Origin of the sequence: Idiomarina zobellii, from assembly GCF_900100855.1 — a bacterium.
Classification (GTDB): Bacteria; Pseudomonadota; Gammaproteobacteria; order Enterobacterales; family Alteromonadaceae; genus Idiomarina; species Idiomarina zobellii.
Window position 1 is genome coordinate 56645 of sequence record NZ_FNCB01000005.1, and the last position, 112605, is coordinate 169249.

General features: G+C 46.8%; 117 protein-coding genes, 3 pseudogenes and 1 riboswitch (1 of these 121 running past the window's edge). Of the genes and pseudogenes, 76 read left to right on the forward strand and 44 right to left on the reverse strand.

What is annotated here, in order from left to right; genetic code table 11:
* The 5 genes from glnL to BLT32_RS06510 form a co-directional block, all read left to right on the forward strand.
* Positions 1 to 603: the 3' portion of a nitrogen regulation protein NR(II) gene (gene glnL / locus BLT32_RS06490; RefSeq protein WP_053953367.1), read on the forward strand. 456 nt of this gene lie to the left of the window's left edge; 603 of the gene's 1059 nt are visible here — the last part of the coding sequence; its start codon lies off the left edge, out of view; its stop codon occupies positions 601 to 603.
* A complete protein-coding gene (ntrC, locus tag BLT32_RS06495) occupies positions 596 to 2014 on the forward strand; it encodes a nitrogen regulation protein NR(I) (protein WP_053953366.1) in 1419 nt (472 codons plus the stop codon). The genes glnL and ntrC overlap by 8 nt, the downstream gene beginning before the upstream one ends.
* A gap of 75 nt (positions 2015 to 2089) precedes the next feature.
* Positions 2090 to 2770, forward strand: coding sequence for a response regulator transcription factor (locus BLT32_RS06500; protein WP_053953365.1), 681 nt, complete (start codon positions 2090 to 2092; stop codon positions 2768 to 2770).
* Positions 2767 to 4116 (forward strand): sensor histidine kinase, encoded by a 1350-nt coding sequence (locus BLT32_RS06505; RefSeq protein ID WP_053953364.1) that lies wholly within the window; start codon positions 2767 to 2769, stop codon positions 4114 to 4116. The genes BLT32_RS06500 and BLT32_RS06505 overlap by 4 nt, the downstream gene beginning before the upstream one ends.
* 14 nt (positions 4117 to 4130) lie before the next feature.
* Positions 4131 to 5156 (forward strand): alpha/beta hydrolase, encoded by a 1026-nt coding sequence (locus BLT32_RS06510; protein WP_053953363.1) that lies wholly within the window; start codon positions 4131 to 4133, stop codon positions 5154 to 5156.
* Here BLT32_RS06510 and fieF read toward each other — a convergent pair.
* Positions 5098 to 6012, reverse strand: coding sequence for a cation efflux pump FieF (fieF, locus tag BLT32_RS06515; RefSeq protein WP_053953362.1), 915 nt, complete (start codon positions 6010 to 6012; stop codon positions 5098 to 5100). The genes BLT32_RS06510 and fieF overlap by 59 nt on opposite strands.
* Positions 6013 to 6082: 70 nt before the next feature.
* Between fieF and trmL the strand changes: the two genes are divergently transcribed.
* Entirely contained in the window at positions 6083 to 6547 is a 465-nt protein-coding gene (gene trmL, locus BLT32_RS06520; protein WP_053953361.1) for a tRNA (uridine(34)/cytosine(34)/5-carboxymethylaminomethyluridine(34)-2'-O)-methyltransferase TrmL, read from the forward strand.
* On the opposite strand, the gene BLT32_RS06525 is transcribed toward trmL, so the two are convergent.
* On the reverse strand, positions 6525 to 7838 hold the full coding sequence (locus tag BLT32_RS06525; protein WP_053953360.1) for a hypothetical protein: 1314 nt from the start codon (positions 7836 to 7838) through the stop codon (positions 6525 to 6527). The two genes, trmL and BLT32_RS06525, sit on opposite strands and share 23 nt — an antisense overlap.
* Positions 7839 to 7986: 148 nt before the next feature.
* Between BLT32_RS06525 and BLT32_RS06530 the strand changes: the two genes are divergently transcribed.
* Positions 7987 to 9648: a cyanophycinase gene (locus BLT32_RS06530; RefSeq protein ID WP_053953359.1), complete on the forward strand. Its 1662-nt coding sequence runs from the start codon at positions 7987 to 7989 to the stop codon at positions 9646 to 9648.
* On the opposite strand, the gene pyrE is transcribed toward BLT32_RS06530, so the two are convergent.
* Together pyrE and rph are read right to left on the reverse strand one after the other, a co-directional pair.
* The gene (gene pyrE / locus BLT32_RS06535) at positions 9645 to 10289 is read right to left on the reverse strand and encodes an orotate phosphoribosyltransferase (protein ID WP_053953358.1); all 645 of its coding nucleotides are present in this window, start codon (positions 10287 to 10289) and stop codon (positions 9645 to 9647) included. The two genes, BLT32_RS06530 and pyrE, sit on opposite strands and share 4 nt — an antisense overlap.
* 28 nt (positions 10290 to 10317) lie before the next feature.
* The gene (gene rph, locus BLT32_RS06540) at positions 10318 to 11031 is read right to left on the reverse strand and encodes a ribonuclease PH (protein WP_053953357.1); all 714 of its coding nucleotides are present in this window, start codon (positions 11029 to 11031) and stop codon (positions 10318 to 10320) included.
* Between the two features lie 136 nt (positions 11032 to 11167).
* Here rph and smrA point away from each other — a divergent pair, with 136 nt between their 5' ends.
* The 3 genes from smrA (at position 11168) to BLT32_RS06555 (ending at position 14071) form a co-directional block, all read left to right on the forward strand.
* Complete coding sequence (smrA, locus tag BLT32_RS06545) at positions 11168 to 11755, forward strand: DNA endonuclease SmrA (protein WP_053953356.1); 588 nt, start codon at positions 11168 to 11170, stop codon at positions 11753 to 11755.
* 9 nt (positions 11756 to 11764) lie between these two features.
* Positions 11765 to 12628 carry a YicC/YloC family endoribonuclease gene (locus BLT32_RS06550; RefSeq protein WP_053953355.1) on the forward strand — a complete coding sequence of 288 codons (864 nt, stop codon included), beginning with the start codon at positions 11765 to 11767 and terminating at the stop codon, positions 12626 to 12628.
* Between the two features lie 189 nt (positions 12629 to 12817).
* Positions 12818 to 14071: a tyrosine-type recombinase/integrase gene (locus BLT32_RS06555; protein WP_053953354.1), complete on the forward strand. Its 1254-nt coding sequence runs from the start codon at positions 12818 to 12820 to the stop codon at positions 14069 to 14071.
* Positions 14072 to 14121: 50 nt separating this feature from the next.
* Here BLT32_RS06555 and BLT32_RS06560 read toward each other — a convergent pair whose 3' ends face one another.
* Both BLT32_RS06560 and BLT32_RS06565 read right to left on the reverse strand, forming a co-directional pair.
* Entirely contained in the window at positions 14122 to 15237 is a 1116-nt protein-coding gene (locus BLT32_RS06560; RefSeq protein WP_053953353.1) for a CfrBI family restriction endonuclease, read from the reverse strand.
* Between the two features lie 56 nt (positions 15238 to 15293).
* Positions 15294 to 16487 carry a DNA-methyltransferase gene (locus tag BLT32_RS06565; RefSeq protein ID WP_053953352.1) on the reverse strand — a complete coding sequence of 398 codons (1194 nt, stop codon included), beginning with the start codon at positions 16485 to 16487 and terminating at the stop codon, positions 15294 to 15296.
* Between the two features lie 323 nt (positions 16488 to 16810).
* On the opposite strand from BLT32_RS06565, the gene BLT32_RS06570 reads away from it, so the two are divergent.
* From BLT32_RS06570 to BLT32_RS06580, 3 genes are all read left to right on the forward strand, one after another.
* Positions 16811 to 17371, forward strand: coding sequence for a tyrosine-type recombinase/integrase (locus BLT32_RS06570; RefSeq protein WP_053953351.1), 561 nt, complete (start codon positions 16811 to 16813; stop codon positions 17369 to 17371).
* A gap of 201 nt (positions 17372 to 17572) precedes the next feature.
* Entirely contained in the window at positions 17573 to 17950 is a 378-nt protein-coding gene (locus BLT32_RS06575; protein ID WP_053953350.1) for a hypothetical protein, read from the forward strand.
* Between the two features lie 2 nt (positions 17951 to 17952).
* Entirely contained in the window at positions 17953 to 18294 is a 342-nt protein-coding gene (locus tag BLT32_RS06580; protein ID WP_074668921.1) for a LytR/AlgR family response regulator transcription factor, read from the forward strand.
* Between the two features lie 9 nt (positions 18295 to 18303).
* On the opposite strand, the gene BLT32_RS06585 is transcribed toward BLT32_RS06580, so the two are convergent.
* Positions 18304 to 18495, reverse strand: a complete 192-nt coding sequence (locus BLT32_RS06585) for a carbon storage regulator (RefSeq protein ID WP_053953349.1) — start codon at positions 18493 to 18495, stop codon at positions 18304 to 18306.
* 492 nt (positions 18496 to 18987) lie between these two features.
* On the opposite strand from BLT32_RS06585, the gene BLT32_RS06590 reads away from it, so the two are divergent.
* Together BLT32_RS06590 and BLT32_RS06595 are read left to right on the forward strand one after the other, a co-directional pair.
* Complete coding sequence (locus BLT32_RS06590) at positions 18988 to 19830, forward strand: hypothetical protein (protein WP_053953348.1); 843 nt, start codon at positions 18988 to 18990, stop codon at positions 19828 to 19830.
* Positions 19831 to 19935: 105 nt separating this feature from the next.
* A complete protein-coding gene (locus BLT32_RS06595) occupies positions 19936 to 20247 on the forward strand; it encodes a DUF1889 family protein (RefSeq protein ID WP_053953347.1) in 312 nt (103 codons plus the stop codon).
* A gap of 150 nt (positions 20248 to 20397) precedes the next feature.
* On the opposite strand, the gene BLT32_RS06600 is transcribed toward BLT32_RS06595, so the two are convergent.
* Both BLT32_RS06600 and BLT32_RS12915 read right to left on the reverse strand, forming a co-directional pair.
* The gene (locus BLT32_RS06600; protein WP_053953346.1) at positions 20398 to 20625 is read right to left on the reverse strand and encodes a hypothetical protein; all 228 of its coding nucleotides are present in this window, start codon (positions 20623 to 20625) and stop codon (positions 20398 to 20400) included.
* Positions 20626 to 20689: 64 nt separating this feature from the next.
* Positions 20690 to 20854, reverse strand: coding sequence for a hypothetical protein (locus BLT32_RS12915; protein WP_161802657.1), 165 nt, complete (start codon positions 20852 to 20854; stop codon positions 20690 to 20692).
* Positions 20855 to 20993: 139 nt separating this feature from the next.
* Between BLT32_RS12915 and BLT32_RS06605 the strand changes: the two genes are divergently transcribed.
* Positions 20994 to 21221, forward strand: coding sequence for a helix-turn-helix domain-containing protein (locus BLT32_RS06605; protein WP_053953345.1), 228 nt, complete (start codon positions 20994 to 20996; stop codon positions 21219 to 21221).
* Here the strand turns inward: BLT32_RS06605 and BLT32_RS06610 are convergent.
* The 4 genes from BLT32_RS06610 to BLT32_RS06625 all read right to left on the reverse strand — a co-directional run bounded on the left by BLT32_RS06610 (position 21206) and on the right by BLT32_RS06625 (position 23568).
* Positions 21206 to 21835 (reverse strand): hypothetical protein, encoded by a 630-nt coding sequence (locus BLT32_RS06610; protein WP_053953344.1) that lies wholly within the window; start codon positions 21833 to 21835, stop codon positions 21206 to 21208. The genes BLT32_RS06605 and BLT32_RS06610 overlap by 16 nt on opposite strands.
* 101 nt (positions 21836 to 21936) lie before the next feature.
* Positions 21937 to 22584, reverse strand: coding sequence for a hypothetical protein (locus tag BLT32_RS06615; protein ID WP_143020944.1), 648 nt, complete (start codon positions 22582 to 22584; stop codon positions 21937 to 21939).
* Between the two features lie 168 nt (positions 22585 to 22752).
* Complete coding sequence (locus tag BLT32_RS06620; protein WP_053953342.1) at positions 22753 to 23307, reverse strand: hypothetical protein; 555 nt, start codon at positions 23305 to 23307, stop codon at positions 22753 to 22755.
* A 54-nt stretch (positions 23308 to 23361) separates the two neighbouring features.
* Positions 23362 to 23568, reverse strand: coding sequence for a helix-turn-helix transcriptional regulator (locus BLT32_RS06625; RefSeq protein WP_053953341.1), 207 nt, complete (start codon positions 23566 to 23568; stop codon positions 23362 to 23364).
* A gap of 134 nt (positions 23569 to 23702) precedes the next feature.
* Here BLT32_RS06625 and radC point away from each other — a divergent pair, with 134 nt between their 5' ends.
* The gene (radC, locus tag BLT32_RS06630) at positions 23703 to 24176 is read left to right on the forward strand and encodes a RadC family protein (RefSeq protein ID WP_053953340.1); all 474 of its coding nucleotides are present in this window, start codon (positions 23703 to 23705) and stop codon (positions 24174 to 24176) included.
* Between the two features lie 183 nt (positions 24177 to 24359).
* Positions 24360 to 24803 carry a hypothetical protein gene (locus tag BLT32_RS06635; RefSeq protein WP_053953339.1) on the forward strand — a complete coding sequence of 148 codons (444 nt, stop codon included), beginning with the start codon at positions 24360 to 24362 and terminating at the stop codon, positions 24801 to 24803.
* Between the two features lie 72 nt (positions 24804 to 24875).
* Here BLT32_RS06635 and BLT32_RS06640 read toward each other — a convergent pair whose 3' ends face one another.
* Positions 24876 to 25559 carry a YagK/YfjJ domain-containing protein gene (locus BLT32_RS06640; protein WP_053953338.1) on the reverse strand — a complete coding sequence of 228 codons (684 nt, stop codon included), beginning with the start codon at positions 25557 to 25559 and terminating at the stop codon, positions 24876 to 24878.
* A gap of 495 nt (positions 25560 to 26054) precedes the next feature.
* Here BLT32_RS06640 and BLT32_RS06645 point away from each other — a divergent pair, with 495 nt between their 5' ends.
* The 4 genes from BLT32_RS06645 (at position 26055) to BLT32_RS06660 (ending at position 30881) form a co-directional block, all read left to right on the forward strand.
* On the forward strand, positions 26055 to 27077 hold the full coding sequence (locus tag BLT32_RS06645; protein WP_143020945.1) for a hypothetical protein: 1023 nt from the start codon (positions 26055 to 26057) through the stop codon (positions 27075 to 27077).
* Positions 27078 to 27556: 479 nt separating this feature from the next.
* Entirely contained in the window at positions 27557 to 28786 is a 1230-nt protein-coding gene (locus BLT32_RS06650; protein WP_053953336.1) for a tyrosine-type recombinase/integrase, read from the forward strand.
* Positions 28787 to 28993: 207 nt separating this feature from the next.
* On the forward strand, positions 28994 to 30550 hold the full coding sequence (locus tag BLT32_RS06655; protein WP_053953335.1) for a Fic family protein: 1557 nt from the start codon (positions 28994 to 28996) through the stop codon (positions 30548 to 30550).
* Between the two features lie 22 nt (positions 30551 to 30572).
* Positions 30573 to 30881 carry a hypothetical protein gene (locus BLT32_RS06660; RefSeq protein WP_053953334.1) on the forward strand — a complete coding sequence of 103 codons (309 nt, stop codon included), beginning with the start codon at positions 30573 to 30575 and terminating at the stop codon, positions 30879 to 30881.
* 77 nt (positions 30882 to 30958) lie between these two features.
* Here the strand turns inward: BLT32_RS06660 and BLT32_RS06665 are convergent, their stop codons facing one another.
* Complete coding sequence (locus BLT32_RS06665; RefSeq protein WP_053953333.1) at positions 30959 to 31234, reverse strand: toll/interleukin-1 receptor domain-containing protein; 276 nt, start codon at positions 31232 to 31234, stop codon at positions 30959 to 30961.
* A gap of 54 nt (positions 31235 to 31288) precedes the next feature.
* Positions 31289 to 31804 (reverse strand): annotated as a pseudogene (locus BLT32_RS06670) (IS256 family transposase); the annotation flags it as partial.
* Between the two features lie 64 nt (positions 31805 to 31868).
* On the opposite strand from BLT32_RS06670, the gene BLT32_RS12965 reads away from it, so the two are divergent.
* From BLT32_RS12965 to BLT32_RS06705, 7 genes and pseudogenes are all read left to right on the forward strand, one after another.
* A complete protein-coding gene (locus BLT32_RS12965; RefSeq protein ID WP_034821006.1) occupies positions 31869 to 32147 on the forward strand; it encodes a transposase in 279 nt (92 codons plus the stop codon).
* A gap of 11 nt (positions 32148 to 32158) precedes the next feature.
* Positions 32159 to 32779: an IS3 family transposase gene (locus tag BLT32_RS12775; RefSeq protein WP_074668923.1), complete on the forward strand. Its 621-nt coding sequence runs from the start codon at positions 32159 to 32161 to the stop codon at positions 32777 to 32779.
* Positions 32780 to 32998: 219 nt separating this feature from the next.
* Positions 32999 to 34081, forward strand: a complete 1083-nt coding sequence (locus tag BLT32_RS06685; protein ID WP_053953331.1) for an IS110 family RNA-guided transposase — start codon at positions 32999 to 33001, stop codon at positions 34079 to 34081.
* 16 nt (positions 34082 to 34097) lie between these two features.
* Positions 34098 to 34394 (forward strand): annotated as a pseudogene (locus BLT32_RS06690) (integrase core domain-containing protein); the annotation flags it as partial.
* A 144-nt stretch (positions 34395 to 34538) separates the two neighbouring features.
* Positions 34539 to 34835 (forward strand): hypothetical protein, encoded by a 297-nt coding sequence (locus BLT32_RS06695; protein WP_053953329.1) that lies wholly within the window; start codon positions 34539 to 34541, stop codon positions 34833 to 34835.
* A 111-nt stretch (positions 34836 to 34946) separates the two neighbouring features.
* A complete protein-coding gene (locus tag BLT32_RS06700; RefSeq protein ID WP_053953328.1) occupies positions 34947 to 36815 on the forward strand; it encodes a DUF885 domain-containing protein in 1869 nt (622 codons plus the stop codon).
* Between the two features lie 82 nt (positions 36816 to 36897).
* A complete protein-coding gene (locus BLT32_RS06705) occupies positions 36898 to 37341 on the forward strand; it encodes a YaiI/YqxD family protein (protein WP_053953485.1) in 444 nt (147 codons plus the stop codon).
* Here the strand turns inward: BLT32_RS06705 and BLT32_RS06710 are convergent.
* Entirely contained in the window at positions 37338 to 37616 is a 279-nt protein-coding gene (locus tag BLT32_RS06710; RefSeq protein ID WP_053953327.1) for a peptidylprolyl isomerase, read from the reverse strand. The two genes, BLT32_RS06705 and BLT32_RS06710, sit on opposite strands and share 4 nt — an antisense overlap.
* Before the next feature lie 113 nt (positions 37617 to 37729).
* Between BLT32_RS06710 and BLT32_RS06715 the strand changes: the two genes are divergently transcribed.
* Positions 37730 to 38407: a DNA-3-methyladenine glycosylase I gene (locus BLT32_RS06715; RefSeq protein WP_082343192.1), complete on the forward strand. Its 678-nt coding sequence runs from the start codon at positions 37730 to 37732 to the stop codon at positions 38405 to 38407.
* On the opposite strand, the gene upp is transcribed toward BLT32_RS06715, so the two are convergent.
* Both upp and BLT32_RS06725 read right to left on the reverse strand, forming a co-directional pair.
* A complete protein-coding gene (gene upp / locus BLT32_RS06720; protein ID WP_053953326.1) occupies positions 38404 to 39033 on the reverse strand; it encodes a uracil phosphoribosyltransferase in 630 nt (209 codons plus the stop codon). The genes BLT32_RS06715 and upp overlap by 4 nt on opposite strands.
* An 18-nt stretch (positions 39034 to 39051) precedes the next feature.
* Positions 39052 to 40236 (reverse strand): MFS transporter, encoded by a 1185-nt coding sequence (locus BLT32_RS06725; RefSeq protein WP_053953325.1) that lies wholly within the window; start codon positions 40234 to 40236, stop codon positions 39052 to 39054.
* 72 nt (positions 40237 to 40308) lie between these two features.
* Between BLT32_RS06725 and BLT32_RS06730 the strand changes: the two genes are divergently transcribed.
* Positions 40309 to 40563 carry a YkoF family thiamine/hydroxymethylpyrimidine-binding protein gene (locus BLT32_RS06730; protein WP_053953324.1) on the forward strand — a complete coding sequence of 85 codons (255 nt, stop codon included), beginning with the start codon at positions 40309 to 40311 and terminating at the stop codon, positions 40561 to 40563.
* Here BLT32_RS06730 and BLT32_RS06735 read toward each other — a convergent pair.
* A complete protein-coding gene (locus BLT32_RS06735; RefSeq protein ID WP_176764948.1) occupies positions 40560 to 41168 on the reverse strand; it encodes a methyltransferase family protein in 609 nt (202 codons plus the stop codon). The genes BLT32_RS06730 and BLT32_RS06735 overlap by 4 nt on opposite strands.
* 128 nt (positions 41169 to 41296) lie before the next feature.
* Here BLT32_RS06735 and BLT32_RS06740 point away from each other — a divergent pair, with 128 nt between their 5' ends.
* On the forward strand, positions 41297 to 41791 hold the full coding sequence (locus tag BLT32_RS06740; RefSeq protein ID WP_053953482.1) for a hypothetical protein: 495 nt from the start codon (positions 41297 to 41299) through the stop codon (positions 41789 to 41791).
* On the opposite strand, the gene BLT32_RS06745 is transcribed toward BLT32_RS06740, so the two are convergent.
* Positions 41778 to 42209, reverse strand: a complete 432-nt coding sequence (locus BLT32_RS06745; RefSeq protein WP_053953323.1) for a nuclear transport factor 2 family protein — start codon at positions 42207 to 42209, stop codon at positions 41778 to 41780. The genes BLT32_RS06740 and BLT32_RS06745 overlap by 14 nt on opposite strands.
* Before the next feature lie 86 nt (positions 42210 to 42295).
* Here BLT32_RS06745 and BLT32_RS06750 point away from each other — a divergent pair, with 86 nt between their 5' ends.
* The 3 genes from BLT32_RS06750 (at position 42296) to BLT32_RS06760 (ending at position 44133) form a co-directional block, all read left to right on the forward strand.
* The gene (locus BLT32_RS06750) at positions 42296 to 42718 is read left to right on the forward strand and encodes a secondary thiamine-phosphate synthase enzyme YjbQ (RefSeq protein WP_053953481.1); all 423 of its coding nucleotides are present in this window, start codon (positions 42296 to 42298) and stop codon (positions 42716 to 42718) included.
* Positions 42719 to 42720: 2 nt separating this feature from the next.
* Positions 42721 to 43167 (forward strand): GNAT family N-acetyltransferase, encoded by a 447-nt coding sequence (locus tag BLT32_RS06755; protein ID WP_053953322.1) that lies wholly within the window; start codon positions 42721 to 42723, stop codon positions 43165 to 43167.
* 69 nt (positions 43168 to 43236) lie between these two features.
* On the forward strand, positions 43237 to 44133 hold the full coding sequence (locus BLT32_RS06760) for an LOG family protein (RefSeq protein WP_053953321.1): 897 nt from the start codon (positions 43237 to 43239) through the stop codon (positions 44131 to 44133).
* Positions 44134 to 44171: 38 nt separating this feature from the next.
* Here the strand turns inward: BLT32_RS06760 and pgsW are convergent, their stop codons facing one another.
* The 5 genes from pgsW to BLT32_RS06785 form a co-directional block, all read right to left on the reverse strand.
* Positions 44172 to 45323 (reverse strand): poly-gamma-glutamate system protein, encoded by a 1152-nt coding sequence (pgsW, locus tag BLT32_RS06765; RefSeq protein ID WP_053953320.1) that lies wholly within the window; start codon positions 45321 to 45323, stop codon positions 44172 to 44174.
* A gap of 15 nt (positions 45324 to 45338) precedes the next feature.
* Entirely contained in the window at positions 45339 to 45914 is a 576-nt protein-coding gene (pgsC, locus tag BLT32_RS06770) for a poly-gamma-glutamate biosynthesis protein PgsC (RefSeq protein WP_053953319.1), read from the reverse strand.
* Entirely contained in the window at positions 45911 to 47116 is a 1206-nt protein-coding gene (gene pgsB / locus BLT32_RS06775) for a poly-gamma-glutamate synthase PgsB (protein WP_053953318.1), read from the reverse strand. The genes pgsC and pgsB overlap by 4 nt, the downstream gene beginning before the upstream one ends.
* A 131-nt stretch (positions 47117 to 47247) precedes the next feature.
* Entirely contained in the window at positions 47248 to 47586 is a 339-nt protein-coding gene (locus BLT32_RS06780) for a zinc ribbon domain-containing protein YjdM (protein WP_053953317.1), read from the reverse strand.
* 59 nt (positions 47587 to 47645) lie between these two features.
* The gene (locus tag BLT32_RS06785) at positions 47646 to 49010 is read right to left on the reverse strand and encodes an SLC13 family permease (protein WP_053953316.1); all 1365 of its coding nucleotides are present in this window, start codon (positions 49008 to 49010) and stop codon (positions 47646 to 47648) included.
* Positions 49011 to 49071: 61 nt separating this feature from the next.
* Here BLT32_RS06785 and BLT32_RS06790 point away from each other — a divergent pair, with 61 nt between their 5' ends.
* Entirely contained in the window at positions 49072 to 50013 is a 942-nt protein-coding gene (locus BLT32_RS06790; protein ID WP_053953315.1) for an ATP-grasp domain-containing protein, read from the forward strand.
* Positions 50014 to 50082: 69 nt separating this feature from the next.
* Here BLT32_RS06790 and BLT32_RS06795 read toward each other — a convergent pair whose 3' ends face one another.
* Positions 50083 to 52221 carry a TonB-dependent receptor family protein gene (locus BLT32_RS06795; RefSeq protein ID WP_053953314.1) on the reverse strand — a complete coding sequence of 713 codons (2139 nt, stop codon included), beginning with the start codon at positions 52219 to 52221 and terminating at the stop codon, positions 50083 to 50085.
* A gap of 227 nt (positions 52222 to 52448) precedes the next feature.
* Between BLT32_RS06795 and BLT32_RS06800 the strand changes: the two genes are divergently transcribed.
* From BLT32_RS06800 to BLT32_RS06810, 3 genes are read left to right on the forward strand one after another with little or no spacing between them, the layout of a single operon-like run.
* On the forward strand, positions 52449 to 53384 hold the full coding sequence (locus BLT32_RS06800; RefSeq protein WP_235443966.1) for an META domain-containing protein: 936 nt from the start codon (positions 52449 to 52451) through the stop codon (positions 53382 to 53384).
* 25 nt (positions 53385 to 53409) lie between these two features.
* Complete coding sequence (locus tag BLT32_RS06805; protein ID WP_053953313.1) at positions 53410 to 53856, forward strand: RrF2 family transcriptional regulator; 447 nt, start codon at positions 53410 to 53412, stop codon at positions 53854 to 53856.
* 16 nt (positions 53857 to 53872) lie between these two features.
* Positions 53873 to 55144 (forward strand): metal-dependent hydrolase family protein, encoded by a 1272-nt coding sequence (locus BLT32_RS06810; RefSeq protein ID WP_053953312.1) that lies wholly within the window; start codon positions 53873 to 53875, stop codon positions 55142 to 55144.
* A 15-nt stretch (positions 55145 to 55159) separates the two neighbouring features.
* Here the strand turns inward: BLT32_RS06810 and BLT32_RS06815 are convergent, their stop codons facing one another.
* Positions 55160 to 56047, reverse strand: a complete 888-nt coding sequence (locus tag BLT32_RS06815) for a MaoC family dehydratase (RefSeq protein ID WP_053953311.1) — start codon at positions 56045 to 56047, stop codon at positions 55160 to 55162.
* 115 nt (positions 56048 to 56162) lie between these two features.
* Positions 56163 to 58202, reverse strand: a complete 2040-nt coding sequence (locus BLT32_RS06820) for a BCCT family transporter (RefSeq protein WP_053953310.1) — start codon at positions 58200 to 58202, stop codon at positions 56163 to 56165.
* A gap of 146 nt (positions 58203 to 58348) precedes the next feature.
* Here BLT32_RS06820 and BLT32_RS06825 point away from each other — a divergent pair, with 146 nt between their 5' ends.
* Positions 58349 to 59518: a PAS domain-containing protein gene (locus BLT32_RS06825; RefSeq protein WP_053953309.1), complete on the forward strand. Its 1170-nt coding sequence runs from the start codon at positions 58349 to 58351 to the stop codon at positions 59516 to 59518.
* A gap of 12 nt (positions 59519 to 59530) precedes the next feature.
* On the opposite strand, the pseudogene BLT32_RS06830 reads toward BLT32_RS06825, so the two are convergent.
* Positions 59531 to 59734 (reverse strand): annotated as a pseudogene (locus BLT32_RS06830) (AMP-binding enzyme); the annotation flags it as partial.
* Positions 59735 to 59878: 144 nt separating this feature from the next.
* Between BLT32_RS06830 and BLT32_RS06835 the strand changes: the two are divergent.
* A complete protein-coding gene (locus tag BLT32_RS06835; protein ID WP_053953308.1) occupies positions 59879 to 60469 on the forward strand; it encodes a TetR/AcrR family transcriptional regulator in 591 nt (196 codons plus the stop codon).
* On the opposite strand, the gene BLT32_RS06840 is transcribed toward BLT32_RS06835, so the two are convergent.
* The gene (locus BLT32_RS06840; RefSeq protein ID WP_074668925.1) at positions 60453 to 61667 is read right to left on the reverse strand and encodes a cyanate transporter; all 1215 of its coding nucleotides are present in this window, start codon (positions 61665 to 61667) and stop codon (positions 60453 to 60455) included. The two genes, BLT32_RS06835 and BLT32_RS06840, sit on opposite strands and share 17 nt — an antisense overlap.
* A gap of 109 nt (positions 61668 to 61776) precedes the next feature.
* Between BLT32_RS06840 and gmk the strand changes: the two genes are divergently transcribed.
* The 4 genes from gmk (at position 61777) to BLT32_RS06860 (ending at position 65353) form a co-directional block, all read left to right on the forward strand.
* Entirely contained in the window at positions 61777 to 62418 is a 642-nt protein-coding gene (gmk, locus tag BLT32_RS06845; RefSeq protein ID WP_053953307.1) for a guanylate kinase, read from the forward strand.
* Positions 62419 to 62481: 63 nt separating this feature from the next.
* The gene (rpoZ, locus tag BLT32_RS06850; protein WP_053953306.1) at positions 62482 to 62751 is read left to right on the forward strand and encodes a DNA-directed RNA polymerase subunit omega; all 270 of its coding nucleotides are present in this window, start codon (positions 62482 to 62484) and stop codon (positions 62749 to 62751) included.
* A 102-nt stretch (positions 62752 to 62853) separates the two neighbouring features.
* Positions 62854 to 64959, forward strand: coding sequence for a bifunctional GTP diphosphokinase/guanosine-3',5'-bis pyrophosphate 3'-pyrophosphohydrolase (gene spoT / locus BLT32_RS06855; RefSeq protein WP_053953305.1), 2106 nt, complete (start codon positions 62854 to 62856; stop codon positions 64957 to 64959).
* A 1-nt stretch (position 64960) separates the two neighbouring features.
* A complete protein-coding gene (locus tag BLT32_RS06860; RefSeq protein ID WP_053953304.1) occupies positions 64961 to 65353 on the forward strand; it encodes a RidA family protein in 393 nt (130 codons plus the stop codon).
* Positions 65354 to 65360: 7 nt separating this feature from the next.
* Here BLT32_RS06860 and BLT32_RS06865 read toward each other — a convergent pair whose 3' ends face one another.
* Complete coding sequence (locus BLT32_RS06865) at positions 65361 to 66701, reverse strand: Na+/H+ antiporter NhaC family protein (RefSeq protein ID WP_053953303.1); 1341 nt, start codon at positions 66699 to 66701, stop codon at positions 65361 to 65363.
* A 135-nt stretch (positions 66702 to 66836) separates the two neighbouring features.
* On the opposite strand from BLT32_RS06865, the gene BLT32_RS06870 reads away from it, so the two are divergent.
* From BLT32_RS06870 to BLT32_RS06880, 3 genes are all read left to right on the forward strand, one after another.
* Positions 66837 to 68063: a hypothetical protein gene (locus BLT32_RS06870; RefSeq protein ID WP_053953302.1), complete on the forward strand. Its 1227-nt coding sequence runs from the start codon at positions 66837 to 66839 to the stop codon at positions 68061 to 68063.
* A 206-nt stretch (positions 68064 to 68269) separates the two neighbouring features.
* Positions 68270 to 68629 carry a hypothetical protein gene (locus BLT32_RS12830; protein WP_143020946.1) on the forward strand — a complete coding sequence of 120 codons (360 nt, stop codon included), beginning with the start codon at positions 68270 to 68272 and terminating at the stop codon, positions 68627 to 68629.
* On the forward strand, positions 68629 to 69552 hold the full coding sequence (locus tag BLT32_RS06880) for a cation diffusion facilitator family transporter (protein WP_053953300.1): 924 nt from the start codon (positions 68629 to 68631) through the stop codon (positions 69550 to 69552). The genes BLT32_RS12830 and BLT32_RS06880 overlap by 1 nt, the downstream gene beginning before the upstream one ends.
* Here the strand turns inward: BLT32_RS06880 and BLT32_RS06885 are convergent.
* On the reverse strand, positions 69549 to 70757 hold the full coding sequence (locus BLT32_RS06885) for an EAL and HDOD domain-containing protein (protein ID WP_053953299.1): 1209 nt from the start codon (positions 70755 to 70757) through the stop codon (positions 69549 to 69551). The two genes, BLT32_RS06880 and BLT32_RS06885, sit on opposite strands and share 4 nt — an antisense overlap.
* Before the next feature lie 94 nt (positions 70758 to 70851).
* Between BLT32_RS06885 and trmH the strand changes: the two genes are divergently transcribed.
* From trmH to hemB, 11 genes are read left to right on the forward strand one after another with little or no spacing between them, the layout of a single operon-like run.
* Positions 70852 to 71535: a tRNA (guanosine(18)-2'-O)-methyltransferase TrmH gene (trmH, locus tag BLT32_RS06890; protein ID WP_053953298.1), complete on the forward strand. Its 684-nt coding sequence runs from the start codon at positions 70852 to 70854 to the stop codon at positions 71533 to 71535.
* 10 nt (positions 71536 to 71545) lie between these two features.
* Positions 71546 to 73627 carry an ATP-dependent DNA helicase RecG gene (gene recG, locus BLT32_RS06895; protein ID WP_053953297.1) on the forward strand — a complete coding sequence of 694 codons (2082 nt, stop codon included), beginning with the start codon at positions 71546 to 71548 and terminating at the stop codon, positions 73625 to 73627.
* Positions 73628 to 73669: 42 nt separating this feature from the next.
* The gene (gene ubiE, locus BLT32_RS06900; RefSeq protein ID WP_053953296.1) at positions 73670 to 74425 is read left to right on the forward strand and encodes a bifunctional demethylmenaquinone methyltransferase/2-methoxy-6-polyprenyl-1,4-benzoquinol methylase UbiE; all 756 of its coding nucleotides are present in this window, start codon (positions 73670 to 73672) and stop codon (positions 74423 to 74425) included.
* Positions 74425 to 75030 carry a ubiquinone biosynthesis accessory factor UbiJ gene (locus BLT32_RS06905; RefSeq protein WP_053953295.1) on the forward strand — a complete coding sequence of 202 codons (606 nt, stop codon included), beginning with the start codon at positions 74425 to 74427 and terminating at the stop codon, positions 75028 to 75030. The genes ubiE and BLT32_RS06905 overlap by 1 nt, the downstream gene beginning before the upstream one ends.
* The gene (gene ubiB, locus BLT32_RS06910) at positions 75030 to 76688 is read left to right on the forward strand and encodes a ubiquinone biosynthesis regulatory protein kinase UbiB (protein WP_053953294.1); all 1659 of its coding nucleotides are present in this window, start codon (positions 75030 to 75032) and stop codon (positions 76686 to 76688) included. Before BLT32_RS06905 ends, ubiB begins: the two co-directional genes overlap by 1 nt.
* 20 nt (positions 76689 to 76708) lie before the next feature.
* A complete protein-coding gene (tatA, locus tag BLT32_RS06915; protein WP_053953293.1) occupies positions 76709 to 76933 on the forward strand; it encodes a Sec-independent protein translocase subunit TatA in 225 nt (74 codons plus the stop codon).
* The gene (gene tatB / locus BLT32_RS06920) at positions 76934 to 77284 is read left to right on the forward strand and encodes a Sec-independent protein translocase protein TatB (protein WP_053953292.1); all 351 of its coding nucleotides are present in this window, start codon (positions 76934 to 76936) and stop codon (positions 77282 to 77284) included.
* On the forward strand, positions 77281 to 78024 hold the full coding sequence (gene tatC / locus BLT32_RS06925; RefSeq protein WP_053953291.1) for a twin-arginine translocase subunit TatC: 744 nt from the start codon (positions 77281 to 77283) through the stop codon (positions 78022 to 78024). The genes tatB and tatC overlap by 4 nt, the downstream gene beginning before the upstream one ends.
* 2 nt (positions 78025 to 78026) lie before the next feature.
* Positions 78027 to 78806 carry a TatD family hydrolase gene (locus BLT32_RS06930; protein WP_053953290.1) on the forward strand — a complete coding sequence of 260 codons (780 nt, stop codon included), beginning with the start codon at positions 78027 to 78029 and terminating at the stop codon, positions 78804 to 78806.
* Positions 78807 to 78812: 6 nt separating this feature from the next.
* Complete coding sequence (locus BLT32_RS06935; protein ID WP_235443965.1) at positions 78813 to 80588, forward strand: sensor domain-containing diguanylate cyclase; 1776 nt, start codon at positions 78813 to 78815, stop codon at positions 80586 to 80588.
* A 17-nt stretch (positions 80589 to 80605) separates the two neighbouring features.
* Complete coding sequence (hemB, locus tag BLT32_RS06940; RefSeq protein ID WP_053953288.1) at positions 80606 to 81610, forward strand: porphobilinogen synthase; 1005 nt, start codon at positions 80606 to 80608, stop codon at positions 81608 to 81610.
* A gap of 3 nt (positions 81611 to 81613) precedes the next feature.
* Here the strand turns inward: hemB and BLT32_RS06945 are convergent, their stop codons facing one another.
* Both BLT32_RS06945 and rhlB read right to left on the reverse strand, forming a co-directional pair.
* The gene (locus tag BLT32_RS06945; protein ID WP_053953287.1) at positions 81614 to 82540 is read right to left on the reverse strand and encodes a Ppx/GppA family phosphatase; all 927 of its coding nucleotides are present in this window, start codon (positions 82538 to 82540) and stop codon (positions 81614 to 81616) included.
* A gap of 6 nt (positions 82541 to 82546) precedes the next feature.
* A complete protein-coding gene (gene rhlB, locus BLT32_RS06950; RefSeq protein ID WP_053953286.1) occupies positions 82547 to 83818 on the reverse strand; it encodes an ATP-dependent RNA helicase RhlB in 1272 nt (423 codons plus the stop codon).
* Positions 83819 to 83909: 91 nt separating this feature from the next.
* Between rhlB and trxA the strand changes: the two genes are divergently transcribed.
* The 8 genes from trxA to BLT32_RS06990 all read left to right on the forward strand — a co-directional run bounded on the left by trxA (position 83910) and on the right by BLT32_RS06990 (position 92954).
* A complete protein-coding gene (gene trxA / locus BLT32_RS06955) occupies positions 83910 to 84236 on the forward strand; it encodes a thioredoxin TrxA (RefSeq protein ID WP_053953285.1) in 327 nt (108 codons plus the stop codon).
* Between the two features lie 250 nt (positions 84237 to 84486).
* On the forward strand, positions 84487 to 85755 hold the full coding sequence (gene rho / locus BLT32_RS06960) for a transcription termination factor Rho (RefSeq protein ID WP_053953284.1): 1269 nt from the start codon (positions 84487 to 84489) through the stop codon (positions 85753 to 85755).
* Positions 85756 to 85762: 7 nt separating this feature from the next.
* A complete protein-coding gene (gene ubiD / locus BLT32_RS06965) occupies positions 85763 to 87235 on the forward strand; it encodes a 4-hydroxy-3-polyprenylbenzoate decarboxylase (protein WP_053953283.1) in 1473 nt (490 codons plus the stop codon).
* A complete protein-coding gene (fre, locus tag BLT32_RS06970) occupies positions 87236 to 87937 on the forward strand; it encodes an NAD(P)H-flavin reductase (protein WP_053953282.1) in 702 nt (233 codons plus the stop codon). It abuts the gene before it with no gap.
* 40 nt (positions 87938 to 87977) lie between these two features.
* Positions 87978 to 88076, forward strand: a riboswitch (TPP riboswitch).
* 49 nt (positions 88077 to 88125) lie between these two features.
* Positions 88126 to 90249: a TonB-dependent receptor gene (locus BLT32_RS06975; RefSeq protein WP_053953281.1), complete on the forward strand. Its 2124-nt coding sequence runs from the start codon at positions 88126 to 88128 to the stop codon at positions 90247 to 90249.
* 9 nt (positions 90250 to 90258) lie between these two features.
* On the forward strand, positions 90259 to 90876 hold the full coding sequence (pnuC, locus tag BLT32_RS06980) for a nicotinamide riboside transporter PnuC (protein ID WP_235443964.1): 618 nt from the start codon (positions 90259 to 90261) through the stop codon (positions 90874 to 90876).
* On the forward strand, positions 90873 to 91616 hold the full coding sequence (locus BLT32_RS06985) for a phosphotransferase (protein ID WP_053953280.1): 744 nt from the start codon (positions 90873 to 90875) through the stop codon (positions 91614 to 91616). The genes pnuC and BLT32_RS06985 overlap by 4 nt, the downstream gene beginning before the upstream one ends.
* Before the next feature lie 12 nt (positions 91617 to 91628).
* Entirely contained in the window at positions 91629 to 92954 is a 1326-nt protein-coding gene (locus tag BLT32_RS06990; RefSeq protein ID WP_053953279.1) for an MFS transporter, read from the forward strand.
* A 22-nt stretch (positions 92955 to 92976) separates the two neighbouring features.
* Here BLT32_RS06990 and BLT32_RS06995 read toward each other — a convergent pair whose 3' ends face one another.
* A complete protein-coding gene (locus BLT32_RS06995; RefSeq protein WP_053953278.1) occupies positions 92977 to 93174 on the reverse strand; it encodes a DUF3185 family protein in 198 nt (65 codons plus the stop codon).
* A gap of 179 nt (positions 93175 to 93353) precedes the next feature.
* Between BLT32_RS06995 and BLT32_RS07000 the strand changes: the two genes are divergently transcribed.
* On the forward strand, positions 93354 to 95825 hold the full coding sequence (locus BLT32_RS07000; protein WP_053953277.1) for a TonB-dependent receptor plug domain-containing protein: 2472 nt from the start codon (positions 93354 to 93356) through the stop codon (positions 95823 to 95825).
* 95 nt (positions 95826 to 95920) lie between these two features.
* Here the strand turns inward: BLT32_RS07000 and BLT32_RS07005 are convergent, their stop codons facing one another.
* Together BLT32_RS07005 and trhO are read right to left on the reverse strand one after the other, a co-directional pair.
* Positions 95921 to 96397: a Dps family protein gene (locus tag BLT32_RS07005; protein ID WP_053953276.1), complete on the reverse strand. Its 477-nt coding sequence runs from the start codon at positions 96395 to 96397 to the stop codon at positions 95921 to 95923.
* A gap of 147 nt (positions 96398 to 96544) precedes the next feature.
* The gene (gene trhO / locus BLT32_RS07010) at positions 96545 to 97468 is read right to left on the reverse strand and encodes an oxygen-dependent tRNA uridine(34) hydroxylase TrhO (RefSeq protein WP_053953275.1); all 924 of its coding nucleotides are present in this window, start codon (positions 97466 to 97468) and stop codon (positions 96545 to 96547) included.
* 48 nt (positions 97469 to 97516) lie between these two features.
* Between trhO and BLT32_RS07015 the strand changes: the two genes are divergently transcribed.
* Positions 97517 to 98353, forward strand: a complete 837-nt coding sequence (locus BLT32_RS07015) for a sulfite exporter TauE/SafE family protein (RefSeq protein ID WP_235443963.1) — start codon at positions 97517 to 97519, stop codon at positions 98351 to 98353.
* Here the strand turns inward: BLT32_RS07015 and BLT32_RS07020 are convergent.
* Together BLT32_RS07020 and BLT32_RS07025 are read right to left on the reverse strand one after the other, a co-directional pair.
* Positions 98261 to 99316 carry a CNNM domain-containing protein gene (locus BLT32_RS07020; protein WP_053953274.1) on the reverse strand — a complete coding sequence of 352 codons (1056 nt, stop codon included), beginning with the start codon at positions 99314 to 99316 and terminating at the stop codon, positions 98261 to 98263. The genes BLT32_RS07015 and BLT32_RS07020 overlap by 93 nt on opposite strands.
* Before the next feature lie 25 nt (positions 99317 to 99341).
* A complete protein-coding gene (locus tag BLT32_RS07025) occupies positions 99342 to 99926 on the reverse strand; it encodes a YqaA family protein (protein WP_053953273.1) in 585 nt (194 codons plus the stop codon).
* A 141-nt stretch (positions 99927 to 100067) separates the two neighbouring features.
* Here BLT32_RS07025 and hemH point away from each other — a divergent pair, with 141 nt between their 5' ends.
* Genes hemH through BLT32_RS07040 form a run of 3 tightly spaced genes read left to right on the forward strand, consistent with a single transcriptional unit; the run spans position 100068 to position 102220 of the window.
* Positions 100068 to 101171: a ferrochelatase gene (gene hemH, locus BLT32_RS07030; protein WP_053953272.1), complete on the forward strand. Its 1104-nt coding sequence runs from the start codon at positions 100068 to 100070 to the stop codon at positions 101169 to 101171.
* Between the two features lie 35 nt (positions 101172 to 101206).
* The gene (locus BLT32_RS07035) at positions 101207 to 101677 is read left to right on the forward strand and encodes a retropepsin-like aspartic protease family protein (protein WP_235443962.1); all 471 of its coding nucleotides are present in this window, start codon (positions 101207 to 101209) and stop codon (positions 101675 to 101677) included.
* Between the two features lie 30 nt (positions 101678 to 101707).
* Positions 101708 to 102220 (forward strand): type VI secretion system-associated protein TagO, encoded by a 513-nt coding sequence (locus BLT32_RS07040; protein ID WP_053953270.1) that lies wholly within the window; start codon positions 101708 to 101710, stop codon positions 102218 to 102220.
* Between the two features lie 101 nt (positions 102221 to 102321).
* Here BLT32_RS07040 and BLT32_RS07045 read toward each other — a convergent pair whose 3' ends face one another.
* Both BLT32_RS07045 and BLT32_RS07050 read right to left on the reverse strand, forming a co-directional pair.
* The gene (locus BLT32_RS07045) at positions 102322 to 103962 is read right to left on the reverse strand and encodes a methyl-accepting chemotaxis protein (RefSeq protein WP_053953269.1); all 1641 of its coding nucleotides are present in this window, start codon (positions 103960 to 103962) and stop codon (positions 102322 to 102324) included.
* Positions 103963 to 104085: 123 nt separating this feature from the next.
* Positions 104086 to 104715 (reverse strand): peroxiredoxin, encoded by a 630-nt coding sequence (locus tag BLT32_RS07050; RefSeq protein WP_053953268.1) that lies wholly within the window; start codon positions 104713 to 104715, stop codon positions 104086 to 104088.
* 137 nt (positions 104716 to 104852) lie between these two features.
* On the opposite strand from BLT32_RS07050, the gene BLT32_RS07055 reads away from it, so the two are divergent.
* Both BLT32_RS07055 and gdhA read left to right on the forward strand, forming a co-directional pair.
* Complete coding sequence (locus tag BLT32_RS07055) at positions 104853 to 106043, forward strand: GGDEF domain-containing protein (protein WP_053953267.1); 1191 nt, start codon at positions 104853 to 104855, stop codon at positions 106041 to 106043.
* Positions 106044 to 106111: 68 nt separating this feature from the next.
* Entirely contained in the window at positions 106112 to 107464 is a 1353-nt protein-coding gene (gene gdhA / locus BLT32_RS07060; RefSeq protein WP_053953266.1) for an NADP-specific glutamate dehydrogenase, read from the forward strand.
* 50 nt (positions 107465 to 107514) lie between these two features.
* On the opposite strand, the gene BLT32_RS07065 is transcribed toward gdhA, so the two are convergent.
* Together BLT32_RS07065 and BLT32_RS07070 are read right to left on the reverse strand one after the other, a co-directional pair.
* The gene (locus BLT32_RS07065) at positions 107515 to 110388 is read right to left on the reverse strand and encodes an insulinase family protein (RefSeq protein ID WP_053953265.1); all 2874 of its coding nucleotides are present in this window, start codon (positions 110386 to 110388) and stop codon (positions 107515 to 107517) included.
* 93 nt (positions 110389 to 110481) lie between these two features.
* The gene (locus BLT32_RS07070) at positions 110482 to 111354 is read right to left on the reverse strand and encodes a LysR family transcriptional regulator (protein WP_053953264.1); all 873 of its coding nucleotides are present in this window, start codon (positions 111352 to 111354) and stop codon (positions 110482 to 110484) included.
* Positions 111355 to 111520: 166 nt separating this feature from the next.
* Here BLT32_RS07070 and BLT32_RS07075 point away from each other — a divergent pair, with 166 nt between their 5' ends.
* Positions 111521 to 112078 carry a hypothetical protein gene (locus BLT32_RS07075; protein WP_053953263.1) on the forward strand — a complete coding sequence of 186 codons (558 nt, stop codon included), beginning with the start codon at positions 111521 to 111523 and terminating at the stop codon, positions 112076 to 112078.
* A gap of 39 nt (positions 112079 to 112117) precedes the next feature.
* On the forward strand, positions 112118 to 112605 hold a 488-nt coding region (locus BLT32_RS07080), incomplete at its 3' end, for a hypothetical protein (RefSeq protein ID WP_074668927.1).

Sequence of the window (112605 nt, forward strand, 5' to 3'; positions counted from 1 at the left end):
TTGGCGCGTGAGCTGAACGACGATTATTTAAAAGAATACACGGACTTAATTATCAGTCAGTCTGACCGTTTGCGTTTTTTGGTCGATCGCCTGTTAGGCCCTATGAAGCCCGGCAAGCGAGAACGGGTCAATGTGCATGAAATAACGGAGCGCGTGGCGAAGACGTTGTCTTATGAATACGGCGATGCACTGAACATTGTTCGCGACTACGACCCGTCATTGCCGGATATTATGATTGTCGAAGAAAGCTGTGAGCAGGTGTTTTTAAACATTGCAAAAAATGCAGCACAAGCGATGAACGGCAAAGGGAAGCTCATTGTAAGAACTCGGGTTGAGCATCAGTTAACGCTTTTCGGAGAGCGTTACCGGCAATGCGCTGTGGTTCACTTTATCGATAATGGTCCTGGCATTTCTGACGAGCTTCGTAACACCCTGTTTTATCCGTTAGTTAGCGGCAGAGCAGAGGGTACGGGGCTGGGACTGTCTCTGGCGCAAACCATTGTGCACCAGCATAAAGGCAAAATTGAGGTCAGCTCTGAACCGGGGCGCACTCAATTTTCTGTCTATTTACCTTATGTGAGTGAGGGCTCGGGAAATGACTGACGCAAGTTTATGGATAATTGACGACGATGAGTCTATTCGCTGGGTATTGGAAAAGGCCTTCGCAAACAGTCGTTATCGCGTACGCACTTTTTCTGACAGCGCTACATTTTTCAGCGAACTTGAACAGAGTCAGCCGAGTGTGGTGATGACGGACATCCGCATGCCCGGTGACGATGGACTGGCGGTGTTAAAAAGGCTGCAAGAAAACTACCCGGGTATGCCGGTAGTCGTTATGACCGCTCATTCTGACTTAGATACGACAGTTAAAGCCTTTCAGGGCGGCGCATTTGAGTATTTGCCAAAGCCGTTTGATATTGATGAAGCGCTGACTACGGTGGACCGTGCACTCCGACACCTGATTGAGAATAAACAAGGTTCACAGCCCGCTAAAGCAGCAAAAGTTCCTGAAATTATCGGCGAAGCGCCTGCTATGCAGGATGTGTTCCGTGCTATTGGGCGACTGTCGTCATCCAGCGTGAGTGTACTGCTGACGGGAGAAACGGGAACGGGTAAAGAGCTGATCGCGCGAGCATTGCATAAGCACAGCCCTCGAACTGAGAGACCTTTCATTGCGTTAAATATGGCTGCTATTCCAGGGGAGCTCATCGAATCGGAGCTGTTTGGGCATGAGCGTGGGGCCTTTACCGGCGCTGATAAAAAGCGCATGGGTCGTTTTGAACAAGCCAATGGAGGCACGCTGTTTCTGGATGAAATAGGCGATATGCCGTTGTCGGTGCAGACCCGGTTACTGAGGGTGCTAGCTGAAGGACAGTTTTACCCGGTGGGGGCGCATCAACCCATAGAGGTCGATGTTAGGGTTATTGCAGCAACGCATCGTTCTTTGGAAGCATTGGTTGCTAAAGGTCAGTTTCGAGATGACTTGTATCACCGACTCAATGTTATTCGGCTTAAGTTACCACCACTGCGTGAACGAAAAAATGACATCCCTATGCTGGTTGAGCATTTCTTAGAAAGTGCCGCGAACGAACTTCATGTGACGGCGAAGAAGTTGTCTAAAGAAGCAATGGCAGCACTAAAGAATTACGGCTGGCCGGGCAACGTGCGTCAACTGGAAAATACCTGTCGTTGGTTAACCGTCATGGCGCCCGGTCAACGTGTGGGCGTCGATGACCTGCCCGAAGATATTGTGGCTAAAGACGACACTCGGACTGAGTCAGTAGCAGCGATAAATCGTGAAACTTTAGACAGTTGGTTGGGTCTATTAAGCGATGAGCTGGCTGCAATCCCCGATGATAATACTGACGTACTGACTCAGTACCAGCGCCGACTCGAACAAATTGCTTTAGAACATGCGTTAGCCCGTTTTGACGGGCATAAACAAAAAGCCGCGCTATGGTTGGGTTGGGGGCGTAATACACTCACCCGAAAACGGAAAAACCTGCTAAAGTAAAAGTTCTGTAAATTGGGTCGTATATTGAGCGGTCATTTTGGACCATGGATTTATTTCTGGAGAGAACAACAAGTTATGAGACATTCAGTACTACTCATTGATGATGATAGCGAAATGTCCGTCATGCTGACGGAGTTGTTTAAGCGAGAATCTGTTGATCTAACAACGGCGGAAGACGGCGTGACCGGTCTCGATGAAGCTCTCAACGGCGACTACGAGCTTATATTGCTGGACGTTATGTTGCCGGGTATCGATGGTATGCAGCTGTTGCAACGGCTGCGTCAGCAACACCGAGATACTGCAGTGTTAATGCTGACCGCTCGCGGCGACGACGAAGATCGTGTTATGGGTCTTGAGCTGGGTGCCGATGACTACTTGCCTAAACCTTTTAATCCACGGGAACTGGTTGCGCGGGTTAAAGCATTGCTACGTCGCACGCCAAACACCACGATGCAGAGTGAGCGTTTGTCGGTGTGTGGCATTAATTTAGATCCTGCAACAACCGAAGTGCATTGTGATGGCTCTGAGCTTATATTAACGCCGACTGAATTCGATATTTTACGTTGTTTAATGCAGCAAGCTGGGCACATGGTCAGTAAAGATCAGCTGTCGGTAGCGGCGCTAGGCCGAAAAATGGAGCCTTTTGATCGCAGTTTAGATGTCCACATCAGTAATATTCGTAAAAAATTACCGACTAAACCTGATCGTATTCAAACCATTCGTGGTCGTGGGTATCGCTTACTTGCGAGTCTATGAAAACACAACGCACGCGGTGGTATCGGTCATTAACCTTAAGGTTGCTGCTGGTTTTCTGGGCGCTGCTATCAGTGACTGCCGCCAGCGGTTACCTGCTTGCGATATGGAACAAACCTAAGGCGGAGCTTTCTCCGCTTAAACCTGAAATATACCAAACCCTGCAACCGCTTTTGAGCGACGCGCTAACCTTTCACTCCCTGCAGCCCGGACGCCTCATTGCCGGTGATTACCGAGTCGCTGCGCAATTGTCGAATACCGGTAGCGAAAAACTCCTGATGGATGAACTGCTGCGCATTAAACACGGTTCAACGTTATTGCGAATGTTAGGTCAGGAACAACCGCAGCAAATTCCCCTCGACGAACGATTGTTGATGGGTCCCTTCGAGCTTAATGGCAATAAAATACTGGTGACACGACCATTAGGTCCTGAGGAATACGTCGATAAAGAGCAACTTGAACAAGAGTCGATGGAGGCGCGTGCACTGACCGTTATTATCGGCAGTGGCATGTTGGCTATTTTGTTAGGTATTTGGCTTATTCGCCCTATTCGCCGAATGATATTAGGTATGCGCGAAGTGGCAAAAGGCAGTGCGAAGCCTGATTTAAAGCGACTACCAAAGCGGGGTGATGAAGTGGGCGAGCTGGCGCGAGCTTTGTCGCAAACGGCACTGGATTTAGCGAAATCGAGAGACGCCCAACGCCGGCTTTTAAGCGACGTGTCACACGAACTGCGTTCGCCAATGGCGCGTATGCAGGTTGCTCTGGACTTAACCGAAACCGACGTAAGTCAGGATGATCCCAACTGGCAGCAGCTGCGCAGAGACACGGAGCGGCTGAGCGTCATTATAGAGCGTATTTTGTCGCTATCTCGTTTGGAAAACGGCTTAATAGAACTGAACAAAGAGGCTCTGGACAGTGGCGAACTGGTACAGCAGTTAATAAACGATATGTGCTATCAGAAGCCTGAGGTTGAGAAGCGTTTAGTGAAACTCGGTGATGCCTGGCCAGAAGTGGACACCGATGCGGAGCTATTCCGTTTGGTACTCGAGAATATTGTACGTAATGCGCTGCACTACACGGAGAATAACGTTGAGCTCGCTTGTGAAGTGGGTCGTGACAATATTTGTGTGATAATTCGAGACCACGGTCCGGGGGTGGAAGAGTCAACGTTGGAGAAATTGTTTGAACCCTTCTACCGGGGCGATCCGGCTCGCCATCATAAAGCAGGAGTCGGACTTGGTCTTGCTCTCAGTCAGAGAGCAGCGGTTGTACTTGGTGGGAGCTTGACCGCCAGAAACCACCCTGAAGGCGGACTGGAAGTCGTGCTAGAATTGCCAAAACGGTAATTTGAGCAGCACGCATGTCGCTAAACGACCCACTTAAACAAAAGCCATCCGATGACTCGCCGACTTGGCGGACCTTTTTTGATGACACTATTGTGCCTTTTTGGGACGCAAAGGTTGAGTCGAGGTACTTTAAAGCTGACGATGGCTTAACGTTGCACTACGCTTTTTATAAACACAATACCGAAGCACCGCTGGTTGTTATTAGCCCGGGACGCATTGAGTCTGCACTAAAGTATCAGGAATTATTCTGGGAGCTGGCGCAGTACGGGTTTTCTGTCACTGCTATCGACCACCGAGGACAGGGTTTGTCGGACCGTTTGACAGACAACCCACATCAGGGGCACGTTGACAGTTTTGATGATTTTGTCCGTGATTTTGCACGGTTTAACGATGAAATTGAGAAAGAGTTTGGCAATGTGCCGAAAACCCTGTTCTCTCACTCGATGGGGGGCACCATAGCTACGCTTTATTGCGCTAACTATAAGCATAGTTATCGGTCGCTCATTTTATCAGCTCCTATGTTCTCTATTGATACAGGCGGTGTCCCGTACAGCTTAGCGAAGTTTGTCGTGAGTGTTGGAGCGCGTCTGAACCGCTGGTTTGCGAGACCCTGGTATTTTCTGGGCATGAAGAATTATCAGCGTATTGCGTTTGAGGATAACGTTTTGACGCAAAGCTCGGTACGATACGATGCTTTTCGTGATGGATATGAGGCTCAGCCTAGTGTGCAGCTTGGAGGTCCAACATTTAATTGGTTGTATGAGGCGATAAAAGCTTCGGAAGCTGCGCAAGATGTCGTCAATAAAATAAACATACCGGTGACGCTATTTCGAGCCGGTGCTGACAAAGTTGTCTCGAAAACAGGGCAATTAGCGGTGGCATCAAAAGCGACAGCAGGTCACTTCACTTTCAGGACGATAGAAGGGGCGTATCACGAATTGATGATGGAAAAAGACTGTTACCGAACGCCCGTCTTGAACGCTATCGTTGAGCAGACCCTTCCACTATTGCAACAATCTCAGGGTCCATGTGCACAATAATATCGGCTCCGGGGAAGGCTTTCATCAGTTCAGCTTCAACGTCATCCGCAATGGCGTGGGCACGCAGTAGCGATAAACTGTTATCGAGCTCAATGTGAAGCTGAATAAAGCGAACCGGACCCGCCTCACGAGTCCTTAAGCCGTGGAAACCCTTAACCCCGTCAACCGACATGGTTGCTTCAGCAATTTGTTTTTGGTGTTCCTCAGACAGCTCTCTGTCCATTAATGACTGGAACGCGTCCCAGCCAATCTTTATAGCACCAATTATAAGGTATACCGCAATGCCAATGGCGAAGACGCTGTCTGCCCAAAACCATCCCATACTGGTTAGCATAAGAGCGACAATGACGGCCAAATTCAGCAGAATATCAGACTGGTAGTGCAAGTTGTCCGCTTGAATTGCCTGTGACTGCGTTTGTCGTATAGCAATGCGTTGAATAGTGATAAGAACCGCTGTAATAAGTATGGCGATAATAGAAACAATGATGCCGTAACCAGCTTTCGGAACGTTGCCGCCCTGAATGAGCTGCTGCACACTGTGAAAAACTAGCAACATGCTGGAACCGGCAATAAAGGCACTTTGTGCGAGAGCCGCTAATGACTCGGCTTTACCGTGACCAAAGCGATGCTCTTCGTCAGCCGGCTGGAGCGCATAGCGAATGGCAAAAAAACTGAAAATAGAAGCGCCGCTGTCGAGAATGGAGTCTGTTAACGAGGCCAGCATACTGGCAGACTCAGTTTGCAACCAGGCAAACAGTTTTATAGCAATAAGGGTAGCCGCCACAACAACCGATGAAGCACTGGCTAAACGAACCCAAAAAGAGTAATTTTGCTGATAATTTTTCTGCTTTGGCACGGCTTAGGCACACATTAAAAAGAAATATTCTGCTATTCTACCGTTTTTCTAAAAGCGATGAAAATGAGCGATGCTGCATTTAGTTTTATTTGAGCCTGAAATTCCGCCTAATACCGGCAACGTCATACGCTTAGCGGCTAACACCGGTATGCAACTTCACTTAATTAAGCCGCTGGGTTTTGAACTCGATGAGAAAAAAGTCCGTCGTGCCGGTTTGGACTACCATGACCTTGCTAAAGTTAACATTCATGACAACTGGCAGGCTTTTTTGTCTAACGTTGAGTATAACCGTATTTTTGCCTGTACGACGAAAGGACAAACTCGCTATACCGATGTGCAGTATCAAAAGAACGATGTGTTGTTATTTGGCCCGGAAACTCGCGGTCTGCCAATGTCCGTTCTGGAGACGTTTCCGTCTGAAAATTGGTTGAGATTGCCGATGGCTGACACCAGCCGAAGCTTAAACCTGTCAAATTCGGTAGCTATTTTCGCCTATGAAGCTTGGCGTCAGCTTAATTTTGCGGGGGCTCGTTAACGTTACTAAACAGGTAATTGTCGAACGCCTGCTTTAACGAACGACCCCGTTGTGTGTCAGGAAAGGCGACAAATAACGGGCTCGGCTCAGCGATTAATTGTTGTTTGTAGGGTTTTTCCGTCCAGTCTGGCAGGTTATCCCGGTAGTCAACAACGCCGTTTACCCGTTCCATATCCAGCAACGCAAAGCAATCGAGAGAGCTGTCCGCGCGGTAGAACGGGCGTTGTGTATCGACGAGATCTTCAATGAATCGTGGGCCTGATACACAAATAGGTCCTTCGTTTTCTTCTTCTAACATGAACAAATACAGGCTGTCGTCATAACCGATGTGGTATTTCGACAGCGTTATGTTTTCAATGTTTTGATTGGCGCGCACCCCTAAAAGTGCATCAGCACGGGCCTCTTGAATCATCTGCTTAGCACGTTGCCAACTGGTTACAACCGGGTGTAGTTGAGTTGCCATTTGCGGAAAAACCTGTTTTGCAAATGCCCAAAGTACACCTGTGCCGTCTGCGTTAGTCAGCCCTTTTTGGACAGGGCCCAAAACAACAATTGGCTTAGATGCATCAAGTGGCTGGGCTGGTTTTTCTGCATACACCCCATAGGCCTTTTGCAGCTCTTCGATACGACCACTTTCTTTTAGCTTTTGTAACTGGTAAGTCAGCTGCGGAATAAGCCGGGCATGCTCTTCGTTAAGGTAATGAAAACCTTGTTCGATAGAAAGCCGGTGAGTAATAAAGTTTGGGTTGCTGCTCAGTGAAGACCCCTGGTATTGAAAGTCTGCCATAAAGGCTGCATCTACCCGGCCTGCTTCAACCAGTTTAACCACTTGCTCTAGGTCTGTCGGGGTTACCACCGATGGAGTCGTTGCGAGCTCACTGACAACTTCAGTAATTGCGTCCATACCGTTGACGTACGCCAGGCTTTCATAGTTGCCGGGGCGACAGAAGCCACAACGACGGCGGTCAGTCACTGCAATTACGTCGAAAGTAAATAACGGGAAAGGCACGCGACGTAATTCACGGCGTTTGTCTTCCAGTGCTGGTGTTCGGCCCAACTCTCCGGCAATAGTACCTTCAGCCGCCAGTTGCTCGCCACGGACACGAGGCAGCTCAACGTACTCAAGTTGAATACCGAGTTCACGGTAAGCTTCTTCGAGCACTGCCGTGACATAATTGGTAAAGGCACTCTCGTCCGGCGCACGAAAGGTGAGCTTTTCCTGGGCCATTAAGACCCCTGAAAATAATGCAGTGAGTAGCGTTAACAACGCTGCCCGGACGATGAGTTTCATAAGTTAAAAATAACCTGAACGCGAACAACAGCGACCTAGTATAACAGCGAATACTAACTATAATAAATGGAGTATTTACGAACGTTTGTTGACACACACAGTCAGAATCTCTAGCGTTCCAGACGTTGTTATCCTATCGGAGTTTTTTATGGTCAAATCGTTGTTGTTTTTAGGTACTGTGTTTTCGTTAGCTTTTAGTACCGCACATGCTAACGAAGATAGCTACCGTCATGTAATGCTGGCGGGCGGTGGTATGTCTGTGTGTTCGAGTATGGCATCGGATAAATGCGATGACGCCGACTGGATAGACAGAGACACCATGCGCACAGACCGTTACCTGAATATTTCTAAGAAATTTCGTTCGAAAGCAACGGCAGAGTCGGTTTGGCCAACTTACCGCGAAGAAACCCGAAAAGAAGTTATTGATGCATTAGCACTGATTCATGATCGTATTAAGGAAGATATTGTCCCGGAGCGTGTGTTCTTAAGAGAGTTTACGCGTCGCGCCACCCAGCAGCTGTATAACAGTTTGTCGGATGCTGAGTGGAATCGCATTATTGACTTACTTGAAATGCCGGTGCCGGACAATATGGCCGAGATGGTGAATTTAGAGGATAACTTGTCTGGCGAATCGCGTGCTATTTACCGTCAGTTTGTGGGTATGGCTGAAACTGTTTCAGATGATGAGCAGCCCACTATTTACTTTTTAACGTCGTCGTCGCGTGACCCTTATGCAGAAATTGACTTTTACACCAGCGTATTCGAGCAACTCGGCGCCACAGCGAAATGGCTGCCGCTTGACTCTGCGGTTATAAAAGCACGCCGTGAAGGCCGCTGTGAAGAATTAGCAGAGATACAAAAAGAGAGTCAGGGCGCTTACGAGCGCGATCGCATTTACCGCGAGGACTACGAAAAACAAGTCGAGTTTTGTAAAAATCCAGCAGCAACTAAGGACATGTTGGCAGAAGCGGATGCGGTATTTATTAACGATGGCAACGCCAATTATACGCGTTCGACATTTGTAAAAAGCAACAACCAAATATCGGATGAACTGAAGCAAATTGTCACTTTAGTTCAGCAAAAAGAGCTGGTCATTGGTGGTGTCGGCGCTGGTGCAGCAGTAATGACGTCCAAGCCTATGGTATCTAACGGAACAACTGCTGAAGCTATTAAGTCAGGTGCCCTTGCCTCTGATCCGCCACTGCATGGTTGTGACTTAGACACGACCTGCCCACCTAATACCGGGCCGGATACACTGACGTATCATCCATTAGGTGGTATGAGCCTGTTCCATTTTGCGACCGTTGACTGGGCAATGTCGGGTAACGGTCGTCACGGTCGTTTGCTAAGGCTGGCCGCTGAAACATCAACGCCACTGTCATTAGGCGTTGATGAAGAAACCTCAATGACCGTGAATTTAGAATCAGGTGCGTTTGAGATTCATGGTGAGCGCGGTGTGTTCTTTGTTGAAAATGCTCAGTCAACCGACAGCGCAGTGGCAGGAACCTTTCATTACCTAGTGGCTGGCGCTTCGGGTGTGATTTCACCCTTTGGTCTGCAAACGGCTGAATTTGCAGAAAGTGACGACGTTGTGCAAACCGCTCCAACGACAAACTTTCTGACAGATCGGGGCTTAATCGATTCTATGCGTATTCTGTGTGGAGAGCGCAACCAAGTCAGCTTATTAAATAAGAGTTACCGACTGGTTGCGCAAAAAAGTGAGTCGAGCCGTGTTCAGGCTGCAGGCGGAGAATGCCAGATAGTGAACGGTAGCATCGGCATCGCCTACCAGCCTGAAGAGAAGCTCTAAGCGACGCCGAACTCGGCGCGATAAGCTTCAACTTTGGGAAGATATTCTTTAAAGGTGTCGTCATCTTTCAAAAAGGTGATGACATCGTTCAGGCTGACAATGCTAACCACTTTTGCACCAAAGTCGCGTTCAACTTCCTGAATAGCCGAAAGCTCGCCTTTGCCTTTTTCCTGACGGTCCAACGCAATCAATACACCCGATAGCTCAGCGCCATTGGCTTGAACAATGTCCATTGCCTCGCGAATAGCTGTGCCAGCGGTAATAACGTCGTCAACCAGCATTACTTTGCCTTCCAGTGCAGAGCCCACCAAGTTACCGCCTTCACCGTGATCTTTCTTTTCCTTACGGTTAAAGCAGTAAGGTGTGTCTTGGTTGTGTTGATCGTAAAGCGCAACAGCAGTTGCCGTGGCAATAGGAATGCCCTTATAAGCTGGGCCAAATAAAACGTCAAAGTCGATACCTGAGTCGACCAGAGCCTCTGCGTAAAAGCGACCTAAGCGAGCCAAGTCGGAACCTTTATTAAAAAGCCCGGCGTTAAAAAAGTAAGGGCTGGTGCGACCCGACTTTAATGTAAATTCGCCAAACTTAAGAACACCACGCTCAATCGCAAATTCAATAAACTCTTTTTGATACGCTTTCATTCGTTAACTTCCTGAACTATTACTGACACTAGGCTAAAGCTTTTTTCTGAATATCGATAAGCTCGCGGATGCTATGGCGCGCCATATCGACCAGACTGTTCATTTCGTCGAAACTGAAGGCTTCGCCTTCTGCAGTGCCCTGAATTTCGATGAATTTGCCGGCTTCAGTCATAACAATATTCATGTCGGTGTCGGCTTTTGAGTCTTCAACGTATTCTAAGTCGCTGACCGGGTCGCCATCTAAAATGCCCACCGAAATAGCCGCAACCATTTCTTTGAGTGGGTTCACCTTAACCATGCCTTGCGCACGCATCCAGTTCAGAGCGTCAACTAAGGCAACACAAGCGCCGGTGATAGAGGCCGTGCGTGTACCACCGTCAGCCTGAATAACGTCACAGTCGACCGTAATCGTATTCTCGCCCAGCGCCGCTAAGTCGACGCAAGTTCGCAATGAGCGGCCAATAAGACGTTGGATTTCCAAAGTGCGTCCACCTTGCTTACCACGCGATGCTTCACGCTGAGAGCGGGTATGTGTGGCACGCGGTAACATGCTGTACTCGGCTGTGACCCAACCCTGACCTTTGCCTTTTAAAAAGCGGGGAACGCCTTTCTCAACAGAGGCGTTGCAAAGAACTTTGGTTTCACCAAACTCAATTAATACTGAGCCTTCAGCGTGTTTAGTGAAGTTGCGGGTAATGGTTACCGGTCGAATTTGTTGTGCCGTACGGCCACTTGGACGCATGTCATCTCCTTTTTGAGTGAATGTCGCTGTGTAAGAAATTGAACGCAATTGTAGCAGAATTGCACGATTAATGGATCGCGATTCCGTCGACAACGTATTACACTAGACGTAGCAAAATAAATGGACGGGAGGCGGTATGTCGCGTTCAGGTGATGAAGAATTTGAGCTGTTTCGTCAGGAAATGACGGACGTAACGCCGTTAGCCGGTGAGGAAGTCGCTGACATTAAGCAGGCTTTTGAGCCAACATTGGCGCAAAAAGAGCGGCGTCGGGCAGCAGAAGCTGAAGAAGAGGAAAATGCTAACTTTCTGTCGACCGAGTATGTCGATTTAGTGGAGCCGGATGAAGCTATCGAGTTTCACCGCGACGGGGTGCAAGCCGGTGTGTTTAAGCGCTTGAAGCAAGGCCGCTACACTATGGAAGCGAGCCTGAACTTGCATCATCACTCGTTAGTGGAGGCGCGCACTGCATTGTTTAATTTTGTGCAGGACTGTCATGCTGCTGGTGTACGAACGGCTTTGGTGATTCACGGCATGGGTAAGCATTCGAAACCACACCCGGCGCTGATAAAAAGCTATGTGAATAAATGGCTGCGAGAATTGCCGCCGGTACTGGCGTTTCATAGCGCGCAACGGGCACACGGCGGCCGTGGGGCCGTGTATATTATGATGAAGAAAAACGCCGAACAGAAACAGAAAAACCGCGAAAAGCATGCGAAAAAATAAGGAAATATAATGATTCAAAGTATGACGGGCTACGCTCGCCACGAACAAAAAGCCGACTGGGGCACCGCAACATGGGAAGTCCGCTCGGTAAACCAGCGGTATTTAGAAACCTTCTTTCGTTTGCCGGAAAACTTTCGTTCGCTGGAAAACGCACTGCGCGATAAATTTCGGAAAAATTTGCAGCGCGGCAAGGTTGAATGCAAGTTATATGTGCATATGGATGAAACGCGTCAAAGCGAGTTGTCTATCAATGAAGAGCTTGCGAAAAGCGTTATTGCCAGCGCTAAGTGGGTCAGTCAGCACTCAGCAGCAGGCCAGTTAAACCCAATTGATGTATTGAAATGGCCGGGTGTGGTGAACGCGGACGAGCAAGACACCGACGCTTTGCAAAAAGAAGTGTTAAAAGCCCTTGATGCGACTATTGCAGAGTTCATAGAAAATCGTAAAAGCGAAGGCTCGGCTATTGATAAAATGCTGCAAGAGCGTCTGGATGGTGTTAGCAAACAAGTCGCCTTTGTTCGCGAACGTATGCCAGAAGTGCTCCAGTGGCAACGTGAGCGCTTACTAACCCGCTTCGAAGAAGCTAAAATTGAACTTGACCCGCAACGCGTTGAGCAGGAAATGATTATGCTGGCGCAAAAAGTCGACGTTGCCGAAGAGCTAGACCGACTGGATGCCCACGTAGAAGAAGCCCGAAAAATACTGAAAAAAGGTGGCCCTTGCGGACGGCGTCTGGACTTTATGATGCAAGAGTTCAACCGCGAAGCAAACACCCTGGCCTCTAAGTCTATTAACGCCGATATCACCGCCGCCGCAGTGGAGCTAAAGGTCTTGATAGAGCAGATGAGGGAGCAGATCCAGAATATCGAATGATATTCGCCTTATTTCATTTTCATTCATAAAGCCTTTATATGTAAGGGTTTTGGCTGAGTGGTTTTTCGTTATAGTTCGTTATTTTTCGTCCTGAATCAGTTTTAATTGGTGGGTAATGTGGTGGGTGTGCTAGTATCCTAATAACTTTAAGTGGTGGGTAACTAAAAATTTCCTTGAGGAATTAGCACAATGGGTAATTTCAAAGATACGCAGCTAAAGGCGCTAGCTAAGAAGAAGATTGGGCGTCACCACGATGGTGATGGCTTATATTTTGTTGTTCCGAAGTCGGTGAGAAAGAATGAAGATGGAAGTGGCAAAGTAGAGGCGCCAGGAAAGCCATACTGGATGCTTCGGTTCACTTACAATAAAAAGCGTCATGAGATGACGCTTGGTCGTTACCCTGACTTATCGGCTGCTGAGGCCAGACTGGAAGCTGCTCTTAAGAAGCGGCAGGTTAGAGAGGGTCAAAATCCGATCGCTCTAAAGAAACGTGCTGAAGAAGAGGAAATTAAAACGGTTAATGACCTGTTCAAGGATTGGCACGAAGAAAATAAAAGCCGCTTGAAGCATTGGAAAATTCCCGAGAGGGTCTATAAAAAGGATATCTCACCTCATATTGGAGCACTAAACGTTGACCAAGTTACTGCCCGTGATATCCGCCGAGTAATTAAGACAATCAATGACTCTGGGCGTCCGACTATCTCAAACGATGCACTCTTGTACTGTAAGCAACTATTCAACCACGGCATCAAGATCGATGTGTTAGGAGCTAATCCAGCGAGTGCATTCCAAGTGACAGACGCCGGAGGAATCGAGAAGAGCCGAGATAGAGCATTGACGCTAGAGGAAGTTAGGTTAGCTTTTAAGACCTTCCGCGAGAATCAGCACATCTTTACCCGCGACAATTACTTGGCGTGTGCTTTGTTGGTCTTGTTGGGAGTTCGTAAGTCCGAGTTATGTGAAGCTAGGTGGAATGAATTTGATCTGGATAAGGCGGTCTGGGAGCTACCTAAAGAGAGAAGTAAGTCGGGGGTAGGTCTAACCATTCCCTTACCAGATCTGGCCTTAGAAATGTTTACAGAGCTTAAGACGCGCTCGGCAGGCTCTGAATACGTTTTGCCAAGCAGAAGACAGGCTAAACGGCCACATATGGGGCCTGACACTCTTAATCGTGCGATTGGAAAGATGTTTGGTTATGAGCCAGGCAAAAATACCAATCCTCCTAATCTGATGGGCGATATGGAGTACTTCAGAGTGCATGATTTACGCAGGACATGCCGAACACTCTTGGCTAGTATTGGAGTGCCTGGGCACGTTGCTGAACGGTGCCTCAACCATAAACTCAAAGGAGTTGAAGGCATCTATGATAGACATGACTATTTTGGTGAGCGGAAGCAAGCACTATCGGACTTGTCGAAACATTTAGAATCGATACTAATTTAGAGTATAGCTAGGCATATTTTTGCCTAGCTAGAGACTTTAGATCTTTTCGATTATTTTAACAGCCGTTCCAAATCGATCTTTTCTAAGCTCTTGTGAATATGAGCTTTTGACTCATCTTGATTCATTCCCTCTGGAAAAGTGATTGTATCTTCTCCAAATATGGCGCGCAGCATGTTGGCAACTTCGGTTACCCATGTGGGTGATGACATTTTAAAGATTTTACCGTCGATAGCCTCAGCTTTTTGCTCAATGTTACTTCGCTCACCGATTCTGTCGACAATTATAAATGTGCTCATATCAACGGTCCCGCCATCAATTTCCATTTTGCGGCTATAGCGCGAGACCTTATCCAGTGAAATTTCAGTATTCCCCCTGCCGATAAATCCTATATCAACCCTGACGCCTTTATCTTTGTATACTAACGTTGCGTCGGATTCTCGTTCTCCCTCATCTTGAGAGGATAGCCAGAATGAAGGGGAGTCTTTGATATCAGAATCAGAGCTAGTTAATTCAAATCCCATTATTTGGAATAAGCTGCCAAGTATCAACTTTTCAAAAGCCTTACCATTAACTGACTTTTCAGAGCCTCGAATAGTTAAAGTTGCTGCGCCAATGGTGTTCATTAACGCTAAAAAGTGCTCCGTGCTAAAGTCGACTTGGTATTTAGCTTTATCTTCACCAACGTATGTGATGGTCGTATTAATGTCTCCTAATTCCTTCGAAAGGTCCTCATTTATTCTTTTGTACTCTTCGAGATATGAACTGGTGGCGTTGCCAACATCGTCTCTTAAAGCATTCTGGGAGAGCTTGCCATTCATTCCGTATAGCCAACGCAATACTACGGTTTGCTTATCTGTAAACGTCTTCGGTTTGACCTCAAATTGTTTTTTCGCTGCTTCTGCTGCTGCAGTGATTATTTCATCTGCGGATAACCCTTTTGCAGCAAGTTCGATATAGAGCTTGATGGTTTGAACATATGCTTTGTTGAGGCGAGTCCTCGTTCGTCCTTCAGTGAAGTCACGGATATTCTCACCAAGTAAAACTGCTCTAATGGCCTCTTTAAACGGCTCCTGGCCTATTACCCCTATAATTTGCTGTTTAGTGATTGTTGACAAGTCAGCCAGTGTGCTGGGAATGTCGTGCGGCTCTAAAGTTCCTTTTGTCAAAGCAATACTCCAAGTAATGTTCTTTTATGATAACTGGAGTATTGCAAGGGGAGCTATTAAATGTCAAAGGCTTGATTCATACTAGTTGTTTCTTCAGTATTCACCAACTCAATTCTACTGGCCTCCGGCAACTTCAAAGAGGCAAAATACTCTTTCATATGTTCCACGTATTTATCACTAATTTCGCACATAACAAATCGCCGTCTCAAATTGAGAGCGGCGCGAGCTGTTGTACCAATTCCTCCGAAGGGATCTAATACTACATCGCCCTGAAATGAATAGTATTTTATAACTTTCTCTGCTAGCTCGAGAGGAAAAGTTGCAGGGTGTACTTTTGAGCGAGACGGGTTAATCCTCCAAATGTTTGTTTTCTCGTAGTCGTCATCCACTTTAGACTCAAGAACAGCGGCTTGGTCGGGGTGTTTTCTAATATTCCAGTCAATTAAATTTTTTGTCTTTTTTCGATAAACCAAAATGTACTCAGTAATTGGTACTGGTTTATATTGAAGAGGGTTCCTATCTGCGGCAAAACGGCGCCCTCTTCCAAATGACCAGCCAGCTCCCTCTGGTTTTACCCAATGGATGTCATCTACAAACTCAAAACCCTCCTCAATAAATAACCTATGCATATCGAAGGGAACGGCGATACGTTTACTCGACTCACTCCGAGAGGCGCGTCGGAGCAAAACCGGAGAAACGTTCATTACAAAGAAGCGGCCTTCCGAGAGACATCGAGCGGACTCGCGAATCACCTGCCTCATTAGCTCTAAATATTCTTCATATGTTGAGTACTCTGAGTACTCCGGCTTGGCATTGTAGTATGGTGGAGAGGTAAAGACCAAATTTACCGATTGTTCAGGCAAGTTCTTTAGTTGCTCCCGTGCGTCTCCTTTTATGATTGAGTTCTGTAAAGGCGATAATACGGGGTCTGGTGTTTTACTCCTGGTTTTCTTCGGTTTGTTTTTAGCATTCTTTTGCCGAGTCAATAGCAGCTTTGGCTTTGTTGTTCTTTCCTCATCAATTGTTGCCACTTTTGCATTAATCACAACCTCACCAATGCGCTCCCCTAAAGTTTTGACTGGTACGCGCCAAATATGAAATCTGTCATCGATTTCAGGAAGACCGAACTCAACATCCTCTGAGCTCAACTCATCGATATTTGATAAATAATTTTCAGCTATGAGTTTTGCGTCGGATACTTTGCTAACTTTATAACCTCGAGTTTCAGAGACTAGCATCTTAGTTTTCATCGTGTTTTTCCTAAATTAAGCTCATACTTCCATTGTAACAATAGAAGCTCGGCCTTGGAAGCTTAAAATGTATGAAATTCGTATGGGTCATTTACGACTGTTGCTTTAAAACCGACTGACGAAGGCAAGCCAGGTGCGGTTTACCGTTATATCCCATTGAATTTTAAGTCTACATAATGAAACAGCATCTGAGGGCAAGAATAGTTGAAGTTCCCAAAATACAATAACGGGAACAAGCAAACCCACTAAAAACGGGCTATTTCCCCCTTTATACCCTCTTAAGTACTCAAAATCACGTTTTACAGCAAAAAAGGAACTCGATCATGGCCGAAGTACAAGCGGTTAAAGATCTGGACACCGTTAAGCTGATTAGCTACCTCCTTAAACGAACCTATGGTCAGCAGATTGCTGATGTTTGGGATGTAGGCCTTAATCTTGCTTTGCGGATATCAGACCTACTATCTATTAAGTTTGAAAACATTAACGATGAGCGTCTCGCCCTAGTTGAAGGCAAAACGTCAAAGCAAGCGACTATAAAACTCAACGACAAGGCACGGTCAATCATCACACGAATAAAAGATGAGCACCCAGAGCACGTTTATCTTTTTCAGTCTTACCGAAATCAATGGTCCAAAACTGTGTCGGCTAAACCATTGAGTCGTCGATATGTGTCGAGGGCTTTTGCGGCTATTGGTGAAGAAGTGGGTGTTGACTTAGGTACACACTCAATGCGAAAGACCCGAGGTTATCACCTTTATAAAAACACGAAAGATATCGCTAGAGTAATGAAGATGCTGCGTCATAGCTCTGAGGCTGTGACATTGAGATACATCGGCATTACCCAAGAAGATGTGGATCGCGACTTTGCTGAACTAGAGCTTTAAGGACCTTCGGGTCCTTTCTGCTAAATTTTTTGTCTAGCCTTGTGATAAAGGCCCTTATAAAGCCTTCGCCTTTGGAGCCCCCTGGGTTGAGTGCTCGTAGGCGTTCGCCTACGTTCAGGTGCAAAGAAAAATTAATCAAACCTATATCACCTAATGGCAGTTACGGCTGCAGTTAATTAACTGTCAATTAGGAGAATATTTATGTCGAACGTAACGGTGGTACACACCAAATCAGAATTAGAGCGAGCAATCGAAAGGCAAGATAAAACTATTGCCGTAAAAAGCGCATCGTTGGCTGATGACGTGAGAACGGTCAAGGCAGCATCATCGGGTGCCTTTGCTTTAGCCGTCGGCTCAGCAGGTGTCTTTGCTACTAACTTTTGGAATCCGTTAGGGTGGGGCTCTGGCATTATCGGAACGCTATCTACAGGCTCACTGATCACAGCAATTATAGCGATCGGTCTCAGCACTACATTGCTATTCGCTATTTACAACGACTACTCGATAAAGGGCCGAACATCGATACGAATGGCTGGTGGTAACAGCATCGACGCAGATCTGGTTATGGAGAGGGAGTAGATATGGGTAGCATGAGACGAAACATTATCGCTGTTAAAACGCGCCCGGGTGAGGTTCGCTTTATTTCTGTTGCATCAATCGAACGTGTAGAGGCGTTCGGTAATTACGTGAAGATCTACTTTGGCAACGAGCGTGTGCTGCATCGAGCAACGCTTTCGGATATGGAAGACATACTGGATGATAGGTTCATTCGCATTCATCGAAGCCACATCGTAAAGCGTGACCATCTGCGAAAGCTTTTATCAGAGCTCGGTCGATACCAGGAAGTCGAGTTGGCTGACGAAACAGTACTGCCGCTAGGTGGTAACTATAAGCGCCAGCTAATGCTCGAACTTGGCTTGTAAGGGATAGGCTCAGGGTGAAATAACCTTGGGCTTATTTTTTGTCTTAGGTGCCTGCGTGACAGCGTCGTCACGCATAACAACGACGTCTGCTGGCGCATCAATACCAAGTTTTACCTCGCCATCTTTTACCTTACAAACGGTAACGGTTACGTCGTTGCCTATAGTTAGCTTTTCGGATGCCCTGCGGCTTAGAATTAGCATGTTGAAGTCCTTTTCCAATATGAATAAATGCCCTTCCGTGCAAAATATAATATCACCATTAGAAAAACTTCATAGCTTGGACCCTAGTCCGCTTGTCGCTGCTAAACAGCCAGTCTGTTATGAGTGGACAGCGGATCTTCTGACTTTCGGCCTATTTCAGCGAGTGACTACACGTCCCGTTGCTCTTATGTGTGGATGTCGCTAGCGATGCACGTCACACTCACTTCGGCAATATTGCGCGTTTTGTTGTTGTGTTGTGTATTTAAGTCGTTTACTGTCAATGACATAACAAAAAATAAAGGTTCGATATTGTGTGCTCGGTAGAGTGTAACTGCGCCTGCTCAAATTGCCTTTGCTAGATAGAGACCTTTCAAATCGGGAAGGCATTCTCAATCAGTAAGTTAAGAACAGAAAACTATCAATTAGGCGAGTTTCTGAGTGCACATGCACAATATACAAATGTTACGACAATCAAGAATTCGAGAAGGAAGAATGGATTTGAACCCTTGGGATATACCTGAATGGCATTCACTTGGTCGTGAGGCAGCATTAGTAAGGCATCTCGTTGGCTCAGGGGCCACAGCTTTAGGGAGAGCAAATTATGCTGATCAAAGGGGTGAATATTACACAGCATTCTTTGGTCTATCTGTTGGCTTAGAAAGGCTTGCAAAGCTTGTCTTGGTTGCTGACTTCGCAATAGCAAATAATGGAAAAATGCCTGAAGAAAAAGAAGTGCGCAAATTCGGTCACAAACTTATCGATCTTGCAGCTGCCGTCGACAGAATTGCTAGCAATAGAAATCTTGGCCTCCGATATGCACGCCCCAATTCGCTCATCAGCAACAGAATTCTAGAATGCCTTGATGCATTTGCCGATGCCCGTAGAGGTCGTTATGCCAATTTTGCATCTTTAGATAACCCGAATCTATCTAGTGAGGAACCCATTAGAAAGTGGTGGGAAGAAGTAGCGGAAACCATCTTGCAACAACACTATTACGGAAAGTCTGCACAAAGACGGATAGAAATTAATGCGGGGATAATTGATTCGATGATGTCTCACATCACAATGGTTCGGCACACCGATGAAAGTGATAGATCAATGCATGATGTTAAGAGCGCATCTATTCGAACTGGGCAGACTGAAATCGTGCAGAAATTCGGAAGATACCATGCACTTACAATCGTTAGGTGGTTATCTAGCGTAATGGGAGAAATAGGTCGCTTAGCATGCTATCAACACAATATTGGAGGGTTCTTTGGGATCGATGAATATTTCTATTCATACACTGTGGATGATAGCTTTCTAAAAACGAGAAAAATATGGCCGTTGAAATAAAAGGCCTAACAAAAAGTTCAACAACGCTCGTGCCTCGCTCGGACAGCCTATGCTGCCGGTTAACTTGGCGTTAGCTTTTATCACAAAACAAAGTACGAGGAACATATGACCCCAGTCGTAGAAGAAGCACTTAAATCTCTTACCACAAGAGTGAATTTATCAACTGGACTCGCTCATCCGCTCGACTCAGATTCCGCGAAGGAAATGTTCAAAATTTTGAGTGAGCATGGCGAGAGCTTGAATGGAAATGAAATAACCACGTGGGCTGCTCAGAATGGATGGTCTAATAGACATGCATCAGAACTTGGTGATCTTGGTGAAAAAATTGGAAGCGGTGGCCGAGTTCAAATTAAAAACAAAGGGCGCTGGAGAGAGGATATTTATGAACAATGGCAATCTCCCCAAGCAAAAAGCTAACAATCGGCAGCAGCATCGCCCCTTCGGGGCTGGACTCGCTTACGCTTGCCACTGTGCCGGGCGTTAATGTCCTCTCCTGACACTGAGCGGACCTATTTCCGCTCGTATGACAGCAGTAGCAAACAGCGATAGCAGAAACTACTATTCCTGTTATCGTTTGATTTGAGTGTCAGTATACCCGCGTTTGCGTAACATACTTCTTGCCACCATCTGGTCTTTACCCTCGTGCTTCCAGGCTGATTTATTAGCGATATCGAGTAGCTCTTTATCGCTTTTACCTTTCAGTCGCTTATGAGCCTGTGTGACCTCTGACGTTTGATCTACCGCCTCGGAAAGGATTTTTTTCCCTGTGGTATATATCGTATCCCAAATACTCATTACTAATTCCTTTGAAGAGTAGGCGGGAATCAGTGCCCGCCTATAATCAACCAGAGCAGACTAATCAGTCCTCAACCTTGCCGTCACCATCACAGTAAGGGCATTCAATACGTACACGAGAATCGCCACCACAAGTAGGGCAACTATCGGGATGAGGGCCGCCACCGTAATCCAGCGGACAAGGAATCTCACCGCGACCTCGACATTCGGGACAGTTAACTTGTGACACTTTATTTCTCCTTTTTAGATTAGTGAGCCTAAAAAGCATCTCAATGTTTACTATATGAGTCAATAGGTAGTTTATAGAGCGTTATTAGTTCTTCGTCTTGGTGTCAAGATTAACCAAATCCCAAACGGTGTGAACGTCAATGGACATCAAGGCTGCATTTGGAAAAGCGGTGAAGTTGAGAAGAGTAGAGATAGATCTGTCACAGGAAGATATGGCAAATAGCGCTGGGATGGCGCGCTCGTTTATCTCTAAAGTCGAGCGAGGCGATGCAAATCCCTCTGTGACTTCAGTAAAGAAAATTGCTGATACCTTGGGGGGGTTGCCTTCAGATCTGTGGCTAAAAGCTGAGGGCTACCTATCAAAATAATGTATCGGATTTAACGCAACTAGTTTTTGATAATCAAGTTCACGCTGCTTTTGCAGTTCATGCTCATAGTCATCCCAAACGTAGCCAGGGGCAGTAAGGCAACAGCGCTCGTAGCTCTCGTCAACAGCGCCCCTTAATATTGCCATCCATCGGTGATTGTCTAACCCTAGCTCCGTTCTCGGTAGCCTCTCGTGAACAGAGCGCTTACAAGAAAATGCGTTCAAAAGGATTTTTTGCCGAGTGAAGGCTAGAAAAAACACGTACTCAAGCCTCTCGTTATTATAGGTATCTTTAAAGTGGCTCCATAGTGCTGGGTCATCCGAGTCAATGGGATACTTGCTTAAACGAAGGTAAGTCAATGCCGTTACGAAAGCGGTATCGACTAACTGTTCGTAGTTCTCTACCCAGCGACATTTTCGTAGGGTGATGGCATAATCGACCGCCACCTGAATGGCGTCGGCTTCGAATAGTCCGTGGCTAATGCATCGACTTCTTTGGTTTACCTCTTCGCATACTGCTGAAAGCTTATCCATGTCTACCGGCAATGCTTGGTGTCTGTGCAGCCGGTGGTGAATTTCCTGCAATTGGGCAGGGGTGAATGTATGGATCCACATAACTGTCTCCAAATGGTTTGTGTTTGAATTTTAGGGTGTTAGGCAGGGGTAAAGCTGACTCTAAAATGGAATCAGCTTTGGAGTCTTAGTTATCGTATTGTTTAGTCGTCCTCGTTTTGATTATTCTTCGGTGCTTTGTCTACGTCAGTGACGTTGAGTTGTTCCGCAATAGTGGAAGCATCGTTCGCTGCAATGCGTTTATTAGACGTAATATTTAGTTGCCCCTCGTTCAGTTGGACATAGCTGTTGAGATATTTCTTCAACGAGCCAATGCCAATCTGGGTATGCAATCCTTTGATTATCTTATCTATTCGCGTGGCAGAGGTGTTTGCAATCGCTTCGATGAATAAAGGATAAATAGTGTCGGGCATGTAATATCCGTGGGACTTCAGATATACGGTTACTACTCGGGCCAGGTATTGATAAAAGCGCTCAGCCGACTCGGGTTCTTCGGGCGCTAGCTGGGCCGCTTGATATGTAAACGACGCAATGTAAACAAAAGGGTCTGGCGCGTGGGTAGCTGCGATTAAGTGCCACCATGTTACGGACTCAAGCTGGTTATTCGTTATTCGTTCGCAATCACCATCCCAGTCTGACGGATTAAGTGAGTGTTTTACGGCGTCCAAAAGCTCCTTCGTGATAGGCGTCACATTGAGCTCTTCTATTGCGACGCCTGCTCTATAAGCTTCATTTAACCGGACTTGAAGCATTTCCTTTGATGCGTGGTCATAGACCGAAACGAGAGGCATGTGTGTTCGGCGAAATCCAGTATCGACATAACCTTCTTGAGGATCGAATATCAAAACGTTACTCCTTGTTTTGGGTAGACTGGAGTAATCGAATTGATAATTAGTGGTGGTTAATTACCCCAGTATGAAAGGGTGACACTACTTGGTTACTTTATTAGATTCAACGGGTTAGTCGTTAACGTAGTTGTCCCACTGAACGCCTTTGCATCCTGATACAGTGAAACTTTCTCTTAAGCTCCTCAAACCCGTCATGAGAGGGCCAAAGCGAATCGGTGAGTGTATTGACCGCTTCGTCATTTCAAGAGCGTCACCCGCTGTTAACGGTTCTTTTGAATGGCTTATGATGGTCTTGGCGTGTTCTAACATGAGTCGTGGTGCAAACTTATCTACCGTTGTCCATTCGTCCCGCATGACGTTGAACAATATCTGGTCATTGCCTTTCATGGGGATGCCATATTGATTCAAAAATAGCAGGCACACGGCAAATGCAGTTTCTGCGGCACGGTTGGTATCCTCTGTCCACTCGGTGTGTGCCAAGCGAATCGCGTACTCAGCAGCAATTGAGAATATCGAGTCTAAGTTAACGGTGTAATCAAAATACTCACGGTCAATGGTGTTGCATATATCGACAAGCTGAGCAAAGTTGGGCTGATGCGTCGCTTCGCGGTGCATCCCCTTGTGTATTTTGACGATGTCCATGGGTTTGACTAGACGTAAAATCATAATGGTCTCCGATTGATAAGTGGCGGCGAGCTGCCGTCATTGAGAAATGCAGGGTTAGCAGTTCATATCCGGAATGGCGTCGCCGCGTTGGTCGGCAATGCGTTGCATAATCCATTCGTCGACTTCTGAGTCTATCCAAGCGACATTTTTGCCAAGGATTTTGACCGGCTTAGGAAATGTGCCTTCGTTAATCATTTTGTAGATTGATGTAGTGCCCAAGCCTATGCGCTCTTTAACTTCTTTTAAGCGTAAGAATCTCATTGTTATTTCCTCTGATTGGTTTGTCTCAGAGGATTCACAGGGGCTGTAACGAATAACCATGAAAAACGAAACCACTGGATTTCAGGCCTATATCACGCACGTGCATTCAAGAATCGAAAACATGGAGACACAAAATGCACGAGCAAAATGCTGAGTATGTAACGAATGGGCCGATGACTGAGGTTGATGTGCTGAACAAAGCGTCTGAAATCCTCGAGACGAAGTTTTTGAAGGGGGAGGGCTTTACCAGTCCATCTGCTGCAAAAGACTTCCTGAGATACAAGCTGGCGCATCAAAAGCGTGAAGTGTTCGCCATTCTGCTGATGGACTCACAGCATCGCCTGATTGAGTACAAAGAGCTGTTCTTTGGGACCATTAACGCTGCCCCGGTGTATCCCCGTGAAGTGATGAAAGAGGTGCTTCAACAAAACGCTGCTGCCATAATCCTGGCCCACAACCATCCATCGGGTGTGACTGAGCCTTCGGAAGCTGACAAGCGTGTGACGACGCGTATCAAGGACGCGCTCAATCACATAGACGTCCCCGTGCTTGACCACATCGTAGTAGGCCAAGACACGGTTTCGTTTGCTGAAAGGGGATTATTGTAGTTTTACTGCCACTAAGCAACGTAGCAGAGGTTATCCCTGGGCCTCTTTTACGTTGCTTGGTGCCTTATGCTGGCGTTCTTTATTTTTTGTGGTAATACTGACCTTGACGGTGCATCTAGGCATCTTTTAACGTTAAGCAGTCAAAAATAACTATTACAACCGATTAACAAGGACGATTTGTAAATGTACTTCATAAACATAAAAGCGCTTAAGGAACAGCATAGAGCGGGTCAATACCAAAGCAACGATAGTCTTATGTACTTATCGGCCACTGTAATACTTACCTATCTAGCAATACTGCTTGTTCGCTTTCCTGAAAACGATTGGTCTCTGGGAGTAGATGCAGTAGAGGGTATTATGGTCCTGCTGTCTATTTTTGTCGCTTACGTTGCCAACGGCGGCAATGGCGGAAGCTACTTTTTGGATAAGTTTGTCTCTATTGGTTGGGTCGTCTTGATCCGTTTGCTACCCGTAATTGTACTTTTGGCTTTGGTGATTAATATTGGAGAGACCGCATTCTTCGGCCAAGCTAGCGAGCATGATGGACCCGAAGATATTATCGGATTAGCCGTGATTTATGGTATTTATACATGGCGGTTAGCCGTCCACATAAAGGATACACGTTAAGTGTTGCTTTAAGCGCGTGTCAGTCTATGGCACGCGCTCGTATTAATTAGCCTGCCCTTGCCTTAAAGCGCCTCAAACAGGCGCTTTATTTTTTGCATTGCTGCTGTAAAACGATTGACGCTTACCCTGGTACTTGGTCGTTCCTTCCTTGCACAGGTAGCTGAAGTGCAGGAATGCGTCTCTGTGTACTGGGTCGTCAGTATTGAGTGGCCCTTGCAGTACCCTAAACACGGGCGTCGATGTGTGAAGGAGAGCTACCGTCGACTCAGCTGATAACCCATGCGTCTTGAGCCATGCCTGTCGGATTATCTGTCCTAGCTTAGTAGGGTCCTCATGACTTAAGTTACCGACTGGATATAACGTGTCTTTGTTGGTGAATAGTACGACGTGATAATGCTCTAATTCGCACTCCTCCGTCTGTTCAACCTTCGCAACGTATTCAACCTCTGTTTGGTAAACACGTTTGCTACGACGGTTTAGGGACTTTTGATAGCTCGCAATACCTGCTTTAACTCGCTCAATAAAATCCGTTATCGGGTTACGTTGAAGGTACGGATTCGTATGAGCTGGCAGATGCAAGTCAAACTTTACTGCTAACACTCGCTTATGGTTCTGAAGCATTCTATCCATGACTGTATGTAAGCGGTCTAGGAACGGCAGGATGTATGGTGCATTTACTGTATGTAAGCCAAAGCCCTCGTATTCAGCATCATAATGTAGCGCATGATTGTGGTTGTTCGCATTTCGTTTTCTCATTTCAGACCTCTTGATCGTTATTGATTCATAAGAGATCTGATCCTGTAATTTTTAACTATGAGCCGGACGGCAATCTTCGGGGTTCACCTATTACTGGCTAAGCATTGGTTACTAGACGTACCAATGAATGATGCACTGATTGATAATAGTGAAGGTTGTATATATTACTATTACCAACATTTGCTACTCGCTAATACCTTATGCTTTCGATAAAAAGCACAAGCACTGGCGAGCGTACCTAGTTTCACACTATTCTGATAGTATAGAAGAACGGTGGTTCCTCTACGCTACTAGTTTTGCCTATATCCTCTTAAGGTTAGGGGCAGGAAAGCGCTATTTTCCGCTATCTATAACAGATCTTGTTAATGCGTATTGAATGTGTTTTAAATGCGTTTTCGGTGCGTTATGATTGAGCTTATCATGCGCCGAGCGATGTGTTAAGAATGCGTAAATAGTGCGTAATCGGTGGTAAATTTCTTCAAAGTGGAGGCTGTTTTGACAGTTCATGATAAGGGTGAAGTAGTACCAAAATCTTTGCTTCCGAAAGATGAAGCACACTGGTGCTGGTTATATATACAGTTAGTTCAAAATAAATGCATACAACCGACCGTTGCTACTACGTCACTTAAAGACAGAATAAGAGCGATCAATAGCTACTATCGAACATTGCCTAAGAAGCCACAACCAGACGTTTGCAGTGGTCAGCAGACTGCACGTATTTATAATGAACAATATGACTATGAGGGGCTAAAGCAAAGTGATTTAGACTGGTGTTTAAATAAATCTTTCGCTACCGAGTGGTTGTATCTGGTGTGGCTATTTGTAGTCAAATCCAAACCTCGGCCTAGGTTTGATAACCAAGGCAATCAGTCTAGCTTTATATACGAAGTTCCTAGTTACGTTGATGCTGACATCGAGTTATCAGGTGGCTCAGGGTTTGATATTACAAGTGGTGTGGAAGCATGGGTAAACCCCGATTACAGAGAGTTTGGTTTGGAATTGCAGCCATATACCCGAGAACAATTAGGGCTATCGGTTGTAGACTTCCTAAATCTTTGTCGTTTAGGAATTGAACAAAAACGAGAGTACATTAGTGCGATAAAGAGCATAGTCGATTCTGCAAAGCAAGATAATTGGCTGTCTTTTATCAAAGGAGTACAACCGAAGTTGCTGGATTGGCTCTGGGTTTATCTTAGGGGAACAGATAGCAAAGTTAACTCGAGATACCGGATGCCCGGAAAGATTAGCGATCACTTGGATGCATTTCGTGTTGAAAGATTAATTGCAGAATTCTCGCTTTGGGGCCGTAGTGTCACCGAAAAACGACTTATCCATGACAAAGTTAAGTCAGCCTTTCAAAGAAAGACTCGGCAGGTTGAGAACGCATCAACGAGAGTCCGCAAAAACTTTACTTTATCGCATGAAGCAGCAGGTATGCTTGATGAGCTCTCCAAGAGTGAAAAATCGCAGTCTGATTTTCTAGATCGGTTGATAAGAGAGAAATACCGTGAGCTTTGAACTACTAATAAATCCAAGCACCGATGACACTAAGTAGGTGTGGTCATTAAAAACTCCCGCATAGAAGCCTAGAGAGGACAAGTATAACTTTGTCTTATCGGAAAGGATTCATTATCACTAAAACGGTCTTTAACGTGGGGCTATATGTAACTTACCAAAGTAGACTTCTTGGTGGGTAAAATGGTGGGCAAACTGCAATAAACACGAGCTGCTTTCTCCTAACAACTTGTATTATAAGTATATTTTATATATAAACGATATTAAGATCCAGAACATCGAGTAATTTTCTCTACGCTGTCTGATATTTTCCTTATGCTTCCAAAGCCCTTTTATATCAAGGGCTTTGTTGTTTCTGGAACTTCCTGATTTTTCCGATGCGTAGCAGTTTTTTGGTGAGTGCGGCGGTGAGTATGAAACAGTTGTGAAAAACCAGAATGGTGAGTACTTTCTTGTAAAGAGTTTAAGAGAGGTACGCAACCATGGCCACGTTAACCGCAACGAAAATCGCATCATTGGATAGAAATAAACAACACGGGAAATATGCCGACGGCCTCGGTTTGTATTTTGTGGTCCCAAAGAAAGGGCATTCTTACTGGTCTTATCGTTACATTGTCCATGGCAAGCGCCGTGAAATGACGTTAGGCAAATATCCATTCATGGGGTTGGCCGACGCTCGCGGCGAACTATTACTGAAAAAGCGTGAGTTACTCAATGGGCTTGACCCTTTGGTAGCCAGGAAGAGGGAGGCTTGGTCGGGCATTGAAACCATGGACCATTTGTTCGAGGACTGGTTTACGAATGACATTCAACCAAGATTGAAGCACCCGAACATTCCAGCTCGTTTGTACCGAAAGGAGATGAAGCCGGTAATCGGCGATATGCGAATTGAGCAGGTTACTGCTAGGGATGCTCGAGAAGTGTTACAACGGGTGAAGTTAAGCGGACGGCCAAGCATTGCGAATGACGTTTTGATGTATATGAAGCAGCTGTTTCGTCATGCGGTGAAGCTTGATTTAACCCTGAATAACCCGGCAGCAGCATTTGGTACCAATGATGCCGGGGGCATAGAGAAATCTCGAGATCGCGCGCTTTCTCTCGCAGAAATCAAAGAGGCAACTAAGATTTTCCGGAAGCATATGGACCGCTTCGGTATGGATAACTACATCGCCGTTTGTTTATATCTGGTGCTTGGCGTCCGTAAAACTGAACTGACTGAAGCACCTTGGAGTGAGCTGGATTTAGTTAAAGCAGAATGGGAAATACCGGATGAACGGGTGAAGAAAGGCAAAGGTATTGTGATACCACTGCCAAGCCAAGCGGTTGAATGGTTTCACATGCTGAAAGCGCGGTCATTCGGTTCAGACTATGTTCTACCAGCACGAAGAGGTTCGAATAGACCTTTCATTGGTGGAGACACCATTAATCGTGCAATCAACAAAATGTTTGGTATCGAACAAGGTCGCAAACGCCCTGGACCTAACTTGATGGGAGATATAGAGCATTTTACCGTACACGATTTACGGCGAACCTTTCGCAGCCAAGTGTCAGCACTAGGCTTCAGTGGTGCTGTTGGTGAGCGGGCCATAAACCATAGTCTGAAAGGCGTTGAAGGCATTTATGACCGTTACGATTACTATGAAGAACGGCGGCAGGCGCACCAGAAGGTTGCTGATGTAATTGAGCGGTTGGTTTGGTATGACTTAATGTAACTAAAAATCGAATTTTAACAAGGAAGTGTTGATTCGTAAGTTAAAAGTCTATTTTGTAACTACAGTAGCGTATTTGTAAGTGTGATTTTTGATTTGTAATTAAAACACCTAAAATGTAATGACTTTTTTGGTAAACTAGCTATCATATACGTATACATAAACAATGACTAAAGATAAGACCTTTTTGGCAAGAAGTAAAGGACTGCTATGAAACCAGTTGGATATGCTTACCTTAATCTGCATTACGATCTACGTCTACCGAAGCTCGGGGTGGAGGTTTATCAAGATCCAAATGCGGAAAAGGAACAGTTGATCCAATATGGTGGTAGCAAGCGCAAGGTAATTCCTGGCCACCTTAAGTACGATGATAACCCCTATTCGCAGATGCATGCGGCAATAAAAAACCAAGGCATCAGACTACATTTCTTTGCAGCAATTTATAAAAAAATTAATGTGACTGAATTTACTGCGTTTATTTTAGATAAACCGACAAGTCAATATAACCGAGTCCTTTGGTTTCTTTACGAATGGCTAACTGGGCAGAAACTTGATATCCCGGACCTAAAGTCGTCGAATTATATAAAATTGTTTGAAGACGAGTTCTATTACACCCTGGGAAATGGACAGAAAGATAAAAGAACACGGGTTATTAACAATGCGTTAGGTACACCTGAATTTTGTCCGACGATCCGAAAGACAGCTGATATAAGTCAGCTTGATGAGGCTGACGTTTATAAAACTGCATTTGCGAAAATGCAGCGCATCGGAGAACAGCTATCAGTTGATGTGATTGGGCGATCAGTTAATTACCTTTATACAAAAGAAACAAAGTCATCGACGGAGATAGAGAGAGAAGAGCCGAATCGGCAGCGAATGCAAAGATTCCTGAATGCAATAAAAAATGTTGGATTATATGAGTTGAACAAGCATTCGCTCATCAACGTTCAGAACCAAATTGTGGATGAGAAGTTTAAGGCGACTGATTACCGTGAATCGGAAATTTATGTCGGTACAACGATTCAACGGTTTGGGAATCGAGATGAAGATGTTCATTACGTAGGTGCTAAACAAGAACACATAGCAAGTATGATGAATGGTCTATTCAAGCTACATGAAAACTTGATGATCGATGGCTCAGTTCCCCCATTATTCCATGCAACTTTGATATCTTTCGGTGAAGTTTATATTCACCCATTTGATGATGGAAATGGTCGCATTCATCGCTATCTGATTCATGACGTCATGAAGCATCGAGAACCAGAGCATAAGTTTATTATTCCGATATCTGCTGCGATCTTAAAAAACCAACAAAAGTACGATCAGGTTCTTGAAACCATTTCGGTACCAATAATGGCGATGTTGGATTACGAATTCGACAATGCCAATAGAATCGTAATCAATAATGATATTGATTACATGTATCGCTTTCCCGACTATACCGAGCATGTAAAGTTTGTATATGAGATGATGGATACAGCCATCTCCGATGATCTACTAAAAGAAGTATGCTTACTTACCGTGTTCGACTGTTTGAAAAAATTTATCAACGAAAATGCGGACTTGCCGAACAATAAAATCGATATGGTTTTGTCGATTTTTATTCAAAACGGTGGTGAAGTTTCGAAGCGCAAACGTAAGCATTTAGAAGCTCTACTAGATGATCAGATTCTCAAAGAATTGCAGAAACTGGCGACCCGCCTAATCGAAGAAATTAAGGATAAATTTGAAATTGATGTTGTTGCGGTGATGAATGAGGAGATTTAGGTGCAAATAAACAGGAAAGCAAGTGTTTCATGATTTTTGGTTAAGTATAAAAAAGCTCTGGACTGCAACAAGACGCTTAGAACTAAGATCTAAAGCCGCAAAAGCAGCTCAAGCAGAGCAGTTCTTAGCAATCGGTAAGGGGTTATATGCGTTGGCTGTAGCAATCCCTGTCACAGAGCTTCACAGCACTGGCTGGGAAGAGTGGAGTCAATTAGAATGGATTTCTACGATTGGTATTACCGCATTTGTCGTGTGTTGTTTGGGAGGCCTTACTTCCCGAGCTGGGTTAAAGATGCTAGATGAAATCGAAGTGGCGAAGGTAGAAAAATAATTTTAATAGCTTCGACTTCACCTGTCGTATCTAACAAGCGGCCGAACTATCAGTTCGATTTAAGTTCGCACAACTTACTATCCACCTTGTGTGTTGTCACTCGGCATGATCGCAGCTGCAATTTTATTGGCTATATCTTCAATAGAATCAAATTGAGTTGTGAAACCGGCTAAATCGGGAAGAATGCCGCTATACTCTCTAACATCATCGAACGTTACATTATGGAGCACAGGAATTAAGGTTTCTTTGTTCAAAAGAGCACCCAACTCTCGCTCCGTCCAAAATCGACCAGTTAGGTAGGCCGGTGTCAATAAAGTAATGCCAGAACGAGCCTTTCGCAGACCTGCATCCATTTGAAGGGATTGACTTTTTCCGAGAGTGTTCAATATTCTGTGTCAGCCAAGTTTTCATAAATCTATGTGGCCATCCAGTCGACCTTCAAAGTGGATGGTTAGCTGAGACAGTGTCAGATTCCAGTTCTGCACCGGGTGCGACCAGCGCTCAGTTGCTTTTAACATACCCGCGTACAGCAGCTTAAGCAAGCTACCCTCATTGCTAAAACCGCCTTTGGTTTTGGTCAGTTTTCTGAACTGGCGGTGTACCGCCTCAACGGCATTGGTTGTGTAGATAACGGTCCGAACATAGTCGGGATATTTAAAATACGCTGAGAGTGTCGCCCATTTATTGCGCCAGGATTGAATAACGATGGGATACTTATCCCCCCATTTGGCTTCTAAATCATCCAGCGCGCTTTCGGCAGCGGATAGTGTCGCGGCTTTATACACGCATTTCAAATCGGCCATGAAGGCTTTCTGATTTTTGCTGGCCACGTACTTCAGCGAATTACGAATTTGGTGAATGATGCAGTGTTGTACCTCGGTTTTCGGGTAGATGCTTTCTATGGCTTCAGGGAAGCCTTTTAATGGACTTCCCAGACTTTGCTAGACACTTTTAACAGTTACAATGTAACTAAAACTAGAGGTGTTTATGAGCAAAGGCAAACGGTATACCGAAGAATTCAAGATTGAAGCCGTCAAGCAGGTCACTGAGCGCGGCCATTCAGTTTATGACGTCGCTGATCGTCTGGGCATTTCCGTCAAGTCACTTTACGACTGGCGAGCTAAGTACGGTCAGGACAGTAAAACTAACCAATCCTCCGATGAACAACTGCGCATAGCGAAGCTTGAGGCTGAGCTAAAACGCGTTAAGGAGGAACGGGATATACTAAAAAAGGCCGCAAAGTACTTTGCAGGCGAGTCCGAGTAAAGTACGCCTTTATCCGTGATCACCAAAATCAGTTCTCTGTTTCGGCCATGTGCCGGGTGTTGAAATTGAACCGAAGTGGTTTCTATGCCTGGTTAAAGAAGCCTTTGAGCGATCGCGCCATAGAAGACGCACGACTGTTAAAGCGCATTAAAGCGTTCTTCATTGCCAGTGGCGGCACTTACGGCAGCCCCTGGATCCACAAAGACTTACGTGAAGCCGGTGAAAAATGCAGTGTTCATCGTGTTGCTAAGATCATGCGCCTCAATAAGCTCAGAGCTCAAATCGGTTATAAGCGTCGTCATATAAAAGGCGGTAAGCCGGGCCGGGTTGCAGATAATGTCTTAGAGCGGCAGTTTAATCCTAAAGCACCCAATACATCGTGGGTAAGTGACATCACCTACGTGCGAACTTACGAAGGCTTCCTTTACGTGGCGACTGTTATCGACTTGTTCTCCAGACGCGTTGTCGGCTGGTCAATGGACAAAAATATGGATAAACACCTGGTTATCAGAGCACTGCTCATGGCCGTTTATCAACGACGGCCGAAAGAGAAAGTGTTGGTGCATAGCGATAGTAATAATGTCTTTGCTGTATTTCATGGTGTAAACCATCCATCAATGGCTCATGCTTGAGATATGGTACCAATAATGTACCTGACTTTCTGACCCTCATAGCGATAGACCTTTTGTGTCATTCCTTGGATCTGTCGATTGTCTGGTTTCATTATTTGGTGAGGGTAGCCTCGCCAGTATTTGTGACTCAAGAAGGGCCTGGTGATTATCTCATTACTGTCATGTCCAAGTATTCGGTTTGGTTCTCTCGTCCATAATCAAAAAAATGGGAGAAGGGTTATGAATCAAACGAATAGAAAAGATGACCAATATGTTGTTGGAGGCGTCGATACCCACAAAGACATCCACGTTGCAGCTGTTGTAAATGAGTTAAATCAAGTGGTTTCAAGCGAAAGCTTTCCAACGACAAGGCATGGCTACAAAAAAATGCTGACATGGATGTCCTCATTTGGCAAAGTCTCACGCGTTGGGATTGAATGTTCAGGCACATATGGCCTTGGCTTACTACGTTATATGCAATCGAGCGGCATAGATGTTTTAGAAGTAACAGCACCAGACAAATCAGACCGTCGAAAACGAGGGAAAGATGACACTTTAGATGCAGAAAATGCCGCGCATGCTGCTTTTAGTCGGCATCGAACCGTAACGCCAAAAACAAGAGATGGTATGGTTGAGTCTCTCAGGATTCTGAAAAGCTGTCGAAGAAGTGCTGTGGCTGCACGGACAGTAGCGTTGCAGATGATCAGAACAAGCATTGTTTCTGCGCCTGAAGAACTGCGAGACACCTTAAGACATATGACAAGGATGAATTTGGTTCGCACATTAGCATCAACACGCCCCGATTTAACTAATTATAAAGACATCACCACGGCCTATAGAATAACTCTAAAGTCACTAGCTAGAAGATACGTCGAGCTTCATGATGAAATCGCTGATTTGGATAAAATGATTGCTACAATTGTTGAATCATTAGCACCAGAGTTAATTGAACAGAATGCCGTTGGATATGAGTCGGCTGCACAATTGTTAATTACCCTAGGCGACAACCCTGAGCGCCTAAGATCAGAATCAAGCTTTGCAGCTTTGTGTGGTGTTAGTCCAATTCCGGCGTCCTCAGGCAAAACTAGTCGCCATCGATTGAATAGAGGTGGAGACCGAGCAGCAAACAGCGCTCTGCATATTATTGCGGTTGGCCGCCTAAGAACTGAAGAACGTTCACAGGAATATATCAAAAAACGAACGGCCGACGGGTTATCAAAAATGGAAGCAATAAGATGTTTAAAGCGATATATCGCTCGGGAGATTTACTACCTATTAAAAAATAGAAATACGATTATAAATAGTATTCAAATAACGACTTGACACTTAGAAGGGCATCCAGGGGAGCCAATACGGTAGCTCTGATTACCTGGCCTTCATGAAAGAGCACAACCTAATACCATCGATGAGCCGACGTGGGAACTGCCACGACAACGCCGTTGCTGAGAGCTTTTTTGCCACGTTTAAAAAGCGGGTTATCCGAAAGAAGATTTACCCGAACAGGAACGAAGCGAAGACTGAGATATTTAATTTTATCGAGATGTTTTACAATCCCCAAAAGCGTCATTCTCATACAGGCGGTGTCTCGCCTGCTAACTTTGAAAAGGCGTATTTTGATAATCTACAGACTGTCTAGTGAAAGCTGGGAAGTCCAATATAAATAATCGTAAATATTATATATGAAGAGATGTTTATGTATAGAAAATAGATTTTTTTATACATAAGACGCGTTAGCACTAGCAATTAACTTGTCGATACACCCAGGAAAAAAAGTTTGCTTATGCGAAAAAGTGACAAAAAAATCGAACGAGAAATCATCCGCGAGCTGACCCAGGTGTGTGAAAAGGCCAAATTGGATCACGAAGGTTTTATTTGGCTGACGCACGACGTGAATTACCAGCGTTTTCCGAAAAGTTTAAAGGTAACGCTGGTTTTTAATGAACAGGTAGATGAAACCGTTATGCTGTCAGAGTTTAGCCTTTTGATTCCTAAGGTTCAGGAAGCTCTGGAGCCTGTCATTGGCGTTATACTGCCAGCTAAACAAATTGAAGCGTGCCGCGAGCACACACTACAATAACTGAAAACGCTCTCCACTTGGCGTAGTAACTGACCTTACCACCGCGCACGAATTGACATCCTGTGCTGCAACCGTTATCAAGATAAACAAAACAACAGGGGGAACACACACATGTTTGAATATAAGAAAATTGCGCTGGCGGTATCGCTGGTGCTGATGACAACTGCATGCTCAGATGCGGCAAAAGACAGCACGACAAATAAAGCTGCAGAAACGCAAACGGCAAGCGCTGAAAACACCAACCAAAAGTCAGAGCAAACCGAGTCAGAAAAGGCCAATCAGCTGTTTGAAGACATTTTCATGGAAAATGTCATGCGCAGCCCAATGTATCAGTCTTATCTGGGTATTAAAGACGACCAGGATAAGTGGGATGACATTTCTGACGAGCAAGCCAAAGAAGACCTGGCGCTAACAAAAAAACATTTAGAGCAAGTCAAAGCTATCGATGAGTCAAAGCTTAATGAGCAGACCAAAATTAGCTGGATGCTGATGAAGCAGAAACTGGAAAATGAGATTGCTGACTTTAAGTGGCGCCACCACAACTATCCGGTTAACCAAATGTTTGGTCTGCACTCTAGCGTGGCATCACTGTTGATTAACCAACATCGCATTAGCAGCGTGGACGATGCAGAAGATTATATCTCACGGCTTAATGGTTTGCCGGAGTTGTTTGATCAGCTGGCTGATAATCTGCAGCTACGTGCCGAAAAAGGCATTATCGCCCCTAAATTTGTTTACCCTTACGTCATCAGCGATAGCAAAAACATCATTACCGGCGCGCCATTTGACGATGGTGAGCCAAGTGCACTGTGGGAAGACTTTACCAGTAAAGTTGAGCAGCTCGAGCTTGAAGAAAATCAGCGTGAAGAGCTGTTAGCATCTGCTGAAAAAGCCATGCTTGAGTCAGTTAAACCGGCCTATCAAGACTTAATTACTGTCGTCGAGGGCATTGCTGAACAAGCGACAACAAAAGACGGCGCCTGGAAGTTCCCGGACGGTGAAGCGTTCTACAATAACGCGTTACAACGCACAACCACGACTGACTTAACCGCAGAAGAAATCCATGAGGTCGGCCTAAGCGAAATGGAGCGTATCCATGAAGAGATGCGCGCCATTATGGAAGAAGTTGGTTTTGAAGGCACGCTGCAAGAGTTCTTTGTCCACATGCGCAACAGTGACGAGTTTATCTATCCAAACACGGAAGAAGGTCGCAAGCGTTATCTGGATGAAGCAACGGCCTACATCGATAACATGCGTGAACGTTTGGATGAGTTGTTCATCAATAAGCCAAAAGCGGGTCTTATCGTGAAGGCGGTTGAACCGTTCCGCGAAAAGTCAGCGGGTAAGGCGTTCTATCAGCAACCATCAATGGACGGCTCACGACCAGGCACCTACTATGCCAACTTATACGATATGGAGGCTATGCCAACGTATCAAATGGAAGCACTGGCTTACCACGAAGGTATTCCTGGTCACCATATGCAAATTGCGATTCAACAAGAGCTGGAAGGTATTCCTAAGTTCCGCCGCTTCGGTCGCTACACCGCCTACAGCGAGGGTTGGGGACTGTATACCGAAAAGCTGCCGAAAGAAATTGGCTTATATAAAGACCCATATTCAGACTTTGGCCGTCTAGCAATGGAGTTATGGCGTGCGGTGCGTTTGGTCGTGGATACCGGTATTCACGACAAGAAGTGGACGCGCGAAGAGGGTATCGATTTCTATGTGACCAATACCCCAAATGCCAAGTCTGATGCGGTGAAGATGGTCGAGCGTCATATTGTTATGCCAGGCCAGGCAACCGCCTACAAAATTGGCATGAACAAAATTCTGGAACTGCGTGAAAAAGCGAAGTCAGAACTTGGTGATAAGTTTGATATTCGCGAGTTCCATGACGTAGTGCTTGGCAGTGGTCCAGTACCACTTAACATACTTGAGCAGTTCGTTAATGATTATATTAGCGAGAAAAAGAGCGCATAGTCGCAAACTTTAAGCTCATTTTAAGCAGGCACCATCGATATGCGGTAGTGCCTTTTTTCGTTAGGAAGTCACTATGACCACAATCACAATTTGGGTGGATGCCGATGCCTGTCCAACGGTTATAAAGGATATTTTGTATCGGGCTGCAGAACGCAAACAATTGCCGTTGGTATTAGTAGCGAATCAGCCACTGCGGGTGCCTCCGTCTAAATTTATACGGACGATGCAAGTGTCCGCCGGGTTTGATGTTGCGGATGATGCCATTGCCGAGCAGTGTGAGCCGGGTGACTTAGTCATTACCGCCGACATTCCGTTGGCGGCGGACGTGATTAAAAAAGGTGGGCAGGCGCTGAGCCCACGGGGTGAGCTTTTTACAAAAAGTAATATTGGTTCGCGGCTCAATATGCGTGATTTTATGGATACTATGCGTAGCAGCGGTGAACATACCGGCGGTCCACCACCCTTGCACCAGCGCGATCGTATGCAGTTTGCCAACGAATTAGATAAGATCTTGGCCCGGGCTTAGCTGCGGGAAAGCGTTTTAATTAAGTGCCAGCCAAACGCGGTTTTTACCGGGCCATGTACTTCCAGCGTGGGCTTTCCAAATACCACTTTGTCGAACGCTGGCACCATTTCGCCGCGGCGGAATTCACCCAAATCGCCGCCCTTTTTACCCGATGGGCAAAGTGAGTGCTTACGGGCTAAGTCTGCGAATTTAGCACCGCCGGCCAGTTTCTTCTTCAAATCTTCGGCTTCTTCTTTGGTTTTCACTAAAATGTGTACTGCGTGCGCTCGTGCCATGTCGGACTCCTTTGTTTGTCGGCCGCATTTTACCTAAATTTGCATCATGAGCCGAATAGAATCATTATTTGGCTCAAAATGTGAGCCGAATAGCGAGGCTGGAGTAAACCAGAATGACTGACATTATCCACTTTTCAGTATTTTATGAGCGCGCCTGCGAACGCAAGGGCGGAGAAGCAGCAATGCGTGCCATGTTACCCGAGGTGGTAAGCGATAAAGAACTAGCAAAGGTTACTGATGACAGAGTCCTTTCGTTAATGACCCATTGTATCTTTCGGGCAGGTTTCGTCTGGCAAATTATTGACCGCAAGTGGCCACAGTTCGAAGAAGCCTTCAGTGGTTTTGTACCGCTTTACTGGCAGCAAGTGCCACCGGAGCGACTAGAAGAGCTGGCGCAAGACGAACGTATTGTGCGTAATTTTCAAAAAATAATAACCGTACCGGTTAACGCCCGAATGATTGTCGAAGTGTCGGAAGAGCATGGGAGTTTTTGCAAGTTTTTGGCTAGCTGGCCGCATGATGACCAAGTTGGATTATTGATGTTTTTAAAGAAGAAAGGTGCGCGCTTAGGCGGTAACACGGGTCAGTATTTATTGCGCATGTTGGGCTGGGACGGCTTTGTTTGTGCAAGCGATGTGCTCACTGCGTTACGGAATTTTAATTTACTGGATGCCTCACCAACCAGCCAAAAAGGCCTTAAGCAAATACAAGCAGTGTTTAATCATTGGCACCAGGAAACAGGGCTACCGCGTAGCCATATTTCCCGCATCTTGTCATATAGTGTTGGCTAACGCGTACCAAAGATCTTATCGCCGGCATCGCCCAAGCCAGGGATAATATAGCCGTTTTCGTTGAGCTTCTCGTCCAGCGCTGCAGTAAATATACGTACGTCAGGGTGTTGTGCTAAAACAGCTTCGACGCCCTCGGGTGCTGCGACTAACACGAGTACACGAATATCTTTGCAGCCTTTGGCTTTCAGCATGTCCAATGTTGCTATCATACTGCCACCGGTTGCCAGCATCGGGTCAATAACGAGCGAAATACGCTGGTCAAGACTGCCAACAAACTTATCAAAATAACTGACCGGCTCTAAGGTTTCTTCGTTGCGGTATAGGCCGACCACACTGACTTTGGCGTTGGGTATTAAGTCGAGAACGCCGTCCAACATGCCAATGCCCGCTCTTAAAATAGGCACGACAGTCACTTTTTTGCCTTTTAACTGTTCGACTTCTATGGCTTCACCGCTCCAACCGTCAATAGTGGTCGTTTCTAAGGCAAAGTCACTGGTTGCTTCATAGGTCAGTAGGCTGCCAACTTCGTTGGAAAGCTCGCGAAAACTTTTGGTTGATATACCCGACTTACGCATTAAGCCGAGTTTATGCTGCACCAGAGGGTGCTTGATGACTTCTAATCCCATGGTTTGTATTCCTGTCGTTTAATTCGAGCTGATTTTATCAAACTTTCGCATTGCCCAAAGCCCTAAAACAGGGCCGGGTAATAGCAGCCAGGCGACCCACTCGTTTAATACTGGCCAGCTCCAGCTAGCTAACCAGATGGCTGGAATAGTCAGGGCGAATCCAACCGAGTTCATTACCGCTAAGGCACTACCAATTTTGTCAGCTGGCGCCTCTTGAGCGGCTAATGCTGAAAACTGAGGTGAGTCGGCGATAACCGAAATACCCCAAAGCGTCAGAGTTAAAAGAGCAACCCAAGGCGGTAGCTCAGTCATGAATGGGTATAACAAACACATTGCGCCGGAAGTGATAAGAGCGAGTCTGGCAACCGACACGCCACCATGCTTTTTGCTAAGCCAACCGCCACAGATACAACCAAGAGCGCCCACACCAATTAACGAGAATGATAACCAGGGAATGGAAGACAAAGACCAGCCAAGCTCAGATACCGGTGCTAAAAGGAGCAGAGGCACCAGCATCCAGAAAGCGTAGAGCTCCCAGCAGTGGCCAAAGTACCCACCGGCAACCGCACGGAAGCGTGGCTGTTTAAGCGCCGATAATCCCTTACTTAACGCCGTAGGTTTAGCTGTTGCCGGCAAATGTGGCCCGCTACCGAGAAGCCCTACGGCTATACCGCCTAAAATGGCTAACATAGAGGCAGCAAACAAAGGTATGTGCCAATTTAAACCAAGAGTGAAGCCTCTCATTAAATGCGGCAGAGCGGTGCCCAAGGTAAGCATTGCCAGTAACCAGGAAAGAGCCGCGCCGGCGTATTTAGGCACCCAGGAAATGACCAGCTTCATCCCCATGGGGTAAATGCCGGCTAAACACAGGCCAGTCAGTAAACGCAGAAACCACGCGAGCGAGAAATGGTCGGCGGCAATGATGAAAAGCGCATTAACTGATGCACCGAGCAAACTGGACAAGCAAAAAATAACGCTGGCTTTGTAGCGGTCAGCTAACCCGGTGAGCGCTAAAAACAGGGTGCCGACAATGAAGCCTAACTGAACGGCGAGAGTTAATGCCCCTAAGTCGGCTTCTGAAAGACCCTGCGCTGACGACAGGCTTAACCAAACACCGTTAACGCTGAACCATAACGAGGTGCCCAGCAGCTGAGCTAAAATGATAACAGGTATAGCAATGCGCGAGCGGACATCCGATGTCATTCATCAACCTCGTGTTAGTATGAATGGCCTGACAATTTACGTCGCAATAATAACGACAAAGGAGTGACTATCATGAAACTGACGGTTGAAATTAGCAAGTATCCACTGGCAGATGACTATATTGGCCCAATCAAAGGCTTTATTGATGAGCTGAATAAAACCGATGATGTAAAAATTATCACCAATACATTGAGTACTCAGATATTTGGCGACTACGACAAGGTGATGGACGCCTTGCAGCGCTGTATTAAATGGTCATTTGAGCGTTACGGAAAAGTCGTCTTTGTGTGTAAGTTTTTACACGGCGACCTGAGCCCGGAAGACTAAAAAAGCCAACGTGGAACCTGAGCTTTGTAGCTTTGGTACTCATTGCCGTAAAGTTCGCTTAATGCCTGCTCTTCTTTAACGGCTTGAGCACGCATCATGACCACGCCAACCAATAAGCACACTAAGGTGAATAGGCTGGGCAGGGTCAGAAACAGACCAAGTTGGCCGAGCATAATGGCTAAGAACATAGGGTTACGCGAGCGCGCAAAAGGGCCTTGTGTTAACAGTGCCCGGGAGTTGTCGTGGTCGATACCTGAACGCCAGTCCTGACGCATATAGGCGTGGCTGTAACTGACAAAACCAAGTGATACCAACATTGTGAGCATGCCAATAGACAGCACCCAGGGTGTATAAAGTGGTTCTATAATGCCGAGCCAGGTATCAATAGGGTAAAAGGCCCGGGCAATACAAATAAGCAAAATTGCACCGCGGAAGAGGTTAAAAACCTGACGTATCCACCATGTCGCACTGCCTTTTTCACCATATTGAATGTGGCTTTGTGAGGTCCGGCTATTGAGTCCAATGGCAGTACTGGCGTAGTGAACTGCAATAAATAAAAAATAGACGGCTAAAAAGTGGCGGCTAATCAGGTCAATATCGAACAAAAGGATCTCCAGTCTTCGGGACACGCAATCATCTTCCATTCTACGGTTCTTTAAAGAGATTGAAAGAGTCGGGTGAAATATCGTTTTTTGTGCTATTGCTTAACTATGTTCTTGGCAAAGGAAAAATTATGCGCGTTATAACCTATGGTGCTCTGCTGTTAATAACCCTGGCGCTAGTTGGCTGTGCCTCGCCAACGTCTTCCATTCTTATTGGTGACGCCCGGCCGGAGATTCCGGTAGAAGAAGTGAAAGTCTACTTAGAGGCGCCTGACAACTACGAGGAAATAGCCCTTATAGAAGCAAGCAGCGATGCGTCATGGAGCTTTGGTGAACAAGCGAAAATGGAAGCGGTGTTGAAGCGACTGAAACAGGAAGCGGCTAAAGTGGGCGCTAATGGTGTGTTGCTGCAAAAAACCGGAGACAAGCAAGGCGAGTCAGTTTATGTCGGTGCTGGCTCTGGTGGCTATTCCGGTAATGTTGGCTTCGGGGTCAGTGTCGGCAAAGCTTTTGGTTTGACGGATAAAACCGGAGAAGGCATCGCCATTTATGTAAAACCAGATAATGGCGATGCGGCACCAGAGAACGGCTCGTCAGAAATTAAGGAACCTCTTAAGGAACTTTAGTCGCGTTCCAGTTAACCGCTTGCCAGCGGCCATCGCGATGAACTAAAACTCCGGTATTATAGAAGTACTTAGTGACTTTACCTTCTTCTTCAGCGGTTAACGTGAAGTTGAATACAACGGTGTCACCAAACTGTTTTACCTCGATGTCTTCAGCGCCGTACCAGACTTTAACGTTGTCCGGGTTTTTCGCTTTGGCGTCTTTCATGCCTGACATGAGGTGGTCTTTACCAAAACGTTCACCGCTGGAACTGGTATAGGTCAGTTCCTCTGCCCAGAAGCGGTCATGCGCTTTGGGTGCCCCAATGCTAGCGCCGTATAAAAACGCTTCTACTGCTTTGGTTGTTGTTTCCTTAACACTCTCTTGTGCGGTGCCAGCTGCGCTGAACAAAACCGCGATGGCTAATAATAAGTAACGCATTGTCGTTATTCCTTTAAGTTGTTCTTCGGTTTTCGGTATGCTGTAAGCATATGGCAAGCAATGAAGCACGGCAAACAGGTTTACAAATGCTTATCAAACAAACGGAACTGCAACTGGCTCCTCACCCAAGGGGCTTTCACCTTATTACCGACGAGATTGAACGAGCTTTGGTTGAGCTTGGGCAGGTATCAACAGGGTTACTACATGTGTTTATTCGGCATACATCGGCGTCGCTGACTGTTAATGAAAATGCTGACCCGACGGTTCGTCAGGACTTTGAAAGCCACTTTAATGAAATGGTGCCGGAAAACGCTCCTTACTACCGGCATACGTTTGAAGGGCCTGACGATATGCCAGCTCACTTAAAATCGAGCATTCTGGGGAGTAGTTTAACTCTGCCTGTAACCAATGGGCGTTTAAACCTGGGTACATGGCAAGGTATTTACCTGTGTGAACACCGAGACCACGGCGGTGCCCGAACCCTAATTTTAACTCTGCAAGGCGAGTGATAATGCTAAAAAGAGCAACAATAGATGAACTTAAAGAGGCACTGACTTGGCCGGACAATGCGGCGGAGTTTCGCCTGTGGTTTGGTGAAAAAGTACCTTATGGCAGTTCCGCAGAGACTATTTGGGATCAGATTAAAGCAGAAGAGCGTGGCACTTATACCTTTTATCAAGATGGTGAGTTTATCGGTTTTGCACAAGCCTACCAAAAAGTCGAGAACGGTATACACATCGCGTGTCTTATTGTGAACTCTGCAGTTCGTGGTCAGGGGCTGGGTAGAAAATTTGTCGAGGCTTTGTTGGAAAACGCTTGGTCACAGGAAGAAACTCAGTTTATTACTTTGAATGTGTATCCGGAAAACGAGCCTGCCAGACGGTTATACAACAGTCTGGGCTTTGATGAAGTTGGCGAAAATCAAGGTATGGTTGCAATGCGGCTGGAGTCTCAATAAATCAGCAGATTTAAGCCGTTTTTACGGTAAACTGATGCGAAACAATACATAAACCCTAACGGACTCTCCATGACAGAAAACGAACTTCGCCGGCGTCGTCTTATTTCCGCCAAGCAGTCAGAAGAATCTATAGCAAAGATAGAGGGGCAAGGCTCCTACAAATTGGCCTTTGCTGACCATGACTTTTTGTTGAGTGATGACTTACGAGCCGTGCGCCTTCAGCTGGAGTATTTAAAGCCTCAGCTGACGCTGGAAAAGCACAATGTCGATGCCACTATCGTGGTGTTTGGCAGTGCACGATTTTTGCCGCCCGAGCAGGCAAAGCATGATGTTGGTATCGCCGAGCAGGCGCTGGAGAAAGACCCTGAAAACGATACCCTTAAAGGACACCTTAAGCGGGCAAAAAGGGCTCTGAAAAACAGTGCTTATTATCAGCAGGCAATGGACTTTGCGCGTATTGCGACAGAACACAACCTCTGCCACGACGATGAAAACCTAATGATTGTCAGTGGTGGAGGTCCCGGCGTCATGGAAGCAGCAAACCGCGGAGCGATGGAAGCCGGAGGTGACAGCATTGGCTTGAATATTGTGTTGCCTCACGAGCAACGGCCAAACCCTTATATAACCCCCGAATACTGCTTCCAGTTTCATTATTTTGCTATTCGGAAAATGCACTTTCTGCAACGTGCGCGGGCGCTGGTGGCTTTCCCCGGTGGGTTCGGCACGCTGGATGAACTGTTTGAAACCTTAACTCTGGTTCAAACCCAAAAGTCTGAGCCAGTGCCTATTGTCTTAGTCGGCAAGGAATTTTGGGAACGCCTTATAGATTTCGATCTATTAGTGGAAGAAGGCACAATTGCCGAGCAGGACCTAGAGTTATTTGAAATTGTCGATAGTGCCGAAGAAGCCTGGCAGACCATTTGTCATTGTTATGACTTAAAAAACGGCGGCGAGCCAGTTGCCTAGTTCGCCGCTTTGAGTGCTCTTGGATGAAATGGTCACGATTAAACCATGGGCTTTGTGCCTTTACCGCTGTGGCCCGAACGTTGCCATAAACTGGTAATACGCGCGGAGCGAACAATAAGCCACGTCAGACCAAATAAGCCGACAGCCAACCCCAGCGCCAACCAACGGTTGTAAGTGGTCGCAGAATAAACGCCGCCATTTCCAACAGGCACAGCCTCAGGTGGCATCAACGGCAAACCATGACGCTCAGCCATGGTTTTAATGCCAATGAAGTGAATGCCCGGGATATCTTCCTGTAAGAAGTAACCCATAACAGTCTCTACGGCAAAGGCGCGTGCAGGGGCGTCTTCCTGTAAACCTGAACTGAACATGTCATCAATGCCGGGAGGGCCAACAACGGTCGCACCACCACCGACATTAATGTAAGCGGTATAATTACGCTCAGCTGAGTATTCACGGAAAATTGCTATACGATCGGCGACCGCTTCCTGATAGTTAGCTGGTTCTATGAATTTCACATCAGCTCGCTCAATAGACGCCTTAATTGACTTTAAACCCTCTTCCGGAAGACCGATACCTCGATCTTCAATACCGCCAATTGAGGCGTAGTCGGCATGAAGGCTAATAACACCCGATTCGCGCAGCTTACGCTCCATATCTAGCCATAGAAAGTTGGGAACGTTGGCGCCCCACTGTGAAGACGAAGCGGAAGCAACAATAACAGCATTGGCCTCCATTGCCTCAAGCGCAGAATATACTGCTAAGTTGAGAGCCGGAAATGAGCCTGAAACAGTCACAGCAACTAAATCACCTTTTTTAACACCAGCTTCCGCTAATAATTTAACAGCAACAGCGGCCCAATTTGGGTTAATGGTGGTTTGTTTTGACTCACGACCGCCATGGTTAGTGGTTACAATACTGTTTTCTAAACCGACCAAGCCAGACCTTTGTGGGTCAAACTCCGGGTTAATAGGTGCTAATTGAGCTCTTAGTGGCTGTAGCACATTCATGCCTTCACGCATGATTTTAGCAGCGTTCACCATGGTCGCGTAGTTGTCTTCAACGACTGGATCGCGTTGTTTCATTTTTTCTGCCGCGACAACCACGATAATTGCGACGACAATTAAGAAAATAAGTCCCCAGGTTGGTACACCTGAAGAGCGCCAATAAATTTTAGTAAAACTACTCATTATAGGGTTCTCCTGTTACCAACCGGGCATTTGAAAGGCTTTGCTAGCTTCATACATCTGCAGAGATTCAGGCATAATGACAATTAGCGCTAAACGTACTAATACGGCGGTCACTGCTAGTCCGCACAGTGTCTGCAAAACGCCTTGCCGATCAAACCAAATAGCGATAAGTCCAGGAATAATGTAACCGATAATGCTACTTTCCATGACTGACATCATGACAGAGGACTCAAGTGCTCCAACCTGGGCTTGCGCATCATCACCGCCAGCAATCATTTGTAAGTCAGCCCAGTTCACTAAGTTGCCAATAAATAAGTCGAACAGACCCGCAATTAAGTAGCCGGTCAGAATCATAATGATGGTTTGGCGGCGGCCATAAATAATGGCAAAACTGGCAATGACTTTTACAATCAAATAAGTAATGAGCGCAGCCAGTAAGGTAATGGCCAGGCTTAGCGGGTCTGTCAGCTGCAGAGCGACATAGCCGGGAACGACCAAACCACCTGCTGCTAATCCCAATGTATGGGTAAGTAATAATGTGAAAAATAAGCCAACGCCAATGGCAACGGCCAATATGTTAAGCGCTATCATAAATCTTCCTCTTTAACGGCACGGTTTTGGAAGAAACGAGCGACTTCTTCGCCGCCGCCGTGAATATTACACATACCAACAACCAGTGCGTTGCCTGCAGATTCTTCTAAAATAGTCTCGGTTATGTCAGTGGTTTCACCACCTTCGAGTACCAATAGTTTTTCTGGGTCGAGACCGTGTTTAACGGCATTTCGAACAAAGACAAAGCAACCCGAACCCATTAAAATAACCTTGTCGGCGGCGGTCCATTTGCCCGCTTCTTCAGCCATTTGCTGTGAGCGATGAGGTCGGTCAGCCCGGCAATTAATGAGCATGATCTTTTTGCGGCCTTCACCGAATTTCTCAATCATGTTTTCCCAGATTTTACCGGTCGACTCAGGGTCGTTAGCTGCAAAACCGTTAACGAAAACAATCTCTCGCTTGAAGTAGTTAATGTGCAGAACCTGCATGGCACCGGCTTCTGGCTCAAGTTCGGTCATGCCTTTTAAGGCTTTATCACGGTCAACGCCCAGGTGCTCGCAAATTTTTAAGGCCAAAGCGACGTTTTCTTTGTGCTCGGCATAACGAAACTGACTCATGGTGTCATCGGAAATCGCTTCGACTTCTTCTAATGAGATACCGTGTAACTCTGACTTTCTGTCTTTACAGGAATGCTCGAAAGTCGGTAATAAGTCACGTTCGGCGGTAAATAAATTACCTTTCACCGGAGTGCTTCCCGCCAGTGCTAAGGCGACATCCTCTTCGCCGGGACCCATCACATCTAAATGGTCAGGGCGGGCATTAGTAATGACACCCACATTGGAGCGCACCATGCGTAGCTCACTTAAAGACTGGTACTGTGGTTGTAATGCCATACACTCCATCACGACAATCTCAGGCTTTAATCTTGCCATGCGTTTAAGTGTTCGCATTTGCTCTATAATGTTTGCGCCACTGATGCGGTAAATTGGGAACTCGCGACCGTCAGGGTCGGTGACTGCGGCGGCGGAGCCCGTTGTTTTCGCACAAACACGTTTACCGCCGGCACGAAGCCCTGCGGCAATGAGTCTAGTGACACTGGTTTTCCCGCGCGTACCATTGACATGAACACGAACCGGAATGCGGCTCACCAGCCAACGGTGTTTTAGCGCTTCTAAGCCGCCTGCCAGAACAAGTGCTACCCAAAGTCCTGCAACAATGGCGAGCAAAACAGGTATTTCCATAATCGCTCCCCTTAACATACATAAATGTATGTATTCTTTTTAGCGAACCTTTATGAAAAAAACCAATGAATTTAGGGATCTTTACACTTCTTCCCGCGGTGGCGTTTCAATATTACACCGCAAAAGTTAAGTTACGCTTTTTTCACGAACTCTGACTTCAACTTCATTGGGCCAATGCCGTCAATTTTGCAGTCGATGTCATGATCACCCTCTACCAGGTGAATATTTTTTACTTTCGTGCCGACCTTAACGACGGAAGAAGATCCTTTTATTTTCAAGTCTTTAATCACAGTGACGGTATCGCCGTCTTCAAGCGGTGTGCCGTTAGAGTCACGGTACTGGGGGGTATTTTCAGTGTCTATTGGTTCATCTTCAGACCACTCATGGCCGCATTCAGGGCAAACCAGTAAGTTACCGTCGTGATAAGTGAAGGTTGACTGGCATTCAGGGCAGGCGGGGAAGTCGCTCATTAGAAATCCTTTTAAATTAAAAAGAGGCGCAATTATAGCCTGTTAGCGCCACGCCCGCATTAAACGAACAGCAACACCGCAATTGTTGTTATTACGGCCAGTAGAACGTTAAGAACAACTCCCTCTCGTGCCATAGCTTTTATCGTAATGCGTTTAGAGGCAAACACAATAGAGTTTGGCGGTGTTGCGACAGGCATGCAGAATGCACAGCTACAGGCAATAACGGCCGGAATCATCAGTAATTCAATCGGTAACTGTAATGCCGTAGCGGTGGCTGCCAAAATAGGCATAAGTAGAGTGGCGGTCGCTGTATTGGATGTGACTTCGGTGACAAACGAGACGGTCAGAGTGAGCACAAAAATGAGCAACCATAAAGGAAGCGCACCTAACGCTGTGAGCGACTGGCCAATGATATCGCCCAAACCGCTTTCCATAACGCCCCGGGCCAGACAAATACCGCCGGCGAACAACAACAAGATGCCCCAGGGAATGTCCTTTGCCAACGGCCAGTTAAGCAGTTTTTCGTGCTTAACTTTGCCGCTTGGAATCACAAACATCGCAACCACACCGGCTAAAGCGACAGTGGCATCATTTAAGCTGCCCAGCCCTAAAAAGCCGGTCCAGCCGCCAAATGGTGCTGTGCGGGTTATCCACAGAAAAACGACGGCACCAAACACTATTAATACGCGCTTTTCATAGGTGGTCATTTTACTCGTAGTGGGAAGCTCTAATGGTTTTGTGAGCTTGACGTTTCGGGTGAGCCAGAAGGCAATAACAGGCAACCCGAGTAATACCATCGGTAAACCAATGCCAAGCCAGCGGGTAAAGCTGAACTCGGTTCCGGTAATATTCTGATAAATGGAGGCGAAAATTAAATTAGGCGGTGTGCCGACCAGGGTAGCAATACCGCCTAACGAGCCGGCGTAAGCAAGACCCAATAACAGTGCGCGTTGAAAGCTTTCGTCGTCGCTGGCATCGGCGAGTGCCAGAGCGACGGGCAAAAGTGCCAGAACACCAGCGGTATTCGATATCCACATGGATAAAAATGCGGTCGCAGCCATAAACGAGATAACCACTTTGCGACCATTGTCAGCTCCGATACGGGCGATAAGCGTTAATGCCATACGTTTGTGAACGCCGCTGGCTTCCACCGCTTTGGCCAACATAAAGGCACCCATGAACAATAAAATGATATTGTCACCCAGCGCGCCTGCAGCGGTGCTGGTATCAATAACTCCGAATACGGGCAGTAACACGAAGGGCAACAATGAAGTGACAGGCAGAGGAATGCATTCGGTGACCCACCACCAAGCGACCCAGATCACAGTACACAGGGTAAGAGCTGCCGGTAAAGGCATATTGGCGAGTTGGGTGGCAAGCAGTACAGTGAGAGTGGTTAATGGCCCCAGCGCTAAATGTTTCATTAAACGATTTTTCTATCCATAGCGTATCTTTCCCAGTAAAGATAATAGATAAGAGGTTCACATGCGAGATATTGTTATTCTGCACGAAAATGAAGAGTGGCTAGTGCCATTGAGAGCAGAATTTGAGAAGCGCGGAGTTGCGGCCAAAGAATGGTTTCTTGATACGGGGATTATTCCTTTTACCGAACTACCCGATGATGCGGTGTACTACAACCGTATGAGCGCATCGTCACATACGCGTGGACATCGGTTCGCACCTGAACTGACCCGTATGGCGCTTACCTGGCTTGAAAACAACAACCGCACCGTTGTGAATGGCAGCGGTGTGCTGGCGCTGGAAGTGTGTAAATTATCGCAGTATGCGGCTTTGCAAAAAGCCGGACTCAATGTGCCAAAAACACAAGCTGTGGTTGGCAAAGAGCTTATTGCGGAAGCGGCTGAAAACTTTGCTCAATGGCCACTTATTTTGAAACCAAACCGTGGCGGTAAGGGCTTGGGAGTTATCAAGTTTGACGATGTGGCCGGTTTGCAAGCTTATATAGAGAGCGATGACTACGAAGAGCCATTAGACGGTGTTTGGCTGTTGCAGGAGTACATTAAGCCGAAGCAACCGCACATTACTCGTAGCGAATTTGTTGGTCAGAAGTTTGTATACGCAGTCAATGTGAATACAGAGCAGGGTTTTGAGCTTTGTCCGGCGGACGTATGCAGTGTTGACGATGCGTTCTGCCCCACGAGCGAAGCACCGGCGGAGACCCCCAATAAGTTTTCGATTACAAAACGCTTTAACGGCCACGAAATTATTTTCGCGCTTGAGGCGTTTTTGAAAGCAAATGATATTGATGTGGCGGGTATTGAGTTCATTGAGGACGAAAAAGGCGAGTTGTACGTTTATGACGTGAATACCAATACGAACTACAATCAAACTGCCGAGCGCGAAGCCGATGTGAAGCAAACTGGAATGGGTGCGTTGGCGGATTACCTTATTGGTTTAGCCAAATAATTAACCCGTAAACAAAAAAACGGCCCCAACTTGTGGGGCCGCAAAAAAGCCAGGGAGAGAGTCTGGCGTTTAGAAAGTGTATTCAACACCAAATGACGCTGTTTGAGGTTTGTTAGGGCGTGCACCATGCGGTGAGCGAGCCACAATTTTTTGCTGATCAAACAGGTTTTCGACTTTGAAATAAACCGCCATGTTGTTGTTCATCTCATAACGGCTGACAAAATCAGTCACAAATACAGACTCCGTTCTGTCGAATTGACTGTCGGTACGGTTACAGCCGACATCGACACACATCTCGTCCGCGTACTTCGCTACAACGTAGTTAATCCAACCGTTTTGGTTGTCTAAAGCAACGCGCATACTGAAGGTGTTTTGCGGAATATCGTTTAACTCATCGCCATCCATTAGACCTGACACGGCGTTGTCTTTGCTAATTTCACCTTTGGTGTAGGTGTAAGTCACATCTACAGGTATCAGGAAGCTCCCAGCTTCAAAGGTGTTGCTCGCCTGGAATTCTAAACCGCGAACGACCGAATCGCCCAGGACGTAGTTGCCTGACTCTGCGCCGTTGTCACAAGGGTTAGCAATAGAGCATTGCTGTGTGGTGTCGCTAAAGTCGCTGTAGAAACCAACCGCTTCGACAAATAGAGCACCTTGGTTGTAACGCACGCCAGCTTCATAGTTCGTGCTGGTTTCAGGCTCCTGGTTTTCGGTTGCGCCGCCACCTAAAGGAGAGAAGCCTTTGTGAACACCAGCAAGAACCTGCCAGTTGTCGTTTACGTCATAAGTAAAGGAGGCACCAGGTAACCATTCGCTGCTATCGTTAGAGCGTGCGCTGTCTAACTCACTACGGTCCGGCACTGCAAACTGTAGGCGTGAAGATTCAACGTCTTCATGACGAAGTGCCAGGTTAACCATCAAATCGTCAGTAACTTGCCACTGGTCAGTAACCCAAAAGCTGACGGCTTCAGCTTTTTCTAAACGGTTGTCGCCACCGGTTGGTTGAATGAACGAGTCAAACACCAGGCTACCGTTAACTTGATCGAAGACTTCTTTTAATTGGTAACGATCCATTTCGTCGGTGTGATCACGTACGCCAATTTTGAGGAAGTGCGATGCCAGCTCAATACCGGTATTTACTTCAACGCCATAAGAGTCGTAGCCACGGTTACCGTTGGTCCAGGTTATGTCTTGGTAATCTTGCTCGCCGTGTAAAACAGCTAGCGCGTCAGTGTCACCCGCATTGGCTAAGTCAACTAAGCCATTAACAACACCCGCTTTAAACCAGTTACGCTTAAAGTGGTTTTTATAGGTGAGCACATTCAATTCAACGGCGTCAGTTAGCTCCAGGTTGTAGTTAAGGCTGATAGCGTCATGATGATTGTTCATCTGGTCAATTTCAGACAACCCATAACGGCGGTTAGGGTTTTCAGCGAAGTCTGCGTCAGTAAGACCTGCATAAGTTTCGTTTGAGGTTTCTTCTGAATACTGGAATTTAGCCAGTAAACTTTGACGATCGCCTGTCCATTTTAGTTTGGCCACATAATCTTCAATGTCGAACCCGGCATCACGACCACTGCGGTCAATGTTTTTAAATCCGTCGCTGCTGCGCTGTACGGTTTCTAGCAAGAACCCCCATTGACCTTCAGTTCCACCAACGTGAGCGTGAATATCACGGCTGCTGTTTTCACCAAACTCTGTTAACACCTGCCCACCAAACTGTTCTGGGACTGGGGTCGTGACCAGATTAAGCACACCACCCGTGGTTTGAGGACCGTAACGCAATAAAGGGGCGCCTTTGAGTACCTCAATCGATGACATGCGGAATGTGGTGGGGAAGTAGTAGGCTGAAGGGTTAGAGTAAGGTGCTGGCGCCATCATCACGCCGTCTTCCAAAATAGTAACTTTACTGACACGACCAGCGGTTGCGGCACGGATACCAATGTTTGGTCGTAGGCCCTGACCGTCTTCCTCACGCACATAAACACCCGGGATGGTTTTCATTAACTGGTTAATATCCGTGGGTACTTCGATGCGCATTTGCTCTTCGTCGATAACCGCGCTTGATCCCGCTGTGGCTCTCGAATCAGTTTTCGTACCGATAATTTTGATTTGTTCAATGTCATCGGTTCGGTCAATAGCAACCTCTGCAAAGGCTGGAGCGGCGAAGCTTGTAAGAATAGCCGTAGTCAGTAACGTCTTTTTCATGATCTACCCTGTTAATGTTTTTTGAAAGGTTATTTCATTATTGGTTTATCAAATCGCTGCGAATGCTAATATAAATAATAATGATTCGCAACAACATCTTTGATCTAACGCAACTCCTTAGTCGGTTTTTTTAAGGCACTGGTCGCTCGCTTCTTCAGAGCGTTTGGTTAAAAGCGCATTCGCGAGTAAAGTGTGTAGATAAAGAATCAGTAGCTAAGGCGTTTTAAATGATGAAGATAATAAAACTGGCAGCGGGCTTGAGTGCACTTTCCGTTTTAGCAGGGTGCAGCTCACTTACCAGCGACTCGAAACAAAGTATTCAGTACCAATGCGGCGCAGCAGAAGTCGAGCTCAACTTTGCTGACGAATCGGCGACACTTCATTACAAAGACAGCTCGGTACCTTTGAAGCGAGTGGTTAGCGCATCCGGTGCACGATACAACGATGGTTCAGATCCAATAACCCAGTACTGGGGAAAAGGGAACGAAGCAACTATTACCTGGCGTGGGCAGGAGTTGCCGACGTGCGTCGAACAAGGAACATTGCCAAAACACTTCACGGGGCGTGGCAACGAACCTTTTTGGCAGGTGGCAGTTAACCCGCAGCATATGACCATTACTACGCCAGACACTGAAGCTATAGTCGACGTTTCGCCTGCTAAGGTTGTTTCAGAGAGTCCTTATGAATGGCGTATTGAGTCAGCAACAGAAACGCAGTTAGTGGTTATAAATACCTTATGTCGAGATTCCATGAGCGGACGTCTCTATCCCTACCAAGTCGATTTGCACGAAGGCGGTAATGTCTATTCCGGCTGTGGCGGTGACAGCGAATGGCTGGTGCAGGGCGTTGAGTGGCAATTGGTTGAGTTTGACGAGCATTCACTGAATACGAAAGCGCCAACACTGAGTTTTCTGGCTGACGGTCAGTTGACCGGCTTTAATGGTTGCAACCGCTATTTCGGTCAATACAACTTAGGTGGTGAGCTGGCGCAAATACGACTGATGGGCAGCACCAAAATGGCGTGTCCGGAAACGGCCAGCCAGCTGGAAAGAGACTTCAGTGAAGCCATGCAGCGCGTTTATCAAGTCAGCATCGATAATAAAGAGCGGTTAGTGTTGACCACTCGCGGTAATCGACAACTGATATTTGTCGAGCACAACTAGTTATATCCTGATAGGGTTAATACCTATGCAACTTAAAAAATACACCGATTATGGCTTGCGCGTTTTAATGTATTTAGCGGCGAAAAAAGATGATGACAGAGTGACTATTGATGAGCTCAGTGGCATTTTTAATGTGCCTAGAAACCACTTAAATAAAGTGGTCCATCAATTGGGAAAGGAAGGGCTCATTGAAACCCGACGGGGAAAAAACGGCGGTTTTTTGCTGGCCGTTGACCCCGCCGATGTTCGACTAGACAAGATCATTCGTCGGTTAGAAGGCGACGAATACTGGATAGATTGTCACAAGCCTGAATGTGCGATATTTCCAGCCTGCGAGCTGAAGAATTTAATAAACGAAGGTAAGGAAACGTTCTATCGGTTTTTATCAGACTATACATTGGCTTCGCTAATGCAGAATGACGCTGATATTCGCCGACTCTGGGGACAGGAAATTCCAATAAACGAAGCATAATAATAAGGGGAGTTTCATGCTTAAAAAGTTAGCAGTAGGCATAGCCGTTGGTTTGGCTGCAACATCTGCGCAGGCGAGTGACTGGCTGCATTGCGGCGATGTTTTTGACAGCCAATCAGGGCAACTTGTTGGTGAGCGCTATATTGAAGTTGAAAACGGTGATATTAAATCGGTGAAGGTTAATGCTCCGGGGAATTCGGGTAGTTTGATAGACTTATCGGACAGCACTTGCCTGCCTGGTTTTATTGACCTCCATGTGCATTTAGATGGTCAGTCAGGACCCAACTCATACATTAAACAGTTTACTCAGAACCCAGCCGACTTGGCCCTGGTTGCTCAGAATTACGGCATGAAAACGCTGAAAGCTGGCTTTACGACGGTACGTAACCCAGGCGACTCGGACAATGTGACTATCGCCCTGCGAAATGCGATTAACGCAGGCATTACCGATGGCCCGCGCATTTACACTGCAGGCAAGTCGATTGCTACAACAGGTGGGCATGCGGACCCGACAAATGGCTGGAAAGAACAGCTTATGGGTCGCCCAACACCGAAAGACGGGGTTATCAATAGTGAAGAAGATGCTCGTGAAGCGGTTCGTCAGCATTACAAAGATGGTGCCGACTTTATTAAAATTACCGCAACCGGTGGTGTATTAAGTATGGCCAGCAGCGGTGATAACCCTCAGTTTACTGACGATGAGTTAGAAGCTTTGGTTGATATTGCCGATGATTACAACTTTCATGTAGCGGCTCATGCGCACGGTAAAGCAGGTATGCTTCGCGCAGTAAAAGCGGGTATTGCCTCAGTTGAGCATGGTACCTATATGGACGATGAAGTCATTGCTGCAATGAAAGAGCATGGCACGTATTTAGTGCCAACAATACTGGCGGGTAAATTCGTTGCTGAAAAAGCCGAAATTGATGGCTACTTTCCTGAAGTCGTAAGGCCGAAGGCGCGCGAAATTGGTCCTAAAATTCAGGATACCTTCGCAAAAGCGTATAAAGCCGGTGTGAACGTTGCCTTTGGTACGGACACTGGTGTGTCAGCGCATGGTGACAATGCGCTGGAATTCCAGTACATGGTCGAAGCCGGTATGCCGGAAGCTGAAGCAATTCAAGCGGCAACCAGTATCGCTGCTGACTTCCTTAAGAACGATAAAATTGGCCGTATCGAAGCGAATAAGAAAGCCGACATTGTGGCGGTAAAAGGGAATCCTTTAGAGGATATTACACTGCTGCAAAACGTTAGCTTCGTTATGAAAGGCGGAAAAGTGTATAAGCAGTAATATAATAATGAGGGGTCAGTCGAACCGTACTGACCCTTCTAGTTTTAAAGATGTATGGTCGCCACTGCGCACTTCATACTTGGTTTTATCTTCCGCGAAATTTACCCATAGCTGCACTCTCGCAGGCAAAATAACCGGTCGTTTAAAGGTTACATCTATGTAGGTTACTGCTTTTGACTGTTGACGTTCGAGCTCTGCTTGGGCCCGCGCCATCATATACATGCCGTGAATTATCGGTTTTTCAAACCCGAACCAGCGCGACACGAGCGGATGCAAATGGATAGGGTTAAAATCGCCGGATATACGAGCGTATCGACGACCCATACCGCTGCCTAATTGCCAGTGCGCTAAGTTGTTCCAACCTTCATCGGGCTCAAAGGGTTTGGGGGGCGCTTTTTTAGCTTTGGCGTTGCTATTATCGCCTTTCATGACCTGATAAACACTGGTGCATGTGGAGACTTTCTCACCGTTTTGCCAAAACTCGACCGTGAACTGGGGCCTTAACCGGCGTGGAGACACATCAGGTCCGCGCTTAGGTACTTTGACTTTTGACACCAGTTGAAACGACTGGTCGATTTGAATAACCGCATGGCGCTCTAGTTTGTTGCTGACGTGCACCAAACCCGGTGCCGGCCAGGGGAAGCTGTCATCGAGCATTTGCGCTAAGTGCGCACGCTGCGCAATGCAATAAAGCATGGCAAGCGGGACATCACTCACAAAGCCACCAAAAGCATCGTGATACTTTTCAAGTTGCTTATCTGCCGGAGCGGGAATGGAGTAGTGCTTTTCCAGGGTTTCTGAATTGGCCTCAGACTCATCGCTACGCTGCAGGGTAAATAATGACCTGAACAGCATACTTGGCATGGGGGCAAGTTTTTGCGGATGGTTATCCACACGTTCCATAGTGATAGTGACTCCCTACTGACTTAGTGGTTATTCTCGCACATGTTGCAAAAATTCAACAGTCCGACCACTAAAAAGCCGCTCCGGAGAGCGGCTTGCTTAGTTTTTCTTCGCGTTACTTATTGGTTTCTATGTCGTCGTTAAGATCTTCATCGTGTTTTTCGAGATCCCACGGCAGAACACCCGGACTGTGGTGTCTGAAGTGCAGGTAGTTCTCGAATTGGTTAATCACGTCATTGATGATATCCGACGATTCATAACCGTAAAGATCATACGACTGACCACCCTGTCTCAGGAACACCTCGGCACGATAGTACGTTTCGCGATTTTGGTCGTTGCTAAGCACAAACTCAGGTAACAAGTAGTCGCGCAGACGTATTTCGTAAGCGAAGTCCAAGTCATTTTCTTTTTCAACGCTTAAAATAATACGGTTGTGCTCCTCATCCGTCGTGAACTCAGCTGGCCAGTCCTGGCTTTTCAGCTCTTCTTTTACTTTTTTCAAAGATTCTGTCGCTGGTCCGTTAATAAATTCCAGTACAGGCTCTTTTTTCGGAAAGTCGACCAGGCCGGCTAAGCGTTTTTTCCAATAGTCAGGACCTTCGTTAACACCGCGACGGTGATGATGGCGATGGCTCTTCAGACTGTTGTATTGGTGCCCTTCAATAACCAACGCACGCCACATTCCGGCCGCCGATATCAAAATAATGACAGCGAACGGTAAGGCACTAGTTATTGCTGCGGTTTGCAGCGCGCCTAAGCCGCCGGCAACCAGCAGTACTGCCGCAACAACGCCTTCACTACTTGCCCAGAAAACACGCTGCCATACAGGTGTTTCCATACCACCGGATGCTAACGAGTCGATAACCAGTGAGCCAGAGTCCGATGATGTCACGAAGAAGGTAATAATTAAGAGCACAGTGACAAAGCTAACAATGCTGGTCAGAGGCAGTTCTTCGTAGAGTTTAAACAGGGCTATGGCCTGGTTATCCTGCACTTCAGAGATGAGTGCTGTGTAACCTTCGTTCATGATCATATTCAATGCGGTATCGCCAAATACGGCGAACCAGAAGAACGTGAATATGGTAGGCACGAACATGACCCCAAAAACAAACTGGCGAATAGTGCGACCGCGACTGATTTTGGCAATGAACAGCCCAACGAACGGTGCCCAGGCGATGGTCCAGCCGAAGATAAATAGCGTCCAGTTACCAATCCAGTCACTGCGTTCATAAGCTTGCAAGTTAAAGGTACGTTCCACAATGCCGCTTAAGTAAGCGCCAGTGTTTTGCAGGAAGGTTTCCAGAATGTGGATTGTAGGTCCGGCAATGAACACGAATAATAGTAGGAAAAGCACCAGTGTCATGTTCAACAGAGACAGCCGTTTAATCCCTTTATCCATGCCGGCAACAACCGATGCTATCGCGGCGAGAGTAATAACACCTATTGCAATAATTTGCACGGTGGTCCCCACAGGAATGTCTTCCCACAAATAGTTGAGGCCGGTGTTTATTTGTATCACCGACAAGCCCAAGGTTGTGGCAATACCAAACATAGTTCCCAGCACCGCAAAGGTATCTACAGCGTGTCCTATTGGGCCATTAATTTTCTCGCCAATTAGCGGATACAGCGTAGAGCGCATGGACAGTGGAAGGCCATGTCGGAATGAGAAATATGCCAGAACTAATCCCACTAGGCCATAAATAGCCCAAATGTGGAAGCCCCAGTGGAAGTAGGCAATTTGCATAGCCTGTTTAGCGGAGCCAATTGTTTCAGCCGCGCCTGCGGGCGGTTCCGCGTAATGTAAGACAGGCTCTGAGACACCGAAAAAAAGTAAAGCAATACCGTAACCCGCCGAAAACAGCATGGCGAACCAAGAGGTAAAGCTGTATTCCGGTTCACAATGGTCGGGACCTAATTTAATACGCCCCCAGCGCGATATTGCCACACCAATAATGAATACTAAGAAAAGAGCGACGGCGAGCATGTAAAACCAACCAAAGTTGTCAGTAATACCTGCTAACGTCCAGTTAAAAAGTTCACCGGCTTTTTCAGGCGCACTCAACGTCCCTATCACCAGCAAAGTAATCACAATAACAGCCGGTAAAAACACCGGAATCAATATTGCGTTGTGCCACTTAGCTTTCTCCGCTGACATAAAAACTCCTGTTTTTATTATGGTTTGTATATATATAGCGTACTTATTTTGTTTTGTAATGGGTCACTTTACATTTCTTTTACTGCTTATTTTGTAATCTTTAAGGTATGATGAGCGCTTATTCATATTTATGAGTTAGCGGTTATATGAATGCTCAGAAGTCATCAGTTGATTTAGTCAGTTTAACAAACGCACTGCCTGGTGCTGTCTATCAGTTAGAGTTAACCGAGAATGGCGACTGGCACTTTCATTTTGTCAGCGAAGGCATCGAAAGTATTTACGGCTGTTCGGTGGCCGACCTTCAGCAAAACACCTGTGTGCTTAAAGACATTATTGTTGCAGACGATTATGACTCTGTGGTTAATAGTTTGCTTGATTCGGCGAAGTACCAAATTCCGTGGAACAAAGAATACAGAGTAGTTCGTAATGGCGAAATCCACTGGGTTTATGGGCACGCGGTGACTGAAAAGCAGGCTAATGGCAGCACTCTTTGGAAAGGCCAATTGCTGGATATTACTGAGCGTAAGCAGTTAGAGCTGACGGTTAAAAGACATCAACGGAATCTTGAACTTGCCGAACGGGTCGCTAACTTAGGCCACTGGAAATTGAACTTAAACACCGGCAAGTCGGTTTGGTCAGACACGGTGTACGAGCTCTACGGCTTAGAAAAAAGCAAGACTGACCCTGGCCTCGATATCGTCATGGAAAAAACGCACCCGCAGGACCGTCAGGCAGTCACGGAAGCCATTGAAGCCGCTAAAAAGTCTGGTGTTCGTGACGTTGAGCACCGTATTATTCGTAGCGATGACACTGTTCGTTGGTTGCGAGAGTCGGGTATTTATCAGCTCGATGAAAATGGTGATGAGATCATCTTTGGTACGGTGCAGGACATTACCGAATACAAAGAAATGGAGCTGAAACTTCGCAGTACCGGTGGTGAAGACGAGCACACCGGTTTTTACAACCGACGTATGATGCTACGCGCATTGCAGCGGCGCTTTAGTTTTTATAAAGCACACCCAGAATACCCATACTTTTTGTTGGTTCTGCAAGTGACTAACGACGCCAAAACGCTGGCGCATACGGCAGAAATTGTTCGCGCAAATATCAGAGATTACGATACTCCCGGGCACTTGGGTAAAGGCTTAATTACTGTGCTGCTGTCAACGCTGTCGTCACCCGAAAATAAAAGCAGTCTTCGACGAGTTATGGCGCAACTCTCTAATGCCGGCATTGAAGGTCATTGTATGTTGGAAGAGGCTCGAAGCACCGACAGTCGGTTCGATGACATCTTGACGCGCGCGTTGCCTAAATAAACCCAGTTTAACTTAAAGAGTCCAGTCCTTGCGCTTGCCCATGCTATTGGTTGGAATCGCGCTTCCAAAGCTAACATGAGTGGGGATTTCAATATCGATCAGTTGCTCGCTCAACCACTGTTTCAGGCTGGTCTCTGTCAGGTTGTCGCAGCCGCTTTTCATAACGACATAAGCTTTTAATCCCTCGCCTTCTTCATGCTTTTTCTTCCGTACAGCTGCAGCTTCTTTTAATTAATTTCACTTCTTATTGTATCGGAATGGCTCAGGTTAGATCACATTCCTTAACAAATTCTTTACTGTAATAACCAAAATAGCGGTCTATACTTAATTTTTTATGAGCAACACCAAGGGGACACAAGGATGCCAAGAACACCCCAGTTTCACCGTGAGACAGCATTAAATAATGCGCTGCAGTTATTCTGGCGGCAGGGTTACCATGCCACTTCAATGAAAGATATTGAGGAAGCGATGGATATGCGACCGGGTAGCATTTATGCGGCGTTTGGTAATAAAGAATCTTTATTTAAAGAAGCGTTGGACTCGTACTTTGCTATGGTTGAGGAAGACTTTAAAAATACCATTGCCAAGCAACCATCGGTATTGCAGGGCTTTCGCCAGTATCTTAAAAATATCGCAAAAGCGGATGAGAGCTGCGCACCGACAAAGGCCTGTATGTTGGTGAAAACTTTATTGGAATTTACGCCGGAAGACAAAGCCTTCAGCGAGCCCGTGCATGCGTATTTAGACTCGATTGAAGCAATGTTTACTGAAGCACTGAGTGAAGCTCAAAGCCGTGGCGAACTGAGTAGACAGAGCTCTCCTGAAAAGTTGGCAAGACTAATACAAACCAATGTTATTGGCTTAAGAACCATGGCTCGACGCAGTATTTCACAGTCACAACTTGAAGCTTTGGTCGATGATGTGGTCGCTCGTATTATTCCTGTGAATTAAACAAGCCTTTGTAGCCTTTAGGATTAAACTGCCACGTCATTGCTAAAATAATGACACCGACGAGAATATGTAGTTGCCAACCGAATGTGTAGTTACCGGAAAAGTCGCGGAACCAACCGGTAACTAACGGCATTAAACTGGCAAACATAAACCCAATACCCTGCATGAAGGACACCAGGCGACCAGCCTGAACGGGATTGTCGATATGGTCTAGCGCCATAACAATGCACAGTGGGAAAGCGCCACCCAAACCAAAACCGCAAAGTGCCGACCACAGCCAGGGCGACACATTTGGAAACCAACTCAGACCGACAAATCCAACCATTTGTGTGAGTACAGCCAACGCTAACCAAGGGCGGCGATCTTGTGAACGTGATAACGCGGGTAAAATTAAAGCGCCAATCACCTGAACTAACGAAAAAAGCGCCAGTAAATTACCTGAGGCCTGTGCAGACCAACCGAACTCGGCGTAAAAAGGTGCTATCCAAGCAATGAAGCCCGCGTAACCGGCATTAACCAGTGCAAAATAAGCCCCCAGAATCCAGGCTCGTGGTGTTTTATAGGCACGCAGCAGCAAATGTCGTGGTGGTACGCTGGCAACAGGTGTTCGGTTAACCGGTAAATACCAAATAACGAATACCAGAGCCGCTAACAGGCTCCAGCTCCCCATGGCTTGGTATCGCTCAGGTAGCAAGCCGGCAGCCCAGGGAGTGGCAACCGCGCCTAACGCAGCCCCGCCCATCAGGGCTGCCGACCAAAGACCGGTCACTAAGCCGAGCCGTTTCAAATATTGCTGCTTGGTGAGCTCGGGAATAACAATGTGCAGCAGTGAGATACCGACACCGCCAACAATAGCGCTGGTCATCATACTGGTGCTGGTAGGCTCAAATAAGCGCGCGATAAGGCCGGCCGTTAAAATAAGCAGCCCCAGTCCAATACCGTGGCGGTAACCCAGAGCAGTAGTGACACGCCCGGCAAACAACGCCATAGCGCCAATCATTAAAATTGGAATGGTGGTGAGCAATGAAACTTCACTGAACGACAAGCCGGTTATGTCGCGTAACTCGCCGGTTAGTGGTCCGATAGAGGTCAGCAAAGGCCTTAAGTTCAGCCCTAGTAACACTAATACCGCTAAGCTCAGTGCAAGTCGAACGCCTGACGGAGCAGGAGTGAATGTTGGCTCTTTTTGCAAACTCATACCGCTGGTTATTTAAAACCTTACTTTACTGAATTTTTATCGTTGTGTGAAACCGTGTTATTCTTTGGCGCCAACAGTCGCTATCCTTTTCTTAGAAAGAGTACCCGTTATGACCGCATCTACGGCGCCAGGGAATTTATTTATTGTTGCTGCTCCGAGTGGTGCAGGCAAATCGAGTTTAATAAAAGCCTTGTTGGACAAGTACGCCGACGACTCCATGCAAGTGTCTGTATCGTCAACCACACGAGCCCCCAGACCCGGAGAAGTTGACGGTGTACACTATCACTTTCTAAAGGTTGATGAGTTTGAACAGCGCATAGCAGCGGGCGAGTTTTATGAATGGGCTAAGGTGTTTGATAACTACTACGGCACTTCTCGTAAAGTGGTCGAATCGCTTCTGGCTGAAGGCAAAGATGTCTTTTTAGATATTGACTGGCAGGGAGCGCAGCAAGTCCGCGAACATTACCCCGATGTGCGCTCTATTTTCATTGTACCGCCAAGCTTGGCTATTTTAGAGCAGCGTTTGCGAGCACGAGGACAAGACTCTGAAGAGGTTATAGCGAAGCGTATGGCGAAAGCCCAGGCAGAAATGTCGCATTATCATGAGTTCGATTACCTGCTGGTGAACGACGATTTTAATGACTCGTTAAATGCGTTGGAGCACATTGTTATGGCACAACGCCACAAAATGCCGCACCAGCAAGTAAGATATTCGCAGGTATTGAAGGAATTACTTGGATCGTCCGACTGAATTCCGTATAATTCTTAGCCTTTCGAAAAATGTCACTCAAGTTTTAGTGGGAGTAAGTAAACCATGGCTCGCGTAACCGTAGAAGATGCTGTAGACCGTGTAGGTAACCGTTTTGATTTAATTTTGTTAGCGTCACGCCGTGCGCGTCAAATTGCTAATGGAAAAGAGCCTCTCGTTGAAACCAAAAATGAAAAGCCAACCGTGATTGCGTTGCGTGAAATTGAGCATGGCTTAATTGACAGCGCACGTTTAGACGTAGAAGAGCAAGCCGCTCAGCAAGAGCAAGACGCAGAAGAGCTGCGTGCTGTTGACGCTTTGCGTGGCATTGAATAACAGATATCAGTTCGCCAACGGTATCAATACCGTTGGCAAATCTCGCAAATCCCCTTATTCTGAAAGTATATCCATTGTCCAGTCTTAACTGGGGAGTTCTCGGTGTACCTATTTGAAGGTTTAAAAGCGCAAATTAGCGAGTATCTGCCGTCCGATCAGGTGGACAGAGTGGCGGAAGCCTTTGTCGTGGCTAATGATGCTCACAGCACACAGAAGCGCAGTAGTGGTGAACCTTATATTACCCATCCTGTGGCAGTAGCCAGCTTACTGGCCGATATGCGGTTAGACTGTGAAACTATTATGGCGGCGTTGTTGCACGACGTTATAGAAGATACCGAAACCAGTCAGGAAGATCTTGCCGAGCAATTTGGCTCAACCGTTGCCAGTCTTGTAGAAGGGGTTTCTAAGCTCGACAAACTGCAATTTAACTCCAAAGAAGAGGCGCAAGCGGAAAACTATCGCAAAATGATAATGGCAATGGTGCAGGACATTCGCGTGGTTTTGATAAAACTCGCGGACAGAACGCACAACATGCGTACCATTGAGCACCTGCGTCCGGACAAGCGTCGCCGCATTGCGCGAGAAACCTTAGAAATATACGCGCCACTGGCTCACCGGCTGGGCATTCACGACATTAAAAATGAGCTTGAGCATTTAGGCTTTTGGGCGCTTTACCCATGGCGCGCTCGACTGCTTGAGTCTGAAGTTAAAAAAGCGCGGGGTAACCGTCGTGAATTTACGGATCGGGTAAAAAGCGAGATAAGCTCTCGCCTGGAAGGGAATAATATCAGTGCCCGAGTGCTGGGCCGCGAAAAGCATCTGCACAGCATTTATCGAAAAATGCAGACCAAAGAGCTCAAATTTGAGCAGGTCATGGATATTTATGCGTTTCGCGTCATTGTTGACAGTGTTGATACTTGCTACCGCGTTTTAGGGGCGCTGCATAATCTGTACAAACCTATCGAGACACGCTTTAAAGATTATATTGCCATCCCTAAGTCGAACGGTTATCAGTCATTGCATACCTCATTAAAAGGTCCGCATGGTGTACCTGTCGAAATCCAAATTCGTACCGAAGAAATGGACTTGATGGCTGACCGTGGGGTTGCTGCTCATTGGATGTATAAGAAAACTGATGACTCCGGCACCACCGCACAGGTGCGGGCTCGCAAGTGGATGCAGAGCCTACTGGAACTGCAGCAAAGTGCGGGGAACTCATTCGAATTTATTGAAAGTGTTAAGTCGGACTTATTCCCGGAAGAAATTTATGTATTCAGCCCGGACGGGCGTATTACCGAGCTTCCGCAGGGAGCGACAGCAGTCGACTTTGCCTACGCAGTGCATACCGACATTGGCAATACCTGCATTGGCGCGCGAGTCAATCATCGTGCTTACTCGCTGAGCAAACCACTGGAAACCGGACAAACGGTGGAAATAAAAACGGCACCAAATTCGCGCCCGAATATTGCCTGGCTGAATTTTGTGGTAACGGGCAAAGCTCGTGCGAAAATACGTCAGTATTTGAAAAGCCAGGAAGCGGACGAAGCCCAACAGCTGGGTGAGCGCTTACTTCGCTCAGCACTTGGACCTGTCAGTTATGATGATATTCCTGAGTCTGAATTTGAGCGCGTTCTGAAAGATACTAAAGTGGCGTCGAAAGAAGAGCTACTGAAGCAAATTGGTTTGGGCAATTTAATGTCCATAGCCATAGCGAAGCGTCTGTTAGGCGAGTTACAGCCATTAAAAGACGAGAATGCTTCTGAAAAAAGCCTGTCAATTAAAGGGGCGGAAGGCTTATTGGTTAGCTTTGCTAAATGCTGTCGACCTATCCCAGGTGACGATATTATTGCTCATGTCAGCCCCGGCAAGGGCTTGGTTATTCATCGTCGCGAGTGTAAAAACGTGCGCGGTCATGAGGATGATCCGGGACGTTACTTCCCTGTTGAGTGGGATAACAAACCAGAAGCGGAATTTATTTCTGAAATTAGAATCGAAATTATTAACCACCAAGGCGTTTTAGCCCGGTTAACTTCTTCAATAGCGACCACCGGTTGTAATATTGACGGACTGAAAACAGAAGAAATTGACGCCAATATTTACTTTATCGATGTCGCATTAACGATAAGAAACCGGAAACATTTAGCGGATGTGATACGTCATATTCGTAAAATGCCGGATGTTCAGCGCGTGACGCGCTTAAGGAAGTAGTATGTCAAAAGTCATTATTTCTACCGATAACGCACCTGCTGCTATTGGCACTTATTCGCAGGCGGTAAAAATTGGAACAACTGTGTACCTGTCTGGGCAAATTCCATTGGTACCGGAAACTATGGAGCTGGTTAGCGAAGACTTCACTGCACAAGCGGAGCAAGTTTTTAAAAACCTGACCGCTGTCTGTGAAGCTGCCGGTGGCGAACTGCAGGACATGGTTAAGTTGCAAATTTACTTAACCGATTTGGGCGAGTTCGCTATTGTGAATGAAGTGATGGCGAAGTTCTTCAAAGAACCTTACCCAGCCCGTGCAGCTATTGGCGTGAAGCAATTGCCAAAAGGCGCACAGATTGAGATAGACGGCATTTTAGAGTTGCCGAGTACTAACTAAGTTAGGCTTACACCGACTCTGGCGCCGGCTCTCTGTCTTCCAGCGGGCGGCGCCAAATAATAATAGCAATAGCCACTGTTGCGAGAATAAAGCAGTAACCGGTGTGAATACTCACCGACAACGGCGATATCTTGAAGCTTGCCCCCATTAATAAAGCTTGCGCTCCGTAGGGCAAGGCACCTTGCACAACACAAGCAAAAATATCCAGTAGGCTGGCGCTTTGACGTGGCGCTAAATTACCAATTTTTGCCAACCGCTTACTGACTTCACCCGCCAGGAGAATACTGACTGTATTGTTGGCAACACAGAGGTTAGTCAATGCCGTTAAACCGGCGATGCCGATGGCTGAGGCACGTTGTTTGTGCTTGCTGACTTTATTCGCAGCAGCTTCAACAAATTGAGCCAGGAACGCTAAACCACCCTGCTGGCGAATAAGCGCAGATAGCCCCCCAATAAGCAATGATAGTAAGAAAATTTCCTGCATGCTTTCAAAGCCTTTATAAATGTCCTGACTAAAGGCAACCCACTGGTAGTCCACCGTGAACATGCCAAAAGCGGCTGCCAGGACAATTCCCAGCCCGAGTACAGCAAAGACGTTCAACCCCATAACCGCCAGTACGATGATCGCGAAGTAAGGCAGTGAGAGCCAAAGGTTGGCATCAGGAATTTTCAGAGGTGCTTCGCTGGTGTCGTAAGTTACTAACCACAAAATAGTGACAATAGCCGCTGGTATTGCAATTTTTAGGTTTGCACGGAACTTGTCGCGCATCGTACAGCCTTGCGTGCGTGTTGCGGCAATGGTGGTGTCCGAGATAATTGACAGGTTGTCACCAAACATCGCACCACTCACTAGTACACCGGCGAGCAGCGGCAAACTGATATCGGTGGCCTCACCAATACCCAGTACTACCGGAGCTAAGGCAGCCAGGGTTCCCATTGACGTCCCCATTGCTGTTGAAATAACCCCGGCAATAATAAACAGCCCGGGTAGGAGAAACGCCGCCGGAATAATGCTGAGCCCGAGTGCCACCATAGCATCCACGCCTCCGGTCGCTTCTGCAACTGTGCTAAACGCACCCGCAAGAAGGTAGATAACACACATGGTAATGATGTTATTGTCACCGACACCGGCAACGAAGGTGTTAATTCTCTCTTCAAAGGCCTGCTTACTCAGTAGTATGCCCAGCACAATAGCGGGCAAAATGGCGACAGGACTTGGTAGCTGATAAAAGGCGTACTCGACCCCTTCGTTTTGGAAGTACAGGCCGGTGCCTAAAAATAGCACGAGGAATAACGCCAAAGGCAGGAGTGCTTTTGCGCTTGCCGGCTGCGGCGACGAATCTGTCATAAACTACCCTTTATTTTTATTTGGACGTCCAGAAGCTTATCCGTCCATTGGTTTTTGTGCAACACTTTTTCTGCAACACGAAAGTAATGCATTGATTGTGACCACAGTGGTATATTTTTGCAAAAGGAGGCGTTTATGGATCAGTTTTTTGGCCGGGCGTATGTGTTTATCCCCTGTTATTTGGACGGTAAAGAGCTAAAAGGTAGTGAAGTTGAAAAAGATTCGTATGTCAGTGAGATTGCCGACAGGTTTTCAGTGGAAGTTTCTAACCGAAGCTGGAATAAATTTTCTCGGGGATCACTTGGCAGTTATCCGTTTAACTTCTTTCGTGAGAATGGTCACGAGAATTATGAGCAGGCTTTTGGGGATGTTTATTTCACTCATAACGAACTGACTGGCCTTTGTATTTTGACGGTGGTTTTTGAGGTTAGAGGCCATCCGATTACCCAGCTACTAGATATGGTTTCTAGGGAAGGGTTAAAAATAAAAACGAACGAAACTCTTTGCGAGGACTTTTACAGTTACTTGAAAGAAAAATTTGCGCTTAATGTATCGGGTAAAGCGAGAGTATGTCTTAGTACGGGTTGTGCGATTTCCGATAAATTGAAACCTTCGATATTCGCAAGTGAGACGTATGAGTCGAGTTCGATGGAATTTGCTGGGCTTACTTCAAATTTTGGAGAAGGCTCTTGGAATGAAAATATTGCCGTTTATAACAGCAGCCAGATTTTCGCGAGTAAAGTTGCTGTGCTTAGGCATGATGAGATGTTAGATAAGGATGACCCAGAGCTAAGCGGGAAAGGTCGAAGAGCAATTGGCCGTGACTTAATGTTGAACTTTATTATTGAGGTTTTGATGTTTAGAGAAGCGTCGATTAAACGAGTCAATTTAAAAGTCGTAAGCTCTATACAGAACGACGAGAAACTCGATTTGTCAGACATCAAAGACCTAATGCATGACTTCAAGTCTGTAATTCTATTTTGGGACTTAGATATTTTTCTATACCCTTCAGCTCAGCAATTGGCAGACAAGCTTTCGGAAAAATTTGATATTGATAGGGCTTTGGATGTTTATCGTAAGAATCAATCCTTTCTAGAACAGAGGGTGAGTCTGTCAAATGCAGTTCAAGCTGAAAAAGAAACGAAAACATTAAACTATATAGCGGTTATTGTTTTCTTTTTTGAAGTGATTCCTATTCTGTTTGTTTTGACGCAGTCAGTTCTGCAAAAAAAGGCTATAGAAATGCCGCTGATATACTCAGGTGTTGCAGCTGTAAGTGTCAGTGTGCTTTTATTTTTAGTCGTTCTTATGATTGTTAGGTTACGAAAGTTAACGAAGCGGATAACCAAAAGGAACTTGTAGTGCTCGAGCCAAATCTACTGGGGACAAAGCCAATAAGTTTATACACTTATGACAGCTTGCTTGAAATGGGTTATTCAGTTGAGTGTATAGTCTCTAAAACCGTTGATTTATCAGAGTGTGATATAACTGATTATATTCAGAGTCGAGGCGAAACTAGTTATTGGGCATCACACCGTTATCACAATATGGATTTATTTGTATGCGCAATGAGTCTAGAGGAAGTAGTAGCACACATTTCCGCCATGCGCGTAAAAACAGATGAAGCAATGGCGTTTTTAGAGGGAAAGTGCGCAGAAACCGAGTTTACCGTCGTTTCAGAGAAGGACGCTAAAACAACGTCACATTATGTTTATATCAGTGCGGTTGTGGTAAAAAAATCCTTGCGAAACAGTACGGTTGCACTGAAACTGATACGACAAGGCTATCGTCTTCTGAATCAGTATTTAAAAGACACTCAGCAGGCTGAAGGGATCTTTGCGGAGGCCTACTCGGATGAAGGCCGAAGGCTTTGCGAGCTGTTTGGTATGAACAATATATCGGCTAACTTTTATCGTAAGGACATTTAATGTTCATTAAAAAGCTCGACCCGGAGCTAGAGTCCCAACTGCTATCGTTATCGGTACTGGCATCGCTACTGTTTACTGTTTCAGGCATTGTGGTTGGACTGTTAACCGGCTCTTCCGTCGTGCTTTTTGACGGTCTCTACTCAGGTATTAGCTTACTACTGTCCTATTTGTCGCTCATTGCTGCTAAAAATGTCAATGCCGACGACAGTGTGTCTTTTCCTTACGGCAAAAGCGCCATCGAGCCTTTTTTAGTCGGTGTTAAGTACCTCACCTTAATTGTCTTGTGTGTTTATTCAGCCTTTGCCGCCGCCTTTGATATTGCTGCTGGCGGCAGTGACGTAAATATCGACGTTGCCTTGATATACTCGCTCATATCCTCTGTCGTTTGCGCTGGCGTCTATGTCTACTTCAAAAAAGCGTCGGCCAATTTGGAGTCAGACTTAGTGCGCTCCGAATCTTACGAATGGTTTCTCGATACCATTTTGTCGACGGGCATATTTATCGGCTTCGTTGGTGCGCTAGTACTCATGCGTGCGTCGATGGAAGAGTGGGTGCCATATATTGACCCGACGCTCGTACTGGTGGCCTCTCTGGCGTTCATTGCAACCCCCTTAAAAGGGTTAATTCAAAGTGCTAAGGAGCTCATTGGTTTTCAACCGAAAGGGAAGTTAGTTAAGCAGTTAAACCGTATTGTGGAAGAGGTCGAGAGCGAAAATAACTTCGACTCGAGTGTGGTTCGCATTCAAAAAGTAGGTCGCACTGTATTTTTGGAAATTGACTTTATTGTTAGGCACGACGACTTCTCTGTCACGGTTTTACGACAGGATGCCATTCGCGAAAAAATACACAGTCAAATTATAAAGCTAGGGTATCGCTGGTGGTTGACGGTCGCCTTTACTAAAGACGAGAAATGGGTCGCTTAACTGATTGCTAGACGACACCACTGGCTGGCATCGATATACAATTGCCCGACGTTGGTGCCGTTCATTTTTTGTTTTAACGGGTGCTTTTCCAGTTTGTCCCATTTACCGCGTTCATAAAGCTCGGTCATTTCCAGTAAGAAGCCCCAGGCACCTTCACGTTTTATCAAAGCCCTTTCAATGTCTTTTGATACGGGGAGCTGCTTTAAAATGTCTTCCATAGACACTCCCAAAATTACATCTAACAGGGAAAGCATGCCTGTTAGAAATGCGGCAGAGTGATATTTTTCGCTGAGAATCTCTGCGCTAATAAGCTCCATAAATCGGGCCCGGGTTATCGACTTAATGGTGAGCTCTTCGGGTTCACCCGCGGCGACGTTGGCCAGTACAACTAAGGTAATAAAGCGTTTTATTTCGTTGGTTCCAAGGTAAGCCAGCGCATGCTGAATGGTTTCAATTTTCTTGCGGCCGCCGTGCAACGCACTGTTGACCAGTTTTAGCAGGCTGTAGGTGAGCGACAAGTCCTGCTCGATAATTTTTCGTAACGCTTTTAAATCAATCTCTTCTTTATGAGTCTCTTTTAACAGCGTTAGCATACTCAGTCGATTCGGTGACAGAGATTTTCGTTGAAGCACTTGAGGCTGTTCAAAAAAGAAGCCTTGAAAGTAATCAAAACCTAACTCCAGGCACTGCTCAAACTCTTCTCGCGTTTCGACGCGCTCAGCGAGTAAAGGAACACCTTGTTCTTTGAAATACTTAATTTTTTCACCCAGAGCTAGCCCCTGCTCCTGAATATCAATTTTCACCATATTGATCATGGGAATGACGGGTTCCCACTGGTTATCGAAGTCGTGGTCATCGAGTGCAATTCGGTAACCTTTTGACTTGGCGGAGCTGCAGGCTTTCAACAAAGGCTCGTCGACACCGACAGTTTCAAGCAGCTCCACCCAAACCGTTCGGGCGTTTAAAAATGACGGGAAGTCATTCAGCAAGGTTTGCGCATGAAAATTAATAAATGCCTGCTTACCCATACACAATGTTTGAATGTCACCCAGCAAATGTTGCTCGAGTAATAACTTTGATGTTGCTTCGTTAGGGTCAATATTCGGAAAGCTGTTCGCCTCGCTGTCGCGAAACAATAACTCATACCCGTAAACTTTCTGGTCGCGAGTTAAAATAGGTTGTCTGGCAATGTACGAATAAGACATTTATTGTCCTGATTGTGAGCTGTTGTTTTCGGTTAGGACTGATTCATCGACTCAGGTATACTGCTAATAATTAGTTCTTTTTTGAAAAAATGCAATGAGTCCTGAACGCTATTTAAGAATTAACCAAATGCTCGATAAACGCCAGCCTGACTTAACGGTCATTATGGAGAACGTTCATAAAAACCATAATTTGTCGGCGGTAGTACGCTCTGCCGATGCGGTTGGTGTGCATGAAATGCATGCTGTATGGCTGACCAAAAAGGCGCGATTGTCAGGTGGTACAGCGCTTGGCAGTCAGAACTGGGTGAAAATTCATAATCATAAGTCGATGGATGATGCTATTAGCACAGTCCGTGAGCAGGATATGCAAGTTGTGGTTACGCATTTATCAGAGCACTCGGTCGACTTCAGGGACATTGATTACACCAAGCCGACAGCTATTTTGCTGGGGCAGGAGAAGTACGGGGTGACTGAGCAGGCGTTGGCGCAGGCCGACCACCATGTGATGATACCCATGATCGGTATGGTGCAGTCGCTGAATGTGTCAGTAGCGGGTGCGGTGATGTTTTATGAAGCACAACGCCAGCGTGAACTAGCCGGTATGTATCAGTCGCCTCAAATTAGTGCGCAAGAGCGTCACCGAGTGCTTTTTGAAGGCGGGCACCCTATTTATGCGAAGGCGTGTAAACGCAAAGGCATTGACTACCCCGAACTTGACGATGGTGGGCAAATTATTGCGAACGACAGTTGGTGGCAAGCTATGCGGGAAAAACGGTAAGGGGGGCATTGTGCCGGAAAACGGGCTGCACCGAATTCCATTAACGGTGCTAAAAGGAGTTGGAGACAAAGTAGCGGTTAAGCTGAAAAAGCTCGGGCTTGAGTCTGTCAGTGACGCGTTATTGCACCTGCCGCTTCGTTACGAAGATCGCACCCGTATTGAATCTGTCGCTCAGTTGCGACAAGGACTGTCGACGAATGTGCTGGTTACTGTGCGCCATGCCGACATTAAATATGGCCGGCGTCGTATGTTGATATGCCAGGCGTCTGATGACACCGGCAGTATTACGTTGCGGTTCTTTCAATTCAGTGCCGCTCAATTAAAGCAATTTGCAGCCGGCACAAAAATTCTGGCATTTGGTGAAGTGCGCCGGGGGATGACCGGCTGGGAGATGATTCACCCGGAATACAAGGTGATGCGGGGCGACGAGGCTACGCCCACCGAAGATACGCTGACACCGGTATACCCCATGACTGAAGGTGTTACTCAAGGCTTGCTAAGAAAGGTCATCGAACAAGCACTGAGTTACTTAACACCGGGCGCCTTACCCGAACTACTTCCCAATGCGTTACAACCGCATCACCTGTCCTTGGAACAAGCGATCTTAACGCTCCACAAGCCTCCGACAGATGTGTCTCTGCAAGCGCTTGAACAAGGTGAACACCCTGCTCAGCAGCGGCTGGCAATGGAAGAACTTATTGCTCATCAGTTAAGTATGCTGCAACTGCGCCACTCGAAACAGCAGCAAGCCGGATTTAAAGTCACCGGAACCGGGCGTTTAACTCAGCCCTTTTTAAGCCAGCTTCCGTTTTCTCCGACTAATGCACAGCAGCGTGTCGTGGGTGAAATTACTGGTGATATGGCACAGGGAGCCCCCATGATGCGGCTTGTGCAAGGCGATGTCGGCTCAGGTAAAACACTGGTTGCGGCGCTGAGCGCATTAGCCGCTATTGAAGCGGGCTACCAAGTGGCGTTGATGGCACCGACGGAGCTGCTTTCAGAGCAGCATGCGATTACGTTCGAGCAGTGGTTAAGCCCGCTGGGTGTCAATGTTGCATGGTTAAGTGGTAAGTCGAAAGGTAAACGCCGCAACGAGCTACTTGAGCAATTAAAAGCCGGCAATATTCACTTGTTGGTGGGCACGCATGCGCTGTTCCAAAACGACGTGGAATATAAAAACCTGGCGTTGGTGATTATTGACGAGCAGCATCGTTTTGGGGTGCATCAACGGTTACAATTACGTGAGAAAGGCGTGCAAGCGGGTGTGCATCCGCATCAATTAATTATGACGGCAACGCCAATACCTAGAACCCTGGCCATGACAGCCTATGCCGATTTGGCCACGTCCATCATTGATGAACTGCCGCCAGGGCGAACCCCGGTAACAACCGTGGCAGTGCCTGATACGCGCCGTCAGGACGTTGTTGAGCGCGTGCGAGACGTGTGTCAGAGCGAAGGTCGGCAGGCGTATTGGGTGTGTACACTCATTGAAGAGTCAGACGTGTTGGAGTGTCAGGCAGCGGAAGACACCGCCAACGAGCTTCAGGAGCAACTGCCGGAGCTAAATATCGGGTTAGTGCACGGTCGCCTCAAGCATGAACAAAAAGAGCAGGTCATGCAGGCGTTTAAAGCAGGCGACGTTGATCTTTTGGTGGCGACAACGGTTATTGAAGTGGGTGTTGATGTACCAAACGCCTCGCTTATGATTATTGAAAACCCAGAGCGTTTAGGGTTAGCGCAATTGCACCAATTGCGTGGGCGAGTTGGGCGAGGGTCGGTTGCCAGTCACTGTGTGTTGCTTTATCACAGTCCGTTGTCGCAAACGGCTCAGCAAAGGCTTGGTGTTTTGCGTGAAAGTAACGACGGCTTTGTGATTGCCCAGCGCGATTTAGAAATTCGTGGGCCGGGGGAGCTGCTCGGTCACCGGCAAACCGGTTTGGCAGCCTTAAAAGTGGCGGATTTAGAACGTGACGAACCGCTTATTCCGGAAGCCCAGCGTATTGCAGAAACTTTATTAAGAGAGTACCCGCAAAGCGCACAGGCACTTATTGAACGATGGTTACCAAGGCGTGATCACTATGCTCAAGTGTGAACATCAAGTACACTACAGGAAATTGAGTTCGGGACAGTTTGAATGAACGATAGAAAAGACGATTCGATAGATTTTGGCTACCAAAAAGTGGCCAGAAGTGAAAAGAAAAGCCTGGTCGCTAACGTGTTTCAGTCGGTTGCGGCTAAATACGATGTCATGAACGATTTAATGTCGTTTGGCATTCATCGGTTATGGAAACGCTACACGATAGATTGCAGTGGTGTTCGTAAAGGCATGAAAGTGCTCGATATTGCGGGTGGTACGGGCGACTTAACTGCGCAATTTTCACGTCGGGTCGGCCCGGAAGGCGAAGTGGTTTTAGCCGATATTAACGATGCTATGTTAAAAGTCGGCCGCGACAAGCTGCGCGACCGCGGTGTTGTTGGTAATGTGCGCTATGTGCAGGCCGACGCCGAAGAGCTACCGTTTGACGACAATTCTTTTGACATTATTACTATTGCCTTTGGTCTGCGTAATGTGACTGATAAAGACAAAGCGCTGCGCTCGATGCTGCGTGTATTAAAGCCTGGCGGACGATTGTTAATTCTTGAATTTTCTAAACCCGTATCAGCAACCTTAAACCAGGCGTATGACTTTTATTCGTTTAATATATTGCCCAAAATGGGGCAAGTCGTTGCTAATGACGCCGATAGCTACCAGTACCTGGCCGAATCGATTCGTATGCACCCCGATCAGGAAACATTGAAGTCAATGATGGAAACCGCCGGTTACGAAAAAGTCGATTATCAAAATATGACAGGCGGCGTTGTCGCTCTGCATAGAGGATATAAGTTCTAATGACGTTATTGCCGCTATTGCCAACGGTTCTGTTTGAGAAGTTAGCAAACACACTGCTAAAGAAAGACGCACAAAGCCCAGAAAGGTTGCGTCGGTTGGCGGGCAAGCGTATTCGTCTGAAACTCAAAGAACTGCCTTTTACGACCACTGTCAGTGTTGATGACGCAGGCATTTACATTAGCACAGCCGATTCCGATGACGTGGACTGCTGTATTAGCACCGAGCTTGGTGTTTTGCCGGAACTGCAGGATACCGCCAATTTAACGCGTTTGATTAAGGCTGATCAGCTCGATATTGATGGCGATCCTATGTTGGCACAACAACTGGTGGGCTTGTTTAAGTCGCTGGATGTCGACTGGGAAGGCGAGTTGGCAAATACCCTGGGAGATGCTCCAGCGCATTGGTTAATGACGTTGTGGCGCAAAAGCCGAAGCCACGTCGAAAAGCGACTGGAAGAAAGTAAGCGTTGGTTTAAAGGCGTTGTCACGGACGAGAAACAATTGCTTCCGACACGCGAAGAATTTAATGAATTCAAAGACAATATGCAGCAGTTGCGTGCAAAAGTAGAGCGCCTGCAAAGGCAGTTCGGGGAAAGGAAGAGCTAATGCGGACTCGGCGTTTTTACAAAATCACCAAAACCTTACTGACTTACGGGCTGGATGATTTAATTCCGGCTCGTTGGTTGCCCTGGACGATACGCCTGGGTCGTCATGCGCTATTTTGGATGCCCAATAAGCACAAAGACAAGCCGGCTGGCGTTCGCTTAAGGTTGGCGTTGGAGCAGCTGGGGCCTGTTTGGGTTAAATTTGGTCAAATGCTCTCGACACGCCGGGACTTATTGCCGCCGGATATTGCTATTGAGCTGGCGCGATTGCAAGACAAAGTCCCTCCGTTTGACGGTGTAGCTGCGCAGAAAATCATTGAGAAGTCGCTGAATTTAAAAAGCATTGATGATTGCTTTATTGGGTTTGATACGACACCGCTTGCGTCAGCGTCTATTGCTCAAGTGCATACCGCGCAGCTAAAACAGGCGGACGAGATTGTCGATGTGGTCATTAAAGTTATTAGGCCAGACATTCGGGAAACCATTCATGCCGACCTTGAGCTGATGGAAACACTGGCTTCTGTGGCGGCGAAACACCTGCCCGACGGGCGTCGTCTAAAGCCCAAAGAAGTGGTTAAAGAATACCGTAAGACATTGCTGGACGAGTTGGACTTATTGCGTGAAGCGGGCAATGCGATTCAGCTTAAGCGTAACTTTGAAAACTCTGACATGCTCTATATTCCGGTGGTTTACAGTGACTACAGCCGCCATAACGTAATGGTGATGGAGCGCATTGACGGCATACCGGTGAGCGATGTTGATACTCTGCGAGCCCGTGGTGTCGATATGAAAAAGCTGGCCGAGCGCGGTGTTGAAGTGTTCTTTACACAAGTATTCCGCGACAGCTTCTTTCACGCCGACATGCATCCTGGCAATATTTTTGTCGCCAAAGACGACCCGTTGCACCCACGCTATATTGGCATCGATTTTGGTATTGTCGGTACCCTGAACAGGGACGACAAACGCTATTTGGCGGAAAACTTTTTGGCCTTTTTTAATCGCGACTATCGTAAAGTCGCTGAGCTGCATGTTGACTCCGGTTGGGTACCCCGCCACACCAATATCGAAGAGTTCGAATCGGCGATTCGCACGGTTTGTGAGCCTATCTTCGAAAAGCCACTGGCGGAAATTTCGTTCGGGCATGTGCTTATTAATTTGTTCAATACCGCCCGCCGGTTTGAAATGGAAGTGCAGCCGCAGTTAGTTCTCCTGCAAAAGACGTTGCTTTACATTGAAGGCTTGGGGCGTCAGCTCTACCCGGAACTCGACTTGTGGAAAACAGCAAAGCCATTCCTTGAGCGCTGGATGAATGAGCAACTCGGCTGGCGTGCCGTGGTGCGCTCGGTAAAAGAAAATGCGCCTTACTGGGCGGAGAAAATGCCGGAAATACCGAACATGATTTACGAGAGCCTGCGTCAGTATCAGACTCAACCCAAACAGAACGACCGTCGATGGGAAGCGCAGTTCCGGGCGCAACGACAGGCCTCAACGTCAACCTTCTGGACCTTATTAAGTGCCAGTGGACTCATTTGTACCACGTTATTATGGACTGACTCAGAATTGTCGGCGCCAACCATAGGCTCTGGTATAATTACAGTATTGTTAGCTGTTATAGCCTGGCGAAGCCGGCCGAAAGCATCGAACGGCGAATTTAACTAAAAACGATTATAGGAAAGCACATGGGTATATCACCTTGGCAGTTACTGATTCTGCTCGTTATTGTTGTTTTACTGTTTGGCACCAAGCGTTTGCGCAATATGGGCTCAGACTTGGGTAATGCCGTAAAAGGCTTCAAAAAGTCAATGAACGACGAAGCCGATGACAAGGACAGCAAAGATAAGAAAAAAGGGTCGCTGCAGGACAAAGAGCAACATGACGACTCGGACACATCCGGAAAGTCGTAAATGTTCGATATTGGCTTTTGGGAGTTATTGCTGATAGCAATTGTCGGGCTGCTGGTGCTAGGTCCCGAGCGGCTTCCCTCTGCCATTCGTGGTTTCCAGCGTATGCTCAGTGGCGTGCGCCAATACACGCAAAAAGTCCAAAGTGAACTTGACCACGAGCTTCGTATTAAAGAGTTGCATGAGCACTTAAAGCAGGCCGAAAGTCAGGATCTCGAAAACCTTAGCCCCGAGTTGCAACGCTCGCTCGTTGAGCTGAGAAATGCCGCCGCCGACGTTCAGCGTCCTTATTCTAAAAAATCGGACGACTCTAATTCATCGAACACGTCAGATAAAAGCAAGGATACTGAATGAGTGACTCACCGTTACTGAATCACTTGCTGGAATTGCGCAACCGGCTGTTGCGGTCGGTGTTAGCTGTACTGGTTGTCTTTGCGGCACTGGCGTATTTTGCGAACGACCTTTATAACTTGTTGGCTCAGCCCTTGTTAGTGGCGCTGCCCAGCGACTCGCAAATGATAGCAACTGACGTTGCAGCGCCGTTTTTCACGCCGTTTAAACTCACCTTTGTTGTCGCACTGGCACTCGCCATTCCCTATTTGCTGTGGCAGCTCTGGGCCTTTATTGCACCGGGGCTCTATCGCAAAGAAAAACGTTTAGTAGTGCCGTTGCTCATTAGCAGCACCTTGCTGTTTTACGCTGGTGTAGCCTTTGCGTATTTTGTTGTTTTACCCATTGCTATGGCGTTCTTTACCGGTGCGGCTCCCGAAGGCGTTACGGTTGCAACGGATATAAGCCGTTATCTCGATTTTGTGTTGGCCATATTTATGGCTTTTGGCATTGCTTTTGAAACACCTGTCGCCATTATGTTGTTGATATGGAGTGGTGTCAGTACTCGCGAATCTTTGGCGCGCAAACGGCCTTACATTATTGTCGGGGCGTTTACTGTCGGCATGTTGTTAACGCCTCCGGACGTTATTTCGCAAACCTTACTGGCTATTCCAATGTGGTTACTGTTTGAGCTGGGCTTGCAAATAAGCCGTTGGTATACACCGTCTCAGTCGAACGATAAAGAAACCGCTGATGAGGCTTAACGATGTGGTTTGATGCAGGAGTGAATTTAACCAACAAACGGTTATTGAAGGCGTTGCCTGAAGTGATGGAGGCTGCGGAAAAAGCCGGTGTGACTAGGCAACTGATTATAGCGACCTCGCTCGAAGAAACGCGAGAAGCGATAAAACTTTGTGAGCAATACCCACAACAGTTAGTGATGACTGCTGGCATTCATCCCCATGACGCCGAGCAAGCCCCCGAGAGTTTCGCTGATGAGTTAAGAGCGCTTGCTGAGCACAAAGCTGTTGTTGCTATTGGCGAGTGTGGGCTCGACTTTAACCGAAATTATTCGCCTCAAGACACTCAGGAAGAAGTGTTCGTCGCGCAAATAAAGTTAGCGAATGAGCTTAACTTACCGTTGTACCTCCACGAGCGTGACGCTATTGATAAACAAATTGAATTGTTGAACCGCTACTGCGATGATGATGCGACCTGTTTAACGCATTGTTTTACAGGTGGTCCTGCTGAATTAGAGCGGTATATGGCAAGAGGCCATTGGTTTGGTGTAACAGGCTGGATTTGCGATGAACGTCGTAACAGCGAGTTAATGGCAGCTTTACCGAGCATGCCGCTCGACAGGTTAGTGCTGGAAACGGATGCGCCATTTTTACTGCCCAGAGGTATTAAACCTCGTCCGAAAATGAATGAGCCGAAGTATGTACCGGTTATTGGTGCAGCGGTAGCCGAAGCATTGGGAATGTCCGCAGAAGCTCTGGCGAGCCAAACAACGAATAACGCCGAGCGGTTATTTAACTTAGGGTAACGTGCATTGCGCTTAACACGACGACTGACAAAACACTTTTTGCTGATGATGCTGTTAGCCATCGGTATGGCTGTCGCGTTTTCGTCGCATGCCCAATTGCTGACCAAAGCAGAGACATCTTTAGATATCGAGTACACAAACAGTGAGCAAAAGCTGTCATTGGACGAGGTTAAGCTGCTCGACGACGATCTGTGGTCAGAGCTGGAAACGAATAGAGCGTCTTTTGGTTATACCACGGATGAATACTGGTTCCGGTTTCAGTTAGAGGACTCAAATATCGACAGAGTGCTGCACATTGCTTACCCGCTGCTCGATGAGCTAAATATTTATATACAAACCGACGCAGGTATAAAAACTTACAAGCTCGGCGATACTAAACCGTTTCATGAACGCCCAATTCCCACGTCTGAATTTGCTGTTCCCCTTCCCAAAGGAACCAGCGGTACTGTGTATCTGAGTGCGTCGAGCCAAAGCTCAATGCGCTTGCCAATTGCTGTGCGCTCCAACATTGGCTTCTTTGAAACTCAAATGAATCGGCGTATTGCCGAGGGTATCTACTTTGGCGTTCTGCTGTGTATGGCGGTTTATAACCTGTTCGGGTTTGTCGCGTCACGTGAACCGGAGTTTGGTCTGTACTCGTTATATACCGTGTTTTTCGCGGGTCTGATGTTATCTCTGGAAGGGCTGGGTTTTCATTACCTCTGGCCGGAGTCTATTTATCTCCAGGATAAGGGCATACCCATATTCGGTAGCCTGACATTTTTAACCGCCGCCTTATTTGCGTATCAGTTATTAGAGTTGAAACGATACCGAAATACACTGGGACGTGGGTTGATGGTTATGGCATTTTTGTCCGCCGCCAGTTTAGTGGTGGGGATATTCGCCAGTTACCGTATTAGTATTCATGTAATGCTGATATTAGCGGCTCCGGGCTGCTTTTTCTTGCTGTTAGTGGGCGCTTACTTATGGCGTAAAGGTTTTCTTTATGCGCGCATATTCACATTGGCTTGGTGCAGCCTATTGCTATCGGTTATCGCTAACTCGCTCGGTTATTTAGGCGTTATCGACAGTATGTTCATTCAGCGCCATGCCATCATGCTTGGCTCGGGTATTGAGATTTTACTTCTGTCCTGGGTACTGGCAGTGCGCTATAACGAACAGCGCAAGGAGCGCCTGGCGGCACAGCAAAAATACAATCAAGAACTTGAAGAAAACGTTGAAGAACGTACCTTTGAGCTACAAATTGCACTGCGAGAGTTGCAGGACGTCAATAGTGAGCTTGAGCAGAAAAACATGGAAGATCCACTCACAGGTCTTTATAACCATCGTTACTTCCAGCAGCACTTAGAACGGGAGCTACGCCGTACAATGCGCAGAGAGCTTCCGCTGGCATTGCTGATGATAGATGTTGATCACTTTAAACCCATTAACGATACCCATGGGCACTTGGTTGGCGATCAGATTTTAAAACAGTTAGCAGATTTAATGAATCAGCACGCCAAAAGAGCCGCTGATGTAGTTTGTCGCTACGGCGGTGAAGAGTTTGCCATTATTCTGCCGGAAACGGACCTTGATGATGCGAGAACTTTCGCTGAACAGTTGTTAAGTATGGTTCGGGAGCACGCTTTTGAAACCGATGTTGGTGAGCAACGTATCACCATCAGTGCCGGTGTTATATCAACCAGCAACCGTATTTTTGATAATGTTGAAGAGCTTTTCAAAGCCGCAGACGAAGCCTTGTATAACGCTAAAAATCAGGGTCGTGACCAGGTTGCTGGGTAGTAAAGCAGGAGTAAGAAATGACTAATGAAGGGGCATTCCCAAAACGCCGTTTAAGACGTTTAAGACGTTCAGATTTCAGCCGCAGATTGGTTGCGGAAAACCAACTGTCTGTGAACGATTTAATTTACCCTGTGTTTGTGCTGGAAGGACAGAATCAACGCGAAACGGTTGACTCTATGCCCGGCGTTGAGCGTCTGAGTATCGACTTACTTGTCGCTGAATGTCAGCGCTTGGTCGAGCTTGGTATTCCAATGGTGGCGCTGTTTCCGGTGACACCAGCTTCGGCAAAGTCTGAGATGGCAGAAGCAGCCTACGATGATAGTGGTCTGGCGCAGCGAGCCGTAAAAGCGATAAAAGCAGAGTACCCTGAGCTGGGTGTGATGACTGACGTTGCTCTGGATCCGTTCACGACTCATGGACAGGACGGCATTATTGACGACAGCGGTTATGTCCAAAACGACATTACTACTGAAGTCCTGGTTAAACAGGCGCTCTCTCATGCTAAGGCCGGTGCTGATGTTGTAGCGCCGTCAGACATGATGGACGGCCGTATTGGCGCTATTCGTGATGCATTGGAAAGTGAGGGGTTCCATAATACTCAGATAATGGCGTACTCTGCTAAATACGCCAGTGCATTTTACGGACCTTTCAGAGACGCAGTTGGCTCTGCGGGTAATTTGAAGGGCGGTGATAAAAAGACTTACCAGATGGATCCGGCAAATTCTGATGAAGCCCTGCATGAAATTGCGTTGGATATTCAGGAAGGGGCTGACATGGTGATGGTGAAACCGGGAATGCCCTACTTAGATATCGTGCGTCGGGTAAAAGACAAGTTTGGCGTACCGACCTTCGCGTATCAAGTGAGCGGTGAATATGCCATGTTGCAGGCTGCCATTGCTAACGGCTGGCTGGGCGACGATGTTATTGAAGAGAGCTTATTGGCATTTAAGCGTGCGGGTGCCAATGGCATTTTGACGTACTTTGCTAAATCCATTGCTGAAAAGTGGGCGAAGTCTGTGTAACCGTTAAGCCGTTACTTCATTGGCGAGCTGTGCGAGTAACCCCTCGCGCAGGGCGCCATAAGTCACCTCAAACTCTTCTATATTCAATGCTTCAGTAATACCTGCAAGAATGGCTAAGCCGCCGGCCAGCACCGCTTTTCTGTCTTCTCTTAAGCCCGGAAAATCAAGTGCCTCCACGGTTCCTTTTTTGGCGCAGCGTTTCATCAATTCGGTCAGCCACTCACGCGTTAATTGTGTTTGACCTTCGGCGTGGGCTATTTCACTGACGGCTCTGAAGGTACCGGATGCACCCAGTACGCGCTTCCAGCTGTGCTGATGGTAGTCGTTGAGAAAAGGCTCAATGAGGGAGGCTGCATCACTTTTTGCTTGTTCAAAAGAGCTGTTATTGAGTATGCCACCGCTAAAATAGCGATTCTGAAAAACCACACAGCCCATATCCAGGCTTTGCAAGTATTTCGGGCTTAAACCGTGCCCTGCAATGACTTCGGTACTGGCACCTCCGATATCGATGACCAGCACATCGTCGGTGCACTGAGACACACTACACACACCTGAATAAATTAATTCAGCTTCCTGCTCGCCGGTAATGACCTGAATAGGATGTCCTAAAGCGTTTTCAAATTGCTCGAGCAGCTGGGCCTGATTACTGGCTTTACGCAGTGCGGCGGTGGCGACAACAGTCACTGCATCAGGCTGGAATTGTTCGAGCTCTGAGGCAAAACCTAACAGGCATTGGCATGCCCGTTTTGCTGCGTCGTCATCAATGGTATTTGCTGCGTTAAGCCCGTCGGCCAGCCTGACTTTCTGTTTGTGGCGTGTAAGCACTCGGGGCTTTGGGAAAAAACCGGTCATTGAAACTTCTGCCATCAACAAATGAAAGCTGTTTGAGCCCATGTCGATGGCAGCCAGTTTTTTCTTTTTCAGCGCCATTGGCGTTTATGACCTTGGAGGACCAGAGCGTCGACCACGTGGTTTGCCTTTATTGCCACCAGAGTTATGGCGGCGGCGTCGTTGTGGTGGGCGAGGACGTCTTAAGTCACTTAGCATAGCATCTGCGTCGTATTTGGTGACCGGAATGCTGTGACCAATATATTCCTCAATAGCCGGAAGGTTATAAACATACTCTTCACAGGCCAGGCTGATTGCAGCACCACTGGCGCCTGCGCGGCCAGTACGACCAATACGATGTACGTAGTCTTCGCAGTCGTCCGGCAAATCGAAGTTGTAGACGTGAGTCACTTCCGGAATATGCAGTCCACGTGCAGCGACATCGGTCGCGACCAGAAAGTCGATACGGCCTTCGGCAAAGTCATCAAGAATTTTCAGCCGCTTTTTCTGCGGTACGTCGCCGGTTAAAAGTCCGGCTCTGTGATCATTTGCGACCAACCAGCCGTGAACTTTTTCACAACCGTGCTTGGTATTAGCGAACACAATGGCTTTTTCCGGCCAGTCTTCTTCAATAAGCGTTAGCAATAGCGGGAACTTATCCGGCTTAGACGGATAAAATAATTCTTCGGTGACACGTACTGCGGTTTTCTGTGCCGGTTCGACTTCCAGCTTAGTTGGCGCGTTCATGTGCTCGTATGCCAACTCTTGAACTCGATAAGACAGGGTTGCCGAGAACAATAGATTAAGACGTTTCGCAGGCTCGGGCATTTTGCGCAGCAAATAGCGAATATCATCAATGAAACCTAAGTCAAACATACGGTCGGCTTCATCCAGTACCACTACCTCAATGTCGTTCAATGAGAACAAGCCTTGCTTGTAAAAGTCGATAAGGCGACCTGTGGTGCCGACCAGAATGTCCGGGCTATTACCTAACTGCTCTTTTTGAGAGTCATAGCCTTCGCCGCCGTATATGACCCCCATTTTCAAGCCACAGCTTTCCAGCAAGGGCTCTGCGTCGTGGGCAATCTGAATGGCAAGCTCACGGGTTGGGGCCATAATAAGGGCACGAGGGCCTGAATCGGTTTTTTCGGACGACGCGTTCTGCATTAAGCGGTTGAAAGTCGCCAGAAGAAATGACAAGGTTTTCCCTGTTCCGGTTTGAGCCTGACCAGCAACGTCGCGCTCAGATAACGCAACAGGCAGACTTAACGCCTGGATTGGAGTACAATATTCGAATCCGGCATTGGATAGCGCTTGCTGTAATTTGGGATGAAGCGCCAAATCAGCGAAACGAGTTTCTGAAAGATGTGTTTTATTCATAAGTTATAAGCATATCAGTTTGCGCTTGTATTCAAAAACAGAAATAATACTATTCTATATTTCCACGCGAAAGAATTTAGCGGAGAGTACCATGAGTGACGCAATTGTTCAGCTAAGCGATGACAGTTTTGACGAAGATGTCATCAAATCCGATAAACCTGTACTGGTCGACTTTTGGGCCGAGTGGTGTGGGCCTTGTAAAATGGTCGCGCCAATTCTGGACGACATTGCCGAAGAGTACGCCGGTAAGTTGGTTATTGGGAAGCTGAATGTGGACCATAACGAACAAACCCCGCCGAAATTTAATATCCGCGGTATTCCTACGCTGCTGTTATTCAAAGACGGCGATGTGGTGGCAACCAAAGTTGGCGCGCTATCTCGAGCGCAACTGGTTGAATTTCTTGACCAACACATTTAATCGGTATCAAAAAGCGGCGCATTATGCGCCGTTTTTGTTAGCAAAACTGGACGAACTCTAATTTTGGTGATACCTTTCTGTTTATTAACTATTCAAGCAGGCTTGCCAACTCCACCGGCGCGCCTTGTTAAGTAAGAGAAACTTCTGTTTCTGACTTCGCAACTCGCGAAATCCGAACGTTCCAATTGTTTTAATATTCTAGAGTCAATAAAAAGGCTTTGTGTTCAATCGATAACTCGAAAACCCTCCTATGAATCTAACTGAACTTAAAGATAAACCCGTAAACGAGCTTGTTGAGCTCGCGGACTCAATGGGCCTTGAGAATATGGCCCGTCTGCGCAAGCAGGACATCATTTTTGCTATTTTAAAGGCGCACGCAAAAAGCGGTGAAGACATATACGGCGGCGGTGTGTTGGAAATTTTGCAGGACGGCTTCGGCTTCTTGCGATCAGCCGACTCGTCATATTTGGCCGGCCCCGATGATATTTATGTATCGCCTAGCCAAATTCGTCGCTTTAACTTACGCACCGGCGACACTATTGGCGGCAAAATTCGACCGCCGAAAGACAGCGAACGTTATTTTGCTCTTCTGAAAATTCGCGAAGTTAACTTCGACAAGCCTGAAAATTCCCGTAATAAAATTCTTTTTGAAAACCTGACACCACTGCATGCAGACGAACGTTTTCGTTTAGAGCGCGGCAATGGCAGTACTGAAGATATTACGGCGCGTGTTCTCGACTTGTCGGCACCTATTGGTAAAGGCCAGCGTGGTCTTATTGTTGCACCGCCGAAAGCGGGTAAAACGTTATTACTGCAGAACGTTGCGACTTCTATTGCGGCGAATCATCCTGAAGCAGAGCTTATTGTACTGCTTATCGATGAGCGTCCGGAAGAAGTAACGGAAATGCACCGTTTGGTGCAGGGTGAAGTGGTTGCTTCAACTTTCGATGAGCCTGCCAGCCGCCACGTACAGGTTGCTGAAATGGTTATCGAAAAAGCGAAGCGTTTGGTTGAGCACAAAAAAGATGTCGTCATCTTATTGGACTCGATTACTCGCTTGGCGCGTGCTTATAACACCGTTATTCCAAGCTCAGGTAAAGTCCTGACGGGTGGTGTGGACGCTAACGCGCTACACAAGCCAAAACGCTTCTTTGGTGCAGCACGTAACGTTGAAGAAGGCGGCAGCTTAACCATTATTGCAACTGCGCTTATCGATACCGGCTCGAAGATGGATGAAGTTATCTACGAAGAGTTTAAAGGTACCGGTAACATGGAACTGCATTTGAACCGTAAGTTGGCAGAGAAACGTGTTTTCCCTGCGATCGACTTTAATCGTTCAGGTACACGTCGTGAAGAATTGCTGACGTCTCAGGACGAGCTGCAGAAAATGTGGATCCTGCGGAAGATTATGAACCCAATGGGCGAAGTTGAAGCCATGGAGTTCCTGATTGATCGTTTGCAGATGACTAAGACCAACGACGAATTCTTCGAATCGATGAAGCGTCAACGCAACAGCTAAGCGGCGTATGAAATATCAAGATCTGCGAGACTTCATCGCGCTCCTCGAAGAGCGCGGTGAACTTAAACGCATCCAGCAAGAAATAGCCCCCTACCTTGAAATTACCGAAATATCTGACCGTACACTGAAAGCAGAGGGCCCGGCCTTATTGTTTGAGAACGTGAAAGGTCATGATATGCCGGTGTTGGCGAACCTCTTTGGTACGCCAGAACGTGTGGCTTTGGGTATGGGGCAAGAGTCAGTGACAGCTTTGCGTGATGTCGGCAAATTACTGGCGTTTTTAAAAGAACCAGAGCCGCCGAAGGGCTTCCGCGATGCATTGAATTTGCTGCCAACGTACAAAAAAGTGCTTAGTATGTCGCCGAAAAAGCTTAAAAAGGCGCCATGTCAGCAGGTAGTAATGAGTGGCGATGACGTTGACTTGACCAAACTGCCAATTCAGCACTGTTGGCCGGGCGATGTAGCGCCGTTAGTCACCTGGGGGCTTACAGTGACCCGGGGGCCACATAAAGAGCGCCAGAACTTAGGTATTTATCGCCAGCAACTTTTGGGGCCGAATAAGCTTATTATGCGCTGGTTGTCGCATCGCGGTGGCGCGTTGGATTTTCAGGAGTGGTGCCAGCAGCATCCGGGTGAGAAATTCCCTGTTTCGGTAGCCTTAGGTGCTGACCCTGCAACTATTTTAGGGGCGGTAACACCTGTACCGGATAGCTTATCCGAGTACGCCTTTGCTGGCCTGCTGCGCGACAGCAAAACCGAAGTGACACAGTGCCTAAGCAATGACTTACAAGTTCCGGCACATGCAGAAATTATTCTGGAAGGTTACATTGAGCCGGGTGAAATGGCGCCGGAAGGGCCTTATGGCGACCATACTGGCTATTACAACGAAGTGGATGAGTTTCCGGTGTTTACCGTGACTCATGTTACCCATCGTAAAGACCCGATTTACCACAGCACTTATACCGGCCGGCCGCCAGATGAGCCCGCAGTATTGGGTGTGGCTTTGAACGAGGTTTTCATTCCGTTATTGCAAAAGCAGTTTCCGGAAATTGTGGATTTTTATTTGCCACCGGAAGGCTGTTCGTACCGTTTAGCCGTAGTCACTATGAAGAAGCAGTACTCAGGTCATGCCAAACGCGTGATGATGGGAGTCTGGTCGTTCTTGCGTCAGTTTATGTATACCAAGTTCGTGATTGTGTGTGACGACGATGTGAATGCGCGAGACTGGAAAGACGTGATTTGGGCTATGACGACCCGAATGGATCCGGCTCGCGACACCACTTTGGTTGAAAACACACCAATTGACTACTTAGATTTTGCGTCACCAGTGTCGGGTCTTGGTTCGAAAATGGGTATGGACGCAACCAACAAATGGCCCGGTGAAACTGACCGCGAATGGGGCGAGCCTATTGTCATGAGTGAAGAGGTTAAGCAGCGTGTCGACCAGCTGTGGGACGAACTGAACATTATGGAGTCGTGAATGAGTCAACAAATGACCTGTAAAGTCGAGATTTCGCGTCAGTTAGCGGACGCTGTTTGGGAAGTGCGTTTGCAATTGCCGCAGCCAGTCGCGTTTAAAGCAGGCCAGTATTTAATGGTTGTCATGGGTGAAAGAGATAAGCGACCTTTTAGCATCGCGTCGTGCCCGTCAAGTGATAGTGAGTGGTTACTTCATATTGGTGCGACACCTGACAATAGCTACGCTATGGAGGTGTTGGATAAGATCCGCGCTGAGGGCGAAGTCAAGATAGAAGCCCCCGATGGTATTGCTTTCTACCGCCAGGACAGTGACAAACCGGCCGTTTTAATAGCAGGCGGCACTGGCTTTTCATACGCTTACTCTATTTTACAGCAACATTTACGAGCAACGCCGGAGCGCCCATTAACGTTATATTGGGGCGCAAAAACTCAAGCCGATTTGTATTTGCACGATGAACTCGAGCGTTTAGCCAGTGAACATGAGCACTTTGACTATCACCCAGTGCTCGAAGACGCTGCCGGAGACTGGCCGTATTCCATTGGGTTGGTTCATCAGGCGGTAATGACGCGCCAACAGAATTTGCAAAACTGCGAAGTTTACATGGCCGGTCGTTTCGAAATGGTGCGTGTTATTAGGGACGATTTTGTTGCCCAAGGCGTGCCGTTAGAAAACCTTTACGGTGACGCATTGTCGTTCATTTAAAGAGCATTTGTTAAAACAGCAAGCTGCGTTATACTGACGCCGCTTTACCAAGGGGTGCCGGCAACGGCTGAGATGCAAAAGCGAACCCTTAAAACCTGATCCGGTTAATACTGGCGTAGGGATGGTAGAAAACCCGTCTAATACAGCCTTACCGGATCGTTTCTGACTTTGTTTTGAGGAAATGATCCATGCAAAAAATAACGTCTTACTTAGCAGCCAGTATTGGCTTAGCATTACTGCAAACTCCGGTTCTGGCCTATGGTCAGGAAAATAGCAACGACTTTGAAATAATTGAAGTTAGTGGTGACTTTCATAAGCGCACGCTTAATGAAACGACCAGCAGTGTGTCCATTATTGACCAAAATGCAATGCAGCAGCGAAATGCGCAGCATTTAGAAGACACGCTCAACAGTTTTGCCAATGTTAATTTCTCCGGCGGTACATCGACTGCACGCTTTATTCAGATTCGCGGCATGGGCGAGCGTTCTCAGTTTGTTGATCCGATTAGCCCGTCAGTCGGCCTTATTATAGATGGCATTGATTACAGTGGCTTAGGCACGGCTGCGTCCCTTTTCGATATAAACCAGGTTGAGGTATTTCGAGGACCCCAAAGCGGTCGTTTTGGCGTGAACGCAATGGCTGGCTTGGTGTTGCTTGATAGTGTACATCCCTCGGATGACTTTAGCGGTCAGTTTGAGTTGTCAGCCGGTAATTACGACGAACGCATGGGTGGTTTAGCATTAGGCGGGCAACTGGGTGTATTAGGTAATGCCCGCTTCTCTGTCAGTCAGTTTAAGCAAGACGGCTACATTGAGAATGCCTATTTAGAAAGGGACGACACCAACGATAGAGACGAACTTGGCGTTCGCTTTTTATTGAACACCCAATTTACCAATAACTGGACGTTAGACACCGTTTTGCACTACAACGATGTTGATAACGGCTATGACGTGTTCAGTCTTGATAACAACCGAACCACGCTGTCAGACGAGCCGGGCTACGACCGCCTTGAAAGTGATGCGGTAAAAACCACATTGAATTATTTAGGTTGGGATAACAGCCGACTTGAGTTGTCAGCGAGTATTTTAAACGCAGATACTGCTTACGCCTTTGATGAAGACTGGACGTATGTCGGTATTGCGCCTGGTTGGGAATATTCGTCGTTTGATGCTTACTTGCGTGACAGAAAAGACAAAACAGCCGAGGTTCGCTGGTTGTCGGATGCCCCGCAAACACTGCTGGGAGTAGACAGTGAGTGGGTAGCGGGTGTTTATTATTACGATAAAGACGTCGAACTAACGCGTGATTACTTTAATTGGGACTTAGGTCAGCCGGATATTTTCCAAAGTGATTATCGCAGTCAACATGCCGCGGTATACGGCGAATTGACGCAGCACTGGAGTGAGAAGTTCACCACTATTAGCGGTTTGCGTATTGAGCAGTACGATAACGACTACTCCGACAGTCGCAGTATAGACGCACAACCGGAAGATACCATGGTGGGTGGTAGTTTTAGTGCACGCTACCGGGCAGCACCAAACAGCTATTGGTATGCGACCGTGTCACGAGGCTATAAGTCCGGTGGCGTTAATGGCGAAGCGCTGGGTAAAGCGGACGACCAGGGTCTCGACGAGCTAAAAGACTACCTGCTGGAACGCGCTACTTTTGAGCCTGAAATTCTATGGAGTGCCGAATTTGGCGTTAAAGGCAGTAGTCCAAGCGGTGACTTAACGTCACGAGTGAGCACTTTTTACCATTGGCGCGACGATGTTCAGCTTAAAAGCTGGGTGAATCGAGGGGCAAAATTTGTCGGTTACATTGAGAATGCTGCCGAAGGGAAGGGTTACGGTCTTGAAGCGGAAATTCGCAATAAACTGACTGACTGGCTCACATTATTTGCTTCTGCGAGTTGGCTGGAAACCGAAATAGAAGGCTTTGTGACTGAGGACGGCATGGATATGACAGGGCGTGAGCAAGCTCATGCGCCTCAGTATCAGTTCAACGTTGGCCTCGAAGGTTGGTACGGTGAGAATATTCAGTGGGTACTTCAGGCTGACGGGAAGGACGAGTTCTATTTTTCGAACTCCCATAATCAGAAGTCGGACTCTATGGCACTGTTGCACTTTGCGGTGAACTATTATGTCGATGATTGGCGTGTGAGCTTATGGGGACGTAACCTGACTGACGAAGACTACGAAGTGCGTGGTTTCTATTTCGCTAATGATCCACGAACTCAGTATGCCAATGACGAGACTTACGTGCAGTACGGTGAGCCGCGCCGTTTCGGTGTCACTGTTAGCAAATCGTTCTAAGGAAAAGCCGTGATAGAAACCCTGTTAGAACAATTAATGATGAGCTCTTTGTGGGAATTAGCCGCACTGTTATTTGCGCTGGGGTACCTCGTGCTAGCTGCCCATCAGAAGCAGTGGTGCTGGCTGTCAGCAACCATAAGCTGTGGAATTTATGCTGTATTGTTCTGGCAGGGTAAGCTGTATATGGAGTCGGTATTGCAGGCTATTTATGTCGTCATGGCCGGTTACGGCTGGTGGCAGTGGCGCTTCCAAAAGTCTGCTGCCGAAGAAAGCCCCGGTGGTGCTAAATACTCGTTGAAGTGGCATCTTTTACAGTGGGCTTGGCTGATACCTTTGGCTGCTATAATTGCCTATACACTTTCTGTGTTTACTGACGCCGACGCCGTGTGGCTCGATACTTATACTACCGTGTTTAGCTTGCTGGCGACTTGGCTGGTGACTAAAAAAGCGTATGAAACCTGGTGGTACTGGTTGGTTATTGACAGCGTTTATGTGTATTTATACGCCAGTAAGGGGTTTGTCGCTACAGCGTTATTGTTTGTGGTCTACCTGGGGCTGGTGTTGTATGCCATGTGGCGCTGGCATCAGGATAACCCACAACCAGAGCCGCTAAAGAGTGCCGGATGATATCTGTACCTAAAGCAGTCACTAGGTTAACCAGTGGGCAGTCAAACCAAACGCTGCGGCTTAAGTCCGATGACTCTGATCTCGTATTAAAGCGGTGGCAAAATGATGGCTTATTTCAGGTTGATAGACGCCTGGAGGTTGCTGTACAGAAAACGCTTGCCGAAAGCGGAGCTGCCCCTGACGTTTTGGACTGGAATGAAGCAGAAGGCTGGCTATTGCAGCCATACTTAGAAGCGCCTTCATTAAATCAGGTAACGTTATCGCCCGCTATTAAAGCAACGGTATTGGCTGAGGTTCTCGCGAAAATTCACTCTTTTAAACCAAGCATTCCTCACTGGCGATTGAACGACAAAGTAGAGCATTACCTGCAGCAGCTTTCCAACTATGAACCTTCCCTGGCTCAGTCTTTTCGAGAAGAGAAAAGCCAGCACCAGCAGGCGATTGATCAATGGTTGGAGTACCCGGTGCTTTGTCACAATGACCTGTCGATGAATCATATTCTTATGACCGCTCCCATTAAAGTCATTGACTGGGAGTATGCGGGAATAGGGCACCCACTGTTTGATATTGCCAATACAATCGTTATGAACAAGCTCGACGACGCTATGGCCGAACGACTGCTAACCGACTACGCACGACTGACGCGCTACGATGTCGAATTTGCTGATATAACCGAATGGCTCGATTTGGTGGATTGGCTGAATAACTTGTGGCAGCATTTACTTTCCTATTCCAAGTAAACGGAAAGCAGCATGACTGACAAACAGCTAACCGAGAAGGTTTACGGCTACCTCGCAGAAGATGAAGACGCGCGAGTGTGTAAGGATATACCTGAGTCGGCGTGTAACCATCAGCCGAAATCTTTTGTGTTAATGCTGCTGTCTCTGACGTTAACCAAACTGGGTGACAGCCTGGTCAGCGCACGTTTAGTCTTGCCCTGGATGTTAAGTTCGTTAGGCGCTCCTGCCATATTCATTAGTGCGTTAGTTCCCTTGCGTGAGTCATTGGCACTATTACCTCAACTATTTGTTGCCCAGCAATTGCGCCAACAACCGGTTAGGAAGTGGTTTTGGGTTGCAGGTAGTGTCGGGCAGGCCGCATCGCTGTTGCTCATGCTGTTTGCGGTTGCCACGTTAAATAATAGTGCTCTGGGCTGGAGTGTCGTGTTACTGCTCGCGTTATTTAGCTTGTCTCGCGGTATCTGTTCGGTTGCCAATAAGGATGTTACGGGTAAAACGGTGTCTAAAACACGTCGGGGGAGGTTATCCGGTGTAGCAGCCTCTTCCGCTGGCTTGCTGACCTTGTTAACTGCTTTAGTGATTGTTTTTTCGCCGGAAGTAGATGGTCAGCGTTGGTTGTTTTTAGCCTTGCTGGGAGCGGGTGTTGTTTTATGGCTTTTAGCGGCGGTTTTGTACGCAGGTATTCCAGAGGTCGCTGGCGCTACTGAAGGTGGCGGTAACGCCGTCTCTGAAGCCGTTAAGTCGATGTCATTGCTCTGGAAGAATGGTCAGTTTGGACATTTTGTGTTGACCCGAGCCTTACTTGTCGCCGCAGCTTTCGCCATTCCCTACATTGTGGTGCTTATTCAGCGTCAGGGTGATACGGAGCTAACCAGTTTAGGTAGCCTTATGCTGGCTAGTGGACTTGCGGGTTTGCTGGCCGGGCGCTTTTGGGGACGTTGGTCTGACTCAGCCAGCCATCATGTTATGGCGGCAGCATCGATCATGTCGACGCTAGTCATGGCGGCGGCACTGGCTATATTCTATTGGGCACCAAATTGGCTCGGTCTTGAGTGGATTGCTGCTTTGTTGCTGTTTGCGTCCGCAGTGGCTCACCACGGTGCGCGCGTTGGTCGTAAAACGTATTTGGTTGATATGGCAAACCAGGAGAATAGAGCGCAGTTAACGGCTGTCTCTAATACTGTCATGGGTGTTGTACTGCTGGCAGGTTTGTTACTCGGTTGGGTTGATGCGGCTTTTGGTGCTCACGCCGTACTATGGGTGCTGGTCGTTGTCGGTGTGTTGGCGACGTTAAGCGCATTGAAACTACCTGACGTGTCCGGAGACACGTCAGCATAGCGTGTTTACAACGTTGTAGGTTTTACTTGCCGCGAATGGTCGCGTACAGACCAATGATAACGGCAGCAACCCCACCAATTAGATACCAAATGGTGTTGTCTGTTGGCTCATTGGTCGCCATTTCCGATACTTCCGACGCGATGGATTGTGACGCTTCATAAGAGAAGTAAAGCAAGATAGCGCCAACGATAATTAATACAATACCAACTATGCGTGTCATAACGGTTTCCTTTTGTTGTGTTAACAGTTTCTCAATATATCGCACTATAAATTAAGCGCAAGTCCCTACCTTTTTATTGATTTATATCATCTGACATATTTCTAGGCCTCTGTTGTAAGTGTAATTGTTAATAAGCGCGCACCGTTTAAAACTAAAATAACAAAATTGAGGGAAGAACTATGACTAGAGCGCCTTTCAAGCTAGGTTTTTTAACAGCGTCTCTGGCTGCTGCGTTTATGGCGCCGGGAATTGCCATTGCTCAAGATGCCGTTAATGCCGAAACCGGGGAGTCAATTGAGCGAATTGTTACTCTTGGGTCACGTGTAAACGGGCGAACGGCTACAGAGTCTGCGTCGCCTATTGATATTATCTCAGCCGACCAGCTGGTTGATACCGGCGCAACTGAGCTGGGTAAAGCTCTGCAAATGAGTGCTCCGTCATTTAACTTCTCGTCAACGACTATTTCAGATGGTTCGGACATTATCCGTCCGGCAACTTTACGAGGCTTAAACCCTGACCAGGTATTGGTTTTGGTGAATGGTAAGCGTCGTCACCAGCAAGCGCTGGTGAACGTGCAGGAAACTATTGGTAAAGGCTCCGCAGGATACGACATTAACGCCATTCCAATTACAGCGGTTGAGCGTGTGGAGATTCTTCGTGATGGGGCTGCGGCTCAGTACGGCTCTGACGCTATAGCGGGTGTTATTAACATTACTCTGAAAAGCTCTGAGGGCGGCAGTATTTCTGCTGAAGTAGGTCAAACGTATGAAAAAGACGGCGAAGTAAATACTGTTGGTATTAACTTTGGTAAAGAGTTTGATAAGGGCTTCTTCAACGGTACGTTAGAATACCGTGACCGTGGCATGACCAATCGCGCTTCGCCGGCTGAAGCATCACTTATTGGTGACTGGCTGTCGCCAAGTGGTGAGCCTGTCGTTCGTTTACACGTTGGCGACGCGGACTCTGAAAATATGTACGCCTGGTTTAACGCTGGTTACAGTTTGGGAGGTACCACTGAGCTTTATGCCTTTGGTGGTATTTCGAATCGCGACGGTGGCTCTTCAGGCTTTTTCCGTGGACGCGATCATCAAAGAACGATTGAATCTATTTACCCTGATGGTTTCTTGCCAAAACTGGAAACGGAAGCCGATGATCAGTCCTTAGCGGTCGGTGTTCGTGGTGACCTCCCCAACGCCTGGTTGTGGGACGCGAGTGTGGTTTACGGCAAAAATGAATTTGGTTTTAATTCGTCAAACTCTGCAAATACCAGTTGGTATTACGAGCCTCACCCGGATGGCGGTATTTATGGTGAGACGCCAACGGAAGCCTTTGACGGTGAGTTAGTGTTTGAACAAACCACATTTAACTTTGATGTAAATGGTACCGTAGATGTAGCTAATGAGTTGCTCTATTTGGCGTTAGGCGTTGAGTTGAGACGAGACGGTTATCAAATTAATCAGGGTGATCCGGTTTCGTGGGCATATGGTCGTGAAGATGATCGAGACATACAAATCTTAACGCCTTATGTAAATGATGAAGGAGAACCTATTTCGGCAGAGCCAGGTATTCAAGGCTTCCCAGGGTTTGGTCCAAGGCAAGTTGTTGATGCTGATAGAGACAGTTACGGAGCCTACGTTGATGCGGAGTATTATGTTACCCCTGACTTTTTGTTAGCTGGCGCCCTTCGCTATGAAGACTATGATATTGCCGGTGATAATATTTCTGGAAAACTGTCAGCTCGTTATGACATTGATAATGACTTTTCGCTCCGGGGTACTGTTTCAACTGGCTTCAGAGCGCCTGGTGTTCAGCAAATGTATTATAGCCAGGTCTTGACTAACGTTGTTGGCGGTACTTTGGTGGAAACGGCAACCATTGCTAATAATGATGAAATTGCGCAACAGTTTGGCATTAAGGAGTTAGAAGAAGAAACTTCGGAAAGTGTTAGTGTTGGTTTAATTAAGCGGTTCAACAATGGTTTTGATATCACTATCGATGCTTATCAAATTAATATTGATGACCGCATTGTACTTTCAGAGCCTTTACAAGCAGATGTGGGAGCGCAATTTGCCGACATACTGGAAGATAACCAGCTCGGCGCAGTCCAATTCTTCACAAACTCAGTTGACACTAAAACTACGGGTTTGGATGTTATTGCCTCTTACCCAACTGAGTTAATGGAAGGTGAGTTAAGCCTAACCGCGGCTATGAGCTTAATGAACACCGAAGTTGAACGAGTGAATTCGGTTTCATCACTCATTGATGGCGACGATATTTTCAATGACACTCAGATACTTCGTTTGGAAGAAGGTCAGCCCAGTGAAAAAGCAACTATTAGCGCGGACTGGACTCGCAACGCCTGGAATGTGAACGTTGCGTTCAACTATTTCGGTGCTGTTGAAGGTCAGGCATTTACCGGCGTTAAAAAAGAATGGGGTGGTAAATGGTTGACGGACGCATCCGTTGGTTATGACTTCACTGACAATCTGAATGTCCGTATTGGCGCAAACAACCTGTTTGATACTTACCCGGACGAGTGGGGCAGCGAAGGCTCTCCATTCTCGGATGCGGGCTTCAAATACGGTTGGGAAACTTTCCCGTTTGGTATTAATGGCGGTTATTACTATGCGCGCTTGAACTATACGTTCTAAAGGATACTTTTCAAGTACTGCATAGTATAAATACAAATAAAAACGCCCCGCTTTATCGGGGCGTTTTTTATGGCTGAGCTTAATTAATCGAGCCTTCAGTCACCTAAGTAAGAGGTCAGCATCCACGCTGTTTTCTCTTGCTCTTTGATGTAGTCACTCATCAGTGCGTTAGTACCTTCATCACCGGCTTCATCCGAAAGCTCCAGAATTTCACGCTGCAAGCGGATGGTAGTTTGGTAACTATCCAGAATATTCGCAACACAAGCGCGACCTTCATGAACGTCTTTTACTTCCTCAATTTCGCTGTTCTTAATGTACGTTGAGTAAGCATGTTGAGGACGTTGACCTAAGGTCAGAATACGCTCTGCTATTTCATCAATTTTCAGCAGTAAGTCGTCGTAGGTTTCTTCAAACTTTGCGTGCAGTTCGAAGAAGCGCTCGCCTTTAATATTCCAGTGGAAACCACGAACGTTCATGTAAAATACTTGATAGTTCGACAGTAGCTCGTTTAGCTTGTCACCAAGTTGTTCGGCTTTTTTCTTGTCTAAACCAATAACGCTTAACTGTTTCATAAAACCCTCCTTTGTCATCGTTAAGCTTTAACCATAGTCTATTCACTGGGTTAAAGAAAGCGATGAAAACCGATGAAGCTGACAGTTAAATTCGATAGCTGTCAGCTTTAGCTTACATCAAGGAGTACGCTTATGAAGCGAGTTAGATCAACTCAATGACTCAACTTTGCCGTCGCGAATGTGCTTTTCGCCGCGCGCTTTAGCAAGTTGAATTTGACGCTCGCGCTCTGCGTAACGTTCTTTTTGCTCTGGTGTAGTTTTGTCGAAACAGTGTGGGCAGCTAACCCCTTTCTGGTAGTGCTCAGACGCCTTTTCCTCTTGAGTAATAGGCATACGGCAGGCATAACACTGGTCATATTCACCTTGCTCTAGTCCGTGTTTCACAGTGACACGTTGGTCGAATACGAAACATTCACCATTCCAGCGACTCGTGTCTTCCGGTACCAGCTCAAGGTATTTCAATATGCCGCCTTTTAAGTGGTAAACCTCGTCGAAGCCCTGCTCTTTTAAGTAAGCGGTCGACTTTTCACAGCGAATGCCGCCGGTGCAGAACATGGCGACTTTCTTGTGCTTTTCCGGATCAAGATGTTCTTTCACATACTCTGGAAACTCGCGAAAGGTATCGGTTTTAGGGTTTACTGCGCCTTCAAATGTGCCGACGGCATACTCGTATTCATTACGGGTATCAATAACCAGTACTTCCGGGTCAGAAATCAGGTCGTTCCACTTTTCCGGCTCAACGTAGGTGCCAACCGTGTTCTTAGGATCGACCCAGTCGACGCCCATAGTGACAATTTCTTTTTTGAGCTTGACCTTAGTGCGGTAGAAGGCCTGCTCGTCACTCGGTGATTCTTTGTGATCAATGTCAGCAAAACGTTCATCTGAACGTAGATAAGCTAAGACGTTATCGATGGCTTCGCGGGTACCGCAAATAGTACCGTTAATGCCTTCTCGAGCCAGCAGAAGGGTGCCTTTTACGTCGTTGTCGATAAGGGTTTGATAGAGTGGTTCGCGAATTTGCTCATAGTCATTGAGCTCGACAAACTTATACAATGCCGCACAAATGTACATATCGTGTTACCTTTTTCAGCGGTTCGGAACGTAAATCCGAAGCCTTGTTTGGAAATAGTCGATTTAAAAATCGAGCGCGAATTATACGTATTGATCCAGATCAGCGCAAACCGGGAGTCGAAGCCAGTGGTCAGTGAGTCGTTATTTTATGGGTTAGTGTTGCTGTCTGCGGCAACGTCGTTATTAAGTGCGGTAGCCGGTGCTGGGGGCGGCGCGGTATTAATAGGCGTTATCGCGTTGGTGCTGCCCGGCAGCGCCGTTATTCCGGTTCATGGTTTAGTACAAATGGGCTCGAACGTAGGGCGGGCAGCTTTGTCATGGCGACATATTCACTGGCCGACTATTGCTTGGTTTGTGCCTTTTGGGCTATTGGGCACCTTTCTCGGAAGCCTGTTACTGGTTCAGTTACCAACAGAGATACTGCAAATTACCATTGGCCTGTTCCTGTTATGGCTAACCTGGGGGCCTAAATTACCGCAAAGCTTGTCCGGGCGTGCGGGTCTTGTCGGCGGGGGCTTGTTAACGGGGTTTTTAGCATTATTTGTTGGCGCGTCAGGACCTTTGGTGGCGGCCTTCGTAAAAGCCCGGTTCAGCGAGAGAATGCAAACCGTGGCTACCTTTGCTGCGGTTATGACTTTTCAGCATGGTCCTAAAGCCATTGTTTTTGGTATGGCTGGCTTTGTTTTTAAAGACTGGCTGCCTTTAATTGGAGCAATGATAGCGGCTGGTTTTGCCGGTACCTGGATAGGTTTGCACTGGCTCAAAAAAATAACGAACCAGCGCTTTGATCAGCTATTCCGAGTGATCATTACCTTGCTGGCGCTGCGTTTGCTTTGGGTCGCGCTTGAGGCGCTTATCCCAACGTTGTCTGGCGTAGCGACGTAGGCTGGCAATGTTGTCAGTTTCATCCATTATTGGCGTGCCCAAAATGGTTTCGATAATATCTTCCAGGGTAATAAGTCCTAACCAACTGCCATGCTCGTCATAGACTAACGCCATGTGTTGCCGTGTGGATATAAGGTGGCTCATTAAGGCTTCGACACTCACGGTTTCGGTAACGACTTCAACCTGGCGAACAATGTCGAGAATAGGTGTTCCTTCGTCGGCGTCAAAAACATCGCTGCGGAACAGAATGCCGTGAGGCTCTTCTTCGGCGTCGATGACCGGGTAACGGGAAAAGGGGAGCTCACGAATCTTTTGACTAACGGCCATAATGTCTTCGTCAGGCCGTATGGACTCGCAAACCGTTCGCGGTGTCATAACTTCCTTAACCCGAATGTCGTGAAGGTCAAGAATGTTTAAAATAACACGTCGCTCGTCCGCATCCAGAGCTTTTTCCTCATGACCAATGGTTGCCATGGCTTTTATCTCAGAGCGCACGTCAATTTCTTCTTCCCCACCGCCAATACGTTTTGTTATTTGGTCAGACAACCAAATAAATGGCTTTAATGTCAGAATCATGAAGTTAAGCGTGGGCGGAAGCCAGGGAGCCAATGGACGCCAGAATTTAGCCCCAATGGTTTTCGGAATAATTTCGGACAAAATGAGGATGAGTAACGTCATAACTGCAGACGCAACGCCCAAGTAACCATCGCCAAACACAACACCGACCTGCGCACCGACACCGGCAGCACCAGCGGTATGAGCTACCGTATTTAAGGTTAAAATAGCGGCTAAAGGCTTATCGATACCATCTTTTAGTTTGCGCAGCTGTTTGTGTGTTTTAGGACGAGACTCTTTCAGTTGTGCAATATAGCTAGGTGTCACCGATAGTATTGCGGCCTCCAAAATTGAGCAAATAAAAGACACGCCTATGGCTAAAAACGCAAAAAGTATAAGAAGAGTCATTGGGCTCCGGTTGAATTGGTTTTAGTTACAAGAATTGTATCAACAATATAACAGAAACCGCAGCAATAAGTATGGACCAGCCGGCAGGGCCTGAGTAACGTTGCCACACGTCTTCTGCTTGCGGACCTAACCAGGCAACCAATGCTGCCAGGACATAGTATCGTAAGGCTCTGGCAATGCCGGCAGATAATAAAAATAGAGTTAATGGGTACTGGCCAGCCCCTGCGGCTAGCATCGCAACTTGAAACGGAACTGGGGTAACGCCAACAACAAATATTGACCAGAAGCCATTGTCTTCGAGCGTTTCCTTAAATTCAGCGTACTGTTCCTGAGCCGATAAATAGTCAATGAACCATTGTCCTACGGTGTCAAATAAAGCATAGCCAATGTAGTAGCCACCAACCGAGCCCGCCATAAAGCCAGCTAACGCCACAGACGCAATAAGCCAAATGCGATCTCGCTCAAGCAGCATGTAAGGAACCAAAATAAGCTCTAACGGGATAGGCAGAATAGTGGCTTCTAATGCTGACAGAAAAAACAGAAGCACTAGCGAATGCGGTGAGTTAGCCAGCTTTATATACCATTTTTCACGGGTTGATGTGGTCGCCATAAATGGGTCAAGCAAATAGTTTCGATTGAGTGTATCGTTGCAGTGTAACCCGATTTTTTTGCAAATAGGGATCGAACCCGTTAAAAATTACGTAAATTTGGCTTTAAACCCTAAGCAGAACAGACTTTTAAGGTAAAACTGATGAAATATCGTGGTAGTCCGGCGTTTTCTCACCGCCAAGCTGACAAAATTGGTGTGCTTGTCACTAACCTAGGCACCCCAGAAGCGCCGACTAAAAAAGCGCTAAAGCCCTATTTAAAAGAGTTTTTGTCTGACCCTCGGGTGGTAGAAGTACCACGGTTACTTTGGTCGTTAATTTTAAACGGCGTTATTTTGCGCATCCGGCCGAAGCGCTCAGCAGAAGCCTATAAAACGGTCTGGACAGATCGGGGTTCACCGCTTTTATTTCATACGGAAGACCAGGCCAAAGGCATAGAAGCAAAATTGAAAGAAACCTGGGGTGAGGATATTGTTGTCGACTTTGCCATGCGTTACGGCAGCCCGGCTATTTCGGAGGCCGTGGAGCGCATGATGCAAAAAGGTGTGCGGAAGTTGCTGGTTCTGCCGCTTTATCCGCAGTACAGTGCATCAACTACGGCTTCGACGTTTGACGCGTTGGCAAAAGATTTCACTCAGCGACGCTGGTTGCCCGAATTACGTTTTGTGACCCACTATCATGATTACCCTCCTTTTATTGAGGCGGCCGCTAAGCGTATTGAGCGTCACTGGAATGAGCATGGGCGTGCTGACAAATTACTGTTCTCCTACCATGGCATACCGCTGCGATACCTGAAAAATGGTGATCCTTATCACTGCGAATGCTACAAAACCTCGCGGCTGTTGGCAGAACGACTCGGTTTGAACCAAGATGAGTATTTAACCACTTTCCAGTCGCGGTTTGGTCGCGAAGAGTGGTTGCAGCCATATACTGACATGACCATGAAAGCCTTACCGAAAAAAGGCGTTAAATCGGTACAGGTTTTTTGTCCGGGGTTCAGTGCTGACTGCCTGGAAACTATTGAAGAAATTGGTGAAGAAAACCGCGAGTACTTTATGGAAAACGGCGGAGAGCGCTATGAATACATTAGTGCATTGAATGCAGAGCCTGATCATATCGATGCATTAACAGAGTTGGTGAACACTCACTTGCAGGGCTGGTCAGTTGAAGAGGTGAATGAACAGCGTCAGGAATTAGCGAATAAAGTAGAAAAGCAAACATTGCCTTATAGTGAGAAAGGACAATAAAAGTGGCAGGCGGTAATTCTTTTGGAAAGCCCTTCATGTTCATTGCGTGGGGGCTGGCAATTGCTCTATTAGTTTGGTTTTTTCAAGACCAGTTACAGGAGCAGTTTAATCCGAACTCACACATTCAAAGTCATAGAAACGGTGGGGATGTGACCGTTGTCCTCGAGCAAAATCGTATGGGACATTATGTGGCCAGAGGTAAAATAAATGGCCAACAGGTGACCTTTCTTTTAGACACCGGAGCGACATTGGTCGCGGTTCCTGAAGGGCTTGCAAGTCAATTAGGTTTGCAAAAAGGGCGGCAAGGCATGTCACAGACAGCCAATGGACGGGTTATTACCTATCGAACGGAAATTGATACATTGGAACTGGGTGAAATACGACTTAACAACGTTGACGCGTCTATTACGCCGGGTATGGACGGAAACGTTATCCTTTTAGGAATGAGCGCATTAAAAGAATTTGAGTTAACCCAAAAAAACGATACGCTTAGGTTAACGTATTAAAACGAATCAAATTTATAGGAAGAATGAATCATGCATAAGTTGTTTGTTGGAATGGCAGCGGTTGCCTTCAGTGCTACCAGTTTTGCTCAGCAGTCAGGATTAGAGGCGTGTGCCGAAATTGAGGACTCTTTAGAGCGTTTGGTGTGTTACGACAATTTAGCTAAGAAAGAACAGTCTGGGGAGCGAAAACGTCAAGACAGAGAGCTTCCGGAGCAGGCCCGTAAAGGCAAGCAGAAAGCGGCTGAAATGAAAGAAAAAGCACAAGAGCGCCGCGAGCGTGCAAGTGACCGCTTTGGGTTTGAGCATAAAGAGAAAGAAGAAACTGAAGACGAGCGCGTTAACGTGACTCTGGCCGAGCGCGAGGAAGGACCTTACGGAAAGTGGCGTATAACTTTAAAAAATGGTCAGGTTTGGAAGCAGACTGACAGTGGCTATTTTTCCTGGGAAGGAGACGCTTACTACATTGAACGCGGTGCACTTAACTCATTCTTCTTTGGGCGTGAAGGTTCTAATCGTCGCATGCGAGTTCAGCGCGTTAAGTGAAGCCCGATGTATACATAGCGCAGAGATATTTGCTCCGCAAACCGAAAACTCCGGGAACTGCTCAATTCGGCAGTTCCCAAGTAGTCACTAAATAACGAACTTTAGCTAATTCGGAATTGACGCAGCTCGCGTTGCAAGTCAGACGATAGCTTCGCTAAGTTATCGCTGGACTCCTTAACTTGAGCCGATGCCTGCGCTGACTGATCCGAAATACTGCTAATGGTATTAATATTCTGATTAATTTCGTCCGTTACAGAACTTTGCTCGTCCGCAGCACTGGCTATATGACTGTTCATGTCGTTAATTTCATCGACGGCCTGAGTAATCGATTGTAGTGAATCGTCCGCCTCCTGGGCACGTTCAACCGTGTGATCAGCTTCTTCTTTACCGGTTTGCATGGAGTTAACCGCGTCTTTTGTGGCCGTTTGTAGCCGCTCAATCATGTCCTGAATTTCCTGAGTGGACTCTTGAGTTCGGCTGGCAAGTGTTCTTACTTCGTCAGCCACCACTGAGAATCCACGTCCATGCTCGCCTGCCCGTGCCGACTCGATAGCAGCATTTAGCGCCAGCAAGTTGGTTTGTTCGGCAATACTGCCTATAACGTCCAGTACTTTTCCAATATTGTCACTGTCTTCAGCTACCTTAGATATAGTCTGGGTGGTCTGATTGACGTGGTTAGCTAAGTTTTTAATCGCCGTCACCGTAGACTTAACTACTTCACGGCCTTGTTTGGTATGATCGTCGGCAGAGCGCGCGGAGGTCGCTGCGTCATTGGCGCTTTTGGCGATTTCATCAACCGTTGTCGACATTTCATGAATAGCCGTTGCGACTTGCTCAACCGCTTGGTGCTGCTCTTTCACACTAGCGTTGGACTGGTCTGAAATACTGGACAGCTCTTCTGATGATGTGGCGAGCTGCTCCGTCATAGAATTGATTTTGGAAATAGTCTGCTGAAGTTTTTCAACAAACTCGTTAAAAGCGTCTGCAACTAAACCTAGCTCGTCGCTTCTACCGAGGTTAACCCTAGCCGTCAAATCACCTTCCCCTTTAGCCATGTCCTCGAAGCGTTCCAACATTAGGTTTAACGGTTTGGTAATTAACGGCGGGAAGAACAGAGCCAGCAGCACACAAATGACTAAACCAATAATAAGTACAACCATTTGCGTCCAGTTACTCTGCGTAATAACGCCCTCAATAATTGTCGATTGGTTTAAAGCGGCCTCTTCTTTACGCTGCTCGAGCTGATCAAGCACGTTACGCATGGTTTCAAACTGCGGGCCGCTGTCCGTTTGACTAAGCTGAATAGCTTGCTGCACATTGCCTTGCTGGTGTAACTTTATCACTCGTTGAGCGGTTGCTGTCCAGGTTTCGTTTTTCGCTTTGTAGTCCTCAACCATACGACGCTCTTCGGCGCTGGACGTTAGGCTTAAGAATCGGTTAACCCGCTGCTCGGCTTGTTCGAGGTTTTCGTTGTGGGTGTCGATAAGCTGTTGTTGGCGGGAAGAGCCGGGCTCAACGGAAAGTAATGTTCTTTCAGCAACTTGGGCTTGATGGAGGTCTCGGTCGGCTTGCAGAAGAAAATTGAGACCCGGTAAGTGCTCGCTTGCGATTTCATCAACGCTGTTTGCAACTGACTTAAAGTTCACTGCACTAACAGTGGCAATGCTAATAAGCACAATTGCCAGAAGTACAATGGGTACTAATAGTTTGTATCGGAATCGAAGGTTATTAAACCAGCTCATAGAATATGCCTTTTTGCTTTCGACAAAAGTCGTATAACTTATTATCGTAAACTAAGCAGCTTTACTTTAGCTGGTCAATTAATAAACGCCGAACCCAATGTGGACTCGGCGTTTGGCATGACGCTATTTAATGTCTGTTAAACGAAGGTAGGGCTTCACGGTTTTCCAGCCTTGTGGGAACTTCTCTTTCGCGTCTTCATCGCTGACATTGGGGCGAATAATGACAGAGTCGCCGGGTTTCCAGTCAGCAGGGCATGCGACTTCTTCGCGATCAGTTGTTTGCAATGCATCAATAACGCGCAGAATTTCGTTGAAATTACGGCCAACCGTCATTGGGTAGGTCATAATGAGACGAATTTTCTGATTCGGGTCGATAATAAATACCGAGCGAACCGTTGCTGTGGCACTTTCGTTCGGGTGAATCATGTCGTATTTTTGAGCCACTTCCAGCTCTTTGTCGGCAACAATTGGAAACTCCAGAACGGTATTCTGAGTTTCGTTAATATCGTTTATCCAGCCTTTATGTGCGTCAACTGAGTCAGTAGATAAGCCCAGTGGTTTCACATTGCGCTTTTCAAATTCCGGCGCTAATTGTGAGGTGCGACCCATTTCTGTTGTACAGACCGGGGTGTAGTCGGCCGGATGGCTGAAGAAAAAGACCCAAGAGTCTTTGGCCCAGTCGTGAAACTTAATGGGACCTTCTGTAGTATCGATAGTAAAATCCGGGGCAGTATCGCCAATACGTAATGTCATGTTGTTGCTCCTAAAGTGTCTTTTTGAGACGAAAGTCGATAACCTTTAAATAGTAGCCGATTAACCATATTGCAAGGCGGTTAACTTATAATCTTTTTTTCTACATTAGACGGTTGAGTTATTAGCAGGAGTTGCGTTTGTCCTTAGTCGTGTTTTTGCCGCTGGTGGTTTGGGTTGTGCTGGGCTTTTTTGCCCCGACAGTATTGGCTGACGTCATCTTGCCTGTGCCTGAAAGTGTTATAGCGTCTTTAGGGTTAGTAACCCTCATTGCCGGGTTTTTCAGGCAGTGGCAATGGCTTTACTGGTGTGCCTGGACCGCAGGCTTTTACGCGTTAATTCAATTGGGTTTACAGCAGCCACTGAGCCAGCAGCATGTTTCTGTTTTGTATGAAGCGCTGCCTGTTTGGCTGTCGCTAACGGCGTTGCTGTTGGTGTTTATAAAATTGCCGGTGTTACTTTCACCGAGAGGCTTCTTGTTACTTGCCGCAGTTGGTTTGTCGCCATTGTTATTGCTAACAGCACCGGTGGCTGCTGCTTTGGCTATTCTTAACCCAACCGAAATGTTAAGCCTTTCTGGTGAGTTGCCAGGTATCGGCTTAGCGTTGTGGATGATAGCAATGGGTGGTATTTGGGCAACCGTTCTGCTTTATAAAAACGCATCGGCATTTCGGTGGAGTCAGTTAGTGGCCTGGTTGTCTTTTATGATCTTTGTTGTTGGCATTGAACAAACTGACGCTTCGACTTGGGCTGTACTCGCCATTTCCGGCGGTCTGCTGTTGGCTCTGGCTGACCGAATGTTAAAGCTAGCATACATAGATGAGCTAACCGGGTTACCGCAACGCCGGGCGCTCATGAGTGAATTGCAGCATTTACGCAAGCGCAGTGCCGTATGCATGCTGGATGTTGATCATTTTAAAAAATTTAATGACCGCTACGGGCACGAAGTGGGCGACCAGGTACTTCGGTTATTAGGCAGCATATTAAAGAGCGTTAGCGGTTTCAAAGCCTACCGCTACGGGGGAGAGGAGTTTACCCTGGTGTTCTCACACAATAACGAAGAAAAACTGAAAGATGTGTTGGAAACTGTGCGCTCAAAAGTGGCTAATTATCCACTCACATTGAGGGACCCATCAAGACCTGAAACGTCTGGCAAAGGCAAGGAAAAGCGAGGCAAGCAAAGTAACAAAAAGACCGTTAAAGTGACTATCAGCTTAGGGGCAACGACTAAGCTACCAACCGATACCCCCGATAGTATTCTCAAGCGGGCGGATGAAAACCTCTACGCCGCGAAAAAGGCCGGGCGGAATCGGGTTGTTCTGAAAAACTAAGAAGCACTTGGCGATCTAAATTTAACGGAGTACGTTAAAGAGATAAGTTTCAAATTACAGAGGCGCACATGAGCTATATAAAAGACACTATCGAGACCTTAAAGCAAACCAGCCCTGCGCAGTCAGAGTTTTATCAGGCAGTGGAAGACGTACTTGAATCGATAGAGCCTTTGTTAGAAGAACGTCCTAAATATCGGGAGCAGGCTATTATTGAACGCTTGGTTGAGCCTGAGCGGCAAGTCATGTTTCGCGTGCCATGGGTTGATGACAACGGCCAGATACAGGTCAATAAAGGCTACCGTATTGAATTTAATTCGGCATTAGGTCCTTACAAAGGAGGTTTGCGTTTTCATCCAAGCGTTAATGCCGGAATTATTAAGTTTCTTGGGTTTGAACAAATTTTTAAGAACGCTCTGACAGGCCTGCCTATTGGTGGGGGGAAAGGCGGTTCAAACTTTGATCCTAAGGGGAAATCAGACGCTGAAATCATGCGTTTTTGCCAATCGTTTATGAGCGAACTGTATCGCCACATTGGGCCAAATACAGATGTGCCTGCTGGGGATATTGGTGTCGGAACACGGGAAATCGGCTATCTTTTTGGTCAATATAAGCGCTTGGCGAATCGATTCGACGGTGTCCTTACGGGTAAAAGCACGCTCTGGGGTGGTTCCTTTGTTCGTAAAGAAGCGACGGGTTATGGCGCGGTGTATTTTGCCGAGTGCATGCTGGACGATAAAGACGACTCATTAGAAGGGAAGCGTTGCCTGGTATCAGGCTCCGGTAATGTAGCCATTTATGCCATGGAAAAGCTCTACGAACTTGGTGCGACACCAGTAACGTGCAGTGATTCAAATGGCACCGTTTACCATGACAACGGCATCGACTTAGACTTAGTAAAACGTATAAAAGAAGAGCAAAATGGGCGTTTAGAGGAGTATTTAGAAACTCATAGTAACGCCGAGTACACGCCACGAGATGACTATCCGGAAGATGGTCATACCGTCTGGCGTTACAAAGCGGATATCGCATTTCCGTGCGCTACACAAAATGAACTGACCGAGAAAGACGCCCAATCGCTATTGGAGAACGGATGCAAATATGTGGTGGAAGGCGCCAATATGCCGTCAACACAAGCAGCTGTCGACTTGTTCATTGAAAGCAATACCGCTTACGGTCCGGGTAAAGCCGCGAATGCGGGAGGAGTTGCTACCAGTCAGCTGGAAATGATGCAAAATGCCAGTATGTTGCGCTGGTCATTTGAAGAAGTGGATGAAAAGCTCAAAGGCATTATGCGTAACATTTTCAAAGACGCGAAACGTACGGCTGAGGAATTCGGGCATCCGTCAAACCTGGTACTGGGTGCCAATGTAGCCGGCTTTCGAAAAGTAGCCGATGCTATGATTGAACAAGGCGTGGTTTAAAAGAAGCTTAATAGGGTGGTCGCTCTTGACCACCCTATTATAAACCCAAATTATTGAGTCTCCATAGTTTGATGAAACTCTGCGAGATCCTCCACAACCGTTTGATTCGGTAAGTCTGCATAAGGCTCGTCTGCGAACTTCTTACCGCGGAGCTGTACGGAAATACGGGCAGAGTCTGGATTCATTAACGTATCTTTATAGAATGCTTTAGCGGCTGCCAGCGTCGTGTTCTCGACGGCATTAATCAGTTGCTCTTTACTGTCAAAGTCATAACGCTCAAGCGCTAAGTCTGACAGTATTGGAGCGACTTCTTCGCGCATATTCTTCGGCGTTTCTTTTAACGTTACCAGCGCACTTTGTTTTAACTGAGCGAACTCGTCTTCAGTCATCTTCTCAAGTTGCGTCCAGTATTCGTCTTTGAACTTGTCAAAACGCGCCTGCATATCCGCCACGCTCTTAACCGGCGTTTGAATGTATAGACCAAATCCTGCGTAATGATCAAGTGATGGCGCAAAAGCGCCTACGGCATAGGCCAGCTGCTCTTCTGTACGCAAGGTATCAAAGGCTGCCGTGCGGAAGTGGCTTTGCAATACTGTCCCCGCTGCTTGAGCTTTGAAACCTGGTTCTGGATGAATGTGTGCATCAACGATAGCCACGTCGGCCACATCGAGGTCTTTGCGTAAAACAATTGCTTTGTTTGACTGAGGCTTCCAGAATTTTGCCGTTTCAAAATCAGTGATGTTACGGTCATTAGGTAAGCTTGCTCTAACACGCTCAGCGGCTTCTGTTAAATCGGACTTGTCGTAGTTACCAAACGCAAACACACGAATGAAATTATTACCTAACAGAGTGTCCATATAAGCTTCTAATTCTTCATTGCTGAGCGATTGAGCCGTGTTGATTAAGTCTGACTGCTCAAAACCACCTTCGCGAATTAGCTGCCCGTACGCATCGAAGCTCTGGTAAATAGGGAATTGCTGACCTTTGTTTTTTAGTGCACGAACATAGCGATCAACGGCCTGTTTAAAGGCTTGTGGGTCAACCTCAAAGCTTAAACCTTCAATAGCACGCTCAAGCAACTGTGGCTGTTTATCGGTAAAACCGGAGACGGTTAATGTCATGCCCGTTGTATCGTTCAAGCTCAAGTTCATGCCGGCAATGTTCGCTTCTGTATCCAGGGCACTGACGTTCATGTTGTACAAATCTTTCCACAAAGCGCCTAGAACGTTGGCTTTAATATCATGCAGTGTCGCAGGGTTATTAATTTGAACGTTAAAAATGCCGCGTGGCTGGTCACCATACAGCTGGCTTGGGTATTGCCATACTTGCAGGCCTTGCTCGTCAATAACCACCTGAGGCTTCTCAAACGCGTCGTTTTTCTTAACCTCGAAGCTCTCTGGAAGAAGCGTATTTACTTTAGGTAAGTTGATTGCCATTTTCGGCTCTTCTTTCCAGCTCGCAATTTCCCCGGCGGTTATGTCTGTGACTTTGTACTTACCATCGTAGTAGTCAAGTTCGCTGTCATGCGGCTCGTCTTGGCTTATGTACCAAACTCTTAAACGTTCAGGGGTTAACTGCGACAATACTGAGCGAATAGCCTCAGGGTTAAACTCCTGGTACTCGTATGGTGCACTGATCGCATATTCAGCGGGGTAGTTTTGCATGGCTTCTGCAAGGTTTGAAACATAACCAAACTCGTCACCTTTTTCCAAGAAGCGGAATTGGTTCGTCAAACTGGTTTTTATTTCATTGAAATATTTCTCATCGACGCCTTCAGCACGGACTTTGTCAATGTACTGCATAATAAGCGCGACAATCTCTTCACGCTGCTGCATGCCGCTATCTGTTAGCTCAATGTCTAAACGCATAACGCCGTAGTTACCATAGAAATTTGGCTGCGCAGAAGCATTTAAACTGGCAATAAGTCCAGCCTCTTTCAGTTGCTGAGCGGGAGTGCCTGGCATTTCAGAGCCAAGCAAGTAGCTTACATAGCGATTAGGCTTAACTTTAAACCGGTCTTGATTGTTGTTAATGATGAATTCAAGCTTCAGCTGTTTAACGTCTTCATTCGGAACGTAATGAATGCGTTTTTTGCCGACATCATCAAAGTTAATTTGAGCCGTGACTTCAGGCTCATCGATACCGTCATCTTCAATACTGGCGAAGTGCTTACGCGCTAGCGCTTCCATCTCATCAAGCGAGCGGTTGCTTATCATCGCCACTTTCATAATGTTTGACGAATAAAAACGGTTATAGAAGTCGACAGTTTCCTGATGCAGCTGGCTGTTTTCTTTATCGCTGAGGCTTTCAAGGTTACCAATAAGAAAACGATTAGAAGGGTGTGAACCAAGCAACAAGCGACCGAGTTTAAATTGACCAAAGAAGTCCATTTCACGGCGCATCGACCACTCGGCATTGACCGCATTACGCTCTTTATCCACATACTCCGGGTAGAGTTTTGGCGCTTTGAAAAAGTCTGAGAAGCGGTCCAGGCCTTCGTCGTACGCATCATTGTTCACTTTGAACATATAATTAGTAATGTCCAGCCAGGTGTAAGCGTTCTGGCTACCGCCATTATTGCTCATAAACTCGCTGTAACCATTGGTATCTGGGTACTTTTCGGTGCCTAGAAACAACATGTGCTCCAGGTAATGGGCCATGCCTTGTTGTGATTTAGGGTCTTGTAACAGACCGACACCAACACTTAATGAAGCCGCTGATTTATCAACCTCAGGGTCTGACACCAGCATAATTTCAATGTTGTTATCAAGTTTCAGAACGCGATAGTCACGTTCATCATTAGGGCTTTTTATCACCTCACCGGCAACAGCGCTTTGAACGTTTGGAGTTTCTGTAACTGTTTGGCCACAGCCAGCTAGCAATAAAGCAGAGCTAATAGCGCTCGCAAGTAATAACTTTTTCATATTGGAGGTCCCTTTTATTCATCTAATATCTAGATGATACTCGGGCACTCCAGAGGCTTGAAGTTATTTTGTTAGTAATTTGTAACAGAGTGTTTAAGTCAGAAAGCGAATGTGACCAATAAAGCTTCTGGCAACAGGGCCGACACTGTCCGCGTCTTCGAAATTCAGATAAATAGGCATAGAGCGGGTAGCGCCGCGTTCGAGATTTAAAGTCACTAAACTGCCTTCTTCAATATGCGCTTTTACCGCCGACTCAGGCAGCCAGGCAAAGCCCAGGTTTTTGCGAATAAGCTCAACGGACGTGGTTAAGTGGCTGACCGTCCAGCGCTGCTCAGAACCCAGCCAACCTATGTCAGAGCTTTTTTCTATACCTGAGTCTCGCAGTACTATTTGACGGCTGTTCTTTAAGTCTTCGAGAGTGACAGACGTTTTTGACGCAAGTGTGTGATTGGTGCCGCATACCGCAACAAAGGTAACGTCGCTAAGTGCCTCACTCAGTTCATTATCGAGCATAAAAGGCGACAGCGATACCGTTGCTAAGCCTTTCCGCAGCAACTCATCAGCACCCGTTAATATGGTTTCAATAACCTCTATGTGCACCAGCGGAAACTCTTCCGAGACTTTTTCTAACGCTTCGTACAGCACTTCTTTCGGGAAAGCTTCATCGACAGCAATGCTAAGCGTGGACTCCACTCCCTCTTTCAGATTCTGAGCGACATTTTCAAAGCGCTCAGCTTCCGACAGCAGATAATTAATACGGCGTAGCAAGAGTTTGCCAGCATGGGTTAACACCGTTTTGCGGCCATCGACCTCAAACAAATGAACACCTAACTGCTCTTCCATTTTATTAACAGCGTGGTGAATGCTCGACTGGCTTTTGTGCACCTGCTGAGCCGCCTGCATAAAACCACCGTGGTCAGCTACCGCTTTAAACATCCGCCATTGTTCGAGAGTCGATTTTGCCATTACACAGCCTATTTATCCCTGAGATTGGTTACGATGATAGTATGCTTTGAGTGGGTTGGGTAGGTGTATTAGTATTGATAGATAAAGTTATTAAACTTTTAGTTCGGGGCTGATTAGGTATTGGTGCACTGGCAGCTTTTGACAAGCTAATTATTAGGGAATCATTATGGGTATCTATAAAAGGATTGGGGCTGTCCTAGCCGTGATAGTTCTTTCTGGGTGTGCTGTACAAAACTTCAATAGCTATGTGTCTCCTAACCGCCCGCAAATTGAAAAGCTTTTGGTGGTTTCTCTGACCAGTTCGTATCACGATGCGAATCTTCAAGAACAAGAGTTTTGTGATACGTTGGATTCACAAAAGATAACTTGCCTGACGACAGAGGGGTACAGAAAACCGGGTTTTAACTTTTCCCCAGATAATGCTTTAAAGTTGAGTGAAAGAGAAAAGGTTGACCATGTTTTGCTTGTCGGTTTGATCTCTTCAGACTCAATAAATGAATCTATGCTTATTCAATCAGGTAGCCAGACTCAAATTATAAATGGAATATCTGAACAAAAACTATTTCAAATACAGTTAACCTCTATGTTAAGTGGTGAAGTTGTTTACTCTGCTGAGGTCGAAACTGAATATGGAAAAGTAACGGCTGACTTTCAAAAAAGAACGTTTTACGGGCAAATTTTTGAAGAAGTTGTGACGGATTGGAAACAAAAAGGGATCCACTGAAGTTTGCGGATTGGGATAAATAGATACAGGGGGCAAAAGATGAAGTGGTTTACGGTTTTGACTGTGTTTATTTTTCTCGTGGGGTGTACTTCGCCAAAGGTATTTCTAACGACCGAGCGCTTAGCAGATAAAGAAAGAGCTCAGTTAATATCAAAGCTTACAGACAAAGGTTTTAATGTTAAGCAGACAGTTGGCGTGCATATTCCTGAGGAATTTTCGGATGTTGTTGTAGCGACAAATCTAGCAAATGAGAGCCCAGGCTTTTTTGAAAGGCTTGAAGAGTTGCTTCAGCAGCAAGGTTTAGCGCCTGTCACTTACCAAAAATTTTATCAACAAAAGCATTATTACAAGGGGCGACATATTGGCTTGTATATTAGAGGAAAAGAGCCAAGGATGAAATTGCCTCCAGTACTTCGTGGACATGAGAAGACTTGGGTAGTGTTCAGAATTCTGTGTCATTTCGTTAAACTAAGCAAAAAAGAGATGACATATGACCAAAACCAATTTCGACATGGATGCCGCTTTAA

Bases quoted from the DNA above. Each gene is read 5' to 3' on its own strand.
- BLT32_RS06585 (WP_053953349.1), bottom strand. From the start codon at position 18,495: ATGCTAATTCTAAGCCGCAGGGCATCCGAAAAGCTAACTATAGGCAAC.
- BLT32_RS06550 (WP_053953355.1), top strand. From the start codon at position 11,765: ATGATTCAAAGTATGACGGGCTACGCTCGCCACGAACAAAAAGCCGAC.
- BLT32_RS12965 (WP_034821006.1), top strand. From the start codon at position 31,869: ATGAGCAAAGGCAAACGGTATACCGAAGAATTCAAGATTGAAGCCGTC.
- gmk (WP_053953307.1), top strand. From the start codon at position 61,777: ATGACCGCATCTACGGCGCCAGGGAATTTATTTATTGTTGCTGCTCCG.
- BLT32_RS07050 (WP_053953268.1), bottom strand. From the start codon at position 104,715: ATGACATTACGTATTGGCGATACTGCCCCGGATTTTACTATCGATACT.
- rho (WP_053953284.1), top strand. From the start codon at position 84,487: ATGAATCTAACTGAACTTAAAGATAAACCCGTAAACGAGCTTGTTGAG.
- rpoZ (WP_053953306.1), top strand. From the start codon at position 62,482: ATGGCTCGCGTAACCGTAGAAGATGCTGTAGACCGTGTAGGTAACCGT.
- pgsW (WP_053953320.1), bottom strand. From the start codon at position 45,323: ATGAGTAGTTTTACTAAAATTTATTGGCGCTCTTCAGGTGTACCAACC.
- BLT32_RS06605 (WP_053953345.1), top strand. From the start codon at position 20,994: ATGGACATCAAGGCTGCATTTGGAAAAGCGGTGAAGTTGAGAAGAGTA.
- BLT32_RS06565 (WP_053953352.1), bottom strand. From the start codon at position 16,487: ATGAAAACTAAGATGCTAGTCTCTGAAACTCGAGGTTATAAAGTTAGC.
- BLT32_RS06615 (WP_143020944.1), bottom strand. From the start codon at position 22,584: ATGCCTCTCGTTTCGGTCTATGACCACGCATCAAAGGAAATGCTTCAA.
- BLT32_RS06595 (WP_053953347.1), top strand. From the start codon at position 19,936: ATGACCCCAGTCGTAGAAGAAGCACTTAAATCTCTTACCACAAGAGTG.
- BLT32_RS07040 (WP_053953270.1), top strand. From the start codon at position 101,708: ATGCATAAGTTGTTTGTTGGAATGGCAGCGGTTGCCTTCAGTGCTACC.
- BLT32_RS06975 (WP_053953281.1), top strand. From the start codon at position 88,126: ATGCAAAAAATAACGTCTTACTTAGCAGCCAGTATTGGCTTAGCATTA.
- BLT32_RS07000 (WP_053953277.1), top strand. From the start codon at position 93,354: ATGACTAGAGCGCCTTTCAAGCTAGGTTTTTTAACAGCGTCTCTGGCT.
- BLT32_RS06695 (WP_053953329.1), top strand. From the start codon at position 34,539: ATGCGAAAAAGTGACAAAAAAATCGAACGAGAAATCATCCGCGAGCTG.
- BLT32_RS06655 (WP_053953335.1), top strand. From the start codon at position 28,994: ATGAAACCAGTTGGATATGCTTACCTTAATCTGCATTACGATCTACGT.
- BLT32_RS06840 (WP_074668925.1), bottom strand. From the start codon at position 61,667: ATGAGTTTGCAAAAAGAGCCAACATTCACTCCTGCTCCGTCAGGCGTT.
- upp (WP_053953326.1), bottom strand. From the start codon at position 39,033: ATGGGATTAGAAGTCATCAAGCACCCTCTGGTGCAGCATAAACTCGGC.
- BLT32_RS06510 (WP_053953363.1), top strand. From the start codon at position 4,131: ATGTCGCTAAACGACCCACTTAAACAAAAGCCATCCGATGACTCGCCG.
- BLT32_RS07075 (WP_053953263.1), top strand. From the start codon at position 111,521: ATGGGTATCTATAAAAGGATTGGGGCTGTCCTAGCCGTGATAGTTCTT.
- BLT32_RS06780 (WP_053953317.1), bottom strand. From the start codon at position 47,586: ATGAGCGACTTCCCCGCCTGCCCTGAATGCCAGTCAACCTTCACTTAT.
- trxA (WP_053953285.1), top strand. From the start codon at position 83,910: ATGAGTGACGCAATTGTTCAGCTAAGCGATGACAGTTTTGACGAAGAT.
- hemH (WP_053953272.1), top strand. From the start codon at position 100,068: ATGAAATATCGTGGTAGTCCGGCGTTTTCTCACCGCCAAGCTGACAAA.
- BLT32_RS06760 (WP_053953321.1), top strand. From the start codon at position 43,237: ATGACAGAAAACGAACTTCGCCGGCGTCGTCTTATTTCCGCCAAGCAG.
- BLT32_RS06810 (WP_053953312.1), top strand. From the start codon at position 53,873: ATGCTTAAAAAGTTAGCAGTAGGCATAGCCGTTGGTTTGGCTGCAACA.
- fre (WP_053953282.1), top strand. From the start codon at position 87,236: ATGAGTCAACAAATGACCTGTAAAGTCGAGATTTCGCGTCAGTTAGCG.
- BLT32_RS06755 (WP_053953322.1), top strand. From the start codon at position 42,721: ATGCTAAAAAGAGCAACAATAGATGAACTTAAAGAGGCACTGACTTGG.
- BLT32_RS06790 (WP_053953315.1), top strand. From the start codon at position 49,072: ATGCGAGATATTGTTATTCTGCACGAAAATGAAGAGTGGCTAGTGCCA.
- BLT32_RS06785 (WP_053953316.1), bottom strand. From the start codon at position 49,010: ATGAAACATTTAGCGCTGGGGCCATTAACCACTCTCACTGTACTGCTT.
- BLT32_RS06740 (WP_053953482.1), top strand. From the start codon at position 41,297: ATGCGCGTTATAACCTATGGTGCTCTGCTGTTAATAACCCTGGCGCTA.
- trhO (WP_053953275.1), bottom strand. From the start codon at position 97,468: ATGTACATTTGTGCGGCATTGTATAAGTTTGTCGAGCTCAATGACTAT.
- BLT32_RS07045 (WP_053953269.1), bottom strand. From the start codon at position 103,962: ATGAGCTGGTTTAATAACCTTCGATTCCGATACAAACTATTAGTACCC.
- BLT32_RS07065 (WP_053953265.1), bottom strand. From the start codon at position 110,388: ATGAAAAAGTTATTACTTGCGAGCGCTATTAGCTCTGCTTTATTGCTA.
- BLT32_RS07070 (WP_053953264.1), bottom strand. From the start codon at position 111,354: ATGGCAAAATCGACTCTCGAACAATGGCGGATGTTTAAAGCGGTAGCT.
- BLT32_RS06700 (WP_053953328.1), top strand. From the start codon at position 34,947: ATGTTTGAATATAAGAAAATTGCGCTGGCGGTATCGCTGGTGCTGATG.
- smrA (WP_053953356.1), top strand. From the start codon at position 11,168: ATGTCGCGTTCAGGTGATGAAGAATTTGAGCTGTTTCGTCAGGAAATG.
- BLT32_RS06730 (WP_053953324.1), top strand. From the start codon at position 40,309: ATGAAACTGACGGTTGAAATTAGCAAGTATCCACTGGCAGATGACTAT.
- BLT32_RS06795 (WP_053953314.1), bottom strand. From the start codon at position 52,221: ATGAAAAAGACGTTACTGACTACGGCTATTCTTACAAGCTTCGCCGCT.
- gdhA (WP_053953266.1), top strand. From the start codon at position 106,112: ATGAGCTATATAAAAGACACTATCGAGACCTTAAAGCAAACCAGCCCT.
- BLT32_RS06570 (WP_053953351.1), top strand. From the start codon at position 16,811: ATGGCCGAAGTACAAGCGGTTAAAGATCTGGACACCGTTAAGCTGATT.
- ntrC (WP_053953366.1), top strand. From the start codon at position 596: ATGACTGACGCAAGTTTATGGATAATTGACGACGATGAGTCTATTCGC.
- BLT32_RS07005 (WP_053953276.1), bottom strand. From the start codon at position 96,397: ATGAAACAGTTAAGCGTTATTGGTTTAGACAAGAAAAAAGCCGAACAA.
- tatB (WP_053953292.1), top strand. From the start codon at position 76,934: ATGTTCGATATTGGCTTTTGGGAGTTATTGCTGATAGCAATTGTCGGG.
- ubiE (WP_053953296.1), top strand. From the start codon at position 73,670: ATGAACGATAGAAAAGACGATTCGATAGATTTTGGCTACCAAAAAGTG.
- BLT32_RS06620 (WP_053953342.1), bottom strand. From the start codon at position 23,307: ATGATTTTACGTCTAGTCAAACCCATGGACATCGTCAAAATACACAAG.
- BLT32_RS06575 (WP_053953350.1), top strand. From the start codon at position 17,573: ATGTCGAACGTAACGGTGGTACACACCAAATCAGAATTAGAGCGAGCA.
- BLT32_RS07020 (WP_053953274.1), bottom strand. From the start codon at position 99,316: ATGACTCTTCTTATACTTTTTGCGTTTTTAGCCATAGGCGTGTCTTTT.
- BLT32_RS06555 (WP_053953354.1), top strand. From the start codon at position 12,818: ATGGGTAATTTCAAAGATACGCAGCTAAAGGCGCTAGCTAAGAAGAAG.
- BLT32_RS06685 (WP_053953331.1), top strand. From the start codon at position 32,999: ATGAATCAAACGAATAGAAAAGATGACCAATATGTTGTTGGAGGCGTC.
- BLT32_RS06985 (WP_053953280.1), top strand. From the start codon at position 90,873: ATGATATCTGTACCTAAAGCAGTCACTAGGTTAACCAGTGGGCAGTCA.
- trmL (WP_053953361.1), top strand. From the start codon at position 6,083: ATGCTGCATTTAGTTTTATTTGAGCCTGAAATTCCGCCTAATACCGGC.
- BLT32_RS06590 (WP_053953348.1), top strand. From the start codon at position 18,988: ATGGATTTGAACCCTTGGGATATACCTGAATGGCATTCACTTGGTCGT.
- BLT32_RS07025 (WP_053953273.1), bottom strand. From the start codon at position 99,926: ATGGCGACCACATCAACCCGTGAAAAATGGTATATAAAGCTGGCTAAC.
- BLT32_RS06805 (WP_053953313.1), top strand. From the start codon at position 53,410: ATGCAACTTAAAAAATACACCGATTATGGCTTGCGCGTTTTAATGTAT.
- BLT32_RS06650 (WP_053953336.1), top strand. From the start codon at position 27,557: ATGGCCACGTTAACCGCAACGAAAATCGCATCATTGGATAGAAATAAA.
- BLT32_RS06525 (WP_053953360.1), bottom strand. From the start codon at position 7,838: ATGAAACTCATCGTCCGGGCAGCGTTGTTAACGCTACTCACTGCATTA.
- BLT32_RS06625 (WP_053953341.1), bottom strand. From the start codon at position 23,568: ATGAGATTCTTACGCTTAAAAGAAGTTAAAGAGCGCATAGGCTTGGGC.
- rhlB (WP_053953286.1), bottom strand. From the start codon at position 83,818: ATGAATAAAACACATCTTTCAGAAACTCGTTTCGCTGATTTGGCGCTT.
- BLT32_RS06815 (WP_053953311.1), bottom strand. From the start codon at position 56,047: ATGGAACGTGTGGATAACCATCCGCAAAAACTTGCCCCCATGCCAAGT.
- rph (WP_053953357.1), bottom strand. From the start codon at position 11,031: ATGCGTCCAAGTGGCCGTACGGCACAACAAATTCGACCGGTAACCATT.
- BLT32_RS06610 (WP_053953344.1), bottom strand. From the start codon at position 21,835: ATGTGGATCCATACATTCACCCCTGCCCAATTGCAGGAAATTCACCAC.
- BLT32_RS06905 (WP_053953295.1), top strand. From the start codon at position 74,425: ATGACGTTATTGCCGCTATTGCCAACGGTTCTGTTTGAGAAGTTAGCA.
- BLT32_RS06800 (WP_235443966.1), top strand. From the start codon at position 52,449: ATGATGAAGATAATAAAACTGGCAGCGGGCTTGAGTGCACTTTCCGTT.
- pyrE (WP_053953358.1), bottom strand. From the start codon at position 10,289: ATGAAAGCGTATCAAAAAGAGTTTATTGAATTTGCGATTGAGCGTGGT.
- BLT32_RS06885 (WP_053953299.1), bottom strand. From the start codon at position 70,757: ATGTCTTATTCGTACATTGCCAGACAACCTATTTTAACTCGCGACCAG.
- BLT32_RS07035 (WP_235443962.1), top strand. From the start codon at position 101,207: ATGTTCATTGCGTGGGGGCTGGCAATTGCTCTATTAGTTTGGTTTTTT.
- BLT32_RS06945 (WP_053953287.1), bottom strand. From the start codon at position 82,540: ATGGCGCTGAAAAAGAAAAAACTGGCTGCCATCGACATGGGCTCAAAC.
- BLT32_RS06870 (WP_053953302.1), top strand. From the start codon at position 66,837: ATGGATCAGTTTTTTGGCCGGGCGTATGTGTTTATCCCCTGTTATTTG.
- hemB (WP_053953288.1), top strand. From the start codon at position 80,606: ATGACTAATGAAGGGGCATTCCCAAAACGCCGTTTAAGACGTTTAAGA.
- BLT32_RS06880 (WP_053953300.1), top strand. From the start codon at position 68,629: ATGTTCATTAAAAAGCTCGACCCGGAGCTAGAGTCCCAACTGCTATCG.
- BLT32_RS06580 (WP_074668921.1), top strand. From the start codon at position 17,953: ATGGGTAGCATGAGACGAAACATTATCGCTGTTAAAACGCGCCCGGGT.
- BLT32_RS06750 (WP_053953481.1), top strand. From the start codon at position 42,296: ATGCTTATCAAACAAACGGAACTGCAACTGGCTCCTCACCCAAGGGGC.
- trmH (WP_053953298.1), top strand. From the start codon at position 70,852: ATGAGTCCTGAACGCTATTTAAGAATTAACCAAATGCTCGATAAACGC.
- BLT32_RS06505 (WP_053953364.1), top strand. From the start codon at position 2,767: ATGAAAACACAACGCACGCGGTGGTATCGGTCATTAACCTTAAGGTTG.
- BLT32_RS06725 (WP_053953325.1), bottom strand. From the start codon at position 40,236: ATGACATCGGATGTCCGCTCGCGCATTGCTATACCTGTTATCATTTTA.
- BLT32_RS06860 (WP_053953304.1), top strand. From the start codon at position 64,961: ATGTCAAAAGTCATTATTTCTACCGATAACGCACCTGCTGCTATTGGC.
- pgsB (WP_053953318.1), bottom strand. From the start codon at position 47,116: ATGGAAATACCTGTTTTGCTCGCCATTGTTGCAGGACTTTGGGTAGCA.
- BLT32_RS06995 (WP_053953278.1), bottom strand. From the start codon at position 93,174: ATGACACGCATAGTTGGTATTGTATTAATTATCGTTGGCGCTATCTTG.
- tatA (WP_053953293.1), top strand. From the start codon at position 76,709: ATGGGTATATCACCTTGGCAGTTACTGATTCTGCTCGTTATTGTTGTT.
- BLT32_RS06715 (WP_082343192.1), top strand. From the start codon at position 37,730: ATGACTGACATTATCCACTTTTCAGTATTTTATGAGCGCGCCTGCGAA.
- BLT32_RS06500 (WP_053953365.1), top strand. From the start codon at position 2,090: ATGAGACATTCAGTACTACTCATTGATGATGATAGCGAAATGTCCGTC.
- pgsC (WP_053953319.1), bottom strand. From the start codon at position 45,914: ATGATAGCGCTTAACATATTGGCCGTTGCCATTGGCGTTGGCTTATTT.
- BLT32_RS06600 (WP_053953346.1), bottom strand. From the start codon at position 20,625: ATGAGTATTTGGGATACGATATATACCACAGGGAAAAAAATCCTTTCC.
- BLT32_RS06865 (WP_053953303.1), bottom strand. From the start codon at position 66,701: ATGACAGATTCGTCGCCGCAGCCGGCAAGCGCAAAAGCACTCCTGCCT.
- radC (WP_053953340.1), top strand. From the start codon at position 23,703: ATGCACGAGCAAAATGCTGAGTATGTAACGAATGGGCCGATGACTGAG.
- BLT32_RS06825 (WP_053953309.1), top strand. From the start codon at position 58,349: ATGAATGCTCAGAAGTCATCAGTTGATTTAGTCAGTTTAACAAACGCA.
- BLT32_RS06530 (WP_053953359.1), top strand. From the start codon at position 7,987: ATGGTCAAATCGTTGTTGTTTTTAGGTACTGTGTTTTCGTTAGCTTTT.
- BLT32_RS06745 (WP_053953323.1), bottom strand. From the start codon at position 42,209: ATGCGTTACTTATTATTAGCCATCGCGGTTTTGTTCAGCGCAGCTGGC.
- BLT32_RS06990 (WP_053953279.1), top strand. From the start codon at position 91,629: ATGACTGACAAACAGCTAACCGAGAAGGTTTACGGCTACCTCGCAGAA.
- BLT32_RS12830 (WP_143020946.1), top strand. From the start codon at position 68,270: ATGAGTCTAGAGGAAGTAGTAGCACACATTTCCGCCATGCGCGTAAAA.
- BLT32_RS06635 (WP_053953339.1), top strand. From the start codon at position 24,360: ATGTACTTCATAAACATAAAAGCGCTTAAGGAACAGCATAGAGCGGGT.
- BLT32_RS06930 (WP_053953290.1), top strand. From the start codon at position 78,027: ATGTGGTTTGATGCAGGAGTGAATTTAACCAACAAACGGTTATTGAAG.
- ubiD (WP_053953283.1), top strand. From the start codon at position 85,763: ATGAAATATCAAGATCTGCGAGACTTCATCGCGCTCCTCGAAGAGCGC.
- ubiB (WP_053953294.1), top strand. From the start codon at position 75,030: ATGCGGACTCGGCGTTTTTACAAAATCACCAAAACCTTACTGACTTAC.
- BLT32_RS06640 (WP_053953338.1), bottom strand. From the start codon at position 25,559: ATGAGAAAACGAAATGCGAACAACCACAATCATGCGCTACATTATGAT.
- BLT32_RS06710 (WP_053953327.1), bottom strand. From the start codon at position 37,616: ATGGCACGAGCGCACGCAGTACACATTTTAGTGAAAACCAAAGAAGAA.
- BLT32_RS06835 (WP_053953308.1), top strand. From the start codon at position 59,879: ATGCCAAGAACACCCCAGTTTCACCGTGAGACAGCATTAAATAATGCG.
- BLT32_RS06665 (WP_053953333.1), bottom strand. From the start codon at position 31,234: ATGGATGCAGGTCTGCGAAAGGCTCGTTCTGGCATTACTTTATTGACA.
- BLT32_RS06820 (WP_053953310.1), bottom strand. From the start codon at position 58,202: ATGTCAGCGGAGAAAGCTAAGTGGCACAACGCAATATTGATTCCGGTG.
- tatC (WP_053953291.1), top strand. From the start codon at position 77,281: ATGAGTGACTCACCGTTACTGAATCACTTGCTGGAATTGCGCAACCGG.